Annotated in this window: 124 protein-coding genes (1 of these 124 cut by a window edge); 54 read left to right on the top strand and 70 right to left on the bottom strand. The window is 64.2% G+C overall.

The genetic code is table 11. The features are described 5' to 3' along the window. Window positions 1–273 precede the first annotated feature (273 nt). The 3 genes from ShzoTeo12_RS18590 to ShzoTeo12_RS18580 are packed head-to-tail and all read right to left on the bottom strand — an operon-like array spanning window position 274 to window position 4,029. Window positions 274–2,115, bottom strand: coding sequence for an anti-CBASS protein Acb1 family protein (locus ShzoTeo12_RS18590; RefSeq protein ID WP_318913489.1), 1,842 nt, complete (start codon window positions 2,113–2,115; stop codon window positions 274–276). Window positions 2,116–2,123: 8 nt separating this feature from the next. Further along, complete coding sequence (gene terL, locus ShzoTeo12_RS18585) at window positions 2,124–3,593, bottom strand: phage terminase large subunit (RefSeq protein ID WP_318913488.1); 1,470 nt, start codon at window positions 3,591–3,593, stop codon at window positions 2,124–2,126. After that, a complete protein-coding gene (locus ShzoTeo12_RS18580) occupies window positions 3,544–4,029 on the bottom strand; it encodes a terminase small subunit (RefSeq protein WP_318913487.1) in 486 nt (161 codons plus the stop codon). Before ShzoTeo12_RS18580 ends, terL begins: the two co-directional genes overlap by 50 nt. A gap of 21 nt (window positions 4,030–4,050) precedes the next feature. Between ShzoTeo12_RS18580 and ShzoTeo12_RS18575 the strand changes: the two genes are divergently transcribed. Continuing rightward, window positions 4,051–4,290, top strand: coding sequence for a hypothetical protein (locus ShzoTeo12_RS18575; RefSeq protein WP_318913486.1), 240 nt, complete (start codon window positions 4,051–4,053; stop codon window positions 4,288–4,290). A gap of 231 nt (window positions 4,291–4,521) precedes the next feature. On the opposite strand, the gene ShzoTeo12_RS18570 is transcribed toward ShzoTeo12_RS18575, so the two are convergent. The 23 genes from ShzoTeo12_RS18570 to ShzoTeo12_RS18460 form a co-directional block, all read right to left on the bottom strand. Continuing rightward, a complete protein-coding gene (locus tag ShzoTeo12_RS18570) occupies window positions 4,522–4,674 on the bottom strand; it encodes a hypothetical protein (RefSeq protein WP_318913485.1) in 153 nt (50 codons plus the stop codon). A gap of 29 nt (window positions 4,675–4,703) precedes the next feature. Continuing rightward, window positions 4,704–4,901: a hypothetical protein gene (locus ShzoTeo12_RS18565; protein ID WP_318913484.1), complete on the bottom strand. Its 198-nt coding sequence runs from the start codon at window positions 4,899–4,901 to the stop codon at window positions 4,704–4,706. Between the two features lie 760 nt (window positions 4,902–5,661). Beyond that, window positions 5,662–6,429, bottom strand: coding sequence for a hypothetical protein (locus ShzoTeo12_RS18560; RefSeq protein ID WP_318913483.1), 768 nt, complete (start codon window positions 6,427–6,429; stop codon window positions 5,662–5,664). After that, window positions 6,426–6,875, bottom strand: a complete 450-nt coding sequence (locus tag ShzoTeo12_RS18555) for a hypothetical protein (RefSeq protein WP_318913481.1) — start codon at window positions 6,873–6,875, stop codon at window positions 6,426–6,428. Before ShzoTeo12_RS18555 ends, ShzoTeo12_RS18560 begins: the two co-directional genes overlap by 4 nt. Continuing rightward, window positions 6,872–7,315, bottom strand: a complete 444-nt coding sequence (locus tag ShzoTeo12_RS18550; protein WP_318913480.1) for a hypothetical protein — start codon at window positions 7,313–7,315, stop codon at window positions 6,872–6,874. The genes ShzoTeo12_RS18555 and ShzoTeo12_RS18550 overlap by 4 nt, the downstream gene beginning before the upstream one ends. Continuing rightward, window positions 7,303–7,521, bottom strand: a complete 219-nt coding sequence (locus ShzoTeo12_RS18545) for a helix-turn-helix transcriptional regulator (RefSeq protein ID WP_318913479.1) — start codon at window positions 7,519–7,521, stop codon at window positions 7,303–7,305. The genes ShzoTeo12_RS18550 and ShzoTeo12_RS18545 overlap by 13 nt, the downstream gene beginning before the upstream one ends. Continuing rightward, window positions 7,518–7,958 (bottom strand): helix-turn-helix domain-containing protein, encoded by a 441-nt coding sequence (locus tag ShzoTeo12_RS18540; protein ID WP_318913478.1) that lies wholly within the window; start codon window positions 7,956–7,958, stop codon window positions 7,518–7,520. Before ShzoTeo12_RS18540 ends, ShzoTeo12_RS18545 begins: the two co-directional genes overlap by 4 nt. Next, on the bottom strand, window positions 7,955–8,449 hold the full coding sequence (locus ShzoTeo12_RS18535; protein ID WP_318913476.1) for a hypothetical protein: 495 nt from the start codon (window positions 8,447–8,449) through the stop codon (window positions 7,955–7,957). The genes ShzoTeo12_RS18540 and ShzoTeo12_RS18535 overlap by 4 nt, the downstream gene beginning before the upstream one ends. Then, window positions 8,446–8,745 (bottom strand): hypothetical protein, encoded by a 300-nt coding sequence (locus ShzoTeo12_RS18530; RefSeq protein WP_318913475.1) that lies wholly within the window; start codon window positions 8,743–8,745, stop codon window positions 8,446–8,448. The genes ShzoTeo12_RS18535 and ShzoTeo12_RS18530 overlap by 4 nt, the downstream gene beginning before the upstream one ends. After that, window positions 8,742–9,422: a hypothetical protein gene (locus ShzoTeo12_RS18525; RefSeq protein ID WP_318913473.1), complete on the bottom strand. Its 681-nt coding sequence runs from the start codon at window positions 9,420–9,422 to the stop codon at window positions 8,742–8,744. Before ShzoTeo12_RS18525 ends, ShzoTeo12_RS18530 begins: the two co-directional genes overlap by 4 nt. Continuing rightward, window positions 9,422–10,021 (bottom strand): HNH endonuclease, encoded by a 600-nt coding sequence (locus tag ShzoTeo12_RS18520; protein ID WP_318913472.1) that lies wholly within the window; start codon window positions 10,019–10,021, stop codon window positions 9,422–9,424. The genes ShzoTeo12_RS18525 and ShzoTeo12_RS18520 overlap by 1 nt, the downstream gene beginning before the upstream one ends. After that, a complete protein-coding gene (locus tag ShzoTeo12_RS18515; RefSeq protein WP_318913471.1) occupies window positions 10,021–11,385 on the bottom strand; it encodes a replicative DNA helicase in 1,365 nt (454 codons plus the stop codon). The genes ShzoTeo12_RS18520 and ShzoTeo12_RS18515 overlap by 1 nt, the downstream gene beginning before the upstream one ends. Window positions 11,386–11,483: 98 nt before the next feature. Further along, entirely contained in the window at window positions 11,484–12,218 is a 735-nt protein-coding gene (locus ShzoTeo12_RS18510) for a DNA-methyltransferase (protein WP_318913469.1), read from the bottom strand. A 112-nt stretch (window positions 12,219–12,330) separates the two neighbouring features. Beyond that, a complete protein-coding gene (locus tag ShzoTeo12_RS18505) occupies window positions 12,331–13,695 on the bottom strand; it encodes a DUF4942 domain-containing protein (RefSeq protein WP_318913468.1) in 1,365 nt (454 codons plus the stop codon). Beyond that, the gene (locus ShzoTeo12_RS18500) at window positions 13,692–14,318 is read right to left on the bottom strand and encodes a hypothetical protein (protein ID WP_318913466.1); all 627 of its coding nucleotides are present in this window, start codon (window positions 14,316–14,318) and stop codon (window positions 13,692–13,694) included. The genes ShzoTeo12_RS18505 and ShzoTeo12_RS18500 overlap by 4 nt, the downstream gene beginning before the upstream one ends. A gap of 80 nt (window positions 14,319–14,398) precedes the next feature. Further along, window positions 14,399–14,956, bottom strand: coding sequence for a hypothetical protein (locus ShzoTeo12_RS18495; RefSeq protein WP_318913464.1), 558 nt, complete (start codon window positions 14,954–14,956; stop codon window positions 14,399–14,401). Then, entirely contained in the window at window positions 14,953–15,303 is a 351-nt protein-coding gene (locus tag ShzoTeo12_RS18490) for a hypothetical protein (protein ID WP_318913463.1), read from the bottom strand. Before ShzoTeo12_RS18490 ends, ShzoTeo12_RS18495 begins: the two co-directional genes overlap by 4 nt. Before the next feature lie 122 nt (window positions 15,304–15,425). Further along, entirely contained in the window at window positions 15,426–15,641 is a 216-nt protein-coding gene (locus ShzoTeo12_RS18485; protein WP_318913461.1) for a hypothetical protein, read from the bottom strand. Next, window positions 15,641–15,859, bottom strand: coding sequence for a hypothetical protein (locus ShzoTeo12_RS18480; RefSeq protein WP_318913459.1), 219 nt, complete (start codon window positions 15,857–15,859; stop codon window positions 15,641–15,643). Before ShzoTeo12_RS18480 ends, ShzoTeo12_RS18485 begins: the two co-directional genes overlap by 1 nt. After that, window positions 15,856–16,134, bottom strand: a complete 279-nt coding sequence (locus tag ShzoTeo12_RS18475) for a hypothetical protein (protein ID WP_318913457.1) — start codon at window positions 16,132–16,134, stop codon at window positions 15,856–15,858. Before ShzoTeo12_RS18475 ends, ShzoTeo12_RS18480 begins: the two co-directional genes overlap by 4 nt. Next, window positions 16,127–16,402: a hypothetical protein gene (locus ShzoTeo12_RS18470; RefSeq protein ID WP_318913455.1), complete on the bottom strand. Its 276-nt coding sequence runs from the start codon at window positions 16,400–16,402 to the stop codon at window positions 16,127–16,129. Before ShzoTeo12_RS18470 ends, ShzoTeo12_RS18475 begins: the two co-directional genes overlap by 8 nt. Beyond that, complete coding sequence (locus ShzoTeo12_RS18465; protein WP_318913453.1) at window positions 16,402–16,602, bottom strand: hypothetical protein; 201 nt, start codon at window positions 16,600–16,602, stop codon at window positions 16,402–16,404. Before ShzoTeo12_RS18465 ends, ShzoTeo12_RS18470 begins: the two co-directional genes overlap by 1 nt. Then, window positions 16,595–16,990 (bottom strand): hypothetical protein, encoded by a 396-nt coding sequence (locus tag ShzoTeo12_RS18460; protein WP_318913452.1) that lies wholly within the window; start codon window positions 16,988–16,990, stop codon window positions 16,595–16,597. Before ShzoTeo12_RS18460 ends, ShzoTeo12_RS18465 begins: the two co-directional genes overlap by 8 nt. A 93-nt stretch (window positions 16,991–17,083) precedes the next feature. On the opposite strand from ShzoTeo12_RS18460, the gene ShzoTeo12_RS18455 reads away from it, so the two are divergent. Beyond that, window positions 17,084–17,404 (top strand): hypothetical protein, encoded by a 321-nt coding sequence (locus ShzoTeo12_RS18455; protein WP_318913451.1) that lies wholly within the window; start codon window positions 17,084–17,086, stop codon window positions 17,402–17,404. Beyond that, window positions 17,391–17,678 (top strand): hypothetical protein, encoded by a 288-nt coding sequence (locus tag ShzoTeo12_RS18450; protein ID WP_318913450.1) that lies wholly within the window; start codon window positions 17,391–17,393, stop codon window positions 17,676–17,678. The genes ShzoTeo12_RS18455 and ShzoTeo12_RS18450 overlap by 14 nt, the downstream gene beginning before the upstream one ends. A 205-nt stretch (window positions 17,679–17,883) precedes the next feature. Here the strand turns inward: ShzoTeo12_RS18450 and ShzoTeo12_RS18445 are convergent, their stop codons facing one another. From ShzoTeo12_RS18445 to ShzoTeo12_RS18435, 3 genes are read right to left on the bottom strand one after another with little or no spacing between them, the layout of a single operon-like run. Next, on the bottom strand, window positions 17,884–18,459 hold the full coding sequence (locus tag ShzoTeo12_RS18445; RefSeq protein ID WP_318913449.1) for a hypothetical protein: 576 nt from the start codon (window positions 18,457–18,459) through the stop codon (window positions 17,884–17,886). Then, a complete protein-coding gene (locus tag ShzoTeo12_RS18440) occupies window positions 18,452–19,405 on the bottom strand; it encodes a DUF3102 domain-containing protein (RefSeq protein WP_318914319.1) in 954 nt (317 codons plus the stop codon). Before ShzoTeo12_RS18440 ends, ShzoTeo12_RS18445 begins: the two co-directional genes overlap by 8 nt. Beyond that, window positions 19,405–19,605, bottom strand: a complete 201-nt coding sequence (locus tag ShzoTeo12_RS18435; RefSeq protein WP_318913448.1) for a helix-turn-helix transcriptional regulator — start codon at window positions 19,603–19,605, stop codon at window positions 19,405–19,407. The genes ShzoTeo12_RS18440 and ShzoTeo12_RS18435 overlap by 1 nt, the downstream gene beginning before the upstream one ends. Window positions 19,606–19,699: 94 nt before the next feature. Here ShzoTeo12_RS18435 and ShzoTeo12_RS18430 point away from each other — a divergent pair, with 94 nt between their 5' ends. Then, entirely contained in the window at window positions 19,700–20,383 is a 684-nt protein-coding gene (locus tag ShzoTeo12_RS18430) for a helix-turn-helix transcriptional regulator (protein WP_318913447.1), read from the top strand. Between the two features lie 136 nt (window positions 20,384–20,519). On the opposite strand, the gene ShzoTeo12_RS18425 is transcribed toward ShzoTeo12_RS18430, so the two are convergent. Continuing rightward, window positions 20,520–20,882: a helix-turn-helix domain-containing protein gene (locus ShzoTeo12_RS18425; protein ID WP_318913445.1), complete on the bottom strand. Its 363-nt coding sequence runs from the start codon at window positions 20,880–20,882 to the stop codon at window positions 20,520–20,522. Between the two features lie 257 nt (window positions 20,883–21,139). Here ShzoTeo12_RS18425 and ShzoTeo12_RS18420 point away from each other — a divergent pair, with 257 nt between their 5' ends. The 24 genes from ShzoTeo12_RS18420 (at window position 21,140) to ShzoTeo12_RS18305 (ending at window position 31,959) form a co-directional block, all read left to right on the top strand. After that, window positions 21,140–21,343, top strand: coding sequence for a hypothetical protein (locus ShzoTeo12_RS18420; protein WP_318913444.1), 204 nt, complete (start codon window positions 21,140–21,142; stop codon window positions 21,341–21,343). 55 nt (window positions 21,344–21,398) lie between these two features. Continuing rightward, window positions 21,399–21,761: a hypothetical protein gene (locus ShzoTeo12_RS18415; RefSeq protein WP_318913442.1), complete on the top strand. Its 363-nt coding sequence runs from the start codon at window positions 21,399–21,401 to the stop codon at window positions 21,759–21,761. Further along, window positions 21,758–21,952: a hypothetical protein gene (locus ShzoTeo12_RS18410; protein WP_318913441.1), complete on the top strand. Its 195-nt coding sequence runs from the start codon at window positions 21,758–21,760 to the stop codon at window positions 21,950–21,952. The genes ShzoTeo12_RS18415 and ShzoTeo12_RS18410 overlap by 4 nt, the downstream gene beginning before the upstream one ends. Before the next feature lie 98 nt (window positions 21,953–22,050). Continuing rightward, window positions 22,051–22,812: an ERF family protein gene (locus tag ShzoTeo12_RS18405; RefSeq protein WP_318913440.1), complete on the top strand. Its 762-nt coding sequence runs from the start codon at window positions 22,051–22,053 to the stop codon at window positions 22,810–22,812. Next, window positions 22,805–23,440 carry a lambda-exonuclease family protein gene (locus ShzoTeo12_RS18400; RefSeq protein WP_318913438.1) on the top strand — a complete coding sequence of 212 codons (636 nt, stop codon included), beginning with the start codon at window positions 22,805–22,807 and terminating at the stop codon, window positions 23,438–23,440. The genes ShzoTeo12_RS18405 and ShzoTeo12_RS18400 overlap by 8 nt, the downstream gene beginning before the upstream one ends. Further along, complete coding sequence (locus tag ShzoTeo12_RS18395) at window positions 23,437–24,249, top strand: recombination protein NinB (protein WP_318913436.1); 813 nt, start codon at window positions 23,437–23,439, stop codon at window positions 24,247–24,249. The genes ShzoTeo12_RS18400 and ShzoTeo12_RS18395 overlap by 4 nt, the downstream gene beginning before the upstream one ends. Then, window positions 24,246–24,452 (top strand): hypothetical protein, encoded by a 207-nt coding sequence (locus tag ShzoTeo12_RS18390; protein WP_318913434.1) that lies wholly within the window; start codon window positions 24,246–24,248, stop codon window positions 24,450–24,452. The genes ShzoTeo12_RS18395 and ShzoTeo12_RS18390 overlap by 4 nt, the downstream gene beginning before the upstream one ends. After that, on the top strand, window positions 24,449–24,643 hold the full coding sequence (locus ShzoTeo12_RS18385; RefSeq protein WP_318913433.1) for a hypothetical protein: 195 nt from the start codon (window positions 24,449–24,451) through the stop codon (window positions 24,641–24,643). Before ShzoTeo12_RS18390 ends, ShzoTeo12_RS18385 begins: the two co-directional genes overlap by 4 nt. 1 nt (window position 24,644) lies before the next feature. Then, the gene (locus ShzoTeo12_RS18380) at window positions 24,645–24,944 is read left to right on the top strand and encodes a hypothetical protein (protein ID WP_318913431.1); all 300 of its coding nucleotides are present in this window, start codon (window positions 24,645–24,647) and stop codon (window positions 24,942–24,944) included. After that, on the top strand, window positions 24,944–25,324 hold the full coding sequence (locus tag ShzoTeo12_RS18375) for an HNH endonuclease signature motif containing protein (RefSeq protein WP_318913429.1): 381 nt from the start codon (window positions 24,944–24,946) through the stop codon (window positions 25,322–25,324). The genes ShzoTeo12_RS18380 and ShzoTeo12_RS18375 overlap by 1 nt, the downstream gene beginning before the upstream one ends. Continuing rightward, window positions 25,321–25,710 (top strand): hypothetical protein, encoded by a 390-nt coding sequence (locus ShzoTeo12_RS18370; RefSeq protein ID WP_318913427.1) that lies wholly within the window; start codon window positions 25,321–25,323, stop codon window positions 25,708–25,710. The genes ShzoTeo12_RS18375 and ShzoTeo12_RS18370 overlap by 4 nt, the downstream gene beginning before the upstream one ends. Further along, window positions 25,707–26,093: a hypothetical protein gene (locus ShzoTeo12_RS18365; RefSeq protein WP_318913425.1), complete on the top strand. Its 387-nt coding sequence runs from the start codon at window positions 25,707–25,709 to the stop codon at window positions 26,091–26,093. Before ShzoTeo12_RS18370 ends, ShzoTeo12_RS18365 begins: the two co-directional genes overlap by 4 nt. Next, on the top strand, window positions 26,086–26,496 hold the full coding sequence (locus ShzoTeo12_RS18360; RefSeq protein ID WP_318913424.1) for a hypothetical protein: 411 nt from the start codon (window positions 26,086–26,088) through the stop codon (window positions 26,494–26,496). Before ShzoTeo12_RS18365 ends, ShzoTeo12_RS18360 begins: the two co-directional genes overlap by 8 nt. A gap of 38 nt (window positions 26,497–26,534) precedes the next feature. Continuing rightward, window positions 26,535–26,852 carry a hypothetical protein gene (locus ShzoTeo12_RS18355; RefSeq protein WP_318913422.1) on the top strand — a complete coding sequence of 106 codons (318 nt, stop codon included), beginning with the start codon at window positions 26,535–26,537 and terminating at the stop codon, window positions 26,850–26,852. Beyond that, window positions 26,842–27,618 carry a hypothetical protein gene (locus tag ShzoTeo12_RS18350; protein ID WP_318913420.1) on the top strand — a complete coding sequence of 259 codons (777 nt, stop codon included), beginning with the start codon at window positions 26,842–26,844 and terminating at the stop codon, window positions 27,616–27,618. The genes ShzoTeo12_RS18355 and ShzoTeo12_RS18350 overlap by 11 nt, the downstream gene beginning before the upstream one ends. Beyond that, on the top strand, window positions 27,615–28,226 hold the full coding sequence (locus tag ShzoTeo12_RS18345; RefSeq protein ID WP_318913418.1) for a hypothetical protein: 612 nt from the start codon (window positions 27,615–27,617) through the stop codon (window positions 28,224–28,226). Before ShzoTeo12_RS18350 ends, ShzoTeo12_RS18345 begins: the two co-directional genes overlap by 4 nt. Beyond that, complete coding sequence (locus tag ShzoTeo12_RS18340) at window positions 28,213–28,845, top strand: VUT family protein (protein WP_318913416.1); 633 nt, start codon at window positions 28,213–28,215, stop codon at window positions 28,843–28,845. Before ShzoTeo12_RS18345 ends, ShzoTeo12_RS18340 begins: the two co-directional genes overlap by 14 nt. Window positions 28,846–28,858: 13 nt before the next feature. Further along, complete coding sequence (locus ShzoTeo12_RS18335) at window positions 28,859–29,272, top strand: hypothetical protein (RefSeq protein ID WP_318913415.1); 414 nt, start codon at window positions 28,859–28,861, stop codon at window positions 29,270–29,272. After that, window positions 29,265–29,675, top strand: coding sequence for a hypothetical protein (locus ShzoTeo12_RS18330; RefSeq protein WP_318913413.1), 411 nt, complete (start codon window positions 29,265–29,267; stop codon window positions 29,673–29,675). Before ShzoTeo12_RS18335 ends, ShzoTeo12_RS18330 begins: the two co-directional genes overlap by 8 nt. After that, complete coding sequence (locus ShzoTeo12_RS18325) at window positions 29,672–29,890, top strand: hypothetical protein (RefSeq protein ID WP_318913411.1); 219 nt, start codon at window positions 29,672–29,674, stop codon at window positions 29,888–29,890. Before ShzoTeo12_RS18330 ends, ShzoTeo12_RS18325 begins: the two co-directional genes overlap by 4 nt. Before the next feature lie 168 nt (window positions 29,891–30,058). After that, a complete protein-coding gene (locus tag ShzoTeo12_RS18320) occupies window positions 30,059–30,280 on the top strand; it encodes a hypothetical protein (RefSeq protein WP_318913410.1) in 222 nt (73 codons plus the stop codon). A gap of 121 nt (window positions 30,281–30,401) precedes the next feature. Beyond that, on the top strand, window positions 30,402–30,719 hold the full coding sequence (locus ShzoTeo12_RS18315; protein ID WP_318913408.1) for a hypothetical protein: 318 nt from the start codon (window positions 30,402–30,404) through the stop codon (window positions 30,717–30,719). Next, a complete protein-coding gene (locus ShzoTeo12_RS18310; RefSeq protein ID WP_318913406.1) occupies window positions 30,716–30,898 on the top strand; it encodes a hypothetical protein in 183 nt (60 codons plus the stop codon). The genes ShzoTeo12_RS18315 and ShzoTeo12_RS18310 overlap by 4 nt, the downstream gene beginning before the upstream one ends. Continuing rightward, a complete protein-coding gene (locus ShzoTeo12_RS18305; RefSeq protein ID WP_318913404.1) occupies window positions 30,898–31,959 on the top strand; it encodes a tyrosine-type recombinase/integrase in 1,062 nt (353 codons plus the stop codon). The genes ShzoTeo12_RS18310 and ShzoTeo12_RS18305 overlap by 1 nt, the downstream gene beginning before the upstream one ends. Window positions 31,960–32,079: 120 nt before the next feature. On the opposite strand, the gene ShzoTeo12_RS18300 is transcribed toward ShzoTeo12_RS18305, so the two are convergent. The 6 genes from ShzoTeo12_RS18300 to ShzoTeo12_RS18275 all read right to left on the bottom strand — a co-directional run bounded on the left by ShzoTeo12_RS18300 (window position 32,080) and on the right by ShzoTeo12_RS18275 (window position 39,046). After that, window positions 32,080–33,981, bottom strand: coding sequence for a potassium transporter Kup (locus ShzoTeo12_RS18300; RefSeq protein WP_119254459.1), 1,902 nt, complete (start codon window positions 33,979–33,981; stop codon window positions 32,080–32,082). A 15-nt stretch (window positions 33,982–33,996) separates the two neighbouring features. Next, window positions 33,997–34,980 carry a magnesium transporter CorA family protein gene (locus tag ShzoTeo12_RS18295; protein WP_318913402.1) on the bottom strand — a complete coding sequence of 328 codons (984 nt, stop codon included), beginning with the start codon at window positions 34,978–34,980 and terminating at the stop codon, window positions 33,997–33,999. Window positions 34,981–35,118: 138 nt separating this feature from the next. Further along, window positions 35,119–36,300 (bottom strand): iron-sulfur cluster carrier protein ApbC, encoded by a 1,182-nt coding sequence (apbC, locus tag ShzoTeo12_RS18290; protein ID WP_318913400.1) that lies wholly within the window; start codon window positions 36,298–36,300, stop codon window positions 35,119–35,121. A 123-nt stretch (window positions 36,301–36,423) separates the two neighbouring features. After that, window positions 36,424–37,167 carry a LuxR family transcriptional regulator gene (locus ShzoTeo12_RS18285; RefSeq protein ID WP_318913398.1) on the bottom strand — a complete coding sequence of 248 codons (744 nt, stop codon included), beginning with the start codon at window positions 37,165–37,167 and terminating at the stop codon, window positions 36,424–36,426. 84 nt (window positions 37,168–37,251) lie between these two features. Beyond that, complete coding sequence (locus ShzoTeo12_RS18280; RefSeq protein WP_318913397.1) at window positions 37,252–37,989, bottom strand: LuxR family transcriptional regulator; 738 nt, start codon at window positions 37,987–37,989, stop codon at window positions 37,252–37,254. Between the two features lie 268 nt (window positions 37,990–38,257). Continuing rightward, window positions 38,258–39,046 carry an IclR family transcriptional regulator gene (locus ShzoTeo12_RS18275; RefSeq protein ID WP_318913396.1) on the bottom strand — a complete coding sequence of 263 codons (789 nt, stop codon included), beginning with the start codon at window positions 39,044–39,046 and terminating at the stop codon, window positions 38,258–38,260. A 102-nt stretch (window positions 39,047–39,148) separates the two neighbouring features. Between ShzoTeo12_RS18275 and ShzoTeo12_RS18270 the strand changes: the two genes are divergently transcribed. The 5 genes from ShzoTeo12_RS18270 to ShzoTeo12_RS18250 all read left to right on the top strand — a co-directional run bounded on the left by ShzoTeo12_RS18270 (window position 39,149) and on the right by ShzoTeo12_RS18250 (window position 43,302). After that, on the top strand, window positions 39,149–39,910 hold the full coding sequence (locus tag ShzoTeo12_RS18270) for an SDR family oxidoreductase (RefSeq protein WP_318913395.1): 762 nt from the start codon (window positions 39,149–39,151) through the stop codon (window positions 39,908–39,910). Further along, window positions 39,910–40,851, top strand: coding sequence for a 2-dehydro-3-deoxygalactonokinase (locus ShzoTeo12_RS18265; RefSeq protein WP_318913393.1), 942 nt, complete (start codon window positions 39,910–39,912; stop codon window positions 40,849–40,851). The genes ShzoTeo12_RS18270 and ShzoTeo12_RS18265 overlap by 1 nt, the downstream gene beginning before the upstream one ends. A gap of 15 nt (window positions 40,852–40,866) precedes the next feature. After that, the gene (locus ShzoTeo12_RS18260) at window positions 40,867–41,505 is read left to right on the top strand and encodes a 2-dehydro-3-deoxy-6-phosphogalactonate aldolase (RefSeq protein ID WP_318913392.1); all 639 of its coding nucleotides are present in this window, start codon (window positions 40,867–40,869) and stop codon (window positions 41,503–41,505) included. Next, a complete protein-coding gene (locus tag ShzoTeo12_RS18255; protein WP_318913390.1) occupies window positions 41,502–42,386 on the top strand; it encodes an SMP-30/gluconolactonase/LRE family protein in 885 nt (294 codons plus the stop codon). Before ShzoTeo12_RS18260 ends, ShzoTeo12_RS18255 begins: the two co-directional genes overlap by 4 nt. 214 nt (window positions 42,387–42,600) lie before the next feature. Continuing rightward, window positions 42,601–43,302, top strand: a complete 702-nt coding sequence (locus tag ShzoTeo12_RS18250; protein ID WP_318913388.1) for a PRC-barrel domain-containing protein — start codon at window positions 42,601–42,603, stop codon at window positions 43,300–43,302. A 122-nt stretch (window positions 43,303–43,424) separates the two neighbouring features. On the opposite strand, the gene ShzoTeo12_RS18245 is transcribed toward ShzoTeo12_RS18250, so the two are convergent. From ShzoTeo12_RS18245 to ShzoTeo12_RS18230, 4 genes are all read right to left on the bottom strand, one after another. Further along, window positions 43,425–45,473, bottom strand: coding sequence for an NADH:flavin oxidoreductase (locus tag ShzoTeo12_RS18245; protein ID WP_318913387.1), 2,049 nt, complete (start codon window positions 45,471–45,473; stop codon window positions 43,425–43,427). Between the two features lie 217 nt (window positions 45,474–45,690). After that, window positions 45,691–46,026: a PilZ domain-containing protein gene (locus ShzoTeo12_RS18240; protein ID WP_245424697.1), complete on the bottom strand. Its 336-nt coding sequence runs from the start codon at window positions 46,024–46,026 to the stop codon at window positions 45,691–45,693. Window positions 46,027–46,153: 127 nt separating this feature from the next. Beyond that, entirely contained in the window at window positions 46,154–47,509 is a 1,356-nt protein-coding gene (locus ShzoTeo12_RS18235) for a putative bifunctional diguanylate cyclase/phosphodiesterase (protein ID WP_119254447.1), read from the bottom strand. Window positions 47,510–47,701: 192 nt separating this feature from the next. Then, window positions 47,702–49,399 carry a response regulator gene (locus ShzoTeo12_RS18230; protein WP_318913385.1) on the bottom strand — a complete coding sequence of 566 codons (1,698 nt, stop codon included), beginning with the start codon at window positions 49,397–49,399 and terminating at the stop codon, window positions 47,702–47,704. 298 nt (window positions 49,400–49,697) lie between these two features. Here ShzoTeo12_RS18230 and mutL point away from each other — a divergent pair, with 298 nt between their 5' ends. Further along, window positions 49,698–51,503, top strand: coding sequence for a DNA mismatch repair endonuclease MutL (gene mutL / locus ShzoTeo12_RS18225; RefSeq protein ID WP_318913383.1), 1,806 nt, complete (start codon window positions 49,698–49,700; stop codon window positions 51,501–51,503). A 67-nt stretch (window positions 51,504–51,570) separates the two neighbouring features. Next, entirely contained in the window at window positions 51,571–51,810 is a 240-nt protein-coding gene (locus ShzoTeo12_RS18220; protein ID WP_119254444.1) for a DUF2093 domain-containing protein, read from the top strand. A 173-nt stretch (window positions 51,811–51,983) separates the two neighbouring features. Here the strand turns inward: ShzoTeo12_RS18220 and lpxK are convergent, their stop codons facing one another. The 6 genes from lpxK to ShzoTeo12_RS18190 form a co-directional block, all read right to left on the bottom strand. Further along, entirely contained in the window at window positions 51,984–53,024 is a 1,041-nt protein-coding gene (lpxK, locus tag ShzoTeo12_RS18215) for a tetraacyldisaccharide 4'-kinase (RefSeq protein ID WP_318913380.1), read from the bottom strand. A gap of 274 nt (window positions 53,025–53,298) precedes the next feature. After that, a complete protein-coding gene (locus ShzoTeo12_RS18210; RefSeq protein WP_318913378.1) occupies window positions 53,299–54,033 on the bottom strand; it encodes an HAD family hydrolase in 735 nt (244 codons plus the stop codon). 11 nt (window positions 54,034–54,044) lie between these two features. Further along, window positions 54,045–55,361, bottom strand: a complete 1,317-nt coding sequence (waaA, locus tag ShzoTeo12_RS18205; RefSeq protein ID WP_119254441.1) for a lipid IV(A) 3-deoxy-D-manno-octulosonic acid transferase — start codon at window positions 55,359–55,361, stop codon at window positions 54,045–54,047. Between the two features lie 162 nt (window positions 55,362–55,523). Further along, on the bottom strand, window positions 55,524–55,760 hold the full coding sequence (locus tag ShzoTeo12_RS18200; protein ID WP_119254440.1) for a DUF4170 domain-containing protein: 237 nt from the start codon (window positions 55,758–55,760) through the stop codon (window positions 55,524–55,526). A gap of 59 nt (window positions 55,761–55,819) precedes the next feature. Then, a complete protein-coding gene (locus ShzoTeo12_RS18195; RefSeq protein ID WP_119254439.1) occupies window positions 55,820–56,626 on the bottom strand; it encodes a 3'(2'),5'-bisphosphate nucleotidase CysQ in 807 nt (268 codons plus the stop codon). Between the two features lie 4 nt (window positions 56,627–56,630). Next, window positions 56,631–57,977 (bottom strand): TldD/PmbA family protein, encoded by a 1,347-nt coding sequence (locus ShzoTeo12_RS18190; protein ID WP_318913376.1) that lies wholly within the window; start codon window positions 57,975–57,977, stop codon window positions 56,631–56,633. 106 nt (window positions 57,978–58,083) lie between these two features. Between ShzoTeo12_RS18190 and ShzoTeo12_RS18185 the strand changes: the two genes are divergently transcribed. Continuing rightward, window positions 58,084–59,886: a monovalent cation:proton antiporter-2 (CPA2) family protein gene (locus ShzoTeo12_RS18185; RefSeq protein WP_318913375.1), complete on the top strand. Its 1,803-nt coding sequence runs from the start codon at window positions 58,084–58,086 to the stop codon at window positions 59,884–59,886. Window positions 59,887–59,940: 54 nt separating this feature from the next. Here the strand turns inward: ShzoTeo12_RS18185 and ShzoTeo12_RS18180 are convergent, their stop codons facing one another. Genes ShzoTeo12_RS18180 through ShzoTeo12_RS18170 form a run of 3 tightly spaced genes read right to left on the bottom strand, consistent with a single transcriptional unit; the run spans window position 59,941 to window position 63,299 of the window. Next, complete coding sequence (locus ShzoTeo12_RS18180; RefSeq protein ID WP_318913373.1) at window positions 59,941–60,810, bottom strand: patatin-like phospholipase family protein; 870 nt, start codon at window positions 60,808–60,810, stop codon at window positions 59,941–59,943. Window positions 60,811–60,851: 41 nt separating this feature from the next. Then, window positions 60,852–61,412 (bottom strand): 16S rRNA (guanine(966)-N(2))-methyltransferase RsmD, encoded by a 561-nt coding sequence (gene rsmD / locus ShzoTeo12_RS18175; RefSeq protein ID WP_318913372.1) that lies wholly within the window; start codon window positions 61,410–61,412, stop codon window positions 60,852–60,854. A 6-nt stretch (window positions 61,413–61,418) separates the two neighbouring features. Next, the gene (locus ShzoTeo12_RS18170; RefSeq protein WP_318913370.1) at window positions 61,419–63,299 is read right to left on the bottom strand and encodes a pseudouridine synthase; all 1,881 of its coding nucleotides are present in this window, start codon (window positions 63,297–63,299) and stop codon (window positions 61,419–61,421) included. A gap of 70 nt (window positions 63,300–63,369) precedes the next feature. Between ShzoTeo12_RS18170 and ShzoTeo12_RS18165 the strand changes: the two genes are divergently transcribed. Further along, window positions 63,370–63,819, top strand: coding sequence for a nucleoside deaminase (locus tag ShzoTeo12_RS18165; RefSeq protein ID WP_318913369.1), 450 nt, complete (start codon window positions 63,370–63,372; stop codon window positions 63,817–63,819). Between the two features lie 6 nt (window positions 63,820–63,825). Here ShzoTeo12_RS18165 and ShzoTeo12_RS18160 read toward each other — a convergent pair whose 3' ends face one another. The 5 genes from ShzoTeo12_RS18160 to ShzoTeo12_RS18140 form a co-directional block, all read right to left on the bottom strand. Further along, a complete protein-coding gene (locus ShzoTeo12_RS18160; protein WP_318913367.1) occupies window positions 63,826–64,311 on the bottom strand; it encodes a GNAT family N-acetyltransferase in 486 nt (161 codons plus the stop codon). A 3-nt stretch (window positions 64,312–64,314) separates the two neighbouring features. Next, window positions 64,315–64,929 carry a hypothetical protein gene (locus ShzoTeo12_RS18155; protein ID WP_119254431.1) on the bottom strand — a complete coding sequence of 205 codons (615 nt, stop codon included), beginning with the start codon at window positions 64,927–64,929 and terminating at the stop codon, window positions 64,315–64,317. 176 nt (window positions 64,930–65,105) lie between these two features. After that, window positions 65,106–67,997 (bottom strand): isoleucine--tRNA ligase, encoded by a 2,892-nt coding sequence (gene ileS, locus ShzoTeo12_RS18150; RefSeq protein WP_318913364.1) that lies wholly within the window; start codon window positions 67,995–67,997, stop codon window positions 65,106–65,108. A gap of 418 nt (window positions 67,998–68,415) precedes the next feature. Continuing rightward, window positions 68,416–69,396, bottom strand: coding sequence for a bifunctional riboflavin kinase/FAD synthetase (locus tag ShzoTeo12_RS18145; protein ID WP_318913362.1), 981 nt, complete (start codon window positions 69,394–69,396; stop codon window positions 68,416–68,418). A gap of 19 nt (window positions 69,397–69,415) precedes the next feature. Then, window positions 69,416–70,264 carry a TIGR01459 family HAD-type hydrolase gene (locus tag ShzoTeo12_RS18140; protein ID WP_318913361.1) on the bottom strand — a complete coding sequence of 283 codons (849 nt, stop codon included), beginning with the start codon at window positions 70,262–70,264 and terminating at the stop codon, window positions 69,416–69,418. A 319-nt stretch (window positions 70,265–70,583) separates the two neighbouring features. Here ShzoTeo12_RS18140 and groES point away from each other — a divergent pair, with 319 nt between their 5' ends. The 3 genes from groES (at window position 70,584) to ShzoTeo12_RS18125 (ending at window position 73,480) form a co-directional block, all read left to right on the top strand. Continuing rightward, window positions 70,584–70,880, top strand: a complete 297-nt coding sequence (gene groES, locus ShzoTeo12_RS18135; protein ID WP_119254427.1) for a co-chaperone GroES — start codon at window positions 70,584–70,586, stop codon at window positions 70,878–70,880. Window positions 70,881–70,933: 53 nt separating this feature from the next. Then, the gene (groL, locus tag ShzoTeo12_RS18130) at window positions 70,934–72,571 is read left to right on the top strand and encodes a chaperonin GroEL (RefSeq protein WP_119254426.1); all 1,638 of its coding nucleotides are present in this window, start codon (window positions 70,934–70,936) and stop codon (window positions 72,569–72,571) included. A 462-nt stretch (window positions 72,572–73,033) separates the two neighbouring features. Beyond that, window positions 73,034–73,480 (top strand): hypothetical protein, encoded by a 447-nt coding sequence (locus ShzoTeo12_RS18125; RefSeq protein ID WP_119254425.1) that lies wholly within the window; start codon window positions 73,034–73,036, stop codon window positions 73,478–73,480. Window positions 73,481–73,504: 24 nt separating this feature from the next. On the opposite strand, the gene ShzoTeo12_RS18120 is transcribed toward ShzoTeo12_RS18125, so the two are convergent. The 6 genes from ShzoTeo12_RS18120 to ShzoTeo12_RS18095 all read right to left on the bottom strand — a co-directional run bounded on the left by ShzoTeo12_RS18120 (window position 73,505) and on the right by ShzoTeo12_RS18095 (window position 82,434). Next, complete coding sequence (locus tag ShzoTeo12_RS18120) at window positions 73,505–76,303, bottom strand: EAL domain-containing protein (RefSeq protein ID WP_318913355.1); 2,799 nt, start codon at window positions 76,301–76,303, stop codon at window positions 73,505–73,507. Window positions 76,304–76,478: 175 nt separating this feature from the next. Beyond that, the gene (locus tag ShzoTeo12_RS18115; RefSeq protein WP_318913353.1) at window positions 76,479–77,696 is read right to left on the bottom strand and encodes an NAD(P)/FAD-dependent oxidoreductase; all 1,218 of its coding nucleotides are present in this window, start codon (window positions 77,694–77,696) and stop codon (window positions 76,479–76,481) included. Between the two features lie 90 nt (window positions 77,697–77,786). Beyond that, entirely contained in the window at window positions 77,787–78,494 is a 708-nt protein-coding gene (locus tag ShzoTeo12_RS18110) for a glutathione binding-like protein (RefSeq protein ID WP_318913352.1), read from the bottom strand. A gap of 286 nt (window positions 78,495–78,780) precedes the next feature. Next, entirely contained in the window at window positions 78,781–79,476 is a 696-nt protein-coding gene (gene hisG, locus ShzoTeo12_RS18105; protein ID WP_318913351.1) for an ATP phosphoribosyltransferase, read from the bottom strand. Then, a complete protein-coding gene (locus ShzoTeo12_RS18100; protein ID WP_318913350.1) occupies window positions 79,473–80,606 on the bottom strand; it encodes an ATP phosphoribosyltransferase regulatory subunit in 1,134 nt (377 codons plus the stop codon). Before ShzoTeo12_RS18100 ends, hisG begins: the two co-directional genes overlap by 4 nt. A gap of 175 nt (window positions 80,607–80,781) precedes the next feature. Beyond that, window positions 80,782–82,434 carry a HisS family protein gene (locus ShzoTeo12_RS18095; RefSeq protein WP_318913349.1) on the bottom strand — a complete coding sequence of 551 codons (1,653 nt, stop codon included), beginning with the start codon at window positions 82,432–82,434 and terminating at the stop codon, window positions 80,782–80,784. Between the two features lie 153 nt (window positions 82,435–82,587). Here ShzoTeo12_RS18095 and ShzoTeo12_RS18090 point away from each other — a divergent pair, with 153 nt between their 5' ends. Both ShzoTeo12_RS18090 and ShzoTeo12_RS18085 read left to right on the top strand, forming a co-directional pair. Continuing rightward, window positions 82,588–82,908, top strand: a complete 321-nt coding sequence (locus ShzoTeo12_RS18090) for a hypothetical protein (protein WP_318913348.1) — start codon at window positions 82,588–82,590, stop codon at window positions 82,906–82,908. Window positions 82,909–82,976: 68 nt separating this feature from the next. Further along, window positions 82,977–83,360 (top strand): DUF305 domain-containing protein, encoded by a 384-nt coding sequence (locus ShzoTeo12_RS18085; protein ID WP_318913347.1) that lies wholly within the window; start codon window positions 82,977–82,979, stop codon window positions 83,358–83,360. A gap of 235 nt (window positions 83,361–83,595) precedes the next feature. Here ShzoTeo12_RS18085 and ShzoTeo12_RS18080 read toward each other — a convergent pair whose 3' ends face one another. Beyond that, window positions 83,596–83,739 (bottom strand): hypothetical protein, encoded by a 144-nt coding sequence (locus ShzoTeo12_RS18080; RefSeq protein WP_318913344.1) that lies wholly within the window; start codon window positions 83,737–83,739, stop codon window positions 83,596–83,598. Window positions 83,740–83,970: 231 nt separating this feature from the next. Beyond that, window positions 83,971–84,600 (bottom strand): DNA-3-methyladenine glycosylase I, encoded by a 630-nt coding sequence (locus ShzoTeo12_RS18075; protein WP_318913343.1) that lies wholly within the window; start codon window positions 84,598–84,600, stop codon window positions 83,971–83,973. Window positions 84,601–84,814: 214 nt separating this feature from the next. Between ShzoTeo12_RS18075 and ShzoTeo12_RS18070 the strand changes: the two genes are divergently transcribed. Next, window positions 84,815–85,552, top strand: a complete 738-nt coding sequence (locus ShzoTeo12_RS18070; protein ID WP_119254415.1) for a L,D-transpeptidase — start codon at window positions 84,815–84,817, stop codon at window positions 85,550–85,552. Between the two features lie 194 nt (window positions 85,553–85,746). Then, window positions 85,747–86,457: a L,D-transpeptidase gene (locus ShzoTeo12_RS18065; protein WP_318913342.1), complete on the top strand. Its 711-nt coding sequence runs from the start codon at window positions 85,747–85,749 to the stop codon at window positions 86,455–86,457. Between the two features lie 39 nt (window positions 86,458–86,496). On the opposite strand, the gene glcF is transcribed toward ShzoTeo12_RS18065, so the two are convergent. The 3 genes from glcF to ShzoTeo12_RS18050 form a co-directional block, all read right to left on the bottom strand. Further along, window positions 86,497–87,819, bottom strand: a complete 1,323-nt coding sequence (glcF, locus tag ShzoTeo12_RS18060) for a glycolate oxidase subunit GlcF (RefSeq protein WP_318913341.1) — start codon at window positions 87,817–87,819, stop codon at window positions 86,497–86,499. Between the two features lie 174 nt (window positions 87,820–87,993). Next, window positions 87,994–89,193 (bottom strand): FAD-binding protein, encoded by a 1,200-nt coding sequence (locus tag ShzoTeo12_RS18055; protein ID WP_318913340.1) that lies wholly within the window; start codon window positions 89,191–89,193, stop codon window positions 87,994–87,996. Then, a complete protein-coding gene (locus ShzoTeo12_RS18050) occupies window positions 89,190–90,626 on the bottom strand; it encodes an FAD-linked oxidase C-terminal domain-containing protein (RefSeq protein WP_318913339.1) in 1,437 nt (478 codons plus the stop codon). The genes ShzoTeo12_RS18055 and ShzoTeo12_RS18050 overlap by 4 nt, the downstream gene beginning before the upstream one ends. A gap of 263 nt (window positions 90,627–90,889) precedes the next feature. On the opposite strand from ShzoTeo12_RS18050, the gene aphA reads away from it, so the two are divergent. Together aphA and ShzoTeo12_RS18040 are read left to right on the top strand one after the other, a co-directional pair. Next, the gene (aphA, locus tag ShzoTeo12_RS18045) at window positions 90,890–91,579 is read left to right on the top strand and encodes an acid phosphatase AphA (RefSeq protein ID WP_318913337.1); all 690 of its coding nucleotides are present in this window, start codon (window positions 90,890–90,892) and stop codon (window positions 91,577–91,579) included. Window positions 91,580–91,602: 23 nt separating this feature from the next. Next, window positions 91,603–92,499 (top strand): LysR family transcriptional regulator, encoded by an 897-nt coding sequence (locus ShzoTeo12_RS18040; protein WP_318913335.1) that lies wholly within the window; start codon window positions 91,603–91,605, stop codon window positions 92,497–92,499. 23 nt (window positions 92,500–92,522) lie between these two features. On the opposite strand, the gene ShzoTeo12_RS18035 is transcribed toward ShzoTeo12_RS18040, so the two are convergent. Beyond that, window positions 92,523–93,800 (bottom strand): DUF3422 family protein, encoded by a 1,278-nt coding sequence (locus tag ShzoTeo12_RS18035; protein WP_119254409.1) that lies wholly within the window; start codon window positions 93,798–93,800, stop codon window positions 92,523–92,525. Between the two features lie 142 nt (window positions 93,801–93,942). Between ShzoTeo12_RS18035 and ShzoTeo12_RS18030 the strand changes: the two genes are divergently transcribed. From ShzoTeo12_RS18030 to ShzoTeo12_RS18005, 6 genes are all read left to right on the top strand, one after another. Next, window positions 93,943–94,737 carry a FadR/GntR family transcriptional regulator gene (locus ShzoTeo12_RS18030; protein WP_318913331.1) on the top strand — a complete coding sequence of 265 codons (795 nt, stop codon included), beginning with the start codon at window positions 93,943–93,945 and terminating at the stop codon, window positions 94,735–94,737. Window positions 94,738–94,829: 92 nt separating this feature from the next. Continuing rightward, on the top strand, window positions 94,830–95,342 hold the full coding sequence (locus ShzoTeo12_RS18025; RefSeq protein WP_119254940.1) for an NUDIX hydrolase: 513 nt from the start codon (window positions 94,830–94,832) through the stop codon (window positions 95,340–95,342). A gap of 82 nt (window positions 95,343–95,424) precedes the next feature. Beyond that, a complete protein-coding gene (locus ShzoTeo12_RS18020; protein ID WP_318913329.1) occupies window positions 95,425–96,927 on the top strand; it encodes an inorganic phosphate transporter in 1,503 nt (500 codons plus the stop codon). A gap of 8 nt (window positions 96,928–96,935) precedes the next feature. After that, complete coding sequence (locus ShzoTeo12_RS18015; RefSeq protein WP_318913327.1) at window positions 96,936–97,673, top strand: 16S rRNA (uracil(1498)-N(3))-methyltransferase; 738 nt, start codon at window positions 96,936–96,938, stop codon at window positions 97,671–97,673. A 165-nt stretch (window positions 97,674–97,838) separates the two neighbouring features. Further along, window positions 97,839–99,212 (top strand): glutamate--cysteine ligase, encoded by a 1,374-nt coding sequence (locus ShzoTeo12_RS18010; protein ID WP_318913326.1) that lies wholly within the window; start codon window positions 97,839–97,841, stop codon window positions 99,210–99,212. Window positions 99,213–99,319: 107 nt separating this feature from the next. Then, on the top strand, window positions 99,320–100,162 hold the full coding sequence (locus tag ShzoTeo12_RS18005; RefSeq protein WP_318913324.1) for a DUF937 domain-containing protein: 843 nt from the start codon (window positions 99,320–99,322) through the stop codon (window positions 100,160–100,162). Between the two features lie 3 nt (window positions 100,163–100,165). Here ShzoTeo12_RS18005 and ShzoTeo12_RS18000 read toward each other — a convergent pair whose 3' ends face one another. Together ShzoTeo12_RS18000 and ShzoTeo12_RS17995 are read right to left on the bottom strand one after the other, a co-directional pair. Further along, a complete protein-coding gene (locus ShzoTeo12_RS18000; protein WP_318913322.1) occupies window positions 100,166–102,418 on the bottom strand; it encodes a methyl-accepting chemotaxis protein in 2,253 nt (750 codons plus the stop codon). 265 nt (window positions 102,419–102,683) lie between these two features. Then, entirely contained in the window at window positions 102,684–102,980 is a 297-nt protein-coding gene (locus ShzoTeo12_RS17995) for a DUF1127 domain-containing protein (RefSeq protein WP_162911161.1), read from the bottom strand. Window positions 102,981–103,256: 276 nt separating this feature from the next. On the opposite strand from ShzoTeo12_RS17995, the gene ShzoTeo12_RS17990 reads away from it, so the two are divergent. Then, entirely contained in the window at window positions 103,257–104,210 is a 954-nt protein-coding gene (locus ShzoTeo12_RS17990) for a LysR substrate-binding domain-containing protein (protein ID WP_119254401.1), read from the top strand. Beyond that, on the top strand, window positions 104,204–104,776 hold the full coding sequence (locus tag ShzoTeo12_RS17985) for a GNAT family N-acetyltransferase (RefSeq protein WP_318913321.1): 573 nt from the start codon (window positions 104,204–104,206) through the stop codon (window positions 104,774–104,776). Before ShzoTeo12_RS17990 ends, ShzoTeo12_RS17985 begins: the two co-directional genes overlap by 7 nt. Here ShzoTeo12_RS17985 and ShzoTeo12_RS17980 read toward each other — a convergent pair. Further along, window positions 104,773–105,648, bottom strand: a complete 876-nt coding sequence (locus ShzoTeo12_RS17980) for a dienelactone hydrolase family protein (RefSeq protein ID WP_318913319.1) — start codon at window positions 105,646–105,648, stop codon at window positions 104,773–104,775. The two genes, ShzoTeo12_RS17985 and ShzoTeo12_RS17980, sit on opposite strands and share 4 nt — an antisense overlap. Before the next feature lie 83 nt (window positions 105,649–105,731). Further along, a protein-coding gene (locus ShzoTeo12_RS17975) for an MAPEG family protein (protein WP_318913317.1) crosses the window boundary here: on the bottom strand, window positions 105,732–105,967 show its 3' portion. 184 nt of this gene lie beyond the right edge of the window; 236 of the gene's 420 nt are visible here — the last part of the coding sequence; its start codon lies beyond the right edge, outside the window; it ends in the stop codon at window positions 105,732–105,734.

Raw genomic sequence — 105,967 nt, 5'->3', positions numbered from 1 at the left:
CTGCGGTCTCGATTGCTGCCCGCTTGCAATGCTCCCATGCCTTGCGGCACAGCCTGTCGAGCCTCACAGCCTCAAGGCGCTCCGGTGATCCTACTGGATAGACCCAGAACCCATTGTTCCCGAAGCGGCGCTTGTAGACCCGGAAGAGCCGGTACTTGCGCCGTCTCAGCCGAGAAGACACAGCCATCCAATGCGACCCGCATATCCACTCGCTGCAATCCGGCTTTGTCGTTCGCCGGCAGAATGGGACGCAACAGGACAGGCGCTCAGCCATCAGTCCTCGCGAAGCTCTTCGAAGATTTCCGGGCCGAGTTCAATCTTACCCCTGTACGGCTCGACGCTGCTCAAGTCTGGGCCGCCTGCCGCATAGCTGATCGTTACGTGAGGCTGGTAGTCCTCCCGGTCAGACGATGCGCCGTTGCGCTTCATGTCCTCATGTCGCCATGACAGAGCGCTCGACGCGAACGAAAGCACCTTGGCCTCGCCATTGTCGCCGAATGCTTCCATGAGGCGCGGGCCGCCGGCCGGGATGGTCAGTCCGCCCTTGCCGTTGTCCGACCAGTTGTCGCCCATCTTCATCCAATCAACCGGTGTGCGGCTGTAGGTGATGGTCACGTGCAGGTCGGGCACGATATCGGTGAAGCCCTGCCCTTCGGCCCACTTGATGACCTCGGACGCGTTCAGGACGTCACGGCGGACGTAGAGCGTGCGAGGAGCGGCGTCATTAGTCTCAGCTGACATCTGGGCCACGTTGGCGGTCTTCGCTTCCTGTGCGGCTGTTGCGGCGGCTAGCTCCTCTTCGGAGGGTTCCTGCTCGCTCAGCTTGCCGTATTCCTCGATCGCGGCGTCGAGACCCGGCAGAACGCCGTCCTCGACTAGCCGATTGACGAGAGCGTCGGACACTGCCTCGCGCGGCACGATCTCCTGGCCGGCCGTCGTCCCCACCAGCTGGCGGGCGGCATCGGCCGTGATCTTGAAGATATCGGCCCGCTCCTTCTCGCTCATCTGCTCCAACGGTGCCCAGCGATAATGCACATCGGGATCGCGGACATCGGCCGATCGCTCGAGACATTCATCGAGCCTCACCATTGCAGGTTGAAACTCCAGCTCCTGCATCGACTGGATGCGGTCGTGGTAGTTCTTCATGTCCGCCGTGCCGGTCGAGTTCAGGCCGGCCGGCGACTGCCCCAAAAGGCGCGTCACCGGGATATCGGCCGCACCCGCCACGATCTGCAGGAAGGTCATCAGGACATCGGGGAGGCCCGTGAGCTGTGCCGTCTTCGTCTCATACTCCTCCTCCTTGTCGAGGAGAAGCGTGCCGTTTATGCCCTTGGCCGTGTTGGCGAGCGCGTACCTCTCCAGCAGTTTGTTGCGATACTCCGCCTGCCCCAACGAGGCCATGAAGTTCGGAATGCGGATGATATCGATCTTCGCTTCGAACACGAGGGAAGCGATGTTGCCGGCCGTGCTGTCCGCGTTCTTAATCGCATCGAGGGTGGACTGAAGAACGCTATCGCCCCAACCCTGCCAAACGTTCGTACTGATCTCGTCATCGGCGGGCATCGCCCCTGAGAACAGCACCAATCGCGACGGATGGATGGTGATCTGCTGCCCATTGTTGCCGGCCAGCGTGTAGTTCATCGGCTTCCCGAACCATTCGGACTCCGGGTTGCGATCGATCTCGCCGGCATTCAGCCGGCGCCGAGTGATCACATTGAGATAGCGGACGCCTCCCTTCTTGATGCGCTCCACATCGAGCGGTTCGGCAGGATTGGCGTCACCTGTCCCGATATAGACGGCAGCACCACCGAACAGGCGCCCCTTCTTCGCCGCCTCAAGGATCTTGCCCTTGACGTTCAGGCGCTTCTCTTCCTCCTCGATGGCCTCAATCTGGGGCTTCTTCGCCTGCCAGTCTCGCCACTTGCGGCACGCATCCAACGCGGGGATATCCACGATCTTCCGCGGCAGCCAAGCGGTGCTGTAGGCCGCGATAAGCTGCTCGTCCGATAGGACCGTGCTGGCATAGAAGGTGGTGGCTGCCTTGTCTCGGTCAGTGCCCATACGGGACACCAGGCTCGTGAGGCTGTCACGAGCGAAGGCGAATACGTTTCCCATGGGCTTCCCTAGACGTTGGCAAGAGTGAAGGTGGAGCCGAGCGCCAGCTCGTTCAGAGCATCGGCGAAGGCATCGACCTGGTCGTCATGTTGCGAGTTGGGGAACGAGCACACCTCATCGAGGAATGCCTTGTTCCAGTTGCCCCGCAGAAGCTTCACGTTCCCAGCCTCCGCCTGGGCCGATGCTGGCTTGGCTCGAGTGGCCTTGTCACCGGTTACGGGTTGGGCCTTCACATCGTAGCCAGCGAGAAGCTTGATCTTCGTATTCGCGTCGGCCTTGCCAGCGGCACCCGGATCCTGCGGCATTCGGATACGCACGTTCTGGCCATCCTGTGTGGCCGTGTTTTTCAGGTTCTTCTCGACGTCGCCGGGAGACCACCTGTCCCGCTTCACGTCTTCGACATAGAAGACGCCGCCGATGTGCTTCATCTTGAGCCCGACCGTCCAGTCCGGTTGCTTGCCGGGCGTCTCTTTCGATGCCGCGAAGTCCCAAGCGCGGCATTCCTGCCCGCCTGCCGGAACCGCATCCACAATCTCAAAGTCCCCCCGCTGGAACATACCGCCAGAGCGAGGCGCTGGGCGCTGCTGATACTGCCCGGCATAGGCATAGCTGCCCATGTCGCGCTTCAGCTTCTCCACTGCGTCACGCGGGAAGCGGACGGGGTCTAGAAGCTCGCCTTCTTCCTTGCGAGGGTCCGTGAACCCGATCTCCGTAGAGCAAGCCCGTTCCGGCTCGAATTCCATCGGGAGCATGAGATGGACGTATTCCATTCCGACTTCGTGGATGACGCCCGACACGTCCTCCTCGTGCAGGCGCTGCATGATGACGACGATTGCCGACCGTTCCTGGTCGTTCAATCGGTTCTGCGCGCCCTCGCGGAACTTTCGAGTGGTGGCCAGCCGGTCGGCTGCTGATTCCGCCGTCTCGGTCGAATGCGGGTCGTCTATCACTAGCCGGTCGCCGCGCTGGGAGGTCAGAGAGCCGAACGGCACCCCTTCCCGCGTCCCGGTCTTCGTGTTCGAGAACGATGTCTCCCCGGTGCGGTTCAGCTCGACCTCGGGCCAGAGGGAGCGATACCAGTCCGAGAGCATGAGGTCGCGGCACTTACGGGTGTCGCGCTTCACCGGCCCATCGTTGAACGACGTGGTGAGGTATCGCATGGACGGAAGCCCACGAGGCCCCCACTCCCATGCCTGCCACATGACCGAGACCAGCAGTGACTTCGAAGAACCCGGCGGGACGTTGATCAGCAGCCGGTTGATCTGACCGTCCGTCACCGCCTCCAGATGGGCGCAGATCGCATCGATATGCCAGCCATGCGTATATTTCGCCGTAGGCTCCAGCACATGCCATGCCTCACGAACGAAGCCAGCCAGGGTTTGGCAGCGCGCCCGTATGCGCTCCGCATCCTTGGCGAGCCTTTCGCGCTCACGCTCCGCTGCTCTCCTCACTTCCTCCGCTCGGATCGCTCGCATCATCGTCGCCGGCTCCACCGGCAAGAGGACCGAAGATGGCCTTGAGTGCTGCAAGCTCATCATCCGTTGCGTTGGTCAGGTCGATCGGAATAGCACCACCACCCGGTCCGGACAGTTCGCGCTTGGTCGGGGCATAGCTCCCCTGCATCTTGTTCGCCTCTGCGATGGCAGAGATGGCCACACGCGCGTCTTTTTCGGCTTCCCTGTCAAAGATGCTCTTGAGTGCCGAAAGCCTGTCAGCGGCCGTCCACTCGGCTTTCTCGGCTACTCGACTCTTGATCTCGTTCACACGTTGACTGACGTTGACATTTGTTGACAACCTAGAGGCGGCTGTCCTGTCACCCTTGTAACCAGCCGCCGAGTATGCGTCAGTTGCGGTCATGCCCTTGGCGAGTGCTTGGGCGAACGCTTCATGCCGTGCATTTTTCAGGACTGGCATGGGCTAACCTTGGGGCGAACAATGGAAAAGAGTGAAATGCTACCAACTACAATGCTGACGATTGCCGCCGCTGGGGGCGGGCTCGACATCGACTGCAGCAAGCGTGTGCTTCTGCCCGACTACATGGAGAAGATCGCGGCCGCTGCGGCGGCGAGCGGCAAGCACCCTCAGATCATCTTCCGAAACGTTGACCTATTGCTCCCGAACACAGCGGAAAAGATTGCCAAGGCAGGCCAAGGGTGCGTTGTGTTCGTCGTCTGAAGCCCCTGTCTCTACCCTCCACCGAGGATACAGCGAGAAGCATCGGGTCGACTCTGTCGGCTTAAGCAGGCATCCTGCTCCAGCTTGAACCAGAGGGGTATTGCATCATGGCTCGGCAGCTTGCCCTTCTCATCGTCATCGGCATTCTGGCTTACGCCTGCTTCTGGATGGCATGGCGGTGGTTCTGAGAAGCCGGACCTAAGCCCGGCTCTCGTTTCGGGTATGCGGGGGTTAGGCGGTACTTCGCGCCAGTTGGATGGCGATCAGCGCGCCCTGCACGTTCGGCCACGCGTCATAGCCACCAGAAAGGATCATCTTGGCGACGGTCGGGTTGACCTGGGCCTGAGCGGCAGCTTCGCGGGCGAGTTCGATGTCCGAGCGCATGCTGGTTCCTTTCTGCTGGGGTGGAGGGGTTAGGCGAGCAAGGCCCAGACGAGCCAGGCCAAGAGCGAGGCGACAGCGGCCATCAAGTAGAAGCCGAACGAGATCACGGCACCCGCGCCGAACCGATCATTCCCCATGTCGCGGCTCATGAATGCCGCAGCACCAAAGGCAAGGAGCGTGATCAGAGCTGGGATAAGCCACCAACCGAACTCAACGGTGAAGGTCATCTCTTCAACCTTTCGGGAAAGTCAGCCATATGAAGACGAGGTTCGCAGCCGTTGCCGCGATGAGGAAGCCCAGCGGCGTCATCGCTCTCTCCTGAAATGAGAAACCCGCCACCGGGTGACAGACCGGGGCGGGCTCTCTGGCGTATCTTCCCGCGGAAGATGGGTGAAACTGGAGCGCCGTAGAGGATTTGCACCTCAGACTTGGCGAACGATCCAGAAGGGCGATCAACTCCAACCAAATCGCCGTTGTGCGACTAGCGCGGCGCATTCTGTTACGGCTATGCCGTATGGGGTCGGGAAGGCGAAGAGACAGAAGCGCCTCGCTCTTGTTCCAGCCCAGACCTTTCGGAACGGGCCTTCCCGATCTCGTTTGCCTTTCGGCGAATTCATCCCGGCAAGCCGAACATAGGAGCGTTCGCCGGGACCGGCCATCAGCGGCCTTCGATCCGGGCAGCATCGCTATGGCCGCGCTCTGGTCGGGAAGGAACGGCAAGGAACATTCTCCGTCTGCCTGTGCGAACCGGCTCCGCGCCGTGCCCGCCTTCCCGAATACGGTGCCTTGCGGCGAAACTTCGAGGCTGGGGCTTCCCCACTCCGCGCCGTAGACCGGTATGACGACCCGTTCCGCGCCTCGCTATCAGGCTTCCGTCCTGCGGCATCGCCGTAGCAGCAACTTGCCTGCCGGCTATCGATGTCCCTCGCGTCCGATTTGCCGGAGACGGTGCGGAGGTGAGCCGGGCCAACACCCGGCGCTGGGTAACTATGCCGCGACAGCCTTTCGGGCCTCGCGGAGCCGCCGCTTGCGTTCGTTCCGGTACGATCGCCAATCGAAGATGGCGTCTTCCTTCGCGAACACCGTGTCCCGATCCCGCTCGAAAGTGGGGCCTTTGTGCTCCGGTGCGTTTGCTGCGACGTTATCCGAAATGTGCTCCAAAACAGGGCCAACAGGCAACACCCCGAAATCGTCCGTTTGAGCATTCTGTGAGCTTCCCCGAACAAGATACTGTTCGATAACAGCAATCGCCCTATCTTTCCGTCGCGAACCGGTCATCTCGTGGATGCCTTCCGAGCGGCACCAGGTCTTGAAAGCCACATCCCTCTGCGTCCTCCGATGGAGCGTGACCTTGCCGAACTTCTTGGTCTCTCGGATTTTGGTTTTCTCCGCATCGAGGGTTCCGACCTTGGACGCGGCCCATGCCCAGAGAGCGCGGCGGTTTCCTTCATCGGCAACCAGGGTGATCAGCTCGTTGGCCAGCTCCCACAGACGCACATCGTTCCGACTGATGCGATCCTCCAGCGAGGCCCAGAACTCGGTGCGCCATTCGTTCAAAGGATCATCATCCGCATGGAGGAATTCCCTCTCCCTGCCCTTCCTGATGCCCGTGGCGCGTCGGCTCTTGATGTCCTGCTCGGAATGGAAGAACCCGATGGATTGGCCCTTGAGCCTCGCCGGCCGCGCATTGATCGGCAGACGGCTATCGATGAATGCCGCCTTGATGAAGAGGTTCGCTATCTCTGTCTTGTTCACTTCTTCGCCGCCTTTCGCCTTGCAAGGGCATACTCGCGCCCGACCGTTGGAACGCCATCTGCATAGTCTTCTGGGAAGATACCATGCCCGCAGCTCGGGCAGGCCGGAACGACTTTGCGCCGCCGCCACACTTCATCGACCTTCTTGGCGGCGAGAGAACGGCACTGGAAGCGGCTGGCCTCGTCAATCTCGTCGGCGCGCTTGTTGATGTCCTTGCAGGCCCTGTCGTACTGCTCCACCAGAACTGTGAAGGCGTCGAATGGGTCAACGTCCTTCTCGCAGTCCTTGCACCAGATACGCCGTTCCTTCGGGTCATAGGTGAGCCGAGCATGCCGGCAGGACGAGACCGGACGCCTTGTCATCCCTCGCGCCACGCGCAGATCCCCAATATCAACGACGGTCGTTCCGTAAAGGTAGGGCTGCTCTTCGATTGGTTCGTCACTCATGCCGCTCGCCTTTCGTCGAAGAGATCGCCTTGTCCTGCGTTCGGGCCGAACCTACGCACCACTCGCTCTGCCAACATACCTACCAGCGCGAAACGCTGATGGCGAAGCCTCTTGGACACTACCTGCAGTTCGCCCACAGGAGCCGCGTCAAAACATTCGAGCCATTCGGACGGCTGATGTTCCACGATGCCCGCAAATGCCTCCACGAGGTCGCTGACGGCCCACAGGAGGTTTTTGTCGATATACCCCTGGTTATTCTCGGTCTCCGCAACCGTGGTCAGCACCATGCGGAAATGGTTCTCGCCTTTGGTGGCAAGAATCCGATCAAGGGTAATGACGGCCCGCGTCTCCCTGATGCCGGGATATGACCGGCCATCAACGATGGCGATGCCGTACTCCTGGCAGATCGTGAAGACGCGAGGATCGATCAAGTAATCCACCCCTTGCGAAGGCAAAATCCTACGATGCCATGTCGGTTATAGGTGCCGGTGACAGCCTTTGCCCGATCCAAACGACGCTCAATGGCGCGCCGGCTGATGCCGAGGATTTCGCCAATCTCCTCGCCCGTCTTGCCGAGGGAAAGCCAGCGGATGGTCTCGAGCTGCGGCGGTGTGAGAGGGCAACCCTGCGGGACTTGATCGCTCATAGCTTGCCCTCCCGCTTGCGGGTCTCGACCTTATCGATGGCGTACCAGATGCCGGTGTGATCCCGCTTGCCGAACACAGCCGCAATCTCAGGCAGCGATGGCGACGGATTGAGCAGGTTGCGCAACTCCCACATTAAGAGGTGCCGTATGGGAATCAGGTTCCTATGCCTCGTTGGGCCAACTATGTCGTTATAGTTCGCACCCAACTCCACACAGCGTTTGAATACATGACGGCTGAGCCGCCCGATAGGCATGGTGAGCTTCCACCGTTCCCATGCGCGGACGTGATGGTCCTGCTGGACGCCTACGAATGGTGGCGGATCTGATCGGACGGTCTCGCGAACTGGCTTCCCCATGAGCCTGCGGCGGCGCTCTATGGTAGAAAGGCGATAGTTCTTCGGGTCGAACGGCTGGGTGGTAAGAGGTTGCCAGTTCATGCCGCATGCCCCTTCAGGCCGAGCGAGCGATCAAGCTCCTGCATCGTCGTTTTGAAATCGCGGTGCAGGATCGCGATGCCACCCTCCTCGCTCCAAGCCTTGGTATTGCGTTCGAAATCATCGATCAGGATGTCCCCGACCTCATGCATGAAAAGCGGCTTGTTACGGCCGCCCATGACAGGAAGGACCACGGCTCTGGACGAGAGGTGCTCCCGAACCCAAGCCCGCTTCTGCCTCGCCACATGGGCGTAGTTCGATTTCGGGCATGCCGTGAGGATTATCGGCTCCAGCCAGGATATCCCGTCGAAGAATGCCTTAGCGCCCTCGCAGACTGGCATATCGCGGAAATAGCTCGGGTGTGCATTGATGGTGGCCCACATGTCGTCGTCGAGCAACGTCCGGTGATCTACGCCGAACAGGGCGGGGAAGTGGGCGTCGAAGTCGGCCATCACGCCGTCGAGGTCCAAATAGATGCGTGGGAAATCGCTCATGCCCTCACCTGCTGCTTTCTCTCGCCCTCTACGGGCCGTGTCTTGAAGAGGAGTTCCGCACGGGACTTGGCCGTGCTGTGGCCGTCGAAGCGCTCGCCTCGGATCTCGTGGCCGTTCATGAAGGCGACCATGTGCCGAAGGCATTCCTCCGCGGCTTCCCCGCGGGTGTTGAAGACCTTGGGACGATCGCCCTTGCCCATGACCGGAGCCGGATGGCTGGCGCGGCAGAGCCGGATCATTGCCCAGTAGCCCAAGCCGCTTGGGATAGGGTGAGGATACGCGACGTAAGCGTTCATGCTGCCTCCTGATAGAACTGATTGACCGCGTACTCGCCCCACTGGTCGGCCATTGCCGATGCGATCCCGGTGAAGAACCGGGACCTCTCTTTCCAGCGATCGGGGCCGGGCGGCATCCGGTGGACGCGAGCTTCGCGGCCAGCGACAATCTCGGTCGGTTCCAGCTTCGGTAGCCCGCGCAGCCAGAAGCAGGTTCGCTTGACCTCCCCATGGCCGAATTGCCACGGCTGAACGGACTGCGCCGGCTCTTCGTAGTTCTCGATGAGAGCCTTGGCATGCCGGTGCATGACAGGGTTCTCGACGCAAACACGATCGACAGGCGCGTTCCAGAAGGCAGAGAATAGTTCGGCACCTTCTCGCAACTCTTCCTGCATCTGGTCAGTGGTTTTGCCCGGCGGCGGCACGGACAGCCAGCGGACACCGCTGTTGCAGAGCCGAGTGCATGGCGGGTGCGCGACAATCAGCATGTCCCAGCCGTCGTTCAGGATGTCGCGAGCATCGCCGCGGATGTGGCGATTGCTTCCATTCTCAGCCGGCAAGAGGTCACAGGACCAAGCGTCATGGCCGCGATCGATGAAGGCGTTACGAACCGTGCCGGAGAACTCACAAGCGACAAGAACGCGGAGAGCGCGTGTCATGCTCCGGCGGACATGCGTAAAAGGAAGGGAGCCTTGCATCACATCAGCCTCCCTTGATCCTGCGCTTGAAGGTCGGTGAACATCGTCTTTGCCCCCTCCCGACCGTGGTTCTCATGGAATCCATGCTGTCGGCGGGCCAACTCACGGGCAGATTTCGCCTCGTCAATCGTGTCGAAGTAGCCGAGATGCTTTTGGCGACCTTTGATAGTCACGTATGCTCGCCACTGGCCCAAAGCCTTGAACCAGGCCACGCCCGTTGTCCCGCTGGAATTGTCGGAGCGTCGGCAGGCATTCTTTACCCGCTCTCCATAGGAAACCGAGCGGAGATTGCTCCAGCGGTTATCGTCATGGATTCCGTTCTCGTGGTTCACGTCATCCGGGAATTCTCCAGTCTGCATCAACCAAATAATCCGGTGCGCCAAAAAGCGTTTGCCTCCAATCGCCACTCGCACATAACCGTAATTGTTCAGGCCACCGGCCGGTTTATCGGCAAACTTTGAATTCCAAACCTTCCCCGCGTTCTCGGTGGCAAAATCGGAAAGAGGTCGCGCGCGCCAAGAGAGGACGCCGGTCTCAGGGTTATATGCGAACAGCCGCCGAAGCGCGCTGGCGTCAGGGAGTAGATAGTCGAGCTTCATCAGAAGAACCTCGCTTGATCGTCTGCACTGAGGTCTTCAAAGGAAGTTCGCGCACCATTCCACCGAACCTCTTTTCGTTGAGGCCAGTGAGTGTGGCGTGATAGTGCCAGGATCACTTCGGCGCGGCCCCGCACGCCCGACATCACTTCTTCCCATACAGGATGAAGATCAGAGCCTTCCGACGGCTCCAGCTCTTGAAGGATTGGTTCAGCGCGATACGGGATGATCACCGCATTCGCATCCTTCTCACAGGAACCATAGATATCGGCGTATTTCGGCCGGCGACCGATCGCCATCTGGTAGGTAGCCCGGCTCATCTTCCGGTCTTCGATGGCAAAGGTGTTCTTCTTGAGCTGCGCAGCGGCGACAACCGGGAGACGGAAGCGGTTCGCAATCAGCTTGAGGCGCTTGGTGATGTACGGGCCGAGTTCGACCTCGGACAGCTTGCCCATCTCCCTGTCGCGCTCCACGAGGCCGATATGGTCGATTATGGCCATGCCGCCGGGATGACGCTTGGCGAAGTCCTTCAGGTCGCGCTCGATCTGGCCGAGCGTCATACTGTCGTCGCGGATGAACACCCTGTCCTGCCACGTCTCCGCATTCCGGCGGGCCGTCTCAAGCTGCTCATATTCGCGTTCAGACACCTTGCCGCGGATCTGGCGCCACGCTTGGATATCCGTCACGCGGGAGAGCGAACGGTGGGCAAGCTCTTCGATGCCCATCTCGCCGGAGTAGACCCAGACCGGATGGCCGTTCGATGCCGCGCCGTGGATGATCTGTTCGATGAGACTGGACTTGCCCTGCTTGGTGCCGCCGCCGATGACGATCAACTGGCCGGGAAGGAACGGCCCCACCATGTCCATCAGGAAGCGGATGCCGTAATCAACACCGGCCACGCCGCTGCCTCTGTAAGCCGTCGCGGTGGATTCCAGCGCGCGCTTGGCACCATCGGCGAGCGTCCGAGCTGTAGAAGGGCCATTGAGGGCGCGGATGATGTCCTCGAAGCGGTTCCGCAGCGCCTCGACCTCGTCCATGATTTCGAGATCAAGGGAGAACGCCGCATCTTCCATCTTCTGGCCAAGAGCCACGAAAGCGCGACGGGCCGCGCAGTCCATGATGCCATAGGCATAATCGGGTGCATTAACGACCGTCACAGCGTTGGCCGCGAGGCGCGCGAGATACTGCGGCACGGTCATGTCTCTGACCTGGCCTGAGGGCACGTACGACTTGACCGAAATCGTCGTGATCACCCGCCCGGCCTTCCGCAGATCGAGCATCGCGTCGAAGATGTCGCGGTTGATGGGCTCGTAGAAGTGGCTTGGCTCCAGCGGCACGCGGATCGCGTCGAGAGCGTCGTTGTTCATGAGGACTGCACCTAGTAGAGCCTCCTCAGCGTCTATGTTCGCCGGCAGTTCCCGCCGTGCCGTGCCATGCATGGACATGTCTATGGATTGATGGGCGTTCATATCGCCTCCGAGAACATGTCTGGTTTGTCATAGGCGGCGGCTACTCGCGCCACGGCCATGTCAAAGAATGGCTCGTGGATTTCGATGCCGATGAACTTGCGACCGAGGTTGAGGGCGGCAAGTGCCGTTGAACCGCTGCCCATGAATGGATCAAGCACCAGATCACCGGGCTGGCTGGAGTTTCGGATGTACTCAGCCATGAGATAGACCGGCTTTTCGGTCGGATGGCCCGTCACCTTGTCGATCCCGCCGCGCAGCAGCTGCTTGGATGACGGATCGTTGATCGTCCGAGCCTTGCCCTTCCAGAGGTACAAGGTGAACTCCAGGTTCTTCATATACCAACGATTGGCGGTAGGGCTCACCTTGTCCCAGACGAGAAGGTTGTGAAACTGGAATCCCGCGTCCAGAGCCGCTTGCGTGAGCGGGTGGACGTTCTTGTCATTGGCCATGACGTAGCAGTCCGCATCGTCGGACAATGCCGCATACAGGGTCGTCATCATCTCAGGGAACGGGACGGTCGCCGCCACGATCTGACCGTCGTTGGTGTAGCGCTCTGCCGAGAAGATGCCAGACATAGTGCCGACACCCTTGGAAGGACCGCCTGTCGTGAGCGCATAAGGCACGTCGCTGACGATGAGGTCGGCCTTCTGCAGCTTGGGCATGATTTTCATGGCATCGCCAAGGATCAGTTGGCAGTTGCCGATGGTCTGAAGGCGCTTGATGTGACTCACGCCGCCTCCTCACGCCGCTCGACCGGCTTTGCGCAGCGCGTGCACCATTTCTCGATCGTCTCGGCGGCGGTCAGCGTCTTGGAGCAGTGAGGGCATAGGGTGATGAGGGTTTTCATGCGGATGCCCTCCGGAATTTCAGCATGGTGGTGGGAACGTTGGTGCCGGCCTCGGCGAAGCTCGCTACGGGCAGATCCTGCCATGAGCCGGCCAGTTCGCCGTGGTCGTAGCGAGCAGTCGCAGGCAGGATCGCGACGAGGATTCCGCCCGGCTTCAGAAACTTCTCAGCATGGCGAACGTGCTTGACGTAGTGCCGGCCGTAGAAGGGAGGGTTCATGATGACGAAATCGAACTCCGCGCGGGACGGTTGCTCAAGGAAATTGGCGGTGAGGACAGAATGCCCCTTCGCCCTCGCCTCGGCGGCGCGGCCAGCGTGATACTCGATGCCGAAGGCGAAATGGCCGAGCTTGCGAATGCCATCAAGAATGCGCCCATCACCGCACGACGGTTCAAGGACGCGATGCCGAACGGGGTTTTCATCGAACTGGCGCGGGGCGTGGAGCCCGGCGAAACTCAGCGCCTCGCCGACAACCTTTTCAGGCGTCCAATAGAACTGTAGGTCTTTCGATACCGCAGTGCTCGCTTGCGGCTTGGCGTCTTCTTCCTCGGCGTCGGGCAACACCTCTCCGTAAAACTCCGCCAACGCCCTGTTAATGTCGAGGAGTGCGAACTTGTCGAAGATCACATGCGCGTTGCCGTTCTGGAACTTGCGGATCGTGACGCCACGGTTAGGGGCCTTCGTCTCGATGCCGTTCTCGCCCTTGGTGACGTGATGCGAGCCATCCATAACCACCTGACCCGCGATACCGCCATCCCAACGATGAAGGCCATCAATGCCGGAAAACTCGGCATGGTCCATGAGCCTTTCACCGCGATAGGCGGCGAGCGCATTGATAATGTCCCTGATCTTGTCGCGGCCATAAGAGCCCCAGCCGCCGACATTCGAGACGATGACACGCTTGGGCAGGCCGCTCACGCCGATCTTAACCTTGGAATGGGACTTGTAGGCGGGGTCCAACTGGCTGAAAACTTCGGCCAAGCCACGCAAGACATGGAAGCGCGGGCGCATCAGGTAATCGCCGAACGTGGCCTTGGCATTATCGAAGGTCAGTTCAGGCGGGTTCTCAAACGTGCTTTCGAACAACCGCTTGTCATCCGCGCTAGCAATCTGGTCGATCTGGCAGCGGTCATAGATCGCCCGCCAGCCGGACTTGAGGAGCGCCGCGAGAACGTCCCGCTCGCTCACGCTCGGCGAATGACGCGAGATGCTTCCGCCGAACTTTCCGCCAACGGATGCCGCCATTTCCAATCGGCCCCATGCTTCCTTGACGGCCTCAATGGCGGCTGGAGCATTGGCGACCTTCTCTTCGTATTCGTCGATGAGATCGGAGACTGTGCGATTGCGCGCAGGGAGGTTCATGCCGCGGCACCTCCGAACAGGTCTCCACCGGTCGGGCGTTCGTTGCGGGCCATGCGCAGCGCCATTAAGGCCGGCTCGTAGCGGCGGGCGTGGACCTTCGTATCCTTGACCTGCGCGCAGATCGCCAGGGCGCAGGCCTCGGCGGCGTTGTGGGCGATGGTCTTCTGTGTGGGCAGGACAATGCCCAGCCGCTCGCACTCGGCGACACAGGCCTTTTTCCAGTCCTTCTTGCCCTTGCTGTCGACCGGGGGCTTGAAGCCACGGCCGAAGAACGAGACGCGCCACGTGACGGCCGGGATGCTGGCATAGGGAATGCCGAAGTTGGAAAGGACCGCGACAATGGCCGAGGTCGCGACCCATGGGTAGATCATGGCGTCGGCGCTGGTGTTCCCGATCTTCGCGAGGGCCTGCTGCTCCAGGATGGCGAATGTCGGCATCCGGTCGGCTTTCTTCTCCTCGGTGAGGAGGTTGCGGACCTTCAGGCCGATCTGGTCGGCCGTGTAATAGTGATCCGCCTTGTCGGGCATTTCGAGGACGCCGCAACGCATCGCGCTATGATCGCGCCCGATGGTACGGAGCGCCCATCCTGTGTGCTTGCTGGGGTCGAAGGCGATAATGTGCACGTCGGTCCTCGTTGAAAAGAATGAGCAGCATTCGCGCTGCTAAGGTGGCCCGCCGGGAGGGGTTAAGCGGGCTGGGAACGTCAGGCGGCTTCGTCGGACTGGTCGTCCGTGCCGAAAGGATCGTCGGAATCAGGGGCCGGCTCTTCGTTCGTCCGAGCCGCTTCGATCCGAGCAAGAATGTCGGGAATGTCCGTCTCGTATTCGCGCTTGCCGGCGTCGTAGGCTTCGAGCCAGAGCTTGTCGTCGGCCGAGCCGCCGTCGTATCCGGACACGCGATCGAGGTTCGTCAGGCCGGCGTGGTAGCCCTTTGCCTGGATGAGCTGGTCGCCATCCACGCGGTCAACCTGTGCGAGGAGGTCGCCACCGGTATCGGGGATGAGGCCCAACCAAGCGAGGTTCTCCCTGTCCGACTTCAGCTTGTCGACCGGCTTCTGCTGATCCTCGGCAAGGAAGGACTTGAGGTAGTGATCCAGCTTCGACGCCTGAAAGCCGGAGGCCTTCGCATTCTGCCGGTTCGCCTTCTTCTCATCGCCGAGCGCCTTGATCTTGGCCGCGATGTCGCGGTCCTTCTGGTGGTAGTACGAGAAGAGCTTTTGCCGGTCCTTCTCGTTCAGTTCGCTGTTATGGCCTGCCGTCATGCTCCGATCCTTTCTTTCGCCAGCCGAAGCTTTTCAGCCAGCGCTTGAACCTCGTTACCCAGATCCTGAAGATCATGGTTGTCCTCGTACCGATCCCGATCCTGTTGGATTTCACGCTGCAAGGCCCGGATCTCGGCCTCGCAGTAGTCGAGATATGCGCGCCGGATCGACGTGAATGCCTCGACCGTGATCGTCTTTGCCCGCCCCGCCCGTAGGTGCATGATCTGCCAGAAGGAAAGCCCGTGCTTGCGGGCAAGACGCCGTACCGCGTTCTCGACGTCGCCGTTTCCGGACGTCTCGCGCTCGACCATTTTCCTTACGTATTCACTGGCAACTGCCGTACTCATTACCTTTTTCCCCTGTGTGTTCGCCGAAACACCGTGAATGTGGTTCTCTGACATCCTGAATGCCGTCCTTCTCGCTACGGGCTATGTTGATCCCGTAGAGAGTGCGGCGGCGCAGGAAGGAGCTAGTTTCGCCCCGCATAAGCGATCTGCCCCTTGGGCCAGCCGGTGGGCTTGGCGTCGGGATGGATCGGGTATGGAGACGGAAGACGAAGAGCAGCGCTTCTGGCCTCGGAAACCAATTCGAGCGCTTCTTCTTCGCGAATGGAAAAGTAGTCAGCGATCCGCTGGGTGTCGTAGCCCTTGCGGAACAGCTCCAGAGCGAGAGACGGATTTGCCATCACGCCACCCGCTTTTGTTCGGTCGCGGAATTCAGATCGATAACGAACGTCCACATGTCGCCCTCAAGCGCAAAGACATCGATCAGATTATCCTCGTCTACCGTGCCGACCGGAAAGAAGCCTTCGGTAGCGCCGCATTCGACTCCCTCGTCATCATCCTTGTTCAGTCGCGATACCAGACCGTGGAACGCATTGAAGACACGCTGGACGATCGTCATGCGTCAGCCCTCACCGGCTGGTCCTGAGTGTTCAGGAGTTCGCGGAGGATCGACATGCCCTTCTCAGTGCCGGGCTCGACCACCGGGCGGAAGCGATAAGCACGCCAGTGGAGCAATCCACCACCTGAAGCCGGGGTCTCGACAAGGCCGATATAGATTTCGCCGAGTTCCCACCCTACTGCCGACACTTCGTAGACTGCGCCAAGCGCCAGCTTGTGGTCCCATTCGTGGTTGTCGATACAAACCACCTTCATTCCCACACGAAAGCTATTCATGCTCGGTCCCTCCCACTCCATCGACGATCGGGATTTGCTCCGGGGTGACCTCGCAGAGCGACGACACCTCCATGTGATGCGGGTGGACCGGCAAATGCTGCCAAGCCAGAATCGTCTTCGCGTTCTCCGGGAACATGTCGAAGCGACCCGCCGGCCGACGCTTGTTCGGCTCCAGCCATTTCGTGATCCACATGTCCCCGTGGGTGTCCGCCATCAGAATGCGGATTCCGTCGCGCGGGGCTTTGGTGAGGTCGAAATTCCAGGTCATCAGATCAGCCCTTTCTCAAGAGCAAGCCATTCCGGCATCGTCACGGTGATGAAATTCTTGTGGTTGTCGGTCTCGATCTCGCAGTGCTCTTTCGGCACCCAGACCGCGTTGGCGCGCTCGCCATCGTCGGAGATCAGAATTGCCTTCTGCGTCTCGGCATGTCGGCAAGCGGCGATGTCGACCAGATCGGACTTAGCCATGGTGATCACCGCCTTTCGGGGCGGCGAACCGCGGGTCAAGCGGATGAGGCATGAACTCGACCGGATCGACCGGGCTCTCGCCTTCCAAATCCCACCAGTAGTTCGCGGTCCCTTCAGACCAGACGGCTTCATACACGCGCCCGTCCTCGTCTCGCACCCATACCGGATAAGAGTTGCGAAGTGTGATGCTGACGTCTGGGAAGGTCTGGACGGTGGCGATCGACCGGTCGGCTTCCGAGATCGGCTGCCACTGGTCGCGCTGGCGGTCTGCCTTCAACCCCTCAATGATCGGAAGGCAGTTCGTCGGCGTGGACGCGATCCCAAGGCCACGGCAAATCTTTGCTGCCGCGTCGATCAGGTCTTCCGTCATTTCAGCGGCGACGGTCATTGGGCGGCCCTCCCCGCTGGACGCCCCTTGGCGAGCTGTGGAAGAGTGCAGGAGCCAAAAGACTCAACCACAGACACCAAGGAGCGAACTGAAATGGCCGACAAATTCTCAATCGTCGAAATGAAGCTGGATGGCGGATCGTGGCGCGTAAAGTTCAGCGGCGTCACGAACGCGGCCGGGATCGGCGGCGTGGGCGTCAACATCGAGCCCGAAGAGTTTCGCGGCCCAGAGATCGGCATGCACACCAAGACACCACAGGAGGTTATCGTTGAGGCGCACAAGGAGCTGGCAAACGAAGTCCAGCGCGTTTTCAGAGCGGCTGTCATGTCTATTCCAGGCGTTGATTGGGAGATTGCAAGAAATCTGACTGTTTCCGAGATTCTAAGAGACCTTGGTCTTGATGCCGGCGCTTGAATGCGGCCTCTCGGACGTGTCGTGCGAAGTCGCCACCGGAGATGGGGCGCTCTTGGACCTCATGCCATTTGAACAAGAGGCAGAGGTCTTTGAAGTCCTGATCGCCGATCAGTTCCGGCAGGCTTTCGAGGGCGTACTTCATGGCCGGGCGCTCCTTGTTGCCGGAGTGAATGCCAGCGAGGCGCTTGGACAGCGCGTCAAGCTCGGCATCGATCTGCTCTTCTACGGAAAGGGTCATTGGGCGGCTCCGTCAGAATCCGTGGTGAGAACATGAGCCTTCCGAACGGCACGGGCGCTCGCCCAAGCAATCTGCCGGTCACAGCTCTCGCAGACGACGCGCGCCGCATGAAGCGCAGGCTCGATCACCGGCGCCTCCTTGAAGGTAGCCGCCTCCCCACCACACCATTGGCAGGGCTTGAAGCAGCCCTTCGGGCGCGTCAGCGGTACGTGGCTGATGGGGAGAGCGGGGATCACTGCCGTTACTCCGCGGCGTCGAGCGGCAGGGTGTGGAAGTATTCGGTACATGTGGCCGCGTACATTTCGCCGAGGTTCCGACCATCCAGGACCGCCCTCGCCTCATCGATCGCTTCGACAAGCTGCTCGTTTGCGAGCACGCGGGCGTTGAGCTTGCCGGTGCGCAAGTCGCGCATCGCTGCGAGTTCCATGTCTGTGGCGCCGTTCTTGGCGACATACACGTTGGTGACGCCCTTCCGGGCAACCGGAATGAGATCGCCGAGCGACTTCCACACCGTCTCGATTGCATTGGCTCCGTGGACCAATCTCATCTTGCCGATCTGGTTGAACTGCAGTGATGCATACGAGCGGGCGCCCTTCGGCGTCATCAGATGCACCATGTCCTTGTCGAGCGTCCGCCCGTCTGCCTGGAATTTTGCGATCAGCGCGCGGACCAGTTCGGCACCAATGCCAACGCTGACCTGTCTGGCGCCGATACCGAGCGCATGCTTGTTCTTCTTCTGCGAGAAATCGCACATGGCGACGGACTCTGCGCGGAAAACGGATCGAAACTCTTTCTCACTCACGATGCGGTTAGACATTGTCCATTTCCTTTATGGCCTGAAGCTGGGAAAGGACGTCGCCGACCATGCCCATGTATTCGTTGATGAGATCTTGGGAGGTGCGCTTGGTGATGTACGCGTACACCGCCGCCGGGTTGGCCTTAGCGCTCGACATGGCCCGGACAGCGCCGAAGAAGGCGATTGCTCTTTCGGTTTCGGACGCGACTTCATTGAAGTCGGCGCCAATCAGTTCATCGTCGGCGGCGTCAACGTTTGCCGCCTCGTCCGGCGTCAGTTCGCGGTGGAACTGGACGATGTTGCCCGTTTCGTTATCAATGGTGGTGGTGTTCTTCGGCTTGAGAAACTCATCGAGTTGAGCCTTAAGGCGCTCGATCTCTTCTTCGTAACCAGACCGAATTTCCGCGGATGTCTTGGCTACTTCGACAGACACGCGTTCATCGATAGAACCGTTCAGGCCATCCAGATCAGCCTTGAGGGTCGAAGCTTTTTCTTCTGCGGCGGCAGCGTCATTGTCCGCCAGCTCTCGCCCCTTCTTAGCCGTTTCGATCTCAGCATTGAGCTGAGCGATGGTCGCTTTGGTGACGACCTCCCCCGCTTCGATCATCTTCTCGATCTCTTCGCGAACTTCGATCGGCGTCTTCGGAGCGGCCAGTTCGTACAGAGCGGTCGGGTCCAAATCGCGCACGATGCTCGTTTTGTCTCCGAACTGACGAGCGACCCCCATAAACCGTCGGGCAGTATGCTCGCTCATTCCAAACTCAGCCTGAAGCCAAGGCGTGAAGTTGCCGTGCCCGATCCTCTCCTTCACAGCCAGAAGGTCGCGACCGATCTCGATGATGTCCTCGGCCGACCGGCGAAGGCGGAGCTTGATGCGCTGGGCCGCTTCACGGGCCTGAATAGCAACCGGCTCCGGTACGATGTCGTAGTTGAAAGCGAGTTGGGTGTTCTCGACAGCTTTGAGCATCACTCTGCCGCCTCCGGCTCGTACCAATCGGCAACATTGACCGACCCGTCTGTTGCGTCTTGGATTTTGCGGATCATCTCCGGCGACGGAAAACGTTCACCGCGCACATACCGGTTGATCGTTGCCTGGGTGACGCCGACGATCTTCCCGAAGGCTTCGTGCGACATGTCCCGTGATTTGATGAAGGTTCCGAGTTTCATGTCGCTCAAAATACCGAAATGGCATTTATTGGCAAGTGAAAAATATACCGTTCTGGTTTTTGATTGTTATGCCAGTTCGGAATAAAATGGAAACATGAACATGATCAAGGATTTGCGCGAGAAGCATGGTCTGACGCAATCAGAGCTGGCCGAGGCCGTTGGCACCTCTCAGCCTCAGATCAAGCGCTTGGAGACCGGAGAACGGAAGCTCACGAAAGAATGGGCCGAGAAGATCGGGCCACGACTAGGCGTGACTGCTGAAATCTTGATGTTCGGATGGCCTGAGGATAGCGCCCCTCACCTCGTCGAGCCGCCGCCGGTTTACGACGAATCACCATTTCACCTTCCAAATGCGCGGATTCGCGGTAAAGTGGAGGGCATAGGCCGCAAGATCCCGGTTTATGGGCAGGCGGTGGGTGGCGTAGACGGTGAGTTTGCAATGAACGGAAGCGTATTGTTCGAGGTGCTGGCGCCTCCATCAGTTTCCGCATCTTCCGGGGCGTACGCGGTGATGGTCTCCGGCGATTCGATGTACCCACGGTACGAGGACGGCGAGATTTGCTTCGTCGATCCGAAGCGCCGCGTGAAGAAGGGCGATTACGTGATCGTCCAAATCCGCACCGAAGACGAGGGCCCGCTTCTCGCATTCGTCAAAAAATTCATCCGGCACAACGCGGTTGAGCTTGTTTTGGAGCAATTCAACCCGGCGAAGGAGCTGCGCTTCCCGTCCGGCCAGGTGCATTCAGTGCACTACGTCGCCTTGGCTGGCGCTGCCTGATACCCCTCACCCTTCTAACAATCTCCGTCTCAAGAGCTGAATCTAAAAAAGATAAAGCCCCGCCTATATCAGCCCCCGCCTATATAGGGTTGCTCCCCAGCAACATAAAAGAGGTTGCCAGCCAGCAACCATAACGTCAGGTCGGAATGCAAATCCGATACACGTTCCCGCCCCGCTTGAGGCGGTCAACCTTCATAAACCCATCTTTTTCAAGCTGGCCGACCGCCCTGTTAACCGTGGTTCGCTCGCAGCCGACATGGTCGCAAATGTAGGCCATGCCGGCAAAGCAGAACGGCTTGCTTGGGGTCATAAATGAGCCAATGAAAAGGACCGCACATCTCTGTATAGGCGGGAGGTGTCGCATCTGCGTGACCTTGCGCAGCCAACGTCGCTGCATCGTCAAAAAAGCCCGCACATCTTCTGGCGGGTAACGCTCTGAAATCTCGTCGAATCGCCGCGAATAGAAGCTGGCTTTGGCTGGCTGGATTTTGCTTGGCATAAATTTTTATACCAACATGGTATTGACGTGTCCATACCGGTTTGGCATATTGGCCTCATAGACAGCGACCACGAAGACGGCTCCGCCAGATCTGGTCGCGGTGAACCGGATGACAGCCAGTCCAGATGGAGGCGGTCATGTGAAGCGCAGCACGGATAACGCGGCGGGGCCCGTGCCTCGAACAACCCCGCCGCAGCAGCCTCAGCACGCAAGACGGTTCGCCTGATCTGCTGGGGCTCGAAACACAGGGGACGAAGATGGGAACGAGTAAATTCTACATCGTTTGGAATGGGGCCCGGAATGAGGGCTTCATCACCGACGATATCAGCGATGCCAAGCAAGCCTTCATGGGTCGGTTCAGGAATCCGTCATCTACGGTCGGCGAGGCTTTTTATGCCGCCTACGACGACGATGTTCGCGGCATTCAAGCAATCGAGATCGAGCCTATCCCCGCCGCCTAACCCCACCCCATCGCCCAGACGGGAGAGCGTCCCGTCGCAGTTTGAGGACATGGCAATGGCAGACAAAGCAGACCGCTACGTCGTCCAAGGCGACGAAACCCTCCTGATCCGCACGCAGATGCCGCGCGGTGACATCTACACGCTGGAAATGCGGCAGGTCGCCCGGACGTTTGCGGAAGTTCAGCAGCTCATCGACACGGTCACCGACGAACGGCAGACAGTGCTTTCGGTCTGGCGCATCGAGACGGTCGGCGCGGGGATTCCGGTTCTCGTCGAGGACATCACGGGCGAGTTCGATGTCCGGTCTGCCGAGCAGATCCACGAAGACGCCAAGCGCGCCGAGATGGCGATTTGCTCGCCGGCCTACACCCAGCGCAGCCATGGAACCTATCACGTCAGCGGCGGGAGGGTGGCATGAACATCACCTTTCGCCACGGCCACGTGAACGACCTCGCCAACATCAAGGCGAAGGATGACGCGCTGCGCGAGCTGCAGGTCATCATCGAGCATTGGCAGGACGACCGCTCCGCCGGACTGATGCCGACCGAAACCAGCCTTCGCCATGCGCACCGGCTGGCGACCAATGCTCTCGGTGCGGGGCAGGCGTGATGACCAATATTATCGATCCGCGAGGCCCGGAAATCCCGCTCGGTACCGCCGCCGCCCTCGCTCTCGAAAACATCGACAAGAAACGCAAGGAGTTCGCTATGGCCAACGCCATCGAAATTCAGCAGCCGAGCTCGACCGCCATGCAGGCGGGAGAACGCGCCGTCGTCACCCCTATGGAGATGCTGGACCGCGCAGTGTCGCAGGGCGCCAACGTCGAGACCCTGACGCAGCTCATGAACCTTCAGGAGCGCTGGGAAGCCAATCAGGCCCGCAAGGCTTTCGACGAGGCTATGGCGTCGGCCAAGGCCAACATGCCGGCGATCGTCAAATCGCGGAAGGTGGACTTCACGACTCAGAAGGGCCGCACCAATTACCAGTACGAAGACCTCGCCTCGATCATGAACCAAGTCGGCCCGGTCCTATCGGCCAACGGTCTCTCCGTCCGCTATCGCACACAGGCGGAGCCGAACCAGCCGATTTCCGTCACCTGCATCATTTCGCACCGCATGGGCCATAGCGAGGAAAACACCCTCATGGCCGGCCGGGATGAAAGCGGAAACAAGAACAGCATCCAGGCTATCGGGTCCACCGTGACCTATCTCCAGCGCTACACCCTCAAGGCTGCGCTCGGTCTAGCCGCAGCGGCTGACGACGATGGTGCGAAGGCCGACGATACCGGCGCGATTACCGAGGCGGAGCGCGAAATCATCCTGACGATGATCGAGGAGACCGGCTCCGACACGGCCAAGTTCTGCGAAGTCCTCCAGATCGACAGCATTGCCGACATGCCGGCGGTGAAGTTCCGCCGTGCGATCAGCATGCTCGAAACCAAAAAGCGGAAGGTGGCAGCAAATGGATGAGATCGTTCAAGGGTCAGCAGAGTGGCATGCACTTCGCTGCGGCAAGGTGACTGCTTCCCGCGTTGCCGATGTCATCGCCCAGACATCCAAGGGCTGGGGAGCCTCCCGCACCAACTATGCCGCCGAGCTCATAGCCGAGCGTCTGACGGGCGTTGCGGCCGAAGGCTTCACCAACGCCGCCATGCAGTGGGGAACGGATCACGAGCCGAACGCTCGCATGGCCTACGAGTTCATGCACGACGTCACTGTCGAGCAGGTCGCTTTCGTGGTGCATCCATCCATCCCGGACGCTGGCGCCTCTCCTGACGGCCTTGTGGGCGAAAACGGGCTTGTCGAAATCAAGTGCCCGAACACGGCAACTCACATCGACACGCTGATCAAGCAGACGATCCCGGCCAAGTACATCACTCAGATGCAATGGCAGATGGCATGCACGGGCCGGGCATGGTGTGACTTCGTCTCCTACGACCCTCGCCTTCCCGAGAGCATGCAGCTCTTCGTCAAGCGCGTGGAGCGGGACGTTGCCGTGATCGAAAGCCTTGAGCGAGAAGTCGTGGCGTTCCTGATGGAAGAGGTTGAGACGAAGGTCGATGCCCTCCGCCGGATCTATGAGCAGGAGGCAGCATGACCACGCGCGCCGCTGTCACCATCAACACCCGGGAAGACCGCGAGAAGGTCGCCCGCTGGGCCGAGAAGGTACCGGAAGGCACCATCGTCGAGTTCCGCAAGAAAACCCGCAGCCATGAACAGAACGCCAAGATGCACGCCATGTTGGCGGAGGTGTCCGAACAGGTCGACTGGTACGGCTCCAAGCTGGATCCCGAAGACTGGAAGACGATGTTCACGGCCTCGCTGCGCAAGGCCAACGTAATTCCCGGCATCGACGCCGGCACGGTTGTCCCACTCGGCCTCAGCACCTCGGCAATGACCGTGGAAGAGATGAGCAACCTGATCGAGCTCATCTACGCCTTCGGCGCTGAACGCAATGTCGCGTTCAAGGAGCCGCAGGAATCCAACACCAATTCGGCGGCAGCGGACCAGTCCCCCTCGGGTCAGTCGCCGGATGCCGACGAGGTCCCCCCGCCCTCGTCGCAACAGGACGGAGGCGAGGCGTCATCCCCCTCCGCCTCGTCTCCGTCCTCCCCATCAACCGAGATGACGGAAGCCGACCGTGCGCTCTTCATGGAATGCGCGGCCAAGCTGTTCGCGATCACCGTTCAGGATGATCTCGACGGGCCGGCCAAGCGCGGCGTTCTCGTATCGGCGAAGGATACCTGGAAGGAAGCGATCCGGCCTGAGCTTCACCCGAAGCTGGCGAGCATCTTCCTTGCGGCCGATTCCATCATCACCGGGAAGAACACGAACCGCGCTGGCGCCATCCGTGAGGTGGCGGGCTGGCTGGAGTGTGCGCCTTCCGAGATCGGCGGTGATGAATGAACCACGATATCATCGCCGTACTGGCCGCACTCAAAGACATTACGGCAGCTCTGCCGGAAGATCGCGTCATGGCCTTCGAAGCCATGACCTTCGCGATTATCGAGGTTGCGGTTTCCGAGAACATTGCGGCCGAAGACATCCACGCGAACATCGACAAGGTGCTGAGAGCCAGGCAGGCAGCTGCAAAAGAGGTGCTGTCGTGACCAAAACCCAGATCGACCGCCAGCACCAGATGACCGCCCTGCTCCGCCGTGAACTCGAGGTAGCCGACGCCATGCGCCGCTTGAATGAGTACCGCGACGAAGCCGGCTGGAAACAGGACCGCACGCCCTCGCAGAAGGAAATGCTCTCCTCCATCCCGCCTATCACGGCTTTCATGGGCATGGAGGGGTGAGATGGGTCTGAACACAGCACTAATCGTGCGGAACGACTTCCTGCACGAGATCAAGGGCGATCCTGAGTTCGGGCAGAAGGTCTACGGAGCAATCATCTCCAATGGACGCGGCCCCTACCACGGCCAGAGCTTCGACGTTCTCCCCAGCGACCATGCTGACAATATGCAGATTGTCGCAATCGGCGGAAACAGCATTCGCACGCTCGGTTATGGCGGCGATTGGGGCGCTGAGGATGAAACGATCCTTCGAAATCTCGCTAACCGCATGGGCTTCAAGCTCGTTCGAAAGGCGGTGAAGTGATGGCTCGCACTGTCTCCGAATGGAAAGGCAAGAGCGACGACGCAATGCCGCCGCCGCGCGTCAAGGATCGGATCCGCGCGCGCCAGGGCAACGTTTGCGCCCTGACCGGCGTCGAGCTGCGCCCCGGAGTGAAGGTCGAGTACGACCATATCGTCCCGCTGTGGCTGGGCGGCGCGAATTCCGAAAGCAACCTGCAAGCCGTCGTCTCGGAAGCTCACAAGCGGAAGACGTCCGCAGAAGCCAAGGTTCGGGCAAAGTGCAACCGCACGCGGAAGGCTCACCTCGGCATCAAATCCAAGAAGAAATCCTCGTGGGGCAACCTCGGCCAGCGCATGGACGGGACGATCTACGACAAGCGTACGGGAGAGATCGTGCGATGAGCATGACCAAGAAGATAGAAGACGGCGGACTGTACTGCATAATCGAAGCCTTGGAACTGTGCCACGATTATCTCAGTAATCGCTCTGACGCTGACTGCGATCAGGATGGTTTCCAGCCGAACAAGGAAATGGTTTTGCTCAGCAAGGTGCAGTCTGCATTAGAGCATTTCAGCACGACAAAACCTGTCACCTTTCAATCTGCCGACGACTTGCTCAACGCAGCTAGCGGCATGAAGCGCATCGTCGAAGAGCTCGATGGAGCGATAAAACATGGCACATGGCGCGACGAGCACGGTCTCCGCCTCAAAGATACGCCCGAGTGGATCGTTTTCTACAACGCACTTTCTAAGGCCGCAGCCGTGAGAAAAACAGGAGGAGGAGAATGACCTACCTGTCCTCACTCATCGCAGACATCGCACGGGATGAAATCCCCGATAATGTTTGGGAAGTAGCGCGATCGCTCCGAAACGTCGTGAATTGGCAGAGCAATGGCAGCATCGAGAATATAGCCAAAGTTCTCATAGCGTTCAGCAAGCGCTACCAGTGGCAGCCGATAGAGACCGCGCCGAAGGACGGCACAAGAATTCTGCTCGTTGGCGGCGTTTTTCACGATATTCCATTTGCGGGTTACTGGAACTTTTCGCCCTACGCGCCGGATCGCCCATGGACGACGGTTGTTGGCAGACTCACGCTCTATGAGCATTGCCCCACCCACTGGATGCCACTTCCCTCTCCTCCCCGAACCAAGGAGGGCGAGAGCAATGGCTGATCTCTCCTCACTCATCGCACGACTGGAGAAGGCGGAAGGGCCGGATCGGGAGCTTGACCGCGACATTGCGCTAACCGTCGACGGATTTGTCTACGAGAAGCGCGGGAAGGATGCCAAGCCATGGTTCTACCATTCGACCATTGGCGGCCGGCGGCAACTGATTAGCCCGTACAATTCGGAGAGGCTTCCCGCCTACACCTCCTCCATCGACGCCGCCGTATCTCTGGCGGAGCGAGTGCTGCCGGGTCGCTCCGTTATGATGGGCTGGAGACAATCGAGCGAAACGAAACCGTGGGCGCGTGTCGGACACTGGACCGACCCCGATGCAACAGGCGCCACACCTGCCATCGCCCTCGTCCTCGCCACCCTCCGCGCCCTTGACCAGAAAAACGGTGAAGCATGACCTCCCCCGTATCCGCCGTAGAGGCCATAGAGAAGGCAATGCGCGACCATATCAAGGTTGATGCGACCGGGCTTTCTCCGGCAGTCGCTTCTGCATACGTCTTCGGTTTTGACGAGGCGGCAAAAGCTATCGCCGAGATTATCGCCCGCCAGGCAGAGGCGTTGCAGCGGGAGAATGCGGAGCTGCGGGAAGCGCTGAAGCCGTTTTCGACTATCGCTGGTCGGTTTTGCGACGAGACAAGCCGCCGATTGAAGCCGGATGATCACAACGTCTGGGGCTATGGCGACGACACGCTCACCTACGGCGACTTCCGCCGCGCCCGCGCACTTCTCGGAGGATCTGAAGATGCAGAGTGAAAAGTGCAAATCCTGCTTCGAGTGCAGCGAAACGATTGTCGTCAAGGTTCGTGACGAGCGCGGCGGCGAGTGGCGCGATAGCTCGGTACGTCGATGCGCCAATGACCAGTGCTGGCACATAGTTGCCGGCACACGCGAAGACCGTCTGGCATGGATCAGCAACGTCTACGACTACAAATATTTCGGGGATTACGAGCTTAGCCCAGAGCAGCTTTCCGCTGTTTATGAAGCGAAGAGCCTCGCCGCCCTATCCGATCAAGAGCGGGCGGTAGAGGTGAAGGGGCTGGAGATTGACGAGCTGATCGAGGAGATGCTCGACGCCCAGCAGGACATCAATCTCGCTGCAAACTCTCACATGGATCAATCCTTGTGCGATGCATCCGCGCTCATCGACAGAGTTGAAGCATTTCTGCTCCGCATCCGCTCCGCCCTTGTCGATGTGCCGGTAGAGCCGGTGGCGTATCTTCGTCTGGAGAACCGGACTGACATCGACGGGGAGACCTACACCGGCCTCCAGTTATCCGACGTATCCGATGAACGCGCTTTCCCGGTCTACACCCGACCTCCCCATAGAGAAGGAGAGGACAGCGCGGAGGTGGAGAGGCTGACGCGCCCCATTGTCGGCATCGAGCATCGCACGGCGCAAGAAGTCTTCGACATCATGGCCGACCGCATTCGCCTCGCCGCCACGCGCAGCACTTCCGCCACAAGTGCGAAGACATGGGGCGAATGGGAGCGCGAGAAACAGTCTGAGGAGGATCAATGATCGCTCTTCTCGACAACGGCCAGGATCTGGAACAGTGCGCGGCGGAAATCGGTGGCCCGGTTGGGCAACTCCTAACCCCGCTCACACGATATCACCTTCGCAATCCCGATCTCCCGTGGGCGATAGACAACGGACGCTTTAGCAATCCCGACACCAGTGGCCTGATTTCACTCTTGGAGAGGGAAGCGAGCCGCAAGGAAAAGTGCCTGTGGGTAGCAACACCGGACGTCGTTGGCTCGGCGCGCCGGACACTTGAGGTATTCCATATCTGGAAGAAACGACCCGAGCTAGGCGGTTGGAGGCTGGCGCTTGTCTGTCAGGATGGTCAGGAAGATCTCCCTATGCCGTGGGAGGAAATCGCCGCCATCTTCATCGGGGGCTCCACCAAGTGGAAATGCTCAGAGCATCCGGCGCACCTCATCAGCGCTGCTAAGGCGCTTGGCAAAGCCGTCCATGCCGGAAGAGTGAACGACCCAGCCCGCTGGAAGCACTTTGAAGAGCTCGGCGTCGATACGTGCGACGGGACCGGGCTCGCTCGATACACACACATGCGCGAAGCCATAGCCAACCGCCACAATCAAGGAGACCTGCTCAATGCAGTCGCTTAATCGCACCATCGCGCTTACCGCTGCATTTGCAGCGACGATCCCGCTTGCCAACTGGCTTATCGGCAACGTTGGAACGGTCTGCACTCCTGATGGACCGTGCCTGTTGCCAGTCGGGTTCGGCCTGACCGCGCCAAGCGGCGTGCTCGTCGTCGGTGCATCTCTGGTCCTTCGCGACATGGTGCATGAGGCCGGTGGCGCGAAGGCGGCGTTGATCGCCATTGGGATCGGCGGCCTTCTGTCGGCCATCTTCGCCGCGCCGGCCCTTCTGCTTGCCTCGGTTCTCGCTTTCGTGCTCGCGGAGCTGGCCGACCTCGCCGTCTACGCGCCGTTGCGCGAACGCCGCCTCTGGCTGGCTGTTTTCCTCAGCGGCGTTGCCGGGGCGGTCGTCGATAGCGCCGTCTTCCTCTGGGTCGCCTTCGGCTCTCTCGACTACATCACCGGCCAGATCGTCGGCAAAATGTGGATGACGCTGATCGCCCTGCCGATCCTCTTGGTGGTGCGCAATCGCTGCCGCCTCGGCCGCCACCAGTGGTTCATTCACGAAAGCTACGGATACGGGTTCACTGAGCGCTGCGGCCGCTGCGGGAAGATCACCGACCGTGGCGGGCACTGGAACTGAGGAGGGACGTCCGATGAGTAAGGCAATCGAAGACGTGTTTGCCGAGCGTCGCCGGCAGATCGAAGCGGAAGGCTGGACGGCCAAGCATGACGACGCGCATGGAAAAGGGAAATTATTGCTAGCCGCAAGGGCCTACTTCGCACACGCGACAGATCGTGCGCTATCTCAACCGCGAGGTGATCGAGCGGGCATCCCCTTCGAGTGGCCATGGGATAAAAAATGGTGGAAGCCGAAGTCGCCCAGAAAAGACCTCGTCCGTGCCGGCGCCCTTGCGTTGGCTGAGATAGATCGCATCAAGCGCCGCTTCGCGTTACGGGCAGAGCATCGTTATGTGGATGCCGAAGCACACTACGGCCTCATCATCGCCGAGATTGAGCGCATCGACTGCGATCCCGCCAGCACCGCGAAAGGCCAAGCCGATGAGTGATGATATCATGCAGGCGGCAGTCGGGGTAAAGACGCTGCTCCGTTTCACGCCGGAAGACGAGTGGGCCTCTGTCATTGCGAAGGCGATGATGGATGAGACTGCGCGCCTTCGCACAGAACGTGACCACTTCTACAACCAGTTTCAGGCGGCACGGGCCGCACTGACGCCGAGGAGCGAAGAGGAAAAGCGCGGCTTCGAGCGGGTGCTCGCCATCCTCAAGGCAAAGCTTTCCGATGGAGGCGGCATTGTCGGGCCGTCTGAGGAGCAGCGCGCTCACAACAACTTTTATCGGGGGCGCAGGATGGCATTCGAAGAATGCACCATCATGCTGACCGCCGCCCTCAAAGCAACTGGAACCGCCCCCTCCTCCCGTAACGCACTTTCTGGAGGAGAAGGCGAATGAAGCTGACTAGCCTAGAGGAAGAATTTATCGCGGAAATGGCAGCTGAACCCGGCTCAGACAACGAGTGGGCGAATTTCGATCCACCCTTTGTGCGCAAGGCATATGACCGTTTCGTGCGCAAAGGCTGGCTGGAATACAGAGGCGACGGACAGAACAGGGACTTCAGGTGGACAGCCGCCGGCCGCAACGCACTGGATAAGGAGCGTGGGGGATGAGGAAAAGAACCTGCCTCGAAATCGCAAACTTCCTTAATGCCAGGCTTCGAAACAGAAGGCGACCAAGTGAGGCGAAAACCTTCATGTGGGACACGCTGGCATATACATCGACCGACGAGTGCATAATTTGGCCCTACAGATACAACCGAGATCGGCCGCACGTTAAACATGGCGGCAATCGTTATCTCAATGTCTGCCGCATTCTTTGTGAGGCGCAGTATGGACCGCCAAAATCAAAAGATCATCAAGCGGCACATTCTTGCGGTAATGGACATCTTGGTTGCGTCAATCCTCGCCATCTTTCTTGGAAAACACCCAAGGAAAACTCTGATGATCGATATCTCCACGGCACTGACCCACGAGGCGAGAGAAATCCCAGAGCTAAGCTGAACCGAGATATCGCGAACGAGATTCGTCGTCGCTCTGCATCGGCTTCGGTGGGCGACTTGGCGGTTATGTATGACGTTTCACGGTCAACGATCCGAAGCATTATAGTTGGAGAGCGGTGGGTATGACGGCAACCTTCACCGGATACATCATCGCTGCCAGCGACTGGCCAGACGACGTTAAACTAGCCATGGGGAAGAGTACCATTGCGGCCAGCACGCCTGATGCATGGCGTCGACATGTCGGGCACGAGAGGGCAGCAAGCCTAGATTTTCCGATCTACGTCCAGCGCTGGAGCGATATGGGTTACAAGCCCTTCCGAGTCACCCTGACACTCGACAACTCGCCGGACCAATTGGATGTAATGGCCGAAATTCTGCGCAAGCAGGCAGTACGCCCACGCGGCATCCAGCCTGTACCGAGGAAGGAGCCGCGAGAATGACGGCACCGGCCCTTGTTAAGCAATCCGAATTGAAGCGCATGGCCGCAATCGCGAAGAGCGAGGGTGTGCCAATAGAGCTTGAGGTAGAGGGAAGAATCTATCGCGTTCTCCCCGATATCCCCGCTAATCACAACGCTGAAACCATCGACATTGACCGCAAGGGGCGAGGCTTCCTCTAATGCGCGGCATGCCTCGCCCGAGAAAGCCATACATCCAGAAAGAGACGACCAGACACGGGAAGGTGGTCTGGTATTTTCGCCGCGGGAAAGAGGCCCGCATTCGCTTGCCAGGAGCGTTTGGCTCGGTAGAGTTCAATAAAGCCTATGAAGCGGCGCTAACCGGCATGCCAGCCCAACAGGCCGCCAAGGCAACAAAAGGAACCCTGCGCTGGCTGGTGGATCAGTATTATCAAAGCGCTCGTTTCGACAAATACCGCCCAAATACTCAGCGAAACCAGCGGCTGGCGCTGGAGGGCGTATGTGAGAACGGGAAGGATTTGTTGTACCGGCAGATCACGCCAGCAGACATAAAGCGCGGCTTGGTGCGGCGCGAGAAGACCCCGCGTATGGCGGAGATCTACCTTGTCGTCATGCGAAATCTCTTTGAGTTCGCCATGGACAATGAATGGGTCTCGAAAAATCCAACGGACAACATCAAGGCCAAATCCGTGAAGACGGATGGCTATCATGTCTGGACCGTCGAGGAAGTCGCTAGGTATCAGGGAAGGCATGCCATAGGCACACAAGCGCGGCTGGCGCTCGATATCATGCTTTATACCGGCCTGCGTCGGTCGGATGCCATCACGCTTGGCCCTCAGCATGTCAAAGACGGCGTGATCACCATAAGGGCGCAGAAGAACAAGGCCGAGATCGTCGTGCCAGTCCTGCCGCCTCTAGCTGAATCCATAGCAGCAACAAAAACCGGTGATATGGTTTTCCTCCTCAACACGAAGGGGGCGCCATGGAAGAATATCAGCTTTGGGTATTGGTTCGCTGCTAGGTGCGATGAGGCAAAGGTTCCCGGACGCGCTCACGGCCTCCGCAAGGCCGGAGCGACCATAGCTGCCAACAATGGAGCGACACCGTATGAGCTTACCGCCATGTTCGGATGGAGCTCTACGAAGATGGCCGAGATCTACACCAAAAAGGCTGATCGCACCCGCTTGGCGGAACGCGCAGCGAACAAGCTATACCCGCACCAACCAAAAGGTGCGGGCAAAGGCACTAAAAACCAAACCTGAATCAGATAGTTAGCGAAACCATTTTAACTATGATGGTTGGTTAATGCTGATGAACCGGATCGGGGAGGCAGGTGCCTCCCCTTCACGTTTTCGTCAGACCACGTGATGCTGCGGGTGCACCTAGATGACGACGTGCGATCCCAGTTCCACGACACGGTTGGTCGGCAGGCGGAAGTAGTCGGAGGGATCGGTGGCGAGGTTGGCGAGCCCGATGAACAGGCGATCCTGCCACATGGGCATGCCGGACTGCGCATCGGGCACCAGCTTGCGGCGGCCGAGATAGAAGGAGGTCGACATGATGTCGAACTTGTGCCCGGCCTTGCGCATCAGCCCCAGCGCCTGCGAGACGTTCTGCGTCTCCATGAAGCCGAAGCGCATTTCGATGCGCGAGAAACGGTCGGAGATGCGCTCCACCGAGAAGCGCTCAGCCGGCACGACGCGCGGCGTGTTGGCGGTCTTGACCGTCAGGATGAAGTTCTGCTCGTGTAGGACGTGGTTGTGCTTGATGTTGTGCAGCAGCGCGGCGGGCGCGAAATCGGGATCGCTCGTCAGGAAGATCGCCGTGCCGGCGACCTGCACCGGCGCATGGGCGCTCTGCTTTTCGACGGACTTGATGAAGGCCGGCAGCGGCACCTCGATGCGGCGGGTCTTGTCGCGCAGAATGCGCGTGCCGCGCGTCCAGGTCCACATCAGGAGGACCACGGCGGCAGCGATGGTGACGGGCACGTAGCCGCCGTCATGCACCTTGAGAAGGTTCGCGCCGAGGAAGGTGAGTTCCAGGAGGAGGAGCGGCGTCAGCGCGCCGATGGCGGCAAGCGGCTTCCAGCGCCAGCGGGCACGCAGGAACTCGAAGGCCATGACGGTCGTCACCACCATCGCGCCGGTGACGGAGATGCCATAGGCCGTCGCCAGCTTCTCGGACGAGCCGAAGATGAAGACGAGCAGCATGACGCCGAAGAGCAGCACCGTGTTGACACCCGGCAGATAGATCTGGCCTGTCTGGGTTTCGGACGTGTGGAAGATCTCCATGCGCGGCAGGAAGCCGAGATGGATCGCCTGCCGCGTCAGCGAGAAAGCGCCGGTGATGACCGCCTGGCTGGCGATGATGGTGGCGGCCGTCGCAAGGATGACGATCGGCAGCAGCGCCCAGTTGGGAAACATCAGGAAGAACGGATTCTCGAAGGCCTCGGGATGGGCGAGGATCAGCGCGCCCTGGCCGAGATAGTTCAGCGTCAGCGCCGGGAAGACGAGGCAGAACCAGGCCCACTGGATCGGCCGGCGGCCGAAATGGCCGAGGTCGGCGTAGAGCGCCTCAGCCCCGGTGACCGTCAGGAAGACAGCGCCGAGCACGACGAGGCCGACATAGCCCTCGTTGATCATGAAGACCACGGCGTAATAGGGATTGAAGGCGGCGAGGATGCCAAGGTCGTCGCTGATATGGCGGATGCCGCCAAGGCCCATGACGATGAACCAGATGGCGGTGATCGGACCGAAGAACTTCGACACGGCGGCCGTGCCGAGCGACTGCACGGCAAAGAGCATGACGAGGATGACGACGGAGATGGGCACGACATAGTCCCCGAGCGTCGGCGTCACCAGCTTCAGGCCCTCGACGGCGGACAGCACCGAAAGGGCGGGCGTGATCATGGCATCGCCGATGAAGAGCGCGGCGCCCACCGCCCCCATGAAGAACAGCACCGTGGCGCGCCGGCCGGCGGTCTTCATCAGGAGGGCGAGCAGCGAAAGCGTTCCGCCCTCGCCGTGGTTGTCGGCCCGCAGCAGGAAGAGCACGTATTTGAGCGTGACGATGATCGTCAGCGTCCAGATGATCAGCGAGATGAGGCCGATCACCTCGGCGCGCGTGATGCCATCCTGCGCGACGGGGCGCAGCGCTTCTCGGAAGGCATAGAGGGGGCTCGTGCCGATGTCGCCATAGACGACGCCGATGGAACCGAGGGAGAGGAGAAACAGCGTGCGCGCCCTGCTCTGGGCCTGCGGTGCGCTACCGGGATGATGTTGCATGGGGCGATCGGGCTCTTAGAGCCAGCCTTTCCAGCGGAAGAAGAAGAACGGGAGGATTGCCGAAAGGACCATCGCGACCAGCGTCAGCGGATAGGCGGAGGCAAGATGCAGTTCGGGCATGAAGTCGAAATTCATGCCGTAGGTCGAAGCGATCAGGGTTGGCGGCAGCAGCACGACGGAGGCGATCGAGAAGATCTTGATGATGGCGTTCTGCTCGAGATTGATGAGGCCGAGCGAGGCATCGAGCAGGAAGGTAATGTTACCCGCCACGAAACTTGCATGTTCGGAAAGCGACTGCACGTCCCGCGTGATCGTGCGGCAGAGTTCGAGGCTCTCGCGATCCGACTGCAGGGCCGGCAGCGCATGCAGGAAGGTCAGCACGCGCGACAGCGACATCAGGCTGTCGCGCGTCTTGGCAACGAGACGGTGCAAGGCCGAGACCTGCACCACGCGGTCTTCCAGATAGCGCGGCGGGCGGCGGTTAAGGTGCCGCTGGTCGCCGAACACCTCGATGGACAGCCTGTCGGCGCGCGAGACGGCGATTTCGAGGATTTCCGCGGTGCGGTCGACGACGGTTTCCAATAGGCGCGTGACCATCACGGTCGGCGAGGAACAGCCGCCGGGAATGCGGTGCATGCCGCTCTTGAAGAGCGCGAAGGAGCGCGGTTCGGCATAGCGCACCGTCAGCAGCCTGCCGGCCGTCAGGATGAACGCGACGTCGGTCAGCTGCGGCAGGTCGCTCTCCGCCTTCACCATCAGCGAGGCGGTCATGTAGGCAGCGTTGCCGTCTGTGTAGAGGCGGCTCGAGGGCTCGATGTCCTTGAGTTCGTCGCGGGTCGGCACCTCGATGGAAAGAACGCGCTCGATCAGCGCTTCCTCCTCGCGGGTCGGCTCGACCATATCGACCCAGACGGCGCCGGCAAGGGCTTCGGCGGCCGCAGAATCTGTTTCTGCCGGCAGAGAGCGTGCCTCGCCGTTGGAACGGAAAACCGTGATCACCGGCGAATGGCTCCGGAACGGACCATCGCTCACACTCCTGGTTGGACGCCGCCGTTCAGCGGCCGGCCGCGCATATTGCTCGGCGCCGCACAAAAATCAAGCTTTCGCCACGAACGCGCCGAAAGCGTAAAGGTTCACCTATTCGAAGACGATGGAAGGCGCGCCGCGGGTGCCCTTGTCCTTCAGCGCCTCCAGTTCCTGCCAGACGCGGGTCGCGATCTCGCGGTAGATTTTCGCGGCCGCCCCATCCGGGTTGGAGACGACGACGGGCGTGCCGGCATCGGAGGTTTCGCGGATGTCCATGGTCAACGGTACCTCGCCGAGGAACGGCACGCCGATGCGCTCGGCCTCCTTGCGCGCGCCGCCGTGGCCGAAGATATCATAGCGGTTTCCGGTGTCGGGAGCGATGAAATAGCTCATGTTCTCGACGATGCCGAGCACCGGCACCTCGACCTTGCTGAACATATTGAGGCCCTTGCGCGCGTCGATGAGGGCGAGATCCTGCGGGGTGGAAACGATGACGGCGCCGGCGAGCGGCACCTGCTGGGCCATGGTGAGCTGGGCGTCGCCCGTGCCGGGCGGCATGTCGACGACGAGCACGTCGAGCTCGCCCCAGGCGACCTCGCGCAGCATCTGCATCAGCGCCGACTGGATCATCGGCCCGCGCCAGATCATCGCCACCTCCTCGTCGACGAGGAAGCCCATGGACATGACCTTGATGCCGTAATTCTCCATGGGCTTGATGATGCGGCCCTCGATCTGCTGCGGGCGGCCCGAGATTTTCAGGAGCCGCGGCATGGAGGGGCCGTAGATGTCGGCATCGAGGATGCCGACGCGAAGGCCGTTGGCCTTCAGCGCCAGCGCGAGGTTGACCGAAGTGGTCGACTTGCCGACGCCGCCCTTGCCGGACGCGACGGCGATGATGGCCCCGACGCCGGGAATGCCGGCCTTCGCGCGCTGCGGCGGCTGGCCGGGCGCGGCATGGCTATGGCCGGCATGGCCGTGGGCCGCGCCGCCGCCGGGCGGCGGGGGGGCCGGCGCGCGGGCGGCGGCCGGGCCGGAGGCGGCGCGCTTGTCCGCCGTCAGCGCCACCATGGCGGCCTTGATGCCGGGGATTTCCTTGACGACGCGCTCGGCGGCGGCGCGCATCGGATCGAGCTCGCGGGCGCGGTCGGCCGGGACGGTGATGGAGAAATAGGCCTTCCCATCGGAGATGAACACGTCCGAGACGAGGCCGAGATCGACGATATTGCCGTCCATGTCCGGGCCGCGCACCGTGCGCAGCCGTTCCAGCACCTGTTCCTTGCTTACATCCGTCATGAAACCCTCGATGAATACCCTCGCGGCACGGCCGCTGCCTTCATTCCGTAGATAGTGCACGCGAAGGCCGCCGCCAAACGAATTTGCCGGCGACGGGCATTTGCGGCTTTGCGGCAGGTTGCCTCAGGCGATCAGCCCGCGACGGATGGCCTTGACCACGGCCTGGGTACGGTTGACCGCCTCCAGCTTGCGCGTGACCTGGTTGAGGTAGTGGTTCACCGTGTGCTCGGAGAGGCCGAGAATCTCGGCGATCTCCAGGCTCGTCTTGCCCGCCGCCGTCCAGCTCAGGCACTGGATCTCGCGATCGGTCAGCATGACCTGACCCGACTTCCAGGCCGAGCCGATCTCGGCCAGCCGGTTGAAGAGATGCACGGAGATCATCTGCAGCATCAGCCGGTCGTCGCGGCCGAGCGTCGCGCTCTCGCCGCCCCAGACCACCGCGCCGCGATTGCCGAGCGCGTCATGCACCGGGAAGAAATGGCCGACCAGCATGCCGTGGCCGGTCATCATATCGAGCAATTCGCTGAAATCGGCCTGTTCGGAGGATTCGCCGATCCATTCGCGCATGTCGTAGGAAAAGGGAACGGTGGTCAGCCGCAGCTTACGGATGCCGGCGCTCTGGCGGACCATGCGCATGGCGTCGTACTTGGCAAGGACCTCCTGCGGCCAGTTGCTGACGATGGAATAGGCCGAGAGCTTTTCCGCCTCGAAACCCGGCAGCGTGAAGACGATGAAATACCTGAGGCCGTATTCCTCGCACTTGCGGCGCATGTAGCGCACGATGTCGAACTGCGTCTCGAGAGCTGCGATCTCGGCGCCTTCGTCCTGCACCTGCTTCTCACCGTTTCTGGTCTCGTCATCCGTCATGGTGCCCCGCAAAGAATAGTCCTCCCCTTGGGCAGTTGGAACGGGACCGAACGCTTTCCAGAAAGTCACAAGGTTTTTTATGCATCAGTTCAAAAGCCCGGCGCGGATCGCCTTGGCGACCGCCTGAACCCGGTTGACCGCGTCGAGCTTGCGCGTCGCGCGGTTCAGGTAATGATTGACAGTATACTCCGACAGACCAAGGATTTCCGACATTTCCACGCTGGTCTTGCCGGCGGATGCCCAGGACAGGCATTCGATCTCCCGGCGCGACAACGACACGCTCGGGCCGTGGCCGGAGCGACGCTCGACGACTTCCGTGAAGATCTGGTTCGCCAGCGCGTTGAGTTCGGCCATCTCGCGCGGCTGCAGCGCCTCGCGCGTGCCGCCGAAGGCGAGCGCCCCGCGCAGGCCCGCCGAATTGTGCGCCGGGAAATAGGCCCCGCGCGACAGACCGTGCCGCTCGAAGAGGTCTGCGGCGATCGCGGCCTTGCCGTCGATCCGCCGGCGGTTGGTGCCGTCCGCGTCATAGACGAAGGGATTGGTGCTCTGGCGCAGGCGCTCGACGACCGGGCTGCCGAAAATCAGGCCCGCATGGTCATAGGTTTTCAGCATCTCGTCCGGCCAGGAGGTCAGGAGAACGCTGGAGGAGAAATCCGTGGAGGTTTCAGAGGGGACGGTGATCAGGAGATAGCCGCGGAACCCGAAGTGCCGGGCAATGCCCTCCAGCCTTTCGGCGACGTCCTCCTCCGCGGCCAGGGCCGACAGGCTCGTACCCCATCGGTTCTGGAACTGTGCAGATGTCGTGTGGAAGCGATCCGCCATATCCCTTTTTCCTTCAGCAACGCATGCGCCCGCACGGCAGAGCAGCTCTATCCGCACAATGCACCTGCTTGCCTCAGGAACCCCCGTATCCCAATGCAAGTATGTTCGAGAACCGCGCCTCAAGTCCGCGGCAGGCGACGCGGCTCAACAAGCCGGTCACCTGGAAAGCTAATGGCGACCCCAATCCACGTCCAGCGCGATTTTCTAATTTACCGTAAAATCGGGAAGTAAAACAACTTTGCCACAGGGCGCATGCCCTATAATCCACTTATCGTTGCGGACCGAGCCTTGCGGCGAGTTCTTCCATGATCGCCCGTGCCGCTTTTCGCACCGACGGCGCCCACGCTTCAAGCTGCTCCGGCCCGACCCTGTAGGCAGGCCCGGTGACGGAAACGCCGGCCACCAGCCCGCGCCCGCTGTCGACGACCGGAGCGGCGACGCAGCGGATTCCCGGCTCGTGCTCCTCCCGGTCGAAGGCGATGCCGCCCTCGCGGATCCGCGAAAGCTCGGCCAGCAGCGCGGCGCGGCCCGTGATGGTCTGCGGCGTGAAGCTGTGGAAATCCATGCCGTCCAGGATCGCATCGAGCGCGGCGGCGTCGAGCATCGAAAGCGCGGCCTTACCGACGCCGGTGCAATAGGCAGGCGACGCATTGCCGATCTGGGAATTCATGCGGACGGCCTGCCGGCTTTCGACCTTGTCGAGATAGATGATCTCGCGCCCGCGCAGCACGCCAAGATGCACCGTCTCGCCCGTCTCCCCGTGCAGCGCCTCGAGGAAGGGCGCGGCGACGGCGCGGAACTCGTTGCGCGCCCAGGAGGCCGAGGCGAGCTTCAGCAGCCGAAGGCCCGGCACATAGGCATGGTCGGGCCGCAGTTCCAGCAGCCCTTCCTGCACCAGATGGGAAAGCTGGCGATGCAGCGTACCGCGCGGCTGGCCGCTGACGGCGAGCACGTCGGTAAAGCGCATGGGCCTTTCGGAAAGCGCCACCGTCTCCAGCACGGTGACCGCCTTGCCAAGCGTGCCGGTTCCGCTTTCCTCGTCTCGCTCGGTCGTCATCGTCGCAGCCCTTTTCCATCTCTTGACAGGCCGGCATGGTAGCGGAATAATTCCGAATAATCAAACTCAGTTCCAAATAATGGAACATTTCGGGAGAAAGCGATGGCTGGCCGCTATCCGGACCTCGCAGGACAGGGCGTGCTCGTCACCGGTGGCGGCTCGGGCATCGGTGCGGCGCTGGTCGCCGGCTTTGCCGCCGAGGGTGCCCGTGTCGCCTTCCTCGACATCGCCGAAGCGGAAAGCCGATCGCTCGTCTCCACTCTCGAAGGCAAGGCGGAGCATCTGCCGCATTATATAAGGACGGACCTGCGCGACATCGACGCCCTGCGCGCGGCGGTCGCCGAGGCCGCGTCGGTGCTCGGCGGCATCCGCGTGCTGGTCAACAATGCGGCGCGCGACGACCGGCACGCGCTGGAAACCGTCGAGCCCGACTACTGGGACGAGAACCAGGCGGTGAACCTGCGCCACCATTTCTTCGCCGCGCAGGCCGCCGCGCCGCATATGCGCGCGGGCGGCGGCGGGTCGATCGTCAACTTCTCCTCCATCGCCTTCCTGCTCAACATGGGAGAATTGCCGGCCTATGCGACCGCCAAGGCGGGCATTATCGGCCTCACCAAGTCGCTCGCCGGCCGGCTCGGCCCGGACAATATCCGCGTCAACGCCATCCTGCCCGGCATGGTGCTGACCGAGCGGCAGAAGCGCCTGTGGATCGACGAGGCGGCGATTGCCGGCGGCATCGACCGCCAGTGCCTGAAGCGCTCGCTCGTCGCCGCCGACATGGTCGGCCCCTGTCTCTTCCTGGCGTCGGACGCCTCCGCCGCCATCACCGCCCAAACGCTCATCGTCGACGGAGGCATGCTCTGATGACCGAACCCACCCCGCAACGCACCGCTGGGCCTGCCTATGTGGCGGTGGACTGGGGAACCTCCAGCTTCCGCCTCTGGCTGATCGGCCGGGACGGCAGCGTTCTTGCCGAGCGCCGCAGCGGCGAAGGCATGACGACGGCCGCCCGCACCGGCTTTGCCGAGGTGCTGACGAGCCACCTTGCCGCGATCTCCGCGCCGGCAGGCCTGCCGGTTCTCATCTGCGGCATGGCGGGCGCCAAACAGGGCTGGATCGAGGCCGGCTATCTCGACACGCCCGCCGCGCTCGCCGACATTCCGGCCGCCGCCGTGCGCATTCCCGGCATCGACGCGGATATCCGCATCCTGCCCGGCCTTGCGCAGCGCGCCGCCATGGCCCCCGACGTGATGCGCGGCGAGGAAACGCAGCTTCTCGGCGCCGCCGGCGAACTCGGCAATGGCGACCATCTCGTCTGTATGCCCGGCACGCACAGCAAATGGGTCCGCCTTTCCGGCGGCAGGGTCGAAGGCTTTTCCACCTTCATGACGGGCGAACTCTTCGACGCCATCGCGAAGAACACCATCCTCAGCCATGCCATTGCCGAGGCGGGCGCGATCTCCGGCGACAATGCCGCCTTCCGCACCGCCGTCGCCCGCATGGTGGAAAAGCCCGCGCTCGCCACGAGCCAGCTCTTCTCCGTGCGCGCCGGCTCGCTGATCGCCGGGCTTTCGCCCGAGGATGCCAAGGCGCGGCTTTCCGGCACCTTGATCGGGCTGGAGATCGCGGGCGCGCTTTCGCTCGTCGCCGAAGGAACGCCGGTCGCGCTCGTCGTTTCCGGCGGGCTCGGCGCACTCTACAGAGAGGCGCTCGCCGCCGCCGGTCTTTCCCCTTCCCTCATCGATGCCGATGCCGCCGTGCGCAACGGCCTTGCCGCGGGCGCCAGGGCGCTCTGGTCCCTTTAAAGAAAGCTGGAAACAATGAGCCGTATTCCCTTCCCCCCCATGAAGCACCCGCTGATCGCCATCCTGCGCGGCCTCAAGCCGGGCGAGACCGAGGATGTCGTCGGCGCGCTGATCGAGACCGGCTTCACCGCCATCGAGATCCCGCTGAACTCGCCGGAACCGTTCAGGTCGATCGAGATCGCCGTGAAGATGGCGCCGGAAGGCTGCCTGATCGGCGCCGGCACCGTGCTGACCGTCGCCGACGTCAACCGCCTCGCCGATGTCGGCGGGCGCCTGATGGTCAGCCCGAATGTCGAGCCGGAGGTGATCTCCACCGCCGCCGCCAAGGGCATGGTGACGATGCCCGGCGTCTTCACCCCCACCGAGGCGCTTGCCGCCGCCCGGGCCGGCGCGACGGGCCTGAAATTCTTCCCCGCCAGCGTGCTCGGCCCGGCCGGCATCAACGCGATCCGCGCCATCCTGCCGGCAGACCTCGAAATCGCCGCGGTCGGCGGCGTCTCGGAGAAGAACTTCGCCGACTATGCCGCCATCGGCATCCGCAGCTTCGGCCTCGGTTCCAGCCTCTACAAGCCCGGCATGACGGGCGCCGAGGCCCGCGCCCGCGCCGTAGCCACCATCGAAGCCTATGATGCCGTCTACGGGGCTAACCGATGACCGGAACCCACGCCTTTACCGGCCGCACGCTCTGCGACACCGCCTGCCAGCTCGGCGAGGGGCCGACCTACGATCCCGCGACGGACAAGGCCTACTGGTTCGACATCCGCGGCCGGAAGCTGCACGAACTCCATCTTGCGACCATGACGAAGGCCGTGCACGACCTGCCCTTCCTCGGCAGCGTGCTCGCCGTCATCGACGCGGAGCGCCAGCTCATCCTTTCCGACCAGGGGCTTTTCGTGCGCACCGTCGCGGACGGCAGGCTCGCCCCCTTTGCGAAACTGGAGGACAAGGCGGCCAACCGCTCCAACGACGGGCGGGTGCATCCCTCCGGCACGCTCTGGGCGAGCACGATGGGTCGCAGCGCCGAAAAGCATTCCGGCGCGATCTACCATGTGGCGGGCGAGCGGGTGACGAAGCTCTTCTCCGACATCACCATCCCCAACAGCATCTGCTTCTCGCCGGACGGCGGCACCGCCTATTTCACCGACACGGACGTCAACCGGCTGATGAAGGTGGCGGTCGATCCGAAGACCGGCCTGCCGACCGGCGCGCCGGAAGTCCTCTCCGACGAGAGCGGCACGCCGGGGGGCATCGACGGATCCGTCTGCGATGCAGACGGGCTGATCTGGAACGCCCGCTGGGGCGCGAATGCCGTCGACGTCTACAGGCCGGACGGCACGAAGGTCGCGCGCTACGACGTGCCCGCCGCGCAGGCGAGCTGCACCGCCTTCATCGGTGGCAAGGCCGACCGGCTGCTCGTCACCTCCGCCTGGCAGGATCTCGACGATGCGGCCCGCGCGGCCGATCCCGAGGCCGGCAAGACCTTCGAACTCGGCATTGAGGTCAAGGGACGCTTCGAGCCGAAATTCGCGCTGTAGAGCGTTGCCGCATTTCCCATGCAAAATCGGCAGGCGGTCCGCCCCGTTCGACGGGTTCGGGCCGCTTCTTTTGCATGGCTGCAATCAAGAAGAAGGCAATTTTCATCGGAACCAAAGCCGGGGGTCGTCGTTCCTTGTCCATCAGCCGGTGCGGACGGGCATTTCGAAACCGCCGCCGCGCCTTGATGCCAACGAGACGAAAGGCAGGTTCAAAATGACCAAGAAACTTCTTACCTCCGTTGCCGCTGGTGCACTCTTCCTGGGCGCGGCTCTGGCTCCGGCGGCTTATGCACAGGACACGAATCAGCCCGCAGCAGGCCAGCCCCAGACGATGGAGCAGCAGCCGGCCGCAGGCGCTGAGGGCACGACCCCGGGCGACACCGCAGCCACGCCGGGCACGACGCCGGGCGAAGACACGGCGCAGACCCCGGCAACCGGCACCGACAGCACGGATACGGCCCAGACGCCCGCAACCCCGAGCAAGGATACCGCCCAGGCTCCGGCAGCAGGTGGTGACTATCTGACGGCCCAGTCGGACGAACAGATCAGCGCCAACACCTATATCGGTCAGGCGGTCTATAACAGCGCCGATGAAAACATCGGCAAGATCTCCGACCTTATCATGGAAAAGAGCGGCGGTATCGACGCTGCCATCATCGGTGTCGGCGGCTTCCTGGGCATCGGCGAAAAGTGGGTTGCAGTGCCGTTCGAGAAGATCTCGATCACGCAGGTTCCGGACTCCGATGACGTCAAGCTGACGACCACGGAAACGGCTGAAAGCCTGCAGGCCGCGCCGGAATTCAAGACCAAGGCGCAGCAGGTGGCGGAACGTCAGGCCAATACCCCGGTCGACAGCTCGACGACCTCGTCGACGACCACGGGCACCGCGCCCGCCACGACCCAGCCGGCCGAATAAACCGGCGGGCTTTACTGACCTCCAGCCCGGTGGCACGCCCTGCGCCACCGGGTTTTTCTTATGAAGCGCTCCCCACCGCAATTCCGGACGCAAAACCGCTGCGCGCTTTGGCTGGAATTGCTCTAAAACAGCACGCCGTAGCGCATGGCATCGTAGATGCCGGCATGGATGTTGCGACTGTGGACGGCATCGCCAATCCGGAAGAGATCGAAGGTGCCCTCGGGATTGCGGGAGCGGATCGGATTCTCCTGTCGGATGAGCGCCTTGTAGTCGACCGCCCCGAGATTGCGCGACAAGGGCTTCAGCTCGAAATAGAGATCGGCCATCGGCATGGTGCCGTGCTCGACCACGACCTGCGCGACACGGCGCTCGGCCGAGGCGTCGGTCGAGAAATCCGAGCCGAGCGTCGCCACTAGCCCGTTGCCGTCGCGGCGCACGGCCTTGAGGCGCGTGTTGATCGTCACGCGGACGTTCCGTTCCGCGAAGGCCTTGGCATAGGGCACGTGATTCATGCCGCCGATCTCGGGCGCGAAGAAGCGCTCCGGCGAAACGACTTCCAGCTCCACGCCGGCCTTCGCGATCAGCTCCGCCGCCGTCATGCCGGTATGCGCGCCGTTGTCGTCATAGAGCAGGACCGGGCCTTCCGGCTTTACTGCGCCGGCAATGATGTCCCAGCTCGACACGACGAGGTCGTCGCCCGCTTCCAGTTCCGGGTTCTGCGCGATGCCGCCCGTCGCGATCACCACGAGGTCGGGATCGAGGGCGAGCACGTCATCGCCGCCGGCAAAGACGTTGTAGTGGATCGGCACGCCGAGGCGTTCGAGCTCGGCAAGGCGCCAGTCGGCGATGCCGATCAGTTCCCTGCGGCGCGGATTGCGGGCGGCCAGCAGGATCTGGCCGCCGGCCTCGCCCGTCGCCTCCAGCACCTCGACGGCGTGGCCGCGCTCCGCCAGCACGCGCGCCGCCTCCAGCCCCGAAGGACCGGCGCCGACCACCACCGCCTTGCGCAGGGGCCCCGGCGATTTCGAGATGACATGGGGGATAGTTGCCTCGCGGCCGGTCGCCGCATTGTGGATGCAGAGCGCGCCGCCGCCCTCGTAGATGCGGTCCAGACAGTAGGTGGCGCCGACGCAGGGGCGGATCTGCGCTTCCCTGCCCTCCTCGATCTTCCTGACGATATGCGGATCGGCGATATGGGCGCGGGTCATGCCCACCATGTCGAGCTTGCCTTCGGCGATCGCATGGCGGGCCGTCGCGACATCGGCGATGCGGGCGGCATGGAAGACCGGGAACTTTGTCGCCGCGCGCACGTCGCCGGCAAAATCGAGATGCGGGGACGCGGCCATGCCCTGGATCGGGATGACCTTCGTCAGGTGCGCGTCATGGTCGATATGGCCGCGGATGATGTTGAGGAAATCCACCTTGCCTGAATCGGCGAGGCGCCGGGCGATCTCGACGCCCTCCTCGCGCGAAAGGCCGATGTCCCAGTCCTCGTCCGCCGCCATGCGGATGCCAACGATGAAATCCGGCCCCACGGCCTTGCGCACGGCATCGAGCACCATGTCGGAAAAGCGCAGGCGATTGTCGAGCGAACCGCCGAACTCGTCCTCGCGGCGATTGGTGGCGGGCGACCAGAAGCCGTCCATCAGGTGGCCGTAGGCCTCGAACTCGATGCCGTCGAGGCCGGCGGCCTGCATGCGCTGGGCCGCGGCGGCATAGTCGCCGACGATGCGCTCGATGTCCCAGTCCTCGATCTTCTTGGGGAAGGCGCGGTGGGCAGGTTCGCGCACCGGCGAGGCCGAGAGCACCGGCAGCCAGTCGCCCTTGTTCCAGCCCGTGCGCCGGCCGAGATGGGTGAGCTGGATCATCACGGCGCAGCCGTGCTCATGACAGTCGTCGGCGATCTTCTTGAGCCACGGCACGATCTCGTCGGAATAGGCGTAGAGATTGCCGAAGGCGGGCGGGGAATCCTCCGAGACGATCGCCGAGCCCGCCGTCATGGTCAGCGCCATGCCGCCCTTGGCCTTTTCCAGGTGATAGAGCCGGTAGCGGTCCTTCGGCATGCCGTCTTCCGAATAGGCCGGTTCGTGCGAGGTCGACATGATCCGGTTCTTCAGCGTCAGGTGCTTCAGGCGGTAGGGCTGGAGCAGCGGGTCTTTCGATAGCGTCATCTCAAAGGTCCTAGCAGGTCGGCCGTGATCGTGCGGGAGATAGTCGCAAATGGCGACATCCGGGGCGACGGCCGCGGCGGCAAATCATGGCCAGCGCGCGCCCTCCCCCTCGTTGCCTTGCAGCACCTACCGCAGCGAGGCTACACAGGGCGGATCGCCGCTGTAACGCGGAAAAAAACTTACCGGCGCCATAACCTGCTTTTATGGAGACGATCCGTCAACGGCGCAGGACGGGCTGCATCTCCTCATGGAAGAAGCGGAAATAGGAGGTGATCTGCGCCAGCGCATTGGTCGACAGCTTGTACTGGATGCCGAGGCGGCCATTGGCGTACCAGCGCACCGTGCCGCTCAGCCGGCCCAGTTCCTCGCTCTCCACCGTCACGAGCTGGCCGGGCATGGCCTGGATCGGCGTTTCGATGTCGAATGCCATGCCGCTCGGCGAAAGATCGACGACGCGCGCCCGCGTCGACTGATGCATGACCTTCACCGTCGCGAAAATACGCACCTTGGAACGATCGGTCGCCCGGACGGGCATATCCTTGATGGTCGCCATCGCTGTCACCCCAGACTTGATTCTGGAGAAAACCTAGCGGAAGGCATTTGCCATCCCGATAAGAAAATGCATGCAAGTTTAAGGAACTGACTTATTCGGGGACACCTGGCCCCGAGGCCTGCCCGGCTCAGGAAGCGGCGCGGCCTTCCAGGCTGACATAGCGGTCGGCGAGGAAGCGCATGGTGGCGACGGCATCGGCCGGCTTGCCGTAGAAATAGCCCTGCCCCATGCCGCAGCCGAGCGCCTTCAGCTTCAGCGCCTCGGAAAAATCCTCGATGCCCTCGGCGACGACGGCAAGGTCAAGCCCCTCGCACATGGCGACGATGGCCTTGATGATGTGCTCGGAGGCCTTGTCGTTGGAAATGCGCGAGACGAAGGCGCGGTCGATCTTCACCTTGTCGAAGGTGAAGTCGCGCAGGCGACCGAGGCTCGACTGGCCCGTGCCGAAATCGTCGAGCGAGATGCGCACGCCCGCCGCACGCAGCTCCCCGATGATCTTCTGTGCCGTGTCTGCATCGGTCATCACCGCCGTCTCGGTGATCTCCAGCTCCAGCCGGCGCGGATCGAGCCCGACGCGGTTGAGGATGGCCAGCGTGTTGAACGCCGTCTTCGGGTCCATGAGCTGGGCGGAGGAGAGGTTGAAGGAGAGGAAGAGCTCCTTCGGCCAGGAAAGCGCCGCCTCCGCCGCCTTGCGCAGCAGCGTATCGGACAGCGCGTCGATGAAGCCGCGCTCCTCGGCGAGCGGCACGAAGACGGCCGGCGAGACATAGCCGAGATCGGCATCGCACCAGCGCGCCAACGCCTCGAAGCCGACGACGGTATCGTCGCGCAGGCTGACGATCGGCTGGAAATGGACGTCCACCTCGTTGGCGATGATCGCATTGCGCAGCGCCTGCTCGAGCTGCGTCGCGCGCTTCATCTCCTGGGCGATCTCCTGCGAATAGACCGTGATCTGGCCGCGCCCGCGGCGCTTCGAGCGGTAAAGCGCGGTATCGGCGCTCTTCAGCAGCTCGGTGAAATCCTCGCCGGCGAAAGGATAGATGGCGAAGCCGAAGGAGGCGGAAAGGCGCACGTTGCGGTCGCCGAGATCGAAGGGGGCCGACAGGACCTCGCGCAGCATCTGGCCGAGCTTTTCCGCGCCCTTGCGCTCGAAGACCAGCGGCAGCACGAAGGCGAACTCGTCGCCGCCATGGCGGGTGACGGTCGCGCCGTCGGGAATGCAGGCCTTCAGCCGATGCGCCACCTGGCAGAGGATCTCGTCGCCGGCGCGGGGGCCGAAGAGATCGTTGATGGGCTTGAAACCGTCGAGATTGGCGATGCCGATGGCGAAGGGCGCCGGGTCCGCCTCGCGCTCACGCGCGATCTGCCGCACCTTGTCACGCAGGCGATAGAGATTGCCGAGACCCGTGAGGGGATCGGTATAGGCCATGGCATGAAGATCAGTCTGGGAAACATCCAGCGCCGCATGATCAGCAGACTTCATCAATGATTTCCCATACTTGCGCCTGACCTCCGAGGACTGCCCTACGATGGGGCATGTCCGTTAACAAATGCATAGCAAGCGATCGTCAGTCCTTCCCACAGACCTCCCCATTTCTGGGGAGTTGACCGTCCGTTTTCAACTTGAAGCATGCCTTGCGACGGGGAGCGGGGTGGCCAGTTCTCTCCGCATGCGTCAGGCGACGGATTTCTCCTGTTTGCGTGCGGCATAGCGCCGGTAGACGGCCTCGATCATTTCCGGGCTGACCGGCTTGACGATGTAATCGTCCATACCGGCATCCATGCAGTTCTGCATGTCGACGTTCAGCGCCTGCGCCGTGACGGCGACGATGGGCGTGTGGGTGCCCGTCAGCTTCTCCGCATCGCGGATCTCCTTCGCCGCGTCGATGCCGTTCATCACGGGCATGGCGATGTCCATCAGCACGAGGCGCGGCTGGTGCTTGCGCCAGAGCATGACCGCTTCCTCGCCGTTCTCGGCGATGCGGTGCGAGATGCCGAGGCCTTCGAGGATCTGCGAGAAGACAAACTGGTTGATCTGGTTGTCCTCGGCGACCAGCACCTCGACGTCGCCGACGGCGGCCGGCAGCATGGTCGTGATGTCGGTGGCGATGTACCAGTCGTCGGAAATCGGCACGGGCGTGAGTATGTCGCCAAGCGGCGAGGTATCCTCGGAAAGCAGTTCGTGCTCTTCCACGAGGACGCGCATGAAATCGGAGCCGATGCCTTCGGCCGAGATCACCGTCACAGGCACGCCATAGGCATTGTTGCGGATCGCGGCATGGTCCGGCACGTCACCGTCGACGATGACGAGATCGAGGACAATCCCCTGCTCGGCCGCGTGCAGGAGGAAGGCCTGGCATTCCCGCACCGAATGGACCGCGCAGGAATCGGCGTCCTTGGCCTTGAACTCGTCGACGAGGATTTCCTCGATGCGGGGATTGCCGGTGACGACGAGCACGCGCTTTCCGGCCACTGCCGTCACGTCCTCGCGGTTCAACTGGTCGAGAAGCAGGCGGCGCTCGGCATCGCGCACCGGATCGAAGCAGTTCTGCGCGGGCACGAAGCCGCCCGGCACGCGCAGCAGCGCATCGCCCTCGTCCGTCATGGCCCGCTCGCCGGCGACGAAGGCCGAGACGTCCTCCATCACCGTGACGATGGCATGATGGCCGGGCGCGCCGATCCGGTACTTGCGCGTGATGACATAGAGATCCGAGCCGTCGGCGCGGATGATATGCTCCGCCAGCATGTAGGGCTCGCCCGTCTCCAGCACGGAACGGTCGCTCGCCTCGATGCGGTCCGCGCTCTCCGCATCGGCCAGCGCCCAGACGGTGCGGCCGAGAATGCTGTCGGGATCGGTGCCGTAGACCGCGCAGAACGCCCGGTTCACCGCGATATAGGCAAGGTTGCGGTCCTTGACGACCATCGGCGAAGGCAGGGTCTCGAGGATTTCCTCGGTGAGCGCGATGCGCTCCAGATCGAGGCGCCACTGCTCTTCCTGCTTCTTCTGCTCGGAAATGTCGACGAAGGTGGTGACGTTGTAGCCGCTCGGCAGGCGGCGCTTGCGGAAATGGATCCAGCGGTCGCGCCCGAGCCGCTCGACGGCATCGTACTGCTCGCGCCAATGGGCGGAGATGCGGGCGGAGATCCACTCCTCGCGGTTGACCGGCTTGTGGCGCTGGTCGGGCGAGATGCCGTAGCGCACGCCGCTGTCGAAGATCGCGCCGAGCACGTCGCGCAGGCGTGTTCCGGGCACCAGTGTTTCGGCGGGAATGGGGAAATAGCGCAGGACCTGCCGGCTGGCGAAGACGAGGCGGTCGTTCTTGTCATAGACGATCACCGCGGCGGCGAGGATATCGCACGCGGCTTCGAACATTCCCGACCGGATGTGCGCGTCTGACGGCGCTACATCATTCATTCTGGCAGTCCTCGCCTGTTGGCATTCCCGAAAACATGCTGATCGGTGCTTACGCACCTTGGGACATTGGGGAATGCCAGCGGCCAGCGACGCTGCAATCGTCCACCGGAGAACCCGGCCGGCTTGTGCTCATACAAGCGCAACGGCACGTTCGCAGCATTTTATTAAAGCCTGATTAAACCGGCCGGCGCCCAAGAGGCGGGATAAGCCGCCGCACCCACTGGCGGGCGGCGGGCGAATCCGCGAAAATGGTGCCATGACCATCAGGCAGCTTTCCGAAACCCTCATCAACCAGATCGCGGCCGGCGAAGTGATCGAACGGCCGGCGAGCGCCGCCAAGGAGCTGATCGAGAACGCGCTGGACGCCGGCGCCACCCGCATCGAGATCGCCACGGCCGGCGGCGGCAAGACGCTGCTGCGCGTCACCGACAACGGCGGCGGCATGGCGCCCGCCGACCTGGAGATGGCGATCCGCCGGCACTGCACCTCCAAGCTCGACACCGACCTTCTCGACATCCGCACGCTCGGCTTTCGCGGCGAGGCGCTGCCCTCCATCGGCTCGGTCGCGAAGCTGTCGCTGCTCAGCCGCACGGCGGAGGCCGGCGAAGGGGCCGAGATCAGCGTGACGGGCGGCAAGGTGGTGCCGGTACGCCCGGCGGCGGCCAATCGCGGCACCGTCGTCGAGGTGCGCGACCTCTTCTTCGCCACGCCCGCCCGCCTCAAGTTCCTGAAGAGCGAGAAGGCGGAGGCCTCGGCCATCTCCGACGTCGTGCGCCGCATGGCGATCGCCTTTCCGCATGTGCGCTTCGTGCTCTCCGGCTCCGACCGCACGACGCTGGAATTCCCCGCGACCGGCACGGACCGGCTTGCCCGCATCGCGCAGGTGCTCGGCCGCGATTTCCGCGACAATGCCATCGAGATCGATGCGGAGCGCGAAGGCGTGCGGCTCACCGGCTTTGCCGGCGTGCCGACCTTCAACCGCGGCAACAGCCTCAACCAGTTCGCCTTCGTCAACGGAAGGCCGGTGCAGGACAAGCTGATCTGGTCGGCACTGCGCGCGGCCTATGCCGAGACGATCCCGCACGGGCGCTATCCCGTCGCGGTGCTTGCCATAGAGATCGATCCGGCGCTGGTCGACGTCAACGTGCATCCGGCGAAGTCGGATGTGCGCTTCCGCGATCCCGGCCTCGTGCGCGGCCTCATCATCGGCGCGATCCGCGAGGCGCTTGCCCGCGAGGGCGACCGCGCCTCGACGACGGGCGCAAGCGGCCTGATGCGCGCCTTCCGGCCGGAAGCAGCGCGCCCCGCCGCGGCATGGACGCCTTCCGCCTCGCCCTACCGTCCCTTCGAATCCGCCACGGCCTCGCCGACGGCTTTCCGCGGGCAGCAGGCAGGCTTTGCGGAATTCGCGGCGCCCTCGGCGCGCGGCGAGCCCGCCTTCACGCCCTCCCCCTCCATCCGCGAAGAGGAGCCGCCGCAGCGCCATCCGCTCGGCGCGGCGCGGGCGCAGCTGCACGAGAACTACATCGTCGCGCAGACCGAGGACGGCCTCGTCATCGTCGATCAGCATGCCGCGCATGAACGGCTCGTCTTCGAGGCGATGCGCGAGGCGCTGCATGCACGGCCCGTGCCGGCGCAGGCCCTCCTCATTCCCGAGATCGTCGACCTGCCGGAAGACGACTGCGACCGGCTTGTCTCCCATGCCGAGGAATTCGCAAGGCTCGGCCTCGGCATCGAGCGCTTCGGCCCCGGCGCGGTCGCGGTGCGCGAGACGCCGGCCATGCTCGGCGAGATGGACGCGGCCGGCCTCATCCGCCAGCTTGCCGACGAGCTTGCCGAATGGGACACGGCGAGCGGCCTCAAGGCCAGGCTCGAATATCTCGCCGCGACCATGGCCTGCCACGGCTCCGTCCGCTCGGGCCGGCGCATGCGGCCGGAGGAAATGAACGCGCTCTTGCGCCAGATGGAGGCGACGCCCGGCTCCGGCCAGTGCAACCACGGCCGGCCGACCTATATCGAGCTGAAGCTTTCCGACATCGAGCGGCTGTTCGGCCGGAGCTGAAAAAGCTGGAAATTTGACGGCCGGCGCGATATTGCATCGACATCGGATGATACGGATACTGAAATCGATGATGAACCGTTTGGAAGGCCGCGGCGGCAGCCGTGAAGCGAAGATCCGTTATCTCGACGGCGATTTCCAGATCCTGATGCCGGGCTCGCACGTCACCTGCGCGATGACCGGCGAGGCCGTGCCGGTCGACGAGCTCCGCTACTGGAGCGTCGCGCGGCAGGAAGCCTATGTGAGCTGCGCAGCCTCGCTCGACGCGGAGAAGCGCGCCGGCGTGCTGCCTAATCAGAAGAGGCAGTAGGCAGTAGGCAGTAGGCAGTAGGCAGTAGGCAGTAGGCAGTAGGCAGTAGGCAGTAGGCAGTAGGCAGTAGGCAGTAGGCAGTAGGCAGTAGGCAGTAGGCAGTAGGCAGTAGATGCTGTCGAAAGACGTGAGGGCGTCAATCCCTTATTGGCGACTGCCTATTGCCTAATCCCTCACTTCTTCGCCAGCCGCTGCAGCTTGCGCCGCCGTGCATTGGCGATCGCCGCGTCGATGATCGCATCCGGCCCCTTCGGGTCGTCGAAGCGGATTTCCACCTCGATCACGCGGCTCTTTTTCCTCAGTTCCTCCGAACGGCCGTGACCACCCGCGAGCCGCACGCTGTCCTTGGCCGTCGTCACCAGCTGGTAGCCGAGCCCTTCGGCATGGTCGAGGATTTCCGCCACCTCGTCGTCGGTGAGATAGTGGTGATCCGGGAAGCTGCGGGAGACAGAGAGATGCGCGCCCGTCTCGTTCACCGTGCGGTGGAACTTCTCGTTGTCGGCAATGCCGGACCAGGCCATGACGACCTCGTCCTTCAGGTCCTCCGCGCCCACGGTGACGAGCGTCGCGGGATGGACCGCCTTGCCGGCCCGCGCCGCCTGGCGGATCAGCCGGTCAGCCGCATCGCCGTCGCCGATGGCCAGAAGCGCGCTCGCCTGGCGCATCTGCTCGGCCAACGGCGCGCGCAACGGCCCGCCCGGCACGAGATGGCCGTTGCCGATGCCGCGGCGCGTGTCGATGACGAGCAGCGCATAATCGAAGGCGAGGCGCGCGCTCTGGAAGCCGTCGTCCATGATGATGATGTCGGCCCCCTCCTCCACCAGCTTGCGTGCGCCCTTCACCCGCTTGCGCGAGATGACGGTCAGCGCCTCGCGGGCGAGCAGCAGCGGCTCGTCGCCGACGGCGCGGGCGCGGTGATGGCTGAGGTCGACCACGGTCGTGACATCCAGCGAGCCGCCATAGCCGCGGGAGAGGAAGCCGGGCCGGAGGCCCCGCGCCTTGGCGGCGCGGGCGAGCGCGATGGCCGTCGGCGTCTTGCCGGCGCCGCCCACCGTGAAGTTGCCGACGCAGATGACGGGCACCGGCACCTCGGCCCGGCGGCCCTTGCGCATGCGCCAGCCGGCGATCAGCCCATAGAGGCGCGAGACCGGCCAGAGCGCATAGGCGCGCCAGTCCGGCTTCGTCCACCAGAAAGGCGGCGCTTCGGTTACCATGTCGTCTCCCGTGGATGGCCCTGCCCTGTCGTTGCGCAAGGAAACGCGAAGACCTGAGGAAAATCAACTGCAGGAAACAGCGCCGGATGGCGAGGGACGGAGGCGCTGCCCCTCATCCCGCTGCCGCGACCTTCTCCCCGCAAGCGGGGAGAAGGGGAACGAGGCGCTGGTTTCCCTGACGAAAGAAGCATGAAGGAAGCCCCCGCCGCTTGTCCTTTCTTCCCGCTTGCGGGGAGAAGGTGCCGGCAGCGGGATGAGGGGCGAGGCGGCGCGTTCACGCCGCCGGGCGCGCCACCGCCGCCTCGGGGAGCAGCGGCAGGAGTTCGGTGATGTCGTTGAGGCAATAGTCGGACGCCGCGGACAGCGATTCCCGCGAGCCGGTTCCCGTCAGCACCGCGACGGTGAGGCCGGCGCCGGCATTGCGGCCCATATGGAGATCGTGGTTGTTGTCGCCGACGACGGCGATCTGGTGCGGCTCGAGGCCGGTCGCCTCGCAGAAGCCGAGCACCATGCCAGGCTCCGGCTTCGTGCCGAAACCGCTGTCGTAGCCGGCGACATAGTGCAGGTAGCCGTCGAAACCGAAGCGTTTCGCCGTCGCGCGGATGGAGGCCTCGTTGTCGCTGGAGGCAACGCCGAGCCAGTAGCCGCGGGCATGCATGGTGGCGAAGAAGGCGGCAAGGTCGGTGACGGCGACCGCAAGCGCGGCGGAATTGGCGAAGAGGCCGTCGAAATGCGTGGCAAGGCCTTCCACCGTAAAGGGCGCGCCGGCGGCGACCAAGCCCTCGGCGATCTCCACCGTGTTACCGGCGGCAAGCAGGCTGTCCGGCGTGACATGGCCCGTGTCGGGGTCCATGCCGCCTGCCACGAGCAGCCTGCGGGCGAGCGCCTCGTCCCCGGCGGCGGCGATGCGGGCCAGCTCGTAATTCACCGGGATCCAGCTCCTGGCATAATCGAGCAGCGTGCCGTCCTTGTCGAAGAGGATGCCGGAAATGGTCGCCGCCTTGGTCATGTCCTGTCCTTTCAGGAGGTCTGGCGCGGATGGAGCCGCGCCTTCACGGTGAGCGGATTGATATAGGGCTCCAGCCCCTTGATCGTGGCGCGCAGCGCCCCGCGCATCTCCTGCACGGTCTCCTGCCCGGCATTGATCATCTGCCGGCGCGTCTCGTCGTTGGCGAGGAGGTAATGCACGCCCTTGGCCAGCATCTCGATATCGCGCACCATCTTGGCGCTGCCGTTGCGGGCGAGTTGCTGGTAGGCCTCGCGGAAGTTCTGCACGTTACCGCCCGACAGGATCGCGCAGCCGAGCATGGCGGGCTCCAGCGGGTTCTGCCCGCCCTCGGCGAAGAGAGAGCGGCCGACGAAGGCGATCTCGGTCATGCGAAGATAAAGGCCCATCTCGCCGATCGTATCGCCCAGGAAGATGTCGGTATCGGGCGTCAGCGGCTCGCCGGAGGTACGGCGGACGACCTTGAGGCCGCGCGCCGTCAGCATGTCGGCGACGGCGTCGCCCCGCTCGGGATGGCGCGGCACGATGATGGTGAGAAGGCCAGGCGCGCGCTCCTTGAGAATGCGGTGCACATTGCCGGCGGCGGCCTCCTCGCCGTCGAAGGTCGAGATCGCCGCCCAGGTGCGGCGGCCCGCGATCTGGCCGAGATAGGCTTTCAGGACGGGCGGATCGACGGGCGGCGCGTCCGTATCGACCTTGAGATTGCCCGAAACGAGCACCGGCAGGGCCCCGAGCGTGCGGAACCGCTCCGCATCCGTTTCCGACTGGGCGATCACCAGCGCGAAATTCTCGAAAAGCGCGTCGGCAAGAGCATGCCGGCGCTTCCAGCGCGGGAAGGAACGGTCGGAGATGCGACCGTTCACCAGAACCTGCGGGATATGGCGCGCGCCGAGCTCCAGAATGGTCATCGGCCAGATTTCCGACTCCGCCATGATGGCAAGGTCTGGATGCCAGTATTCGAGGAAACGGCTGACGGCCGGCTTGAGGTCGAGCGGCACATATTGGTGGATGACCTCGCTGCCGAGGCGGTCCTGCACGACCTTGGCCGAGGTGACGGTGCCGGTGGTGAGCAGCACGGCGATGCCGCGGCGGCGCACTTCCCGGATCAGCGGCACAATGGCATTGGTCTCGCCGACGCTGGCGGCATGGAACCAGACGAGGGGGCCTTCCGGCCGCGCGACGCTGGCTGCGCCATAGCGCTCCTTGCGGCGCGAGCGCTCCTCCTTGCCCTTGGCCGCGCGCAGCGCGAGATAGGGACCGATGACCGGATAGAGCGCGACACCGCCCCAGCGGTAAAGCGAAAGCGCGGCGCGGGCGAGCCGTGTGCTCATGGGCGGCACGCCTTCGCCTGTCCGGCCGCAACGGCGGACGCGGGGCCGCCATGCATGTCTGCTGGGTTTTCTCTGACGGCTTGCCGGCTCTCGAAGATCATGAAGGACCAGTCTTTCTGCCCGGCGCGGCAAGGCCGCGCGGGGCGGTGTCGCAAATGCGGTTCAGCCCTTCTGCGGGTCGAGAAGGCGGTGCATGTGCACGATGAAATAGCGCATATGCGCATTGTCGACGGTCTGCTGGGCCTTGGCCTTCCAGGCTGTCAGCGCGGTCGCATAATCCGGGAAGATGCCGACGATGTCGAGCTTTTCGAGATCGCGGAACTGGACTTCGGTGAGGGTCTTCAGCTCGCCGCCAAACACGAGATGAAGGAGCTGTTTCGGTTCGATCGATTCGGTCATGTTTCTCTCTTTTCTTGTGCCGATTTCGGCAGACGGTTTGCGGTATTCCGAAAGAAAGGTCAATGGCCGGCAAGGTGCCGCGCGGCATCGACGAGCCCGGAAAGCCGGGCGGCACCCGCCGCCGCCAGCGTCTCGTGGCTGACGGTCGGGCGGTTGTAGGAAAGCGGCGCACCATCGAGCGTCACGAGGCCGCCGCCGGCGCGCGAAAGAATGAGGTCGGCGGCAGCGAGATCCCAGTCGTGCGCATTGCGCTTGACCAGCGTTCCGTCGATGCGCCCGTCCGCCACCATGGCGAGGCGATAGGCGAGCGAGGGCACATGCGAAATGCGATGGACGCCGCCGATCATGTGCCGGTCGATACCCTGCGCCATGTCCTCCGGCGCCGCCATGCGGGTGGGGCGCGCCGCATCCGGCTCGCTCGCTGCGATGGGGCTGCCGTTCTTCAGCGCCGGGCCGTCCGCCGCGGCGGTGAAGACCTCGCCGAGCGAGGGGGCGAAGAGCACGCCCGCCACCGGCCGGCCATGATGCACGACGGCGGCGCTGACGCACCAGATGTCCTTGCCGGCGATGAAAGCGCGCGTGCCGTCGATGGGGTCGATGACGAAGACGGTCTCGCAATCGAGCCGGCCGGCATCGTCGTCCGTCTCCTCCGAGAGCCAGCCGTAGTTCGGCCGGGCGGAAAGCAGTTCCTTCTTGAGGATGTCGTTGGCCGCGAAATCCGCCGCGCTCACCGGCGAGCGGCCCTCGTTCTTCCACCAGACATCCGGCCCCTTGCGGAAGAAATCCAGCGCCCTTGCGCCTGCAAGCCGGGCAGCCCCGACCAGAAGATCGAGGTCTGCGCTCCAGGCGTGGGCGGGGCTGGGCATGGTCCTACTTTCCGGCCAGCGTCATGCCGTCAATGGCAAGCGTCGGCGCGGCGACGCCGAAGCTGCGGTCGATGTCATTCGCCGGCGTGATGCGCAGGAACATGTCGGCAAGGTTGGAGGCGATGGTGACCTCGGAGACCGGGAAGGTCAGCTCGCCGTTCTCGATCCAGTAACCGGAAGCGCCACGGCTGTATTCGCCCGTCACCATGTTGACGCCCTGGCCGATCAGCTCGGTGACATAGAGGCCTGTGCCGACGGAACGGATCAGGTCCTCCGGTGCGATATCGCCGGGCTCCAGCGCGAGGTTGGTCGAGGCGGGGCTGACCGAGGTGCCGCCGCGCACGCCGCGGCCATTGGTGTGAAGGCCGAGCTCGCGGGCGGTGGAGGTCGACAGGAACCAGTGCTGCAGCACGCCGTCCTCGATCATGGCGAGGCGACGGCCGGTGACGCCCTCGCCGTCGAAGGGGCGCGACGACGGACCGCGCACGATGAGCGGATCGTCGGTGACGGAAAGCCCTGCCTTCAGCACCTGCTTGCCCATGCGGTCGCGCAGGAAGCTGGTCTTGCGGGCGACGGCCGCGCCGTTGATCGCCCCGGCAATATGGCCGGCGATGCCGCGCGAAACGCGCGGATCGTAGACGACGGTGACGTTCTTCGCCGTCGGCACCTGGCGCGGATTGAGCCGGCGGACGGCGCGGGCGGCGGCCTCGCGGCCGATCTCCCCGGCATCCCTCAGCTCGGCGAAATAGAGGCTGGAATCGAAGTCGTAGTCGCGTTCCATCTTCGTGCCCTCGCCCGCGATCACGCTGACGGAGCGGCCGAAGCGGCTGGCGCTGTAGGCGCCGGAAAAACCATTCGAGGTGGCAAGGACGAGCCCGCCCATGCCGGCCGAAGCACCGGCCCCGCCGGAATTGGTGATGCCGGAAACGGCAAGCGCCGCGGCTTCCGCGGCAAGAGCGGCTTCCGTGAGCTGGTCGGCGGAAACCTCGGTCGGATCGTAGAGTTCGAGGTCCGGCCAGTCTTTCGCAAGGTCTGCCTCGTCGGCGAGCGAGGCGAAGGGATCTTCCGGCGAGGCCTTCGCCATGGCGACGGCGCGCTCGGCAAGCACCTTCAGGTCGAAGCCGGGATTGGCCGAGACACTGGCGACGCGCCTGCCGACGAACACGCGCAGCGAGAAATCGTCGCTCTCGGAGGCTTCCGTGCCCTCGACCTTGCCGAGGCGCACGCTGACCGAGGAGGAGCGGCCCCGGACGACGACGGCATCGGCCGCATCCGCCCCCGCCTGTATGGCGCGGTCGATGAGTTCGCCGGCGCGCGCGAGAAGGCTTGCGGAATCGATCGTCTCTGACATGACTTGGCCTTTCTTTGCTGCCCCATTTATTGTGCGCCGGTACGGGCATCAAGGGCCACCCTCCTTTTTTGCCCCCAGCGACCGGCTCCGAAGAGAAAGCATCCGCATGTCCTACACCCACAGCCCGTATAACGAGGTCCTGATGATGCTCGGCGGGGCGCTGCTTGCCGCGCCGATCTTCAAGCGGCTGGGGCTCGGCACCATTCTCGGCTACCTCGCCGCCGGCGTAGTGATCGGGCCGATCCTGCACCAGATCCGCGACGGGGAAGAATTGCTGGGCGTCGCCGAGCTCGGCGTGGTCTTCCTGCTCTTCCTCATCGGGCTGGAACTGAAGCCCTCGCGGCTCTGGGCGATGCGGCGCGACATCTTCGGCCTCGGCATCGCGCAGGTCGCCATCACCGGCCTTGCGCTCGCCGGATTGACCTTCGCCTTCGGGCTGGAGGAATGGGACGGCGCGCTGATCATCGGCTTCGGCCTTGCGCTTTCCTCGACGGCCTTCGCCATGCAGATCCTCGACGAGCGGGGCGACATCAATACGCGCTACGGGCAGCGCGCCTTTTCCATGCTGCTGCTGCAGGACCTTGCCATCGTGCCGCTTCTGGCACTGATCCCGCTGCTCGCCGAACAGAAACCCGAAGCCGGCACCAGCGCCTTCGAGGATTTCAGCATCGCCATCGCCGCCATCGCGGCGCTGCTGGTGGCCGGCCGCTACCTGCTCAACCCGCTGTTCCAGATCATCGCCCGCACCGGCGCGCGCGAGGCGATGATCGCCGCGGCACTCTTCGTGGTGCTCGCAGCGGCCATGCTCCTGCAGATGGCCGGGCTTTCCATGGCCATGGGCGCGTTCCTCGCCGGCGTGCTGCTTGCCGATTCTTCCTACCGGCACGAACTGCAGGCGGATGTCGAGCCTTTCCGCGGTATCCTGCTCGGCCTGTTCTTCATGGCCGTCGGCCTGTCGCTGCATCTCGACGTCATCTTCGCAAGCTGGCTGACGATCCTGATCGCGACGCCCGCCGTCATGCTGGTCAAGAGCCTCGTCATCTACGGCCTCTGCCGCTTCACCGGCTCACCGCACAACGATGCGGTGCGCATCGCGCTCGTGCTGCCGCAAGGCGGCGAGTTCGGCTTCGTGCTGTTCACGGCCGCGGCGGCCGGCGGCATCTTCTCCGACGGGCTCGCCTCGCTGCTGATCGCCGTCGTCACCATTTCCATGGCGCTGACGCCGATCGCCGCCGCGCTCTCGCGCTTCCTGCTCGTCGAAGACGCGGAAGAGGAGATCGAGGAGGATTTCGAAGGGGCCGGCGCCGACGTGCTGATGATCGGCTTTTCCCGTTTCGGCCAGATCGCGGCGCAGATCCTGCTGGCCGGCGGGCGCGAGGTCACGGTCATCGACCATTCGACAGATCGCGTGCGGCAGGCGGCGAGTTTCGGCTTCCGCATCTATTTCGGTGACGGCACGCGCAAGGACGTGCTGCGCGCGGCCGGCATCGAGCGTGCCAAGATCGTCGCCATCTGCACCCAGGGCAAGGGCGCGACCGACCGCATCGTCGATCTCGTGCAGTCGGAATATCCCAATGCCACGCTCTTCGTGCGTTCCTACGACCGCATCCACACCCTGGCGCTCAGGGCCAAGGGCGTGCAGCACGACGTGCGCGAGACCTTCGAATCCGCTCTCGTCTTCGGCCGGGAAACGCTGGAGGAGCTCGGCGTCGAGCCGGACGACGCGCTGGCGATCAGCGACGACATCCGCCGCCGCGACGTGGCGCGGCTGGAGCTGCAGGCGGCCGAAGGGATCGCCGCGGGGCGGCACATGCTGCATTCCAAGCCGGTGAAGCCGGAGCCGCTGGTCAAGCCGAAGAAGAAGGTGGCGGAGGAGGCCGACGAGGAGGAAGAGGAGAACGCGGCCTAGAGCATTTCCAGCAAAAGTGTGAAGCGGTTTTGCGTTCGAAAAGGCGGAAAAGCTCTAGCCGATGGCGGAAAGCCGCGCATCCAGCGCGCGCTTCAATTCGTCCCGGATGCCGGCGGAGGCGGCGAGGACCTCCTCGGCCTTGACGAAATCGAGCACGCGGAAGCGGCCGACCTCCGGCTGGAGGAAGATATCCGGCGCGCCCTTTTCCAGCTTCAGCGTGACGATGGAGCGCATGGTGAGCTGGGTGGCGCCGTAGAGGCTGTCGATGCTGTTCGGCACCTCCGCCGTGCCGGCGGGTGGCTTGCCGACGACGTCGACGCCGATGGTGATGTCCGCCTTGCCGGCGAGATGATCGAAGGGCACCGGATTCCAGAGGCCGCCGTCGATCATGACGCGGCCGTTCAGCACCACCGGCCGGAAGACCGCCGGCAGGGCGGCGGAGGCGGCGATGGCTGGCAGCAGGGGACCGCCGTCGCAGACGCATTCGCACTGGGCGTAATAATCCGACGCGATCACCTTCAGCGGGATCGGCAGCTCCTCGAAGGTCTCCGGCAGGCGCTCCGGCAGGAAGGCTTTCAGGACGCGCTCCAGGTTAAACTGCCCGACGCGGAAGCCGCCGGCGACAACTTCCGAGAGGCCCGCCGGGCGCAGGCTCCACAGCCGGTTCATGATCTGGCCCGGACGGCCGATGGTGGCGAGCGTGTGCTCGCGGATTTCCCGGCCCGTCATGCCGGCCGCCATCGCCGCGCCCATGATGGCGCCAATGGAGACGCCGGCGATCAGCACCGGGCGGATGCCGAGCTCGTCGAGCACCTCGATGACATGGATATGGGCAAGGCCCCGCGCCCCGCCGCCGCCGAGCGCGATGGCGACCGTCGGGCCGGAGGCCCCGGTGCTTTCAGCCGAAACGAGGGCATCGGTCATCGCTCATTCCTTTGCTGCGCAGGCCGCCGCGGGCCCGAACGTCAGCCGGCGCGGTAGCGATAGAAATGCATGCGCGTGTCGCCGAAGGTGCGAACCTCCAGAAGGTCGTAACCATCGACCGCGGCAGGCTGAATATCGGCGCGCTCCTCGAGGATCGCAAGGGCGCCGTCGACCAGCCAGCCACCGCGCCGGGCGGCATCGAGGGCGCGCTCGCCGAGGCCCTTGGCATAAGGCGGATCGGCGAAGAGGAAATGGAACGGCTCCATCGTGCCGATGCCGCCGAGCGCCGTCGCATCGCGCCGGAAGATCTTGGCGCGGCCGATCGCGCCCAGCGCCTCGATATTGGAATGGAGAAGCCCCCTGCCCTCGACGCCCTGCTCGACGAAGAGTGCCGCCCGCGCGCCGCGCGACAGTGCCTCGAGGCCGACGGCGCCGGTGCCCGCGAAGAGATCGAGCACGCGCGTGCCGTCGAGCGCCTCGGGATAGGCATGCGACAGGATGTTGAACAGGCTTTCGCGCGTGCGATCCGTCGTCGGACGGATATCGTCCGACTTCGGCGTTACGAGCGAACGGCCGCGAAACTCTCCGCCGACGATCCGCACGATGCGTTACTTTCCCTTGCCGCGCGGACGGCCACCACCCGCTGGACGACCGCCACCGGGCTTGCCACCGGCCGGGCGCCCGCCCGGCTTGCCGCCGAAGGACTTGCCGCCGGGTTTTCCGCCGAAAGGCTTGCCGCCGTCACGGCGCGGCGGACGATCCGAGAAGGACCGCTCGCCCTCTGCGCGGGGCTTGCGGTCGCCACGGGCCGGACGATCACCGAAGGAGCGTTCGCCTTCCGCGCGCGGCTTGCGCTCGCTGAAGGGACGGTCGCCACGCGGCGGGCGATCACCGAAACCGCGCGGGGCGCGTTCGTCGCCGGCACCGGAGCGCTTGCGGCCGAAGCCGCCGCGTCCGCCCTCGTCGCGGGCCTCCGGCTCGGAGGCGCGGATCCACTCACCGTCCTCGTCGCGGGTTTTCAGGATACGCGGCTTTTCCGCCCGGTCATCGCCGGGGCGGCCGCGGGCCGGGCCCTTGCGGTCCGGATCGAACTTCTTTGCCGAACGGGTCAGCGTACCGTCGGCCGAGCGGCCGTAGCGCTTGCCCTTGGGCGCGCCTTCGGGACGTTCGCGCGTTTCACGCTTCCCGCCCTCGGCGCTTTCCGCCTTCTTTTCGGCGACCGGACGGGCGCCGGGCGCCATCCAGACATTGGACTTGCGGGCGCGGGTCGCCGGCTCGCGCTTCGGCTTGCTATCGAAGCGGTCGTCATCGCGGTCCCGATCACGGGGGCCGCCGCGCGGCTTGTCGCCAAAGCGATCGTCGCGCTTCGTGTCGAGGCGGGCACGGGCATTCTCGCGCCGGTCGCCGGGCTTTTCGCGGCGCTCGGCCGGCTTCTCGTTCCAGGCGGGCGCTTCACCGCGGCTCTTCTTCGCCGGCTTCTCCTCCGCATCCTCCGGGACGTGGTCGAAGAGCGGCGCATCGAAATTGGCCTTGGCGTCTTCAATGAGACGCGGGCCGAGCTGGTCGCGCAGCGTGCGGCCGCGGATTTCCTGGGCGTGACCTTCCGGCAGCTCGCCGAGCTGGAACGGGCCGTAGGAGATGCGGATCAGGCGGTTCACGTCGAGCCCGAGCGCGCCGAGCACATTCTTGACCTCGCGGTTCTTGCCTTCGCGCAGGCCCAGCGTCAGCCAGACGTTGGTGCCCTGTGTCTTGTCGAGCGTCGCGTCGATCGCGCCGTAGAGCACGCCGTCGACGGCGATGCCTTCCTTCAGCTTGTCGAGATCGGCCTGCTCGATCTTGCCGTGGGCGCGCACGCGGTAGCGACGCAGCCAGCCGGTCGTCGGCAGTTCCAGGATGCGGGCAAGGCCGCCGTCATTGGTCAGCAGCAGCAGCCCCTCGGTGTTGATGTCGAGGCGGCCGATGGACATGACGCGCGGCAGGTCTTCGGGAAGATTGTCGAAGACGGTCGGGCGGCCTTCCGGGTCGGCATTCGTCGTCACGAGGCCGGCCGGCTTGTGGTAGAGCCAGAGGCGTGTACGCTCGATACCGCGCACCGGCATGCCGTCGACCTCGATGCGGTCGGCGAAGGTGGCGTTGAGAACCGGGCTTTCCAGCACCGTGCCATTCACGCTGACACGGCCTTCCATGATCATGCGCTCCACGTCGCGGCGCGATGCGACGCCGGCGCGGGCCAGAAGCTTGGAAATGCGCTCGGGCGCGAGCTCGGCACCGGCGGAGGCGGCCGGCGCGGGCTTTGCCGCACGGGGGGCCGGCCGGTCGTCACGCGGGGCGGACTTTCCGGCGAAGGGCTTTGCCCCCGGCTTCTTGCCAGCGGGCTTGCCCTCGGCAAAGGATTTCCTGCCCGCGGTCGCCGATGCGGCGCCACGCGGCTTGGTATCGCGGCCCGAGGGCTTGCCGCCCGGCCGTTTTGGCTTGTCTTTGGATGTCATTTGTGCTGCCTGCGTTTTGCCGTGTCCTATCAGGTCAGGCGTCCGGGGTTAAGAGGAATTCGTGCCGCGCATGACAAATCGCTTCATGGACATCGCGCTCGAGGAAGCCCGGGCCGCCGGCGCGCGGGGCGAAGTGCCGGTCGGCGCGGTTCTGGTGCTCGACGGCGCCATCATCGCGCAGGCGGGCAACCGCACACGGGCGGAGAACGACGTGACCGCCCATGCCGAGGTTGCCGTCATCCGCGAGGCCGCCCGAAAGCTCGGGCAGGAGCGGCTGACGGGCGCCGACCTCTACGTGACGCTGGAGCCTTGCACGCTTTGCGCTGCCGCCATTTCCTTCGCCCGCATCCGACGCCTCTACTATGGCGCGGAGGACCCGAAGGGCGGCGCGGTGGAAAGCGGCGTGCGCTTCTTCGCCCAACCCACCTGCCACCACGCGCCGGACGTCTATTCCGGCATCGGCGGCACCGCGGCGGCGGATATCCTCAAGGATTTCTTCAAGGAACGGCGGGAAAGCTAAGCGTTTTCAGCCTTCGGCGAAGCGCTTCAGCCGGTCGCCCGTCAGGCGGTAGCGGACCCATTCCTTCTTCGGCTCGGCGCCGACCGTCTCGTAGACGCGGATCGCCGGCTCGTTCCAGTCGAGCACGCTCCATTCGAAGCGGGCGCAATCCTCCGCGACCGCGACGCGCGCGAGATGGCGCAGCAGCATCTTGCCGACACCGGCGCCGCGATGGGTGGGCGTCACATAGAGGTCTTCGAGATAGAGGCCGTTCTTCGCCTGCCAGGTGGAATAGGTCTTGAACCAGACGGCGGAGCCGGCCGGCTCGCCCGCCTCGGTCTCGCAGATCGCCGCGAAGCTCACCGAGCCTTCGCCGAACAGCGAGGTCGCGACGGTCTCTTCCGTCGCGGCGACTTCATCGAGGGCGTTTTCGTAATCCGCCAGCTCGCGGATGAAGCGCAGGATGATCGCGGCATCAGCCGCGGTCGCCGGACGAATTCGATAGGCGGTCATTCGTCAGAAAGGCCACCAGGAGGAACCCGACTGCTTGGCGGCCTTGGCCTCCTTCTTGCGGCGGCGTTCCTTCTGCTTCTCGGGTTCGCCGAGATCGGCCTGCGCCTCTTCCGGTAGCTTGCGATATTCGACCGGCGGATCGCTCAGGTAGCGGCGCTTGTCGGAATAGGCGCCCTGCTGCAGCCGGCGGGCTTCGCGGTAGGCCTGCGTCTGCTCGGCACTCGAAAGTTGCTTCGACGTCGTATGCTGGTTGGCGAGCGGCGAGCGGTAATGCGGATCGTTGGCGTTCGCATCCGCCTCATCACGCAGGCGCTCGCGCATGTCCTCGGGATTCTCCAGCCATTCCGGATTATCCTTGGAGGATACCGATTGCTGCGGGTTGGCCAGCGCCATCTTGTCCTTCGGCACGACGAGGCCGCCGCGCGGCTGGTAGCGGATTTTCTTGGCGTCCTTGTTATCCGGCTGGATCATGACGGCATTGCCGAGGTCCTCCACCAGCTGCTCGCCGGCGGACTTGTCCGTGCCGTAGGTCGGGCCCATGCAGCCGGTCAGAAGGAGGCTGCCGCCGAGGAGCCCGAGAAGGCCGGTACGCACCCGAATATTTCGCGTCATTCCCATGAATACCCTTCCAGCAGAGCCGGTACGCCGAATACCTGTGACACGGCAAAAGTCCGCCGTGCCATGGCGGAACAATCCGACCATTTTCAGGCAGCATTACCGGATGACGTCCTCAAGCGCAATTCATCCGGGCAAATCGACGGCCGGAAAGCACCGGCCGTCAACAGGCACGCCCGTCAGGCGGCGCGGCGGAAGCCGATCTCGCGGAGCGCCGCGGCATCGCGCGCCGAAACGTCCGGGTAATCCGCATCCGAACCGACATCGGTCGTGATGCGCCAGGAACGGGCGCACTTGGTACCCTCGGCCAGCTTCGGCTCGACGGAGACCTTGGCGACTTCGGCCAGGCGGAAGGCATCAGTCGGGCCTTCGCCGGCGACGACCGTGATGGCCGAGGTGATGCAGATTTCCGCGAAGTCCTGACCTTCCAGCGCCTTCAGAAGCTCCGCATCGCCGACATGGACAACGGGAGCCGCTTCCAGCGAGGCGCCGATGCGCTTTTCGCGGCGCTCGATCTCCAGCGCGCCGGTGACGACCGAGCGCACGTCGCGGATCTTCTCCCACTTGGCTTCCAGCGCATCGTCGCGCCATTCGGCCGGCACCGCCGGGAACTGTTCCAGATGAACCGAAACGGCATCCGGCTTGCGTGACAGCCATGCCTCTTCCATCGTGAAGGGCAGCATGGGCGCGAGCCAGGTGACGAGGCACTCGAACAGCTTGCGGATGACCGAGAGCGCGGCGCGGCGCTTCAGCGAGGACGGGGCGTCGCAATAGAGCGCATCCTTGCGGATATCGAAGTAGAAGGCCGAGAGCTCGACATTCGAGAAGTCGATGAGCGCGCGGGCGATCTTCTTGAAATCGAAGGCGTCGTAGCCCTCGCGCACCACACCGTCCAGCACGGACAGCCGGTGCAGCATCAGCCGCTCCAGTTCCGGCATGTCGGCAAGGGCGATCTCCTCGCCCGTGTCGTGCGCCAGCGTGCCCAGCATCCAGCGCACGGTGTTGCGCAGCTTGCGGTAGGCGTCGATGTTCGTCTGGATGATCGTCTTGCCGAGGCGCTGGTCTTCCCAATAGTCCGTCGTCATGACCCAGAGGCGCAGGATGTCGGCGCCCGATTCCTTCATCACGTCCTGCGGCGAGACGACGTTGCCCTTGGACTTCGACATCTTCTCGCCCTTCTCGTCCATGGTGAAGCCATGGGTGACGACGGCGTTATAGGGCGCGCGGCCGCGCGTGGCGCAGCTTTCGAGCAGCGAGGAATGGAACCAGCCGCGATGCTGGTCCGAGCCTTCGAGATAGACGTCGGCGGGCCATTTCAGGTCCGGGCGATCTTCGAGGGTGAAGGTGTGCGTCGAACCCGAATCGAACCAGACGTCGAGGATGTCCATGACCTGCGCCCAGCGGGCCGCGTCATGCTCCTTGCCGAGGAAGCGTTCCTTGGCGCCTTCGGCGAACCAGGCATCCGCGCCTTCCTTCTCGAAGGCTTCGAGGATGCGGGCGTTGACGGCGTCGTCCACCAGCACCTCGCCGTTCTCGTCGGCGAAGATGGCGATCGGCACGCCCCAGGCTCGCTGGCGCGACAGCACCCAGTCCGGGCGGCCCTCGATCATGGCGCGCAGGCGGTTCTGGCCGGCGGCGGGCACGAAGCGGGTGTCGTCGATCGCCGAAAGCGAGCGCGAGCGCAGCGTGGTGCCATCGCCGAGTTCCTTGTCCATATAGACGAACCACTGCGGCGTGTTGCGGAAGATGACCGGCTTCTTGGAGCGCCAGGAATGCGGATAGGAATGCTTGAGGCGGCCGCGGGCGAAGAGCATGTTCACGGCGATCAGCGCCTTGATGACGCGCTCGTTGGCATCGCCCTTCTTGCCGTTGTCGTCCATGACGCGCGCGCCCTCGAAGCCGGGGGCATCGGTGGTGTAGAAGCCGGCGTCATCGACCGGGAACGGGATCTTCGAGGAGATGCCGCGCGCTTCCAGCTCGCGAGCCTTCGCCGTCCAGGCGTCGAAGTCCTCGCGGCCGTGGCTCGGCGCGGTGTGCACGAAGCCCGTGCCGGCGTCGTCGGTGACATGGTCGCCATCGAGCAGCGGAACGGGGAACGTGTAGCCGAGGCCCTTCAACGGATGGGCACAGGTGATGGCGGCCAGTTCCTCCGGCGCGACGTCGCGCACGAACTTGAACGTCAGCTTCGCCTTGGCGGCGGCCTCGTCGGCAAGGCGCGTCGCGAAGATCAGCTTCTCGCCGGGCTGCGGGCCGAAGTCGTTCTGCGCGCTTTCGACCTCGTAGAGGCCATAGGGATAGCGCGAGGAGAAGGCGATGGCGCGGTTGCCGGGGATCGTCCAGGGCGTGGTCGTCCAGATGACGACGAAATTGTCCTTGAGATCGGCCGGGCCTTCGACGACCGGGAACTTCACCCAGATCATGTCGCTCTCGACATCGGCATATTCGACCTCGGCCTCGGCCAGCGCCGTGCGCTCGACGACCGACCACATGACCGGCTTGGAGCCGCGGTAGAGCTGGCCGCTTTTCGCGATCTTCAGGAGTTCACCGGCGATGCGGGCTTCCGCATGGAAGTTCATCGTCGTGTAGGGCTTCTCGAAATCGCCCTCGATGCCGAGGCGCTTGAACTCCTCGGTCTGGATCTTGATCCAGCCGGCGGCGAAGTCACGGCATTCCTGGCGGAATTCGTTGACCGGGACCTCGTCCTTGTTCTTGCCCTTCTCGCGGTACTTCTCCTCGATCTTCCATTCGATCGGAAGGCCGTGGCAGTCCCAGCCGGGGACGTAATTGGCGTCGTAGCCGCGCATCTGGAACGAGCGGTTGATGACGTCCTTCAGGATCTTGTTCAGCGCATGGCCGATATGGATGTTGCCGTTGGCATAGGGCGGGCCGTCGTGCAGCACGAATTTCTCGCGGCCGGCGGCGGAGGCGCGCAGCTTCTTGTAAAGCTCCATCTTCTGCCAGCGGGCCACCGTTTCCGGCTCCTTCTGCGGCAAGCCGGCGCGCATCGGGAAATCCGTCTGCGGCAGATAGAGGGTGGACGAATAATCGACTTTTTCAGGTGTATCGGTCATGGATATGGCTATCGTCTCGTCGCGCGGGTTTTCGCGCATGCGGGGGAATATCTGTCATCTGCACCGGCGATGACGGCGGGGGCGCTGTCAAAAACGCCCGAAATCCCGGACCTTCCGGCCTCGCTCAGAGCGCGCGGAAGGCCGGGCCACTAATTCGCAGGGCGATGGTCGGCCGGTGGAGCATCATGCGCGCGGTCTTACGGCCTTTTGGGCGTTTTGAAAAGACGGCGGGCGTATATTTGGGGGGCCGCTTCCGGCTGCCCCTCATCCGGCCTGCCGGCCACCTTCTCCCCGCAAGCGGGGCGAAGGGATATGCCGCGCCGATTTCCCCAAATCTTCATCGTTGCGTTGGGCTAGTCCCCTCTCCCCGCTTGCGGGGAGAGGGTTAGGGTGAGGGGCAACGCCAAGCCCACAAACCTCAGAAACAGAGCCGCCGGTCGATGGGCCCGAGCGGCCGCACGCCGGACAGCAGCGCCCGCGCCTCCTCCTCGTCGCGCTTCATCTGCACGACGAGCGCATCGAGGCCGTCGAATTTCAGCTCGTCGCGCAGATGGCCGAAGAAGGAGACGGCGGAGACTTCGCCATAGAGATCGCCGGAGAAGTCGAAGAGGAAGGTTTCGAGCAGCGGCGCGCCGTTGGCATCGACGGTCGGGCGGCGGCCGTAGCTGGCGACGCCGTCGTGGAGGCTACCGTCGGGGCGGCGGAAGCGCACGGCATAGATGCCGTTGCGCAGCTCCACTTCGGGCGGAAGCTGCATGTTGGCGGTGGGGTAGCCCAGCGTGCGGCCGAGTTGCTTGCCGCCGATCACCTCGGCCTCGACCGTGTAGCGGTAGCCGAGCTGGCCGGCCGCTTCCGCGACCTGCCCTTTGCCGAGCAGCGCGCGGATGAAGCTGGAGGAGATGACCGAAGCGTTCTCGTCGCGGAAGGCATCGACCAGCGTGACGCCGAAACCGTTCTCCTCGCCGGCGGCCATCAGGAAGGCGGGCCCGCCTTCCCGGCCCTTGCCGAAATGGAAATCGAAGCCGGTGACGACCTCGGAGGCGTGCAGCCAGTCGAGAAGGATGCCACGGATGAAGTCATGGGCCGAGATTTCCGAGAAACCGCGGTCGAAGGGATATTCGATGACGGCGGAAAAACCCATGCCTTCGAGAATGCGCGCCTTCAGCGGTGCAGGCGTCAGGCGGAAGACGGGATGCTCGGGGCGGAAGACGGTGCGCGGATGAGGCTCGAAGGTGAGGACCAGCGCCGGAACACCGCGCTCGGCCGCGATGTCGAGCGCCCGCTGCAGCACCGCCTGGTGGCCACGATGCACGCCGTCGAAATTGCCGATGGCGATGACGCCGCCGCGCAGGTGCTCCGGCAGCGGCTGTTTCGTCTCGTTCCTGTGAAATACCGTCATGACGACCGTCTCCGTCCGGTCACTGCAACCGGGGCATCCACCACTTCGGGTGGGCGTTCTCGCGGGAAAGGAAGGCGGCGAGCCTGCCCTCGTCCGTCACGCCGCCCTCGACATAGTGCTGGGCATGGATGCCGCCGGAAATGTAGAGAACGTCGAGGCCGTAGCCTTCGGCGCCGCGCACGTCGGTCGGCATGCCGTCGCCGATGGCGATCACGCGGGACATGTCGAAATCGCCGCGCACCGCGCGCGCCTCGGCCAGCGACTTCTCGTAGATCGGCCGATGCGGCTTGCCGGCGATGCGGGTCGCGCCGCCGAGCTCCTCATAAAGCTGCGCGAGCGCGCCGGCGCAGATGATGAGCTTGTGGCCGCGCTCGACCACGAGGTCCGGATTGGCGCAGATGAAGGGCAGCTTGCGCGCGGCAAGTGCCGAAAGCTCCGCGCGGTAATCCTCGGCGGCCTCCACCTCGTCGTCGCGCAGGCCCGCGCAGACGATGGCGGCGGCGGCCTCCAGCCCGACCGGCTCGACATGCAGCCCGTCGAGCAGCGGCATGTCCTTGTCGGCGCCAATGAAATAGATCTTCTCGGGACCCTCGGCGATGAGGGCGCGGGTAACGTCGCCCGAGGTGACGATGCGGTCATAGGCCTCGTCCAGCACGCCCAGCCCGCGGATCTGCACCTTCACGCCCGGATGGGGACGCGGCGAATTGGTGATGAGCACGACCGTCAGGCCGGCGGCGCGGGCCTCGGCCAGCGCCTCGGAGGCGTAGGAGAAAGCCTCGACGCCATTGTGCAGGACGCCCCAGACGTCGCAGAGCACCACGTCGTATTGCGAGGCGATGTCGCGGAAGGATTGGATGCGTTGAGCCATCAGGGTTTTCCATGTCGAGGTCGAGCCCGGCTGACATTGCAAAGCGACGCCAAGAAAACAAGCCTCTTCCCGCAATTTTGCCCCATCCACAGGGAAACGGTCGAAATTTCATATGCCTGCCTTGATGACATGCCAAAGCGCTCCCATCTGCCGGCTGCGGTAACCATTCCGGCCGAAATAAATTCGCGGCGTCGTTCTTGACTCGAAACCCGCCGCCGCCTATCTCGGCATCGCTAGCACTCCTGAATGGTGAGTGCTAACATCAATCCATCGGATCCGTTTCGTGATCCGCAATGTCATTCGATCGAGGGATAAGACAATGGCAAGCACCACCTTCCGCCCGCTTCACGATCGCGTCGTCGTTCGTCGCGTCGAGTCCGAAGCAAAGACCAAGGGCGGGATCATCATTCCGGACACCGCCAAGGAAAAGCCGCAGGAAGGCGAAGTCGTCGCCGTCGGCTCCGGCGCCCGTGACGAATCCGGCAAGGTCGTCGCGCTCGACGTCAAGGCTGGCGACCGCGTTCTGTTCGGCAAGTGGTCGGGCACCGAAGTCAAGCTCGACGGCGAAGACCTTCTGATCATGAAGGAAGCCGACATCATGGGCATCATCGGCTGATCTGCCGATAACCCTTTTCCAATTCAGCTGATATCTCTTCAGGAGTTCTCACAATGGCAGCCAAAGAAGTAAAGTTCGGCCGCACCGCGCGCGAAAAGATGCTGCGTGGCGTCGACGTCCTCGCAGACGCCGTGAAGGTAACGCTCGGCCCGAAGGGTCGTAACGTCGTCATCGACAAGTCCTTCGGCGCTCCGCGCATCACCAAGGACGGCGTTTCCGTCGCCAAGGAAATCGAACTGGAAGACAAGTTCGAGAACATGGGCGCCCAGCTCGTTCGCGAAGTCGCTTCCAAGACCAACGACATCGCCGGTGACGGCACGACGACCGCAACGGTTCTCGCCCAGGCCATCGTTCGCGAAGGCGCCAAGGCTGTTGCCGCCGGCATGAACCCGATGGACCTGAAGCGCGGCATCGATCTCGCCGTCGCAGAAGTCGTCAAGGATCTCCAGGCCAAGGCCAAGAAGATCAACACGTCGGAAGAAGTCGCACAGGTCGGCACGATCTCCGCAAACGGCGAAAAGCAGATCGGTCTCGATATTGCCGAAGCCATGCAGAAGGTCGGCAACGAAGGCGTCATCACGGTTGAAGAAGCCAAGACCGCCGAAACCGAACTCGAAGTCGTCGAAGGCATGCAGTTCGACCGCGGCTACCTGTCGCCCTACTTCGTGACCAACCCGGAAAAGATGGTCGCCGACCTCGAAGACGCTTACATTCTCCTGCACGAGAAGAAGCTCTCGAACCTCCAGGCCATGCTGCCGGTTCTCGAAGCCGTCGTCCAGACCGGCAAGCCGCTGGTCATCGTCGCTGAAGACGTCGAAGGCGAAGCCCTCGCGACCCTCGTCGTCAACAAGCTGCGTGGCGGCCTCAAGATCGCTGCCGTCAAGGCTCCGGGCTTCGGCGACCGCCGCAAGGCCATGCTCGAAGACATCGCCATCCTGACGGGCGGCACGGTGATCTCCGAAGACCTCGGCATCAAGCTCGAAAACGTCACGCTCGACATGCTCGGCCGTGCGAAGAAGGTTTCGATCTCCAAGGAAAACACGACGATCGTCGACGGTGCCGGCCAGAAGGCCGAAATCGAAGGCCGCGTCGCGCAGATCAAGGCCCAGATCGAAGAAACCTCCTCCGACTACGACCGCGAGAAGCTGCAGGAACGCCTTGCCAAGCTCGCTGGCGGCGTTGCCGTCATCCGCGTCGGCGGCTCGACAGAAGTCGAAGTCAAGGAAAAGAAGGACCGCATCGACGACGCCCTCAACGCGACGCGCGCTGCCGTTCAGGAAGGCATCGTACCGGGCGGCGGCGTAGCCCTGCTCCGTTCTTCCACGAAGATCTCCGCCAAGGGCGAGAACGACGACCAGGAAGCCGGCATCAACATCATCCGCCGCGCCCTCCAGGCCCTCGTTCGCCAGATCGCGGAAAACGCAGGTGACGAAGCTTCGATCGTCGTCGGCAAGATCCTCGACAAGAACGAAGACAACTACGGCTACAACGCCCAGACCGGCGAATACGGCGACCTGATCTCGCTCGGCATCGTCGACCCGGTTAAGGTTGTCCGCACGGCCCTGCAGAACGCAGCTTCGGTTGCCTCGCTGCTGATCACGACGGAAGCCATGATCGCCGAGCTGCCCAAGAAGGACGCTCCGGCTATGCCGGGCGGCATGGGCGGCATGGGCGGCATGGACATGATGTAAGACCTTCGGGTCTTGCATCTGAGCCAAACCGGTTCAGTTCGGAAAGGGCGGTCTTCGGGCCGCCCTTTTTGCTTGCGGGTTTCTTGCCGAAGAAATTTTCCAACCGTGCAATAATTGACAAAAAAGCCGTTGATGGTAGCAAAAAACTAACTATAACAACGCCCCAAGTGAACTTTAAAGATTCACCCGGGGTTCAGGTGCTGGTTTTCGACACGATCGGTCGGCTGTGCTGCCAGAATTCCCTCAGTCCCATGAAGCCGCTGCAAGCTCCGGAGGGAGCCCGCCGCGGTTTTCGCGCGTACGTCCGATCCGAAGATCACAGGAACCGGGCGCAGTTCAGTACATGAGAAAGTGGTTCGGCGGGCTTCGAGAGGAATGTCAGCCGGATTTTTCGTTTTCAACATGTCACGCTCGGCGAGCGGATGTGCGGATCAAATTCGAGCGGCTGCCGTGGGGTCGTAAGTGTTCAAGATAATCAAGACCGATCTCTCGTCGCCTTTCCTGCCGGGTTCGATGGACTTCGACGAAGCGGACAACGAACTGCTGACGCAATATTGCGTGACGGAGCGCTGGACCGGCGACCTTTCCAACGGCCTCTTCATGCTCGGCGAAAAGGCCGCGCAGGCGCATGGCCTGCCGCTGCGCCCCTGCGGGCTGCTCAACCTCATCCGTTGCTACGAGCCGCTCGACCGCACGCGCGTCCTGGAACTTTTCGAGCAGGCCGCAGCCTCCTCGTCGTCCTTCTGCTTCTCCACCACGATCCATGTCGACGGCGCGCCGCGCCAGCCGGTATTCTGCGTCGGGGAATCGACGGGACTGGAAGAGAAATACGCCGGCAGCATCATCGGCGTCTTCATCTTCCCCCGCTTCCAGATCGACCTTGCCGGCCGCCGCTTCCGGCGGCAGTAGGCAGGAACCGAAAGACCAGCCGCTTCAGGCGGCTTCGCTGGCCGTTCCGCCGGGACGGATGCGTTCGACCGGAACCGGACGGCCAAGGAAATAGCCCTGCGCCTCGTCGCATCCTTCGCTGAGGAGGATGTCGAGCTGGCTGCGCGTCTCCACGCCTTCCGCCAGCACCGGCACGCGCAGCGTCTGCCCGAGCGCGAGGATCGCGCGGATGATCGCCTTCGCCTCGGGGCTCGCCTCCACCTCGCTCATGAAGCTGCGGTCGAGCTTGATCTTGTCGAAGGGGAAGGCACGTAGCGTTTCGAGCGAGGAATAGCCCGTGCCGAAGTCGTCGATGGCGATGGTGACGCCGAGGGCCTTGATGCGGCGCAGCGTGTTGAGGGCGCGCTCCTTGTCGCCGATGATGGTCGATTCGGTGATCTCCAGCTCCAGGCGGTGCGGGCTGAGGCCGGTTTCCTGCAGCACGCGCTGGACGAGATCGGCGACGTCCGCATTGCCGAGCTGGACCGGCGACAGGTTGACCGCGATCTTGTGGTCGCTGTTCCAGGTCGCGGCCTCGCGGCATGCCTCGCGCAGCACCCATTCGCCGACCGGCAGGATGGCGCCGCATTCTTCCGCGATCGGGATGAACTCGCCCGGCGGAATGGTGCCGCGCACGGGATGGTGCCAGCGCAGCAGCACTTCGTAGCCCACCGTCTCGCCGGAATTCACCGCCTTCTGCACCTGGTAGTGAAGCTGCAGCTCATTGCGCTCGACGGCCTGCCAGAGGTCGTTGGCGATCAGGCGGCGGCTGCGGGCGGCCTCGTCCATCGACACTTCGTAGAAGCAGACGGTCTCCGTCAGCGCGTCCTTGGCGCGATACATGGCAAGGTCGGCATTGTTGAGCAGGGCCTCGATATTGTCGGCATCCTGCGGATAGATCGCGACGCCGAGGCTCGCGCCGGGCTTGATGTCGTAGCCGTCGATGCGGATGTCCTCGGTGAGGCAATTTTCGAGGCGCTGGAGGAAATCGGTAAGGTCCGACATGTCCTCGAACCGCTTGGCGGCGGCGAATTCGTCACCGCCGAAGCGGGCCACCGTCTCGTCGGCCCCGAGGCAGGCCTGCATGCGCCGCGAGAGCGTCGCGAGGACCTCGTCGCCCGCCGCATGGCCGCGCGTGTCGTTGACTTCCTTGAACTTGTCCAGATCGATGCCGATAGCGGCCACCTTGCCGCCCGATCGCCGGGCGGAATCGAGATCGGCCTCGAGCCGGTTGTTGAAGCTTGCGCGGTTCGGCAGGCCCGTCAGCCCGTCATGGCGGGCGAGGAAGGAGATCTGCTCTTCCGAACGCAGGCGCTCGGAAACGTCCTCATAGGTCGCCACCCAGGCGCCGTCCGGCAGCGTGCGGTAGCGCAACTGGACCGATACGCCGCTCTGCAGCTTTTCGACGATCACGCCGCCATCGTTCGCCTGGATCGCGGCGCGGCGGCGGGCGTAGGCATCCCGCGCCTTGGTCTGCCAGACATCGGGATCGGCATAGATATCGGCGACACCCTGCTCGACAATCTCGCGCAGGGTCATGCCCGGCCGGATGCGATCGCCGGGGAAGCCGAAGATTTCACTGTAGCGCCGGTTGGCAAGAAGCAGGCGCTCGTCCTTGTCGAACAGGCACAAGCCCTGCGACATGTTCTCGAGCGCAAGATCAAGGTTCTTCGTCACTTCGGCCAGCCGGTCGGCATCGGCCTTCTCCCTGGTGACGTCCTTGCTGATCTTGGCGTAGCCGACCAGCACGCCGCCCGCATCGTGGATCGGATCGAGCACGACATTTGCCCAATAGCGCGTGCCGTCCTTGCGATAGCGCCAGCCCTCGCCCTCATACTTGCCTTCCTCGCGGGCGATGCGCAGAGCGCGTTCAGGCGCACCCGCCGCGCGATCCTCCTCGCCGTAGAACTGCGAGAAATGCCGGCCGACGATCTCCTGCGCCTTGTAACCCTTGTGGCGCTCGGCGCCCTCGTTCCAGTTGGCGACGCGGCCTTCCGGGTCGAGCATGCAGATGGCGTAATCCTTGACGCCCTGCACGAGCATGGCGAACTGGCGGGTGCTCTCCGTCGCGGTCAGCTCGGCCTGCCGGGCGAAGACGGCGGCCGTCAGGCCGGTGAAGAGCAGCGAGAAGGCCACCACCGCGATCAGCGGCACCATCAGGCCGGTCGAGATCAGCGTGTCGTCGCTCACCGGCATCAGGCCCGGCTGGAAGGTCACGGCGGTCATGGCGGTGAAATGCAGGGCCACCACGCCGAGCGCCATCAGCACGGTCGCCAGCGCCCTGTCGCGCACGCGCTGCTGCGGACGCATGCAGACGAGAAGCGACAGCGCGCCGAAAAGGCCGGCACAGACGACCGAGACGGCGACATAGACGGCATCCCAGCCGAGCGTGCCCGGCAGTTCCACCGCGCTCATGCCGATGTAATGCATGGAGGTGATGCCCGCGCCGAGCAGCAGGCCGCCGGCGATGACGGCGGCGCGGCCCGCGACATAGGTGGCAAGCGCGAGACCCGCCGTCGTCACGACGATGGCGACGCCGAGCGAAATCAGCGTCAGCTTCATGTCGTAGCCGATGACCATGCCGGGATCGTAGGCCAGCATCGCGATGAAATGGGTCGCCCAGATGCCGAAGCCGCTCGACGTGCCCGCCGCGCCCAGCCAGAGATTGCGCGCCCTGCCTTCGGCGACCCACGCCCTCTGCGCCAGCGTCACCGCGACATAGCAGGACAGGAAGCAGATGAATGCGGCAAGCACGACGAGACGAAGATCGTGCTCGACGACGATGCAGTTGAGAATGCGCAGCATGGGAACACCGGGCGGGAGGGCAAGATGGCACCACAGAGCCCGGCAACCTTAAAGACTTTGTGAATCGGCCCCGCATCCCGGCGGATTCCTGCCCGCCCGTATCCATTCGTGCTTAACAAATATCAAAACGGCCAACCGGCTGGTTTGCCACGGCAATTCCGCTCAACCCCGGATTTCAGAGCGTCAGGGCCTTGAGGTCCGCAGCCGGGTCTTCAAGCGCCGCCCTGTCCGGCGTGCGGCCCATCTCGATCAGCTTCTTGCCGACCACATAGGCTTTCGCATCGTTGACCGCGTCGACCGCGATCAGCCTGCCATCGCGGAAGTACCAGACGGAAACGCTGCCCTCGCGTTGGCCGGGCCGCACGAGGGTATCGTCGAAGCCCATGCAGAAACCGGCGATCTGCAGCTTCACATCATACTGGTCGGACCAGAACCACGGCTTCGGCACATAGGGCGTATCGCCACCGGCGATGACGGCCGCGGCGGCCTCCGCCTGGTCGACGGCGTTCTGCACGGATTCCAGCCGCACGCGATTGCCTTCGAAGGGCAGGACGGTGCAGTCGCCCATGGCGAAGATCGCGGGATCGGACGTGCGGGCATGGGCATCGACGACGATGCCGTTGGCGACCTCCAGCCCGGCATCGCGGGCGAGCCTGTCGTTGGCCGCCACGCCGATGCCCGCGATCACCACGTCCACCGGCAGCACGAAGCCGTCGGAGAGCTCCGCGCCGGTGACGCGGCCGTTTTCGCCGAGAAGGCGGACGAGGCCGGTCTTCTCGCGCACATCGACGCCGCGGGCGGCGTGGATCGCCTTGAGGATCGTCGCCGTCGCGGGCGATGCCACGCGGGCGAGGATGCGGTCGGCCATCTCGATGACGGTGACATGCAGCCCCCTGCCCCGCGCAACCGCCGCCGCCTCGAGGCCGATATAGCCGCCGCCGACGACGAGCGCCCGGCGACCTTCCTGCATTTCGAGGCCGAGGCGGTCGGCATCGCGATAGTCGCGCACGGTGAAGACGCCGTCGAGGTCGCCGCCGATCTCCGCCGGCAGGCGGCGGGGCGTCGCGCCGGTGGCGAGCGCCAGGAATTCATAGTCGAGCGTCGAGCCGTCGCTGAGCGTCACGCGCTTTGCCGCGCGGTCGATGGCGGTGACCTCCGTCGACAGGCGAAGGTCGACGCCGTTGTCGGGATACCAGCTTTCCGGCCGGAACATCAGGCGCGAGAGGTCTGCCTCGCCGAGCAGGTATTTCTTGGAAAGCGGCGGGCGCTGGTAGGGGTGGCTCGCCTCGGCGGCGACGATGGTGATCGGCCGCTCGTCCTTCAATGCACGCAATTTGGCAACCAGGGCAAATGCGGCCTGGCCGCCGCCCGCTACAACCAGTCTTCCCGTCACGATATTTCCGTCCGTCCTTGTTTTCACCGAGACGTAACCCGCCCGGCCACGCGGCGTCAACGCACCGCAACCGCGCGGGCTATGCCGGCGTCAGGGCTTCGCAGGAAGTTCCAGGCCCTTCTGCGCCGCCGGGCGGGCAAGGCAGCGCTCCAGCCAGGCCATGACGGCGGGGAAGCCCGCATAATCCAGCACCTCGCGCCCGCCATAGAAGACATCCGCGCCGCGCACCCACGGGAAGGTCGCGATATCGGCGATGGTATATTCGTCGCCCATGATCCATTGCCGATCCTTCAGGCGCTCTTCCAGCACGGAAAGCAGGCGCTTCGATTCGTCCCTGTAGCGTTCGACCGGATAGGAATTGTTGGCGACCTTTTCGGCGGCGAACTTGTGGAAATGACCGAACTGGCCAAACATCGGCCCGATGCCGCCCATCTGGAACATCACCCAGCACAGCATCTCGTAGCGCGCGGCGGGATCGGCCGGAATGAGCTTGCCGGTCTTCTCCGCGAGATAGACGAGGATCGCGCCCGATTCGAAGAGGCCGATCGGCTTGCCGCCCGGCCCGTCCGGATCGATGATCGCGGGAATGCGGCCGTTCGGATTGAGCGACACGAATTCCGGCGACTTCTGCTCGTTGCCACCGAAATCGATGCGGTGCGGCTCATAGGCGAGGCCGAGCTCTTCCAGCGCGATCGACACCTTCACGCCATTCGGCGTCGGCAGCGAATAGAGCTGGATGAGATCGGAATTCCTGGCGGGCCATTTCTTCGTGATGGGGAAGGACGACAGGTCGGACATGGGAACTCCTTGCGGGTGGGAGTTCATAGATAGGGCAGGCCGCCGGGCGATGTCAGGGTGGCGTGGCGGGAAATTTGCGAAGGGTGAGGGTGCCAGCCCCTCATCCGGCCTGCCGGCCACCTTCTCCCCGCAAGCGGGGCGAAGGAGACGTGTGGGACCGGTTTCCCGCCCCTCGGCGTGTTTCCGTCAAGCTTGCCTGCGATGGGACGGAAAACGGTGCGGCACACCCCTTCTCCCCGCCTGCGGGGAGAAGGTCGCGGCAGCGGGATGAGGGGCAATCCAGCCCCTACAGCGCCCCGCGCACCCGCTCGATGATCTCCGCCACCACCGCATCGCCCTCGTGCTCCGGCTTGCGCGCACGCACGAGGCAGGCTTCCGATTTGAGGATCACGCCGTCGGAGAGGATCTTCAGGTGGTTGGCGACAAGCGTCGAGCCGGTCGAGGTGATGTCGACGATGATGTCGGCCGAGCCGGAGGCCGGCGCGCCTTCCGTGGCGCCGAGACTTTCGACGATGCGGTAGAGCTGGATGCCGTGATTGCCCGAGAAGAACTGCTGCGTCAGCCGCCAGTATTTCGTGGCGATGGTCAGGCGCCGGCCGTGGCGGGCGCGAAAATCCGTGGCGACGTCGCCAAGATCGGCCATGGTGTCGACGTCGAGCCAGATCTCCGGCACGGCGACCACGACATCGGCATGGCCGAAGCCGAGGCGGGCGCAGAACTCGACGCGGGCATCGGCCTCCGCCAGTCTCTCGCGCACGAGATCCTCGCCGGTCACGCCGAAATCGACGGTGCCGTTGGCGATCTCGCGGGAGATCTCGGAAGCAGAGAGGAAGGCGATCTCGATATCGTCGCGCCCCTCGACACGGCCGCGATAGGAGCGGTCGTTGCCGACGGCGGCGACGGTGAAGCCGGCGCGGGCGAGGACGGCCGAGCTGTCCTCCTTCATGCGGCCCTTGGAGGGAAGACCGATGGTGATGGTCATGCGGCGGCTCCCCCGGCGCTTGCGATACGGTCGAGCCAGAGCGAGAAGCCGACGGCCGGGATGCGTTCCTTCGCGCCGAGCAGCGTCAGCAGCCGGTCGAACCGGCCGCCGCCGACGAGCACCGATGTCTCGCCGGCCGGCGTGATCTCGAAGACGAGGCCGGTATAATAATCGAGCGGACGGCCGAAGGCAGCGCGATAGATGATCGTCGCCGGATCGACGCCTGCTTCGCGCAGCGCCTTAACGCGGGCGTCGAAGCGCTCCAGCGCCGCGCCGAGCGAAAGGCGGGCCTTTTCCGCGAAGGCGGCGAGCGCATGCGGCGCGTCGGCAAGGCTCAGCTCCAGCGCCAGGAATTCCTTGAGCAGCGCCAGCGTGCGGCTGTCGAGCCGCGTACTCGCCAGTTCGCGCTTCTCGCGCAGGCGGCGGGCGATGTCGGTGGGGCCGCGGCTGGCATTGGTGGAATAGCCGGTCGCCTCCATCGTCGCGTCGATATGGGCGATCAGCTTCGCCTCGTCGTCGAGGATGCCGAGGCGGGCAAGGCGCTCGACCTCCGGGCCGAAGACGCCGGACGGGGCGGGATCGGACAGGTCGGCGATCAGCTTCTGCAATTGCGCCGGATTGCCGAAGGCGTGGATGAGGCGCTTCTGCCAGCCGGCCGGCAGGCCGCAGGCGGCGACGACCGCCTCGAAAATTCCCTGGTCGCCGAGCGTCACGGACAGCGCCATGTCGGGAAGCCGGTTGCCGATGACGTGGAGCGCATCACGCACGATGCGCGCGTCGGCGCGGGCGATATCCGGCTCGCCGAGATCCTCGATGCCGGCCTGGTAGAATTCGTTCGCGCCGTCGCGGCGCTGGCGGAAGACCTCGCCGAGATAGGAATAGCGCCGCGGCGTGCCCGTCGCCGTCTCGATGTGGCGAAGGCAGACGGGAATGGTGAATTCCGGCCGGAGGCACAGGCTCTTGCCGGTCTCGCTCTCCGTCATGAAGATGCGGCGGCGCAGGTCCTCGCCCGCCATGTCGAGGAAGGGTTCGGCCGGCTGGATGACCGGCGTGTCGACGCGCTGCGTGCCGAGCCCTTCGAGGTCGGCGACGAGATCGGGCGCGAAGGCGGGAAGGTTCGTCAGGGGCATGGGAAACGCTCCGGGCGCGGGGCGGCAAGTCCCCCATTGCCTGCCGGCATCTCCCCCACAAGGGGGGAGAAAGATAAAGGCTTGCTCACCGTCTCAAATCGAATTCGCAGGGTGCGGCACAGTAAGCCCCTCCCCCTTGTGGGGAGGGGTTGGGGAGGGGTCTTCCACACGCCCATCACCCCTGCCGCGCCCGGTCTTCGGCCTGCGCGTCGAGGATTTCGCGGACCTTCGCAACCAGATCGGCCTCCGGTACGGAAACCTGCGCGACGCGCGCTTCGCGCCAGGCGATGTTGTCCTCGATCTCGCCGGAAAGGCGCTTGCCCTCGATCAGGTCCTTGATCTGCACGAGGCCTTCCGCGCGCTCGTCGCCGCCCTGGATGATGGCGATCGGTGCGCCGCGGCGGTCGGCATATTTGAGCTGGTTGCCGAACTTCTTCCAGTTGCCCTGATACATCTCGGCGCGGATGCCGGCGGCGCGCAGCTCCTGCGTGAAGCGCTGGTAGCGGCCCATGCTCTCGATGTCGCCGTCCATGACGGTGACGAGGACGGGCGCGACCACCTCCTCCTGACCGAGCTTGCCGAGGTTCTTCAGCGCCGTCATCAGGCGCGAGACGCCGATGGAGAAGCCCGTCGCCGGCACCGGCTGGCCCATGAAGCGGGAGACGAGGCCATCGTAACGGCCGCCGCCGCCGACCGAGCCGAAGACGACCTTCTCGCCCTTCTCGTTGGTGACGGCGAACTGCAATTCGGCCTCGAAGACCGGGCCTGTGTAATATTCGAGGCCGCGCACGACCGACGGGTCGATCCTGATTCGGTCTTCACCATAGCCAGCATCTTGGAATATGCGAAGCATGGTAAGAAGTTCGCCGATCCCTTGGGCCCCGACGGGATTACCACGGCAAGCTACATTTGCGTTTAACAACGCCATCAAGCTAGGGTTTTGAGATGGTTTTCCGAAAAACTGTGCAAGTCCTATATCATTGTGACCACGAAGAACATCATCCCAATTGGTTATGATCTGATCCGGACTTCCTTCAAAGTAACCAATTGTACCATCTTCTTTAGTGTAACTGCATCTATAAGCATTTCCAGGAGCGAAAATCGACAATAACACGTCTGCTTGAGCTTCATCTAACCCAACGCCTTTTGTAAAATCACCGCTTTCGTCCCGTCTCCCCACTGTCAAAAGTAACTTGACGCCTTGAAAACCAAATTTATCAAATTTATCCAGAGATCTAAGTGTTTCAACTCGTTTAAATTCAGGAACGGACGCAGCCTCCAGCACGCCGTCGAGAACCTTGCGGTTGTTGACGCGGATGACGTAGTCGCCGCGGGTGATGCCGAGCGCTTCCATCGTGTCCGACATCATCATGCACATCTCGGCATCGGCCTGCACGCCGGCCGCGCCGACCGTATCGGCATCGAACTGCATGAACTGGCGGAAGCGGCCCGGACCCGGCTTCTCGTTGCGGAAGACGTAGCCCGCGCGATAGGTGCGGTAGGGTAGCTGGATCTCGTTGAAATTCTCCGCGACATGGCGGGCGAGCGGCGCCGTCAGGTCATAGCGAAGGCTCATCCACTGGTCGTCGTCGTCCTGCAGCGAGAAGACGCCCTCGTTCGGCCGGTCGCTGTCGGGCAGGAACTTGCCGAGCGCGTCGGTATATTCGAAGAGCGGCGTTTCGACCGGGTCGAAGCCGTAATGCTCGTAAACCTCGCGGATCTTCGCCGTCATCTCGTTCACGGCGCGGATGTCCGCGGCGTCGCGGTCGACGAAGCCGCGCGGCAGGCGGGCTTTCAGCTTCTGGGGCTTTTTCTGCTTTTCGCTCATCGGGATACCCGAAATTCCGTATTTCCGTTGCGGTTTCCCTAGCGGATTGAAGGGGCAGCGGCAAGGGCGCAGGTGCTTGCAGGGGGGGGGCAGGCGGGGCATCCTTATACGCACCCCTTTTCTTTTGCGCGGCGTGCACCTATCTCTCCTGCCATGAGACAGGTCCTCTTCGTCCTCGCCATTCTGGGCGCCGTCCTTTCCGGCTGGGTGCCGGCGGTCGCCGCGACGATGACGGTCGCGCAGCCGGCCGGGATGCACGCCATGCACCACATGGCCGGCGAGGATGGCGGCGGAGAGCATGGCAAGGCGAAGCCGTCCGCGCATCCTCTCGCCTGTTCGGCCTGTTTCGCCATCGAAGCCGCCCGGCTGGAGCCGATCGGCCGCAATCTCGACATTTCGAGCCCGGTTTCCGCAGCCACGCCGCAGCTGGCCGGCCTTGCGCTTCCCCCGCTCGATCCCCCTCCCCGGTCCTGAAAAGGCTTGATTCTGTTCCGGGGTGCTCGCACCCCGACCATCAACCGTATTCAGAACTGGAAATCATCATGAACGCAAAGAACATGCTTCTCGGCGCGGCCCTCGCGCTTACCTTCACCATGCCCGCAATCGCCCAGGACGCCGCCGATCATTCCGGCCATCAGGGCATGACGATGGGCGAGGCCGCGGGCGACCAGAGCGCGTCCACCAAGGCCTTCGTCGACGCCAATGCGAAGATGCACAAGGGCATGGAGATCGAATTCACCGGCAATGCCGATGTCGATTTCGTGCGCGGGATGATCGCCCACCACCAGGGCGCCATCGACATGGCGAAGGTCGAGCTGGAACACGGCAAGGACCCAGCCATCCGCAAGCTCGCGGAAGACATCGTCAGCGCCCAGGAGGGTGAGATCAAGATGATGGAAGAGTGGCTGGCCAAGAACGCCAAGTGAGCCAATAGGGAGGCCCGCCGCAAGGCGGGCCTTTTCCGCAAAGGCAGTCGTGGACCCTCGGGGCAAGCCGGGTGAGGCCGGAAAGCGCGGATCGCCTTGCGGCACGGCATGCGGAGCCGCCCGAGGACGCCCGTTCATCCTGCGCGCTCATCGTCGCGCCTGGCCCGAAGGCCCACGCCGCATGGCATGACCGCCATGCAAGCCCGTCGAACAGATCCTCCGCCGGCGTTAGCCGCTACTTGCCCGCGCGCTGCCGCTGGGCGGATGCCTCGACCAGCGAGGCCGCGATGACGCGGGCCATCATGAGGCTGGTTTCACGGAGATCGGTATTGCTGCCGCTGCGTGCCGAGCGGATGAGACGAAAGCCCTCGCGGAGCATGATCTCCTGCGCCTTGTCACAGGCCCATGGCTCAAGTCGAGAATCATCGAATGCAGGTGCGTTTGGCGACATGTTTCCCCTCATGTCAGATCATGCAGCACAAAGCCGCGCGCCACGACTACGCACGTGCGAATCGACCCCAGAACTTCCGATGTATGGTTGTGCCGCTCAACCTTAAGCTACATGATTCGTTGTAAAATCAAATAGCGTTTTGCCAAGGCAATACCGGATTTATGGCCGTGCGAGCAGATTTCTCTTCTTTTCGACTTCCGCGCGGCAGAAGCAGCCTTCCACATGGTCGTTCACGAGGCCCATGGCCTGCATGAAGGCATAGACGGTGGTGGGGCCGACGAAGGTCCAGCCGCGTTTCTTGAGATCCTTCGAAAGGCGCACCGAGGTCGGCGACGTCGGATTGGCGGAAAGCGTTTCCCAGTCCATGCGGGCCGGGCGCTCCTCCGGCTTCGGCTCGAAGCCCCAGAAGTAGCGGGCGAGCGTGCCGAACTCATCGCGCAGCGCCTGCGCCCGGCGGGCATTGTTGATCGTCGAGACGATCTTGCCGCGATGGCGCACGATGCCGGCATCGGCAAGGCAGCGCGCGATATCCGCATCGTCGAAGGTCGCGACCCTGTCGAAGTCGAAGCCGGCGAAGGCGGCGCGGAAGCCTTCCCGCTTGCGCAGGATGGTGAGCCAGGAAAGGCCAGACTGGAAACCTTCGAGGCAGATCTTCTCGAACAGGCGGTGGTCGCTGGTGACCGGATGGCCCCACTCCTCGTCGTGATAGCGGCGGTAGTCCTCGAGCCCGCCGTGCCATGCGCAGCGCGTCCGCCCGTCCTCGCCCACCACCAGCCCGCGTTCCGTCATCGCCGTCTCCGTTTCCTGTTTGTTCCCGTTTACCACTTATCAACCACATTTGGAAAGCGGGCAATAACCCTACTCAAAGCTTTATCCGCCTCCTGCAATGCGAATGAACCGGCGTTTACCATTCGCTTCATCCAAGGGTGCAAGCATTTCTGCGAACCGGCGCCATTTCTTTCTTCCGGCGCATCCCGGCGACGATCAGTAGCGAGTACGTCCGATGTTGATACGAACCCTTCTTGCAGCCACCATCCTGGCCACCACGACCAATGCCTATGCGGGCGACCGCTACACGAGCCGGCCGCCGGTCATCGTCAGCCCCGACCTTGCCGCCCCGTGGCTGATGCAGCTCACCGGCGAGGGCGTGCAGCCCGCCGTCAACAGCCGCCGCATCGTCCAGCGCCAGCGAGTAGAGCAGCGCCGCGTCATCCGGCGCGACGGCGCCCGCGTCGAGCAGGTCGCCGTGACGAGCCGCGCGCAGAACCCGGTCCGCTCGAGGATCGATCCGATGTACCTGCCGCAGCTCGTTTCCTACGACAGCAAGTACAAGGCCGGCACGATCGTCATCGATACCAACAACCGCTTCCTCTATCTCGTGCTCGGCGACGGCAAGGCACGGCGCTATGGCGTCGGCGTCGGCAAGCCGGGCTTCGAATGGGCCGGCGCGCATACGATCACCCGCAAGGCCGAATGGCCGAGCTGGACCCCGCCGAAGGAGATGATCCAGCGCGAGGCCGCCAAGGGCCATTACCTGCCGGCCTTCATGGACGGCGGGCCAGCAAACCCGCTCGGCTCGCGCGCCATGTATCTCGGCTCCACGCTCTACCGTATCCACGGCACCAATGCGCCCTGGACGATCGGCTACGGCGTCTCCTCCGGCTGCATCCGCATGCGCAACGAAGACGTCGTCGATCTCTACGAACGCGTGAAGGTCGGCACCAAGGTCATCGTGATCTGACGGTTCGCCTTCCAGCAATCGCCACGCCTAAAGAACATCTCCGGCTGCCCTGCGGCCGGAGATGTCTGCTTTTCCGGCAACAGATGCCGAAGAAATCCGCCCTTACAACCGTCTTACTGCCGGCAAGCCGGCTTGCAATCGGTCAAGACTCTCGGCTAGCCTCACGATATTCAAGGAGTGAGAGGGACTATACCATGCGGAAATACGCATCGATCTTGCTGGCGGCGACGGTTGCTGCCACGGCGATGATGCCGGTCACGCCGGCAGGCGCCTTCCCGGGCGCGCAACCGGGCGACCGGATCGAGACGGCCTCCACCGTGACGCTCGTCGCACAGCCCATGAGCAAGAAGCAGGTGGCGCAGAAATACAAGCGCACCAAGGTGCGATTCGTCACCGATCAGGCGCCGGGAACCGTCATCGTCGATACGAACAACAAGTATCTCTACTACGTCGAGGGCAGGAACCGCGCGACGCGCTACGGTATCGGCGTCGGCCGCGACGGCTTCGGCTGGTCGGGCGTGGTGAAGGTCGGCCGCAAGGCCGAATGGCCCACCTGGACGCCGCCGGCCGAGATGCGCCGCCGCGAGGCCAAGAAGGGCCGCATCCTGCCCGTCGTCCAGCAGGGCGGCGAGGACAATCCGCTCGGCGCCCGCGCGCTCTATCTCTACCAGGGCGGCCGCGACACGATCTTCCGCATCCACGGCACGAACCAGCCCTGGACGATCGGCCAGAACATGTCCTCGGGCTGTATCCGCATGATGAACCAGGACGTGGAGCACCTCTACGCCCGCGCCGATATCGGCACCAAGGTCATCGTGGTCGGTCCCGGCAACAAGCAGGGCGCGATCCAGTACAACGACCGCGGTATCGACTTCCTCGGCACGCTGTTCGGCTTCGGCGGCTGATCGCCGCCGACCTTTCAAGATAGGCGATGATGCCGGCCGTCAGGCCGGCATTTTCATGTCCAGGTTCGTGAGCGCCGCCGGCTTCGTCCCGCCATAGGCCCAGTCGAGCAGCTCGACCGTATGCAGGATCGGGATCGCTGTTCCCGTGGCGATCTGCGTGATGCAGCCGATATTGCCGGTGGCGATGAGATCGGGCTTCGTCGCCTCGATGTTCCTGACCTTGCGCGCCTTCAGCTTGCCGGAAATTTCGGGCTGCAGGATATTGTAGGTGCCGGCCGAGCCACAGCACAGATGCCCTTCCGCCGGATCGCGCACGGCAAAGCCCGCCTTCTTCAAAAGCGTCTTTGGCAGCATAGTGATCTTCTGGCCGTGCTGCATGGAGCAGGCCGAATGATAGGCGACCGTCAGCCCCCTCGCCTCCTGCTGCGGCAGGTCGAGGGTGGCGAGATATTCCGTGATATCCTTGGCGAGCGCCGAGACGCGCGCGGCCTTTTCCGCATAGGCGGGATCGAGGCGCAGCATGAAGCCGTAGTCCTTGATCGTCGTGCCGCAGCCGGAGGCCGTGACGATGATGGCGTCGAGCCCGCCCTTCTCCACCTCACCGAGCCAGACGTCGACATTGCGCCGCGCCGCTTCCAGCGCCTGCTCTTCACGCCCCATATGATGGACGAGCGAGCCGCAGCAGACTTCGCCGGCCGGCGCCACGACCTCGACGCCGAGGCGGGTGAGCAGGCGGATCGTCGCTTCGTTGATCTCCGGCTTCAGCACCGGCTGGGCGCAGCCCGAGAGGATCGCCACCCGGCCGCGGCGCGGGCCGGCGGCGGGATGCGTGCCGGGCCTTGCGCTGCCGGATGCTCTCGGCAGGCTGCGCGGCGCAAGGTCCAGCATCGCGCCGAAGGGTTCGAGTGGCTTGAAGCGCTTGAGGAGGCCGGCGAAGGGGCGGCCGAGATTTGCCGCCTTCAGCGCCAGACGGAAGCGGCCGGGATGGGGCAGCACCGCTGCCAGGATGTTGCGCGTCAGCCGGTTCCAGAAGGGTCGCCTGTACGTCTCCTCGATATGCATGCGGGCATGGTCGACGAGATGCATGTAGTCGACGCCGGAGGGACAGGTGGTCGTGCAGGAGAGGCAGGAGAGGCAGCGGTCGATATGGGTGACGACCTCGGCATCGGCCGGCCGGCCGTTCTCCAGCATGTCCTTGATGAGATAGATGCGGCCGCGCGGGCTATCGAGCTCGTTGCCGAGCGTCACATAGGTGGGACAAGTGGCGGTGCAGAAGCCGCAATGCACGCATTTGCGCAGGATCTTTTCCGATGTCGCGACATGGGGGTCGGCGAGCTGCTCGGCGGTGAAGTTGGTCTGCATCAGCGGGCGCCCTCCGAGGCCGTGGCATACCCCCCTCTGCCCTGCCGGGCATCTCCCCCACAGGGGGGGAGATCGGCTGGGGGCAAGGCAGTGCCACGATTCAATCTCCCCCCTTGTGGGGGAGATGCCCGGCAGGGCAGAGGGGGGTGAACAGCGTGCATCGTCATCATTTCCTCACCCCACCATCCGCGACCGGAACAGCCCGTCCGGATCGAAGCTCGCCTTTACCCGCGCCTGAAGCATCGCGACCGCCTCGGCCTGCGGCTGGAACGCCTCCGTTGCCGCCAGCGCCTCCGGCCGCGCGCGCAGGAGCGTCGCGTGGCCGCCGCCGACGGCCTTGACGTAGCGGCGCAGGAGTTCCGCCTCGGGATCGGCCTCCATGCGCAGCCAGACGAGGCCGCCCTGCCAGTCGTAGAAGGCGTCGACGCCGGCTTCGAGGCGGAGCGCGGCGACGAGCTGCTGGCCGGCGAGCGGCGCGACGGAGACGCGCCAGAGCGGACGCGGCGTGCCGTCGGCATAGGGCGCGCCGTCGCGGATCTCGCGCCAGAGGCGGCGCGAGGCCTCTTCCTCCAGCCGCGTGACGGCACCGAAGCCGGCCATGGCGGCCGCAAGCTTTTCCGCGCGGACAGCGACCGAGGCGGCAAGCCCTTCGAGGCGCAGCACGGTGGCGGCGCCATCCGGCAGCGCGCCGCCGGCAATGCGGCCGCGCACGCTTTCAGGAAGGTGGGCGGCGCCCGATACCTCGACGGACATCGACATGGCCGTCGCCATGGCGGCGGCGGCTTCCGCATCGTTGAGGTTCGAGACGACGAGCGTGACGGCGGTTTCCGGCACCGGCAGAAGCCGGAAGGTGACCTCCGTCATAAGCGCCAGCGAACCGTGCGAGCCGGCGAGCAACTTCACGAGATCGAGGCCGGTGACGTTCTTCATCACCCGCCCGCCCGCTTTGACGATCTCACCTTTGCCGTTGACGAAGCGCACGCCGAGCAGGCTGTCGCGCGCCGCGCCGGCCGTAAAGCGGCGCGGGCCGGAGGCATTGGTGGCGAAGACGCCGCCGATGGTCGGCAGGCCCGACGTGCCGAGCACGCCGCGCAGGTCGTTCGGCTCGAAGGCGAGCATCTGGCGCTTTTCGGCAAGGGCGGCTTCCACCACCTCCAGCGGCGTGCCGGCGCGGGCCGTCATGGTCATTTCCGCCGGGTTGTAGGCGACGATGCCGGAAAGGCCGCGCGTCGAGAGCACATCCGCGCCTTCAGGTGCCGGATGCAGGCTGCGCGTGCCGCCGCCGCGAATGACGAGGGGCGTCTTCGAGAGAGCGGCGACCTGGACGAGGCGCGCGGCGGCCTCTTCGGAAAGCGGTTCGTGGATCGGCGTCATGCGGCGGGGCGCCCTTCGAGCGGGAAGACCTTGGAGGGATTGAGCAGCCATTGCGGATCGAAGGCGGCGCGCACGGCCATCTGCTGGGCAAGGTCGGCCTCGGCATATTGATGGCGCATCAGGTCGCGCTTCTCGATACCGACGCCGTGCTCGCCGGTAAGGCAGCCGCCCGCATCGACGCAGAGCTTCAGGATATCGTTGCCCGCCGCCTCGGCGCGCGCGGCGTCTTCCGGATCGTTGGCGTTGAAGAGGATGAGGGGATGCATGTTGCCATCGCCGGCATGGAAGACATTGGCGACGCGCAGGCCGTATTTGGCGACGATCTCCGCCGTGCCGCGCAGCACATAGGAAAGCTGGCCGAGCGGCACCGTGCCGTCCATGCAGATATAGTCGGCGATGCGGCCGGTGGCGCCGAAGGCGGATTTGCGGCCCTTCCAGATCAAGGCCGCCTCGGTGGCGGACTGGCTTTCCTTGACGACCTTGACGCCGTGCCGGCCGGCGATCTCGATGATGCTGGCGAGCATCGCGTCCATCTCCGCCTCGGAGCCCTCGACCTCGACGATCAGCAGCGCCTCGACATCCATCGGATAGCCGGCATGGGCGAAGGCCTCGCAGATTTCGATGGCCGGCTTGTCCATGAATTCGATGGCGACGGGGATGATGCCGGCGCCGATGACGTCGGCGACGCAGGCGCCCGCCTCCTCCGATGTGTCGAAGCCGAAGAGCACCGGACGCGCGCCCTCGGGCCGGGCGATGAGACGCACGGTCGCCTCCGTGACGATGCCGAGCTGGCCCTCGCCGCCGCAGACGACACCGAGCAGGTCGAGCCCGCCGGCATCGAGCGCCTTGCCGCCGAGCTCGATGATGGTGCCGTCGATCAGCACCAGCTTGACGCCGAGCAGGTTGTTGGTCGTCACGCCGTATTTCAGGCAATGCGCGCCGCCGGAATTCATGCCGATATTGCCGCCGATGGTGCAGGCGAGCTGCGAGCTCGGATCGGGCGCATAGAAATAGCCGTCGGCGGAGACGGCATCGGAAATCGAAAGGTTCGTGACGCCGGCCTGCACCGTGGCGGTGCGGTTGGCGTAGTCCACTTCGAGAATCTGCGCCATCTTGGAAAGGCCGACGACGACGGCATCCTCCTGTGGGATCGCCCCGCCGGCAAGCGAGGTGCCCGCCCCGCGCGGCACGACCGGCACGCCGTAGCGATGACAGTATTTGAGGACCGCCGCCACCTGCTGGGTCGTCTCCGGCAGGGCGACGGCGAGCGGCAGGCGGCGATAGGAGACGAAGGCGTCCGTCTCGAACGGAACCAGCTCGCGCGGCTCGTGCACGAGACAGCCTTCCGGCAGGAGATCGAGAAGATCGGCGACGATCTCGCGGCGGCGCGACAGCACCGCCGGCCGCGGCTCGAGAAAGCCTATCTGATCCATGCCTTTCGCCTCCCTCGCCTTTTTACTGCGGCATTTGCCATGCAGAAACACCGGGCATTTCCGCCCCTACTCCCCAAGTGGTCCATTTTCTTTACCACCTTGTCCCGGCCAGTGCAAACCCATGCCGTCGCCATCGCCCGCCCGAGAGAGAGGTGGGTCGTGCCGCGATCGCATTGACCGCCTGTGACACGAATGCGACAGTCGTCCGGACCGGAGTCGACGCCCCGCGCGCGCCTTCGATCGGCAGGCATGAGGAGGAAAGCATGCGCAAATCGTTCACGGCCGTCTCGGCCCTTCTGCTGCTCGCGGGCTCCGCCTTCGCCGAAGACGTGTCGAACCTCAATCCCGGCATCACGACATCCGAGCTTCTGGCGACCGCGCCGGTGCACTGGGTTTCCGTGGAGCAGATCGAAGCTTCGCTGGAGGGAGAAGCCCCCATGGCCGTCGGCTTCGACGTGGACGATACGGTGCTCTATTCCAGCCCCTGCTTCTACTACGGCAAGATGAAGTATTCCCCGGCCTCGGAGGAATATCTCGGCATGGATGCCTTCTGGACGGACATCCACACCAACAATTGCGACCAGTATTCCATTCCGAAGGAGGTCGCGCGCAAGCTGATCGACATGCATACGGCGCGCGGCGACGAGATCTTCTTCATCACCGGCCGCACCCGCGGCAGCGGCGGCGAGACGCTGACCGGTGCCATCAAGAAGGCCTTCGGCATCGAGAAGATGAACGACGTCGTCTTCACCGCCTCGTCGGAGAACAAGGTGGAATTCCTGAAAGACCACAAGCTGAAGATCTATTACGGTGACGCCGACAGCGACATGAAGGCGGCGCTCGCGGCCGGCATCCGGCCGATCCGCGTCATGCGGGCGCAGAACTCGACCTACAAGCCGGAGCCGAAGAACGGCAAGTTCGGCGAGGAAGTCATCGCCAATTCCACCAATTGAACCGCAGGTGACGGAGACGGCGCGTGACAAATCTCGGCGATCTTGAAATCTTTTCCCGCGTCATCGCCATGGGCAGCATGTCGGCGGCGGGGCGGGCCCTCGGCCTTTCCCCCGCCGTCGTCTCCAAGCGCGTGAAACGGCTGGAGGAGCGGCTCGGCACGCGCCTCTTCCAGCGCACGACGCGGCAGATATCGCTGACCGAGGCCGGGCAGGGCTTCTACGAGCGCATCGTCGGTATCCTCTCGGGCATCGAGGAGGCGGAAGCCTTCGTTTCCGGCCGCTCCGGCGCGGTGCGCGGCTCGCTACGCATCTCCGCGCCGACCTCGTTCGGCCGCATGCATATCGCGCCCCATCTCAAGGGCTTCATGGACAGCTATCCCGAGCTGGTGGTCAACCTCGTCCTCACCGACGACTTCTCCGACATCGTCGGCGGCGGCTTCGATCTTGCGATCCGCATCGGGGAGCTGTCGGATTCCTCGCTCGTCGCGCGCCGGCTCGCGCCGGTGCGGCGCGTGCTCTGCGCATCGCCCGACTATCTTGCCCGCCACGGCACGCCGGCCTCGATCGAGGACCTCGCGCATCACGTCTGCCTGCCGCCGCACACGCAGGACGCCTGGCGGCTGGAGGGTCCGGAAGGCAGCATCACCTATCGTCCACACGGGCCGCTCTACACCAATTCCAGCGAGGTCGTGACCGAGGCCGTGCTCTCCGGTCTGGGCATCGCGCTGCGCTCGACCTGGGATGTCGGCCCGGCGCTGAGGAGCGGCGGGCTGCAACAGGTGCTGCCGGGCTACGAGGGCTCGCGCAACGTCGTGCTCTCGGCGGTCTATCCGAGCCGGCAGTTCCTGCCGGTCAAGGTGCGGCTCTTCATCGACTATCTCGCCGAGCTCTACGGCCACCAGCCCTATTGGGAGCATTGAGGCCGAAAGGCCGCCGCTTCCCCTCAGTGCCGGTCCTCTTCCGCATGGCGGTGGCGGATGGCGCGCACGAGCAGCCACATGCCGAATATGACGAACGGCACCGCGATGCCCGTCAGCGTCTCCGGCTTGATCGGCAGGCCGAGGCCGTGCGCCGCCTTCGCCACATAGCCGAAGAGCCCCACGACATAGTAGGAGATCGCCGCCACCGACAGACCCTCGACGGTCTGCTGCAGGCGAAGCTGCAATTTCGCACGGCGGTCCATGGAATTGAGCAGCGTCGAATTGAGCTGTTCCAGCTCCACGTCGATCCAGCTTCGAAGCAGGGCCGTGGCGCGGGCGAGCTTGCGCGAGAGGTTCGCCTGCCGCTCCTCGACGGACTGACAGGTCCGCATGGCCGGCGCCAGCCGGCGCTCCAGGAAGAAGCCGAGCGTCTCGTAGCCCGGCACCGCCGTCTCGGCCAGCGTGCGGATACGCTCCTGCACGATGCCGTAATAGGCGCGGCTCGCGCCGAAGCGGTAGAGGCTGAGCGCGGCGTTGGCTTCCAGCTCGGCGGCAAGGCGGGTGATCTCGGTGAGCAGCTCGTCGGCCTTGTCGCGGGCGTGCTGCTTCATGGCATTGGTGATGCCGGTCAGCCCGTCCTCGATGCGGCGGATGTCGGGCGAGAGCGACTGGGCGAGCGGCAGGCCCATCATGGCGAGCGTGCGGTAGGTCTCGATGTCGAGCAGGCGCTGGACGAGCGCGCCGCGCCCGGCCTCCGTCATGCCGCGGTCGATGACGAGGATCTGCGTCAGCCCGTCGCCGTCCTGGCGGAAGTCGGTGAGGACGACACCCTGGCCGTTCTTGATCTCGCTGTAACAGAGGCTCGTCGGATCGAAGGCGGAGATCGCCTCGCGGGTTTCCGGCGAATCCGGCCGAATTTCAAGGCGGATGCCGGAGATCAGCGTGCCGGGCGGCGAGAAGCTGTCGCCGAAGGGATGGACGGGCACCTCGCCGCCGAACTTTTCCGGCACCGGCGCATCCCAGAAATAGGTCGAGAACTCGGTGTGGCGCTCCCAGCGCAGCGTCCCCTGCCCCCAGCTCAGCGCGTGGTGGCTGGAATCGCGGCCGGGCGGCGAGATGCCGCGCGAGCGCGACAGCTCCGCCATGACGGCATGGTCGACCGCCGAGCCGCCCTCCGTGAGGAACGCGAGCTGGAAGATGACGCGCGGCGACGGCACCAGCGCATACGGTCTTGCGTGAATTTCCCCGAGCGCCTGCGCACGCGCGGTCGCCTGCGGAAAGGCGAAACTGCCCTTAGCCATGCCTGCACCTTCCCCTCATGTGCAACAGCATAGTCTTAACAAATGTCAGGGATGCTGAGATAGGGCGCATTGACGCAGGTCCACAGGCATGAAGTGGACAAGATTGTTGACCAGTTTCCGCCCGCATTGGTAGTGTCGCAGCGTGACCGACACCGCCTTCGACCTTTTCGCCCGCATCAGCCATAGCCGGACCTCGGACGAGGTCGTGCGGCAGATCGAGCTTCTGCTGCTCGAAGGAGTGCTGCGCGACGGCGACCGGCTGCCCGGCGAGCGGGAGCTTTCCAAACGCCTCGACGTCTCCCGCCCGATCCTGCGCGAGGCGCTGAAGGAGCTGGAGAACCGCGGCCTGCTCATCAGCCAGCACGGCGGCGGCACCTATGTCGCCGACATCATCGGCCAGGTCTTCTCGCGCCCCGTCGTCGACCTCATCGCCCGCCACCAGCGGGCGACGGAGGACTATATCGAATACCGCCGGGAGCTGGAGGGCATCACCGCGGAGCTCGCCGCGCGCCGCGCGACCGAATACGACCGGCAGATGCTGACCCGCATCATGGAAGCGATGCGCGCGGCCCATGCCGGCAGTTCCTTCGATGCCGAACTCGAAACCGACGTGGAGCTGCACAACGCCATCGGCGAGGCGGCGCACAATATCGTGCTGCTGCACACGCTGCGCGCCTGCTACAGGCTCCTGGCGCAGGGGATCTTTTTCCACCGCCACCTCGTTTTCTCCTCGGAGGAAGCGCGCGGACATCTGCTTGCCCAGCACGAGGCGATCTATTGCGCCATCATGGCGGGCGACGGACAGGGCGCGCGGCAGGCCGCCCAGGCGCATATGGACTATATCGCCGCCGCGATCAGGGAAGCCGAGCGCAGCGGGGAATGGCAGAGGATTTCCCAGCTGCGCATGCAAAAGCGCGGCCTTCCCCCACAAGCCTGACTTGCGCCGCAAATCTCGCGCAAGCAAGATGGCCGATAACGACTCAGAGCACGCTTCCCGGCGGGAGGCCGGCAAGAGGAATGAAGAAGACCTTGAACATTCTCAACCGCATCGCCAGTGACGTCCATCTCATGTTCCGCAGGCCCGTGCGCGAACAATATGGCGCGCTGTGCTATCGGGTGAAGAAGAAGAGTCCGACGGTCGAAGTCCTCCTCATCACCAGCCGCGACACCGGCCGCTGGATCATTCCGAAGGGCTGGCCGATGGACGGCAAGACGGCCGCGGCGGCAGCCGCGCGCGAAGCCTGGGAAGAGGCCGGTGTGAAGGGCGCCATCAGCGACGAGCCGGTCGGCAGCTATCACTATCTGAAGGGGCTTGCCGGCGGGATGAAGGTCGATTGCCGGGTGCGGGTTTTCCCGCTCGTCGTCGACGACGTCTGCAAGAACTTTCCGGAAAAGGGCGAACGCCGCGCCGAATGGGTCGACTGTGCGGAAGCCGCCAACCGCGTGCAGGAGCCCGGTCTCAAGACGCTGCTCCTCGCCTTCGAGCGAAAAATCCTCTCCGAGATCGCGGCCATCCCCAAAAACGGCCCGCCGGACGCCTGAAAAGCCCCTGCCGGGCCGTTGTCATATTGCCGACGAAGCCCTGAGACGATAGTGCGGGGGGCTTTGAAACGGAGCAGCATGAATGGCGAATTCACAGGTCCAGCTTCGCAAGCCGACGCTGGACAAGGATCTTGAAAAACTCACCTATACCGAACAGGCCACGCAGTTCGTGCTGCGCTCCTGGGCGGGCGTGGGGATTTCGCTCGTCTTCCTGATGATCGCCATGGCCGTCGCCAGCACCTTCGCCACCGGCACCGCGGGCGTTCTGGTCATCGCCGTCACCGCCGCCCTTGCCGCCTACATGGCCATGAATATCGGCGCCAACGACGTGACGAACAATGTCGGCGCAGCCGTCGGCGCGCGCGCCATGAGCATGGGCGTCGCCCTCGTCATCGCCGCGGTCTTCGAGATCGCCGGAGCGCTTCTGGCCGGCCAGGGCGTGGCGCAGACGGTCGCCTCCGGCATCGTCGACCGCTCGGCCTTCCCGAACCCCGAGACCTTCGCCTGGGCCATGATGGCCGCCCTCGTCTCGGCGGCGATCTGGATCAATATCGCGACGCTTGCCAATGCGCCGATCTCCACCACCCACGCCATCGTCGGCGGCGTCATCGGCGCGGGCGCGGCGGCGAGCGGCTTCCATACCGTCCAGTGGGACGCCATCGCCGTCATCGTCATAAGCTGGACCGTTTCGCCGATCCTCGGCGGGGTGATCGCCGCGGCCTTCCTCTATTTCATCAAGGAAACCATCATCTACCGCGAGGACAAGATCGCGGCGGCGAAGACCTGGGTGCCGGTGCTCGTCGCGCTGATGGCCGGCGCCTTCGCGGCCTTCCTCGCGAATGGCGGCACGACCGGCTCCTTCGGCCTTTCCTTCCGCGACGCGATGCTGATCGGCCTCGGCTTTGCCGTCCTCACCTATATCGTCACCCGGCCCATCGTCCGCCGCCATGCGGAGGGTCTCGACAACCGCAACCAGTCGCTGCGCACGCTCTTCCGCATTCCGCTGATCTGTTCGGCCGCGCTCCTTTCCTTCGCGCATGGCGCAAACGACGTCTCCAACGCCGTCGGGCCGCTCTACGGCGTGGTCTCGGCGCTGCGCTCCGGCGTATCCGGCGAGGGGTCCGCCATCCCGCTCTGGGTGATGGTCATCGGCGCCGTCGGCATCTCGCTCGGCCTGCTGCTCTTCGGCCCGCGCCTCATCCGCATCGTCGGCAGCGAGATCACCAAGCTCAACCCGATGCGCGCCTTCTGCGTGGCACTCTCCTCGGCCGTCGCGGTGCTGACCGCCTCCGCCTTCGCCATCCCCGTCTCCTCGACGCATATCGCCGTCGGCGCGGTCTTCGGCGTCGGTCTCTTCCGCGAATGGTACACGCGCAATTCCGGCCGCCGCATCGACTATATCCGCAGCCGCGGCAACCAGGTCGCGCCGGAGCAACCGCCGGTCAACACGGACGAGACGCGCCGGCGCTATCTCGTGCGCCGCTCGCATTTCATGACGATCGTCTCGGCCTGGATCGTGACGCTGCCCGTCTCGGCGATCCTCTCCGCCCTCGTCTTCCTCACCCTCCACACGCTTTTCAGCTGAGACACGCCATGCGCGCCAATTACCGGATGCAGCGCCTCTTCATCCGTGACGCCCTTGCGGCGGGCACGGCCGTGGAGGCGTCGAAGGACCATTTCCACTACCTGACGAACGTGCTGCGCATGGCCGAGGGCGATGCCGTGCTGCTCTTCAACGGATGCGACGGCGAATGGCACGCGACGCTCTCCTTCCCGACGCGCAAGCGCTTGCTCTTCACGCCGGTCGAGCAGACCCGGCCGCAGCCCGAGCCATCGGACCTTCACTATCTTTTCGCACCGCTGAAGGTCGGGCGGCTCGACTATCTCGTGCAGAAGGCGGTGGAGATGGGGGCCGGCGTGCTCCAGCCCGTCATGACTCAGCATGTGCAGGGCAAGATCACCAGCCTGGAACGGCTGGAGGCCAATGCCGTCGAGGCGGCCGAGCAATGCGGCATCCTCTCGATCCCGCAGGTCGCCGCGCCGCGCAAGCTCGAAGATCTGCTTGCCGACTGGCCGCACGAGCGGCGGATCGTCTTCTGCGACGAGGGCCATGGCAGCCAGAACCCGCTGCCGGTTCTGCAGAAGATCGAGGAGCGCAGGCTCGCCCTGCTCGTCGGGCCGGAGGGCGGCTTTTCGGATGGCGAGCGCACGCTCTTGCGCAGCCTCGATTTCGTGACGCCCATCCCGCTCGGCCCGCGCATCCTGCGGGCCGACACGGCCGCGGTGGCGGCGATGGCCATCATCCAGGCGGCGATCGGCGACTGGCGATAGCCGGACTTGCACAAAAGCAAGAAAATCCACGCCCGTGAAAAAGTCGATTGGGTTTTTTTGAATCTGCCTTGAAAGGAATTCGCTTGCACCGCATCTAATTCCGGTTCAAGCACCCTCCCAGGCCCAGCGTTCTGCCGGGCGCCATCCGTTCAGAAGAAGACGCCCATGGCCCGTGACACCACCGACCAGACGCCCATCCGCTCCGTCGCGGATATGGCCGAATATCTCGCCGACGGCTGCAAGCCGAAGGAAAAGTTCCGCATCGGCACCGAGCACGAGAAATTCGTCTTCTTTACGGCGGACAACAGCCCCGTCCCCTATTCCGGCGAGGCGAGCATTTCGGCGCTTCTCAACGGCATGCAGGCCAAGACCGGCTGGGAGCCGATCATGGATGCCGGCAACATCATCGGCCTTGCCGAACCCTCCGGCATGGGCGCCATCTCGCTGGAGCCCGGCGGCCAGTTCGAGCTTTCCGGCGCGCCGCTGGAAAACCTGCACCAGACCTGCAAGGAATCCAACCAGCACCTCGCGACGCTGCGCGAGATCGCCGAACCGCTCGGCATCCGCTTCCTCGGCATGGGCGGCAGCCCCAAATGGACCTTTGCGGAAACCCCGCGCATGCCCAAGAGCCGCTACGACATCATGACCCGCTACATGCCGAAGGTCGGCACCAAGGGTCTCGACATGATGTATCGCACCTGCACGATCCAGGTGAACCTCGACTTCTCCTCCGAAACCGACATGCGCCGCAAGATGCAGGTGTCGCTGAAGCTGCAACCCATGGCGACCGCGCTCTTCGCCTCCTCGCCCTTCACCGACGGCAAGCCGAACGGCCTGCTTTCCTGGCGCGGCGACATCTGGCGCGACACGGACAACAACCGCGCCGGCCTTATCCCCTTCGCCTTCGCGCCCGATTTCGGCTTTGCGGACTATGTCGAATGGGCGCTCGACGTGCCGATGTATTTCGTCGTTCGCGACGGCAAGTATCACGACTGCACCCACATCACCTTCCGCCAGTTCATGGCGGGCGCCCTCAAGGGCGAGATCGCCGACTACGAGCCGAATCTCGGCGACTGGACGAACCATCTTTCCACCCTCTTCCCCGACGTGCGCCTCAAGCGCTTCCTCGAAATGCGTGGCGCGGACGGCGGTCCCTGGCGGCGCATCTGTGCGCTGCCGGCCTTCTGGGTGGGGCTGCTCTACGACGACGGCGCGCTCGACGCGGCCGAAGCGCTGACGCGCGACTGGACGGTCGAGGAAGTCACGGCGCTGCGCAATGCCGTGCCGGCCGAGGGCCTTAGGGCCGATTTCCGCGGCAAGCCGCTGCTCGATGTCGCCCGCGAAGTCGTGTCGATCTCCCGCCAGGGCCTCGCCGCCCGTGCCCGCACCAATGGCGACGGCGTGGACGAGACGATCTTCCTCGCGCCGCTCGACGAGGTGCTGGCCAAGAAGGCGACGCTCGCGGAAGACATGCTGGCGCTCTACAACGGCCGCTGGAACGGTTCCGTCGAGCCGGTCTTTTCCGAATACCAGTACTGAACCCGACCCCAAGAAAGCTGTTTGCGCGGCCGAAATTCCCGTTATAGTGCAGGCACATGCTTGGTAATGGGCCTGCCAGTGGGCCTGCCGGCGGGAAGGGGTCTGCCATGCTTTCGCTCTACGACATGATGATGCAGGCGCAGAACGGCCATGCCGTCGACCTGATGGCGCGGCAGTTTGGGCTGGCGCAGGAGCAGGCCGTCAAGGCCGTCGCCGCGCTGATGCCGGCCTTTTCCGAGGGCTTCAAGCGCAACGCCGCCAATCCCTACGACCTCGCCGCCTTCATGAAGGCGCTGACGACGGGCGAGCATGCCAAATATTTCGAGGACATGAGCAAGGCCTTCACCCCGCAGGGCCTTGCCGAGGGCAATGGCATTCTCGGCCATCTCTTCGGCAGCAAGGACGTCTCCCGCGCCATCGCCGCGCAGGCGGCGCAGATGACCGGCATCGGCCAGGAGATCTACAAGCAGATGCTGCCCGTCATGGCGAGCACGCTGATGGGCGGGATCTTCAAGCAGTCGCTCGCGCCCTTCTTCCCCGGTGCGGATGCCGGCAAGGCGTCCGCCAATCCCTTTGCCGACATGATGCAGCAATGGGCCGAGGCGACGGGCCTTGCGAAGAAGCCGGAACCGGCGAACCCCTTCGCCGACAATCCCTTCGTGCAGGCCGCGCAGGATTTCTTCGGCGGCAGGAAGGAAGCGCCGGCCAATCCCTTCACCGACAACCCCTTCGCGAAAGCCTTCCAGGACATGATGGCGGGCATGGCCGGCCAGCCGGCGGCCGAAAAGCCGAGCGCACCGGAAGCCTCGCCCGCCGATTCGCTGAAGGGCCTCGTCAACACGATGTTCGACACGGGGCTCGAGATGCAGAAGGACTACCAGCGCAACATCGAGACGATCTTCGAGACCATGCGCGGCGGCGTGGAGCCGGACGGCGGCAAGAAGGCCTGACGATCAGGCCGCCGCCGCGCGGCCCCTCTCCGCCTCGACCGGCACGTTGAAGCGTTCGACGATCGCCGCGAGCGAGCGCGTATCGCCCGCAAGCCCGGACATGCCGGCCGCCGTCTGCGAGACGGCCTGACGGTTCTGCGCAGTCACCTGCTCCATCTCGGCCATCGACCGGCTGATATCGCCGAGGCTGGAAGACTGCTGGTTGGCGGCGGCGGCGATCGAATGGATATGGTCGTTGATGCGGGCGACCTGCCCGGCAATGCCGGACAGCGCCTCGCCCGTCTGCTGCACGAGATCGACGCCCTTCGCCACCTCGACGCCGGACTTGGTGATCAGCGCCTTGATGTCCTTCGCGGCATTCGCCGAGCGCTGGGCAAGTTCGCGCACCTCCTGCGCGACGACGGCAAAGCCCTTGCCAGCCTCCCCTGCCCGCGCCGCCTCGACGCCGGCATTGAGCGCCAGAAGGTTCGTCTGGAAGGCGATCTCGTCGATGACGTTGATGATACTGGAGATCTCGCGCGAGGCGCCCTCGATGCGCTCCATGGCCGCGACCGCATCGGAAACGACGCCGCTCGACTGGTCGGTGCTGGCCTTCGCCTCCGTCGCCATGCGGGAGGCCTCTCCGGCCCGGGCCGTGGAGTTGCGGATCGCCTCCATCATCTGGCCGACGGCCTCGGTCGTGCGCTCCAGCGCCGCCACCTGGCTTTCGGTGCGCTCGGCGATGTCGCGGGCGGCGGCATCGACATGGGCGACCTTGCCGTCGATCGAGCGCGCATTGCCGGAGACGGCGGCGATGGTTTCGGCAAGGCGCCGGACGGAGGTGTTGAAGTCGACACGCAGCTCGTCAAGCCCTTCGGCGAAGGCATGGCCGATGACGGTGGAGAGGTCGCCGGCCGAGAGGCGCTCCAGCGCGGTGCCGAGCGTGCCGACGGCCTCCTGCACCTGGCGCTGCTGCGCGGCCTTGGCGGCTTCCTGCGCCTGCTGCTCGCGGGCGGCATGGTCGCGCGCCTCGGTGCTGGAACGCTCCAGCGCCGCCTTTTCCAGCGCGGCGGTGCGGAAGACGGCAACCGAGCGCACCATGTCGCCGATCTCGTCAGCGCGGTTTTCCTTCGGAAGCGCGATATCGGTATTGCCGGCGGCAAGCGCCGTCATCGCCTCCACGAGCTGGTGGATCGGCCGGGTCAGCGCGCGCGAGAAGATCGTCGCCGCGAGGATGGCGAGACCGATGATCGCGGCGGTGAGGCCGAGCACGATCAGCGTGCCGCGCATCAAGCCCGCCGTCGCTTCCGCCCGGGTGATCTTGGCGATGACCGACCAGTCCGCCCCGCCGAAGGAGAGCGGCGATCCGGCGGCGTAAAGCTCCGTGCCGGCCGCGTCAGTGATGATGCCATGGGCCTCGCTGCCGACCGGCAGGTTGGCGATGTCGAGGCGGACCTTCAGCGCGTCGGGCTCCGGCGTGCGGGCGGAATCGGTCAACACCGTGCCGTCGGCGCGCGCCAGCACGGTCTCGCCCGTCTCGCCGAGGCCCTTGCTGTTGCCGAAGATGGCGTCGATCTTGGCGTTCGGCACGCGGATCGCCATGATGCCGAGCGTGCGGCCGTTCATGGTGATGGGCGCGGCGAGGAAGGCCGCCGGCGCGCCGCCGAGCGCGGCATATTCGGAAAAGTCGGAAAAGACGATCGTCCCCGCATCCTTGAGCGCCATCGCATCCTTGAAGGCTGCGGCGAGCCCGCTGTCCCTGTAGGGGCCGTCGAGGAGGTTCGTGCCGAAATCCTCCGCCTTGGCGACGGAATAGAGCACGTTGCCCTTCGGATCGATCATGTAGAGATCGGCATAGCCCTGCGATTCCAGATGCTTGCGGAAGGTGACATGGTACTGCTTGTGCGAGCGGTCGAAATTGTCCTTCTTCGCCGTATCCAACAGGTAGCGCTCGGCCGGCGGGTTGGGGTTGTTGGCGATGTAGCGGTCGTGCAGTTCCTTCGCCGGATCCTTGCCGAGCGCGCCCCAGGCGCCGGCGAAACCGTAGAAGGCCTGGGTGGTCGGCATGGCGGTGGAAAGGCTGATGAGGTCGAGCTTCATGCCCTCCAGATAGGTCCGCGCCTCGTTGCGGCGCCCGTCGGCGGTCGCCTCCAGCTTCTGCATCACCTGCCGGGTCACGGTCTCCGCGCTGACGATCAGCGACACGGCGCTGGCGGCGCCGATGGAAAGAAGCGTGAGCACGGCAGCGGCAAGGGGCAGTTTACGCGAAATGCGCATGGCGATCCGTCCGAGGGCTAGAGCTGGGTCCGGCTCATCCGGAAGGCAGACGGCGTCATGCCCGCGGAACGGCTCCGCGGCTGCCATGGCAACGGTAGCCGAGGGTGGTTTACCTAAGGTAAAGCGGATTTTCGGGAAATAGCCCTTTGAAAAAGCCCGACGCGGACCTTGGGAGTCGCACGCCGGGCAAGCGGCAGGGTTATTGGCTCTCACCCTGCGGGGAAGTCAGGAACCGTCCGGGAGGGAAGGACGGCGCCGGAGGAAATCAGTCCGAGCGACCCTGGCGCACATGGCGGCGGGCACGCTCGCGCGCCACGATCGTCAGATGCAGGCCGGCATCGGAGAAGAAGGAGGCCGAACGGACGGCCTGGACGTCGCTGCGGCACAAGCCCATGTCGAAGAGCTGGTGGTCGTCGAGCTCGCTCAGCCGGTTGATCGCGCGGCGGTTCTGCCATGCACGAGCAAATCTGGCGGCAGCGTTGCGGACATGGACAAGAAGGCCGGAGACCTGGCGACGTTTCGCCGGTGCCTCGATTTCCATTCTGCGGTCGATCATGCGCATGGCATTTCTCCTTTCCGGCTCCGCGCACCATCGTCCTTCGATGGGGCCCGCGCGGCACCTGTGATCGTTCGCCGCCCGCAGGGTACGGGTGACGGTGAGGGGGAACTGGACTGCAAGAAGAGCCGCCGGCCGGGAGGTCTGGGCGAAGCGGCAGATCCTGTCGGCGATGGCTGGCGGACAAGCCATCGTTCGACAATCGCTTTTTCGCAGAAAGACATTGATCAGTCCAACGAATGTTTCTAATACTATCAATCAAACAATCTTATGAGTAACGTTATGTCCGCTCCGTTAGACATCGACCAGCTCCAGACCTTCGTTGCGATCGCGGATACGGGAAGTTTCACGCGGGCGGCGGATCGGGTCTTCAAGACCCAGTCGGCCGTGTCCATGCAGATGCGGCGGCTCGAAGAGCGTATCGGCAAGCAGCTTTTCATGAAGGACGGGCGCGGCAACAGGCTGACGGCCGAAGGCGAGCGCCTGCTCAACTTCGCCCGCCGGATGCTGCGCCTCAACAACGAGGCCATCGCCGCCTTCGACGACAACCGCCTTGAGGGCATGCTGCGCATCGGCACGCCGGACGACTATGCCGACCGCTACATGCCCGAGATCATCATGCGCTTTGCCAAGACGCATCCGAATGTCGAGCTCTATATCGTGTGCGAGCCCTCGGTCGACCTTGCCGAGAAGATGGCCAAGGGCGAACTCGACATCGCGCTCGTCACGCACAATCCGCGCCAGCGCCAGTCCGACGTGGTGCGCACGGAGCCGCTCTGCTGGGTCATGTCGGCCAACCATCCGCTGCCGGAGAACGCGCCGGTGCCGCTCGCCGTCGGCCGGCGGGACTGCCAGTGGCGGCAGATCGCCTGCGCGGCGCTCGATTCGGTCGGGCGCGACTACCAGGTGCTGTTCACGAGCTGGTCTTCCACCGTCGTCGCCGCCGCCGTCATGGCCGGCATGGCGGTTTCGGTTCTGCCGGAATCGGCGCTGCGCCCCGGCATGAAGGTGCTGACGCAGGCGGACGGCTTTCCGCCGCTCGCCCCCGTGCAGATCGGCATCATGCGGCGGCCGGGCCTTTCGCCCTCGCTCTCCAACGCCATCACCAGCCATATCACCGCCTGCCTCGACAACATCACGCCGCTGACGGCGGCCGATGACCTGCCGGAAGCGGAAGTGAAGGTCTTTCCGCGCCTCGCGCGGCTGAGGCCGGGACAGATCCTGCCGGGATGGTGACACTCATTCCTCTGGACGGCATCCCCGCAGGCAAGGCCGGGCCGTCCAGGGTGACGGTACGGCCCGCCCGCGAAGACGAAATCGAGACGCTGCGCCGGATCGAGCGGTCGGCCGCGCGGGCCTTCCGCCTCATCGAGGCCTTCTCCTGGCTGGCGGTCGGCGACGTGCAGAGCGCCGAGCGGCACCATGACCTCATCGGCAAGGGCACGAACTGGGTCGCGGCCGCCGACGGCGACCAGCCCGTCGGCTTCCTGAGCGCCGAGGTCGTCGGGCCCGAACTGCATATCTGGGAGATTTCCGTCGATCACCTGCACCAGGGCTTCGGCATCGGCCGCCGGCTGATCCGCCATGCCGTCGAGCAGGCGGCGGAACGCGGCCTTGTGGCCGTGACGCTGACGACCTTCCGCACCATTCCGTGGAACTGCCCGTTCTACGAGCGGCTGGGCTTCGAGACGCTCGACGAGGCAACGCTTCCGGCGCGCCTCGACGCGGTGCTCGACGAGGAATCCGAACACGGCCTGCCGCGCGACACGCGCTGCGCCATGCGGCTGACGGTCAAGGACTAGCTGACATACTTCTTCAGGAACGCCACCGTGCGCTGCCAGGCAAGGTCGGCGGCGGCCTTGTCGTAGCGGGCGGCGGAGGTGTCGTTGTTGAAGGCGTGGTTGACGCCGTCATAGACGTGGATCTCGAAGGTCTTGCCGTTCGCCTCCAGCGCCTTGCGATAGGCGTCGATGCCGGCATTGATGCGTTCGTCGAGGCCGGCATAATGCAGCAGCAGGGCCGCCTTGATGTTCGGCACCGCCTCGGCCGACGGCTGCGCGCCGTAATAGGCGACGGCGGCCTTCAGCTCCGGCGATGCCGTCGCGAAGCGGTTGACGAGGCCGCCGCCCCAGCAGAAGCCGATGGCGCCGACCTTGCCGTTCGCGCCGTCGAGCTTTGCCAGGAACTGCAGGCTTGCCTCCGCATTGGCGACCGTGGCCGCCGGATCGAGCTTGCCGATCATGTCGCGCGCCTGGTCCTCGTCATCCGGCGTGCCGCCCGAGGACGAGAGGAAATCGGGGGCGAGCGCGATGAAGCCTTCCAGCGCCATGCGCCGCGCGACGTCGCGGATATGCGGATTGAGGCCGCGGTTCTCGTGGATGACGATGACGGTGCCGAGCGGCCCCGTTGCCGCCTTCGGGCGCACGAGATAGCCCTTCATCTCGCCCGAGCTGCCGCCATAGACGACATCCTTCGCCGAAAGGCGCTCGTCGTCGGAGGCGATCATCTCGGCGCTCGCGGAATTGGCGGCAAGCAGCGGTGCGATGGCGGCCGCCGCGGCGCCGGAGCCCGCAAGCGCCGTCAGCCGTTCCATGAAGCGGCGGCGGTCGAGCGTCAGGTGAGTGTATTCGTCATAGGCGTCGACCATCGCCTGCGTGATCTGCGTCCTGTCCATGGCGGATCCTCCGGATTTTCGGCCAGAAGGACAAGATAGGCCCCGCGCGCCCACGCGCCCAACACAACTGCGTTACCGGCGGATCAGGTCAGCGCCAGCCAGACGGCGAGCCAGAGCCAGAGCATCATCGCGACCAGCAGGCTGGCGATGAACAGCGGGCGGCGGTAGCGCAGGCGGTTCGAGGTGACATGCACATAGGCATGCGCGTAGCGCAGCGCCACGAAGAGCCAGCCGCCGGCGACCGTCACCGGATTGTCGGCATCGACGAGATAGAGAAGGATGCTCACCGCATAGAACAGCACCGGCAGCTCGAACTGGT

Origin of the sequence: Shinella zoogloeoides (genome assembly GCF_033705735.1) — a bacterium.
Lineage (GTDB): Bacteria > Pseudomonadota > Alphaproteobacteria > Rhizobiales > Rhizobiaceae > Shinella > Shinella zoogloeoides_A.
The sequence above is the reverse complement of the archived record's forward strand: the minus strand, read 5'-3'. Positions and strand labels throughout refer to the sequence as shown.

Coding starts and splice junctions, on each gene's coding strand:
- ShzoTeo12_RS18590 (WP_318913489.1), bottom strand. CDS start 2,115: ATGGGAAACGTATTCGCCTTCGCTCGTGACAGCCTCACGAGCCTGGTG.
- terL (WP_318913488.1), bottom strand. CDS start 3,593: ATGATGCGAGCGATCCGAGCGGAGGAAGTGAGGAGAGCAGCGGAGCGT.
- ShzoTeo12_RS18580 (WP_318913487.1), bottom strand. CDS start 4,029: ATGCCAGTCCTGAAAAATGCACGGCATGAAGCGTTCGCCCAAGCACTC.
- ShzoTeo12_RS18575 (WP_318913486.1), top strand. CDS start 4,051: ATGGAAAAGAGTGAAATGCTACCAACTACAATGCTGACGATTGCCGCC.
- ShzoTeo12_RS18570 (WP_318913485.1), bottom strand. CDS start 4,674: ATGCGCTCGGACATCGAACTCGCCCGCGAAGCTGCCGCTCAGGCCCAG.
- ShzoTeo12_RS18565 (WP_318913484.1), bottom strand. CDS start 4,901: ATGACCTTCACCGTTGAGTTCGGTTGGTGGCTTATCCCAGCTCTGATC.
- ShzoTeo12_RS18555 (WP_318913481.1), bottom strand. CDS start 6,875: ATGAGTGACGAACCAATCGAAGAGCAGCCCTACCTTTACGGAACGACC.
- ShzoTeo12_RS18545 (WP_318913479.1), bottom strand. CDS start 7,521: ATGAGCGATCAAGTCCCGCAGGGTTGCCCTCTCACACCGCCGCAGCTC.
- ShzoTeo12_RS18540 (WP_318913478.1), bottom strand. CDS start 7,958: ATGAACTGGCAACCTCTTACCACCCAGCCGTTCGACCCGAAGAACTAT.
- ShzoTeo12_RS18535 (WP_318913476.1), bottom strand. CDS start 8,449: ATGAGCGATTTCCCACGCATCTATTTGGACCTCGACGGCGTGATGGCC.
- ShzoTeo12_RS18530 (WP_318913475.1), bottom strand. CDS start 8,745: ATGAACGCTTACGTCGCGTATCCTCACCCTATCCCAAGCGGCTTGGGC.
- ShzoTeo12_RS18525 (WP_318913473.1), bottom strand. CDS start 9,422: ATGCAAGGCTCCCTTCCTTTTACGCATGTCCGCCGGAGCATGACACGC.
- ShzoTeo12_RS18520 (WP_318913472.1), bottom strand. CDS start 10,021: ATGAAGCTCGACTATCTACTCCCTGACGCCAGCGCGCTTCGGCGGCTG.
- ShzoTeo12_RS18515 (WP_318913471.1), bottom strand. CDS start 11,385: ATGAACAACGACGCTCTCGACGCGATCCGCGTGCCGCTGGAGCCAAGC.
- ShzoTeo12_RS18505 (WP_318913468.1), bottom strand. CDS start 13,695: ATGAACCTCCCTGCGCGCAATCGCACAGTCTCCGATCTCATCGACGAA.
- ShzoTeo12_RS18495 (WP_318913464.1), bottom strand. CDS start 14,956: ATGACGGCAGGCCATAACAGCGAACTGAACGAGAAGGACCGGCAAAAG.
- ShzoTeo12_RS18490 (WP_318913463.1), bottom strand. CDS start 15,303: ATGAGTACGGCAGTTGCCAGTGAATACGTAAGGAAAATGGTCGAGCGC.
- ShzoTeo12_RS18485 (WP_318913461.1), bottom strand. CDS start 15,641: ATGGCAAATCCGTCTCTCGCTCTGGAGCTGTTCCGCAAGGGCTACGAC.
- ShzoTeo12_RS18480 (WP_318913459.1), bottom strand. CDS start 15,859: ATGACGATCGTCCAGCGTGTCTTCAATGCGTTCCACGGTCTGGTATCG.
- ShzoTeo12_RS18475 (WP_318913457.1), bottom strand. CDS start 16,134: ATGAATAGCTTTCGTGTGGGAATGAAGGTGGTTTGTATCGACAACCAC.
- ShzoTeo12_RS18470 (WP_318913455.1), bottom strand. CDS start 16,402: ATGACCTGGAATTTCGACCTCACCAAAGCCCCGCGCGACGGAATCCGC.
- ShzoTeo12_RS18465 (WP_318913453.1), bottom strand. CDS start 16,602: ATGGCTAAGTCCGATCTGGTCGACATCGCCGCTTGCCGACATGCCGAG.
- ShzoTeo12_RS18460 (WP_318913452.1), bottom strand. CDS start 16,990: ATGACCGTCGCCGCTGAAATGACGGAAGACCTGATCGACGCGGCAGCA.
- ShzoTeo12_RS18455 (WP_318913451.1), top strand. CDS start 17,084: ATGGCCGACAAATTCTCAATCGTCGAAATGAAGCTGGATGGCGGATCG.
- ShzoTeo12_RS18450 (WP_318913450.1), top strand. CDS start 17,391: ATGCCGGCGCTTGAATGCGGCCTCTCGGACGTGTCGTGCGAAGTCGCC.
- ShzoTeo12_RS18445 (WP_318913449.1), bottom strand. CDS start 18,459: ATGTCTAACCGCATCGTGAGTGAGAAAGAGTTTCGATCCGTTTTCCGC.
- ShzoTeo12_RS18440 (WP_318914319.1), bottom strand. CDS start 19,405: ATGCTCAAAGCTGTCGAGAACACCCAACTCGCTTTCAACTACGACATC.
- ShzoTeo12_RS18435 (WP_318913448.1), bottom strand. CDS start 19,605: ATGAAACTCGGAACCTTCATCAAATCACGGGACATGTCGCACGAAGCC.
- ShzoTeo12_RS18430 (WP_318913447.1), top strand. CDS start 19,700: ATGAACATGATCAAGGATTTGCGCGAGAAGCATGGTCTGACGCAATCA.
- ShzoTeo12_RS18425 (WP_318913445.1), bottom strand. CDS start 20,882: ATGCCAAGCAAAATCCAGCCAGCCAAAGCCAGCTTCTATTCGCGGCGA.
- ShzoTeo12_RS18420 (WP_318913444.1), top strand. CDS start 21,140: ATGGGAACGAGTAAATTCTACATCGTTTGGAATGGGGCCCGGAATGAG.
- ShzoTeo12_RS18415 (WP_318913442.1), top strand. CDS start 21,399: ATGGCAGACAAAGCAGACCGCTACGTCGTCCAAGGCGACGAAACCCTC.
- ShzoTeo12_RS18410 (WP_318913441.1), top strand. CDS start 21,758: ATGAACATCACCTTTCGCCACGGCCACGTGAACGACCTCGCCAACATC.
- ShzoTeo12_RS18405 (WP_318913440.1), top strand. CDS start 22,051: ATGGCCAACGCCATCGAAATTCAGCAGCCGAGCTCGACCGCCATGCAG.
- ShzoTeo12_RS18400 (WP_318913438.1), top strand. CDS start 22,805: ATGGATGAGATCGTTCAAGGGTCAGCAGAGTGGCATGCACTTCGCTGC.
- ShzoTeo12_RS18395 (WP_318913436.1), top strand. CDS start 23,437: ATGACCACGCGCGCCGCTGTCACCATCAACACCCGGGAAGACCGCGAG.
- ShzoTeo12_RS18390 (WP_318913434.1), top strand. CDS start 24,246: ATGAACCACGATATCATCGCCGTACTGGCCGCACTCAAAGACATTACG.
- ShzoTeo12_RS18380 (WP_318913431.1), top strand. CDS start 24,645: ATGGGTCTGAACACAGCACTAATCGTGCGGAACGACTTCCTGCACGAG.
- ShzoTeo12_RS18375 (WP_318913429.1), top strand. CDS start 24,944: ATGGCTCGCACTGTCTCCGAATGGAAAGGCAAGAGCGACGACGCAATG.
- ShzoTeo12_RS18370 (WP_318913427.1), top strand. CDS start 25,321: ATGAGCATGACCAAGAAGATAGAAGACGGCGGACTGTACTGCATAATC.
- ShzoTeo12_RS18365 (WP_318913425.1), top strand. CDS start 25,707: ATGACCTACCTGTCCTCACTCATCGCAGACATCGCACGGGATGAAATC.
- ShzoTeo12_RS18360 (WP_318913424.1), top strand. CDS start 26,086: ATGGCTGATCTCTCCTCACTCATCGCACGACTGGAGAAGGCGGAAGGG.
- ShzoTeo12_RS18355 (WP_318913422.1), top strand. CDS start 26,535: ATGCGCGACCATATCAAGGTTGATGCGACCGGGCTTTCTCCGGCAGTC.
- ShzoTeo12_RS18350 (WP_318913420.1), top strand. CDS start 26,842: ATGCAGAGTGAAAAGTGCAAATCCTGCTTCGAGTGCAGCGAAACGATT.
- ShzoTeo12_RS18345 (WP_318913418.1), top strand. CDS start 27,615: ATGATCGCTCTTCTCGACAACGGCCAGGATCTGGAACAGTGCGCGGCG.
- ShzoTeo12_RS18340 (WP_318913416.1), top strand. CDS start 28,213: ATGCAGTCGCTTAATCGCACCATCGCGCTTACCGCTGCATTTGCAGCG.
- ShzoTeo12_RS18335 (WP_318913415.1), top strand. CDS start 28,859: ATGAGTAAGGCAATCGAAGACGTGTTTGCCGAGCGTCGCCGGCAGATC.
- ShzoTeo12_RS18330 (WP_318913413.1), top strand. CDS start 29,265: ATGAGTGATGATATCATGCAGGCGGCAGTCGGGGTAAAGACGCTGCTC.
- ShzoTeo12_RS18325 (WP_318913411.1), top strand. CDS start 29,672: ATGAAGCTGACTAGCCTAGAGGAAGAATTTATCGCGGAAATGGCAGCT.
- ShzoTeo12_RS18320 (WP_318913410.1), top strand. CDS start 30,059: ATGGCGGCAATCGTTATCTCAATGTCTGCCGCATTCTTTGTGAGGCGC.
- ShzoTeo12_RS18315 (WP_318913408.1), top strand. CDS start 30,402: ATGACGGCAACCTTCACCGGATACATCATCGCTGCCAGCGACTGGCCA.
- ShzoTeo12_RS18310 (WP_318913406.1), top strand. CDS start 30,716: ATGACGGCACCGGCCCTTGTTAAGCAATCCGAATTGAAGCGCATGGCC.
- ShzoTeo12_RS18305 (WP_318913404.1), top strand. CDS start 30,898: ATGCGCGGCATGCCTCGCCCGAGAAAGCCATACATCCAGAAAGAGACG.
- ShzoTeo12_RS18300 (WP_119254459.1), bottom strand. CDS start 33,981: ATGCAACATCATCCCGGTAGCGCACCGCAGGCCCAGAGCAGGGCGCGC.
- apbC (WP_318913400.1), bottom strand. CDS start 36,300: ATGACGGATGTAAGCAAGGAACAGGTGCTGGAACGGCTGCGCACGGTG.
- ShzoTeo12_RS18285 (WP_318913398.1), bottom strand. CDS start 37,167: ATGACGGATGACGAGACCAGAAACGGTGAGAAGCAGGTGCAGGACGAA.
- ShzoTeo12_RS18280 (WP_318913397.1), bottom strand. CDS start 37,989: ATGGCGGATCGCTTCCACACGACATCTGCACAGTTCCAGAACCGATGG.
- ShzoTeo12_RS18275 (WP_318913396.1), bottom strand. CDS start 39,046: ATGACGACCGAGCGAGACGAGGAAAGCGGAACCGGCACGCTTGGCAAG.
- ShzoTeo12_RS18270 (WP_318913395.1), top strand. CDS start 39,149: ATGGCTGGCCGCTATCCGGACCTCGCAGGACAGGGCGTGCTCGTCACC.
- ShzoTeo12_RS18265 (WP_318913393.1), top strand. CDS start 39,910: ATGACCGAACCCACCCCGCAACGCACCGCTGGGCCTGCCTATGTGGCG.
- ShzoTeo12_RS18260 (WP_318913392.1), top strand. CDS start 40,867: ATGAGCCGTATTCCCTTCCCCCCCATGAAGCACCCGCTGATCGCCATC.
- ShzoTeo12_RS18255 (WP_318913390.1), top strand. CDS start 41,502: ATGACCGGAACCCACGCCTTTACCGGCCGCACGCTCTGCGACACCGCC.
- ShzoTeo12_RS18250 (WP_318913388.1), top strand. CDS start 42,601: ATGACCAAGAAACTTCTTACCTCCGTTGCCGCTGGTGCACTCTTCCTG.
- ShzoTeo12_RS18245 (WP_318913387.1), bottom strand. CDS start 45,473: ATGACGCTATCGAAAGACCCGCTGCTCCAGCCCTACCGCCTGAAGCAC.
- ShzoTeo12_RS18240 (WP_245424697.1), bottom strand. CDS start 46,026: ATGGCGACCATCAAGGATATGCCCGTCCGGGCGACCGATCGTTCCAAG.
- ShzoTeo12_RS18235 (WP_119254447.1), bottom strand. CDS start 47,509: ATGAAGTCTGCTGATCATGCGGCGCTGGATGTTTCCCAGACTGATCTT.
- ShzoTeo12_RS18230 (WP_318913385.1), bottom strand. CDS start 49,399: ATGTTCGAAGCCGCGTGCGATATCCTCGCCGCCGCGGTGATCGTCTAT.
- mutL (WP_318913383.1), top strand. CDS start 49,698: ATGACCATCAGGCAGCTTTCCGAAACCCTCATCAACCAGATCGCGGCC.
- ShzoTeo12_RS18220 (WP_119254444.1), top strand. CDS start 51,571: ATGATGAACCGTTTGGAAGGCCGCGGCGGCAGCCGTGAAGCGAAGATC.
- lpxK (WP_318913380.1), bottom strand. CDS start 53,024: ATGGTAACCGAAGCGCCGCCTTTCTGGTGGACGAAGCCGGACTGGCGC.
- ShzoTeo12_RS18210 (WP_318913378.1), bottom strand. CDS start 54,033: ATGACCAAGGCGGCGACCATTTCCGGCATCCTCTTCGACAAGGACGGC.
- waaA (WP_119254441.1), bottom strand. CDS start 55,361: ATGAGCACACGGCTCGCCCGCGCCGCGCTTTCGCTTTACCGCTGGGGC.
- ShzoTeo12_RS18200 (WP_119254440.1), bottom strand. CDS start 55,760: ATGACCGAATCGATCGAACCGAAACAGCTCCTTCATCTCGTGTTTGGC.
- ShzoTeo12_RS18195 (WP_119254439.1), bottom strand. CDS start 56,626: ATGCCCAGCCCCGCCCACGCCTGGAGCGCAGACCTCGATCTTCTGGTC.
- ShzoTeo12_RS18190 (WP_318913376.1), bottom strand. CDS start 57,977: ATGTCAGAGACGATCGATTCCGCAAGCCTTCTCGCGCGCGCCGGCGAA.
- ShzoTeo12_RS18185 (WP_318913375.1), top strand. CDS start 58,084: ATGTCCTACACCCACAGCCCGTATAACGAGGTCCTGATGATGCTCGGC.
- ShzoTeo12_RS18180 (WP_318913373.1), bottom strand. CDS start 60,810: ATGACCGATGCCCTCGTTTCGGCTGAAAGCACCGGGGCCTCCGGCCCG.
- ShzoTeo12_RS18170 (WP_318913370.1), bottom strand. CDS start 63,299: ATGACATCCAAAGACAAGCCAAAACGGCCGGGCGGCAAGCCCTCGGGC.
- ShzoTeo12_RS18165 (WP_318913369.1), top strand. CDS start 63,370: ATGACAAATCGCTTCATGGACATCGCGCTCGAGGAAGCCCGGGCCGCC.
- ShzoTeo12_RS18160 (WP_318913367.1), bottom strand. CDS start 64,311: ATGACCGCCTATCGAATTCGTCCGGCGACCGCGGCTGATGCCGCGATC.
- ShzoTeo12_RS18155 (WP_119254431.1), bottom strand. CDS start 64,929: ATGGGAATGACGCGAAATATTCGGGTGCGTACCGGCCTTCTCGGGCTC.
- ileS (WP_318913364.1), bottom strand. CDS start 67,997: ATGACCGATACACCTGAAAAAGTCGATTATTCGTCCACCCTCTATCTG.
- ShzoTeo12_RS18145 (WP_318913362.1), bottom strand. CDS start 69,396: ATGACGGTATTTCACAGGAACGAGACGAAACAGCCGCTGCCGGAGCAC.
- ShzoTeo12_RS18140 (WP_318913361.1), bottom strand. CDS start 70,264: ATGGCTCAACGCATCCAATCCTTCCGCGACATCGCCTCGCAATACGAC.
- groES (WP_119254427.1), top strand. CDS start 70,584: ATGGCAAGCACCACCTTCCGCCCGCTTCACGATCGCGTCGTCGTTCGT.
- groL (WP_119254426.1), top strand. CDS start 70,934: ATGGCAGCCAAAGAAGTAAAGTTCGGCCGCACCGCGCGCGAAAAGATG.
- ShzoTeo12_RS18120 (WP_318913355.1), bottom strand. CDS start 76,303: ATGCTGCGCATTCTCAACTGCATCGTCGTCGAGCACGATCTTCGTCTC.
- ShzoTeo12_RS18110 (WP_318913352.1), bottom strand. CDS start 78,494: ATGTCCGACCTGTCGTCCTTCCCCATCACGAAGAAATGGCCCGCCAGG.
- hisG (WP_318913351.1), bottom strand. CDS start 79,476: ATGACCATCACCATCGGTCTTCCCTCCAAGGGCCGCATGAAGGAGGAC.
- ShzoTeo12_RS18100 (WP_318913350.1), bottom strand. CDS start 80,606: ATGCCCCTGACGAACCTTCCCGCCTTCGCGCCCGATCTCGTCGCCGAC.
- ShzoTeo12_RS18095 (WP_318913349.1), bottom strand. CDS start 82,434: ATGAGCGAAAAGCAGAAAAAGCCCCAGAAGCTGAAAGCCCGCCTGCCG.
- ShzoTeo12_RS18090 (WP_318913348.1), top strand. CDS start 82,588: ATGAGACAGGTCCTCTTCGTCCTCGCCATTCTGGGCGCCGTCCTTTCC.
- ShzoTeo12_RS18085 (WP_318913347.1), top strand. CDS start 82,977: ATGAACGCAAAGAACATGCTTCTCGGCGCGGCCCTCGCGCTTACCTTC.
- ShzoTeo12_RS18080 (WP_318913344.1), bottom strand. CDS start 83,739: ATGCTCCGCGAGGGCTTTCGTCTCATCCGCTCGGCACGCAGCGGCAGC.
- ShzoTeo12_RS18075 (WP_318913343.1), bottom strand. CDS start 84,600: ATGACGGAACGCGGGCTGGTGGTGGGCGAGGACGGGCGGACGCGCTGC.
- ShzoTeo12_RS18070 (WP_119254415.1), top strand. CDS start 84,815: ATGTTGATACGAACCCTTCTTGCAGCCACCATCCTGGCCACCACGACC.
- ShzoTeo12_RS18065 (WP_318913342.1), top strand. CDS start 85,747: ATGCGGAAATACGCATCGATCTTGCTGGCGGCGACGGTTGCTGCCACG.
- glcF (WP_318913341.1), bottom strand. CDS start 87,819: ATGCAGACCAACTTCACCGCCGAGCAGCTCGCCGACCCCCATGTCGCG.
- ShzoTeo12_RS18055 (WP_318913340.1), bottom strand. CDS start 89,193: ATGACGCCGATCCACGAACCGCTTTCCGAAGAGGCCGCCGCGCGCCTC.
- ShzoTeo12_RS18050 (WP_318913339.1), bottom strand. CDS start 90,626: ATGGATCAGATAGGCTTTCTCGAGCCGCGGCCGGCGGTGCTGTCGCGC.
- aphA (WP_318913337.1), top strand. CDS start 90,890: ATGCGCAAATCGTTCACGGCCGTCTCGGCCCTTCTGCTGCTCGCGGGC.
- ShzoTeo12_RS18035 (WP_119254409.1), bottom strand. CDS start 93,800: ATGGCTAAGGGCAGTTTCGCCTTTCCGCAGGCGACCGCGCGTGCGCAG.
- ShzoTeo12_RS18020 (WP_318913329.1), top strand. CDS start 95,425: ATGGCGAATTCACAGGTCCAGCTTCGCAAGCCGACGCTGGACAAGGAT.
- ShzoTeo12_RS18015 (WP_318913327.1), top strand. CDS start 96,936: ATGCGCGCCAATTACCGGATGCAGCGCCTCTTCATCCGTGACGCCCTT.
- ShzoTeo12_RS18010 (WP_318913326.1), top strand. CDS start 97,839: ATGGCCCGTGACACCACCGACCAGACGCCCATCCGCTCCGTCGCGGAT.
- ShzoTeo12_RS18005 (WP_318913324.1), top strand. CDS start 99,320: ATGCTTTCGCTCTACGACATGATGATGCAGGCGCAGAACGGCCATGCC.
- ShzoTeo12_RS18000 (WP_318913322.1), bottom strand. CDS start 102,418: ATGCGCATTTCGCGTAAACTGCCCCTTGCCGCTGCCGTGCTCACGCTT.
- ShzoTeo12_RS17995 (WP_162911161.1), bottom strand. CDS start 102,980: ATGCGCATGATCGACCGCAGAATGGAAATCGAGGCACCGGCGAAACGT.
- ShzoTeo12_RS17990 (WP_119254401.1), top strand. CDS start 103,257: ATGTCCGCTCCGTTAGACATCGACCAGCTCCAGACCTTCGTTGCGATC.
- ShzoTeo12_RS17985 (WP_318913321.1), top strand. CDS start 104,204: ATGGTGACACTCATTCCTCTGGACGGCATCCCCGCAGGCAAGGCCGGG.
- ShzoTeo12_RS17980 (WP_318913319.1), bottom strand. CDS start 105,648: ATGGACAGGACGCAGATCACGCAGGCGATGGTCGACGCCTATGACGAA.